This window comes from Streptomyces alfalfae, assembly GCF_004127445.1.
Classification (GTDB): Bacteria; Actinomycetota; Actinomycetes; order Streptomycetales; family Streptomycetaceae; genus Streptomyces; species Streptomyces alfalfae.
The window spans coordinates 230,687-346,029 of the sequence record NZ_QEXM01000045.1 but is presented as its reverse complement, the minus strand read 5'-3'; the positions used below and the strand labels follow the sequence as shown (position 1 = coordinate 346,029).

Annotated in this window: 80 protein-coding genes (1 of these 80 cut by a window edge); 57 read left to right on the top strand and 23 right to left on the bottom strand. The window is 71.9% G+C overall.

The features are described 5' to 3' along the window. The 7 genes from DCW30_RS28310 to DCW30_RS28280 form a co-directional block, all read left to right on the top strand. Positions 1 to 1,223, top strand: partial view of an FtsK/SpoIIIE family DNA translocase gene (locus tag DCW30_RS28310; RefSeq protein WP_162933559.1) — the 3' end only. It extends 1,585 nt beyond the left edge of the window; only the last 1,223 of its 2,808 coding nucleotides appear in the window; the start codon falls outside the window, past its left edge; its stop codon occupies positions 1,221 to 1,223. 189 nt (positions 1,224 to 1,412) lie between these two features. Then, positions 1,413 to 2,276: a helix-turn-helix domain-containing protein gene (locus DCW30_RS28305; protein ID WP_076684228.1), complete on the top strand. Its 864-nt coding sequence runs from the start codon at positions 1,413 to 1,415 to the stop codon at positions 2,274 to 2,276. Between the two features lie 138 nt (positions 2,277 to 2,414). Continuing rightward, a complete protein-coding gene (gene rimO / locus DCW30_RS28300) occupies positions 2,415 to 3,896 on the top strand; it encodes a 30S ribosomal protein S12 methylthiotransferase RimO (RefSeq protein WP_076684227.1) in 1,482 nt (493 codons plus the stop codon). Then, a complete protein-coding gene (gene pgsA, locus DCW30_RS28295; RefSeq protein ID WP_076684226.1) occupies positions 3,893 to 4,600 on the top strand; it encodes a CDP-diacylglycerol--glycerol-3-phosphate 3-phosphatidyltransferase in 708 nt (235 codons plus the stop codon). The genes rimO and pgsA overlap by 4 nt, the downstream gene beginning before the upstream one ends. Beyond that, on the top strand, positions 4,600 to 5,286 hold the full coding sequence (locus DCW30_RS28290) for a CinA family protein (protein ID WP_076688836.1): 687 nt from the start codon (positions 4,600 to 4,602) through the stop codon (positions 5,284 to 5,286). The genes pgsA and DCW30_RS28290 overlap by 1 nt, the downstream gene beginning before the upstream one ends. Before the next feature lie 109 nt (positions 5,287 to 5,395). Next, positions 5,396 to 5,767 carry a helix-turn-helix domain-containing protein gene (locus DCW30_RS28285; protein ID WP_062782970.1) on the top strand — a complete coding sequence of 124 codons (372 nt, stop codon included), beginning with the start codon at positions 5,396 to 5,398 and terminating at the stop codon, positions 5,765 to 5,767. Positions 5,768 to 6,025: 258 nt separating this feature from the next. Next, positions 6,026 to 6,496 (top strand): Dps family protein, encoded by a 471-nt coding sequence (locus tag DCW30_RS28280; RefSeq protein ID WP_076684225.1) that lies wholly within the window; start codon positions 6,026 to 6,028, stop codon positions 6,494 to 6,496. Positions 6,497 to 7,024: 528 nt separating this feature from the next. Here the strand turns inward: DCW30_RS28280 and DCW30_RS37680 are convergent. The 4 genes from DCW30_RS37680 to DCW30_RS28255 all read right to left on the bottom strand — a co-directional run bounded on the left by DCW30_RS37680 (position 7,025) and on the right by DCW30_RS28255 (position 15,203). After that, positions 7,025 to 7,930, bottom strand: a complete 906-nt coding sequence (locus DCW30_RS37680; RefSeq protein ID WP_079249977.1) for an SDR family NAD(P)-dependent oxidoreductase — start codon at positions 7,928 to 7,930, stop codon at positions 7,025 to 7,027. 32 nt (positions 7,931 to 7,962) lie between these two features. After that, entirely contained in the window at positions 7,963 to 8,787 is an 825-nt protein-coding gene (locus DCW30_RS28265; protein WP_076684224.1) for a DNA-formamidopyrimidine glycosylase family protein, read from the bottom strand. A gap of 603 nt (positions 8,788 to 9,390) precedes the next feature. Beyond that, complete coding sequence (locus DCW30_RS28260; protein WP_076684223.1) at positions 9,391 to 14,097, bottom strand: ATP-dependent helicase; 4,707 nt, start codon at positions 14,095 to 14,097, stop codon at positions 9,391 to 9,393. Positions 14,098 to 14,228: 131 nt separating this feature from the next. Next, complete coding sequence (locus DCW30_RS28255; protein WP_076684222.1) at positions 14,229 to 15,203, bottom strand: hypothetical protein; 975 nt, start codon at positions 15,201 to 15,203, stop codon at positions 14,229 to 14,231. 78 nt (positions 15,204 to 15,281) lie between these two features. On the opposite strand from DCW30_RS28255, the gene DCW30_RS28250 reads away from it, so the two are divergent. The 6 genes from DCW30_RS28250 (at position 15,282) to DCW30_RS28225 (ending at position 22,439) form a co-directional block, all read left to right on the top strand. Then, positions 15,282 to 15,476, top strand: a complete 195-nt coding sequence (locus DCW30_RS28250; protein WP_076684221.1) for a DUF3046 domain-containing protein — start codon at positions 15,282 to 15,284, stop codon at positions 15,474 to 15,476. A 104-nt stretch (positions 15,477 to 15,580) separates the two neighbouring features. Beyond that, on the top strand, positions 15,581 to 16,852 hold the full coding sequence (locus DCW30_RS28245) for an AI-2E family transporter (protein WP_076688834.1): 1,272 nt from the start codon (positions 15,581 to 15,583) through the stop codon (positions 16,850 to 16,852). A gap of 263 nt (positions 16,853 to 17,115) precedes the next feature. Then, complete coding sequence (gene recA, locus DCW30_RS28240; protein ID WP_076684220.1) at positions 17,116 to 18,240, top strand: recombinase RecA; 1,125 nt, start codon at positions 17,116 to 17,118, stop codon at positions 18,238 to 18,240. Positions 18,241 to 18,243: 3 nt separating this feature from the next. Beyond that, entirely contained in the window at positions 18,244 to 18,984 is a 741-nt protein-coding gene (recX, locus tag DCW30_RS28235; protein WP_076684219.1) for a recombination regulator RecX, read from the top strand. Between the two features lie 144 nt (positions 18,985 to 19,128). Continuing rightward, positions 19,129 to 19,878: a winged helix-turn-helix domain-containing protein gene (locus DCW30_RS28230; protein ID WP_079249976.1), complete on the top strand. Its 750-nt coding sequence runs from the start codon at positions 19,129 to 19,131 to the stop codon at positions 19,876 to 19,878. Further along, positions 19,875 to 22,439, top strand: coding sequence for an FtsX-like permease family protein (locus tag DCW30_RS28225; RefSeq protein ID WP_076684218.1), 2,565 nt, complete (start codon positions 19,875 to 19,877; stop codon positions 22,437 to 22,439). Before DCW30_RS28230 ends, DCW30_RS28225 begins: the two co-directional genes overlap by 4 nt. A gap of 91 nt (positions 22,440 to 22,530) precedes the next feature. On the opposite strand, the gene DCW30_RS28220 is transcribed toward DCW30_RS28225, so the two are convergent. The 8 genes from DCW30_RS28220 to DCW30_RS28190 all read right to left on the bottom strand — a co-directional run bounded on the left by DCW30_RS28220 (position 22,531) and on the right by DCW30_RS28190 (position 29,758). Beyond that, positions 22,531 to 22,926, bottom strand: coding sequence for a rhodanese-like domain-containing protein (locus DCW30_RS28220; RefSeq protein WP_076688831.1), 396 nt, complete (start codon positions 22,924 to 22,926; stop codon positions 22,531 to 22,533). After that, entirely contained in the window at positions 22,917 to 23,459 is a 543-nt protein-coding gene (locus DCW30_RS28215; RefSeq protein WP_076684217.1) for a cupin domain-containing protein, read from the bottom strand. Before DCW30_RS28215 ends, DCW30_RS28220 begins: the two co-directional genes overlap by 10 nt. Before the next feature lie 81 nt (positions 23,460 to 23,540). Beyond that, complete coding sequence (locus DCW30_RS38145; protein WP_335755797.1) at positions 23,541 to 23,612, bottom strand: putative leader peptide; 72 nt, start codon at positions 23,610 to 23,612, stop codon at positions 23,541 to 23,543. Positions 23,613 to 24,000: 388 nt separating this feature from the next. Then, entirely contained in the window at positions 24,001 to 25,905 is a 1,905-nt protein-coding gene (locus DCW30_RS28210) for an FAD-dependent monooxygenase (protein WP_237283380.1), read from the bottom strand. Between the two features lie 265 nt (positions 25,906 to 26,170). Beyond that, the gene (locus tag DCW30_RS28205) at positions 26,171 to 27,232 is read right to left on the bottom strand and encodes an amino acid ABC transporter permease (RefSeq protein ID WP_079249975.1); all 1,062 of its coding nucleotides are present in this window, start codon (positions 27,230 to 27,232) and stop codon (positions 26,171 to 26,173) included. After that, entirely contained in the window at positions 27,229 to 27,876 is a 648-nt protein-coding gene (locus DCW30_RS28200) for an amino acid ABC transporter permease (RefSeq protein ID WP_062773654.1), read from the bottom strand. Before DCW30_RS28200 ends, DCW30_RS28205 begins: the two co-directional genes overlap by 4 nt. Before the next feature lie 117 nt (positions 27,877 to 27,993). Then, a complete protein-coding gene (locus tag DCW30_RS28195; RefSeq protein WP_062773657.1) occupies positions 27,994 to 28,914 on the bottom strand; it encodes a glutamate ABC transporter substrate-binding protein in 921 nt (306 codons plus the stop codon). 64 nt (positions 28,915 to 28,978) lie between these two features. Then, positions 28,979 to 29,758: an amino acid ABC transporter ATP-binding protein gene (locus DCW30_RS28190; protein WP_062773660.1), complete on the bottom strand. Its 780-nt coding sequence runs from the start codon at positions 29,756 to 29,758 to the stop codon at positions 28,979 to 28,981. A gap of 273 nt (positions 29,759 to 30,031) precedes the next feature. Between DCW30_RS28190 and DCW30_RS28185 the strand changes: the two genes are divergently transcribed. Both DCW30_RS28185 and DCW30_RS28180 read left to right on the top strand, forming a co-directional pair. Then, positions 30,032 to 30,724 carry a response regulator transcription factor gene (locus DCW30_RS28185; protein ID WP_062773663.1) on the top strand — a complete coding sequence of 231 codons (693 nt, stop codon included), beginning with the start codon at positions 30,032 to 30,034 and terminating at the stop codon, positions 30,722 to 30,724. 15 nt (positions 30,725 to 30,739) lie between these two features. Next, entirely contained in the window at positions 30,740 to 32,158 is a 1,419-nt protein-coding gene (locus DCW30_RS28180; protein ID WP_076684216.1) for a sensor histidine kinase, read from the top strand. Positions 32,159 to 32,174: 16 nt separating this feature from the next. Here the strand turns inward: DCW30_RS28180 and DCW30_RS28175 are convergent, their stop codons facing one another. Then, positions 32,175 to 33,170 carry a TAXI family TRAP transporter solute-binding subunit gene (locus DCW30_RS28175; protein ID WP_062773669.1) on the bottom strand — a complete coding sequence of 332 codons (996 nt, stop codon included), beginning with the start codon at positions 33,168 to 33,170 and terminating at the stop codon, positions 32,175 to 32,177. 139 nt (positions 33,171 to 33,309) lie between these two features. Here DCW30_RS28175 and miaB point away from each other — a divergent pair, with 139 nt between their 5' ends. Then, positions 33,310 to 34,800, top strand: a complete 1,491-nt coding sequence (miaB, locus tag DCW30_RS28170) for a tRNA (N6-isopentenyl adenosine(37)-C2)-methylthiotransferase MiaB (RefSeq protein ID WP_076684215.1) — start codon at positions 33,310 to 33,312, stop codon at positions 34,798 to 34,800. Positions 34,801 to 34,903: 103 nt separating this feature from the next. Next, positions 34,904 to 35,620 carry a class III extradiol dioxygenase subunit B-like domain-containing protein gene (locus tag DCW30_RS28165; protein WP_076684214.1) on the top strand — a complete coding sequence of 239 codons (717 nt, stop codon included), beginning with the start codon at positions 34,904 to 34,906 and terminating at the stop codon, positions 35,618 to 35,620. 319 nt (positions 35,621 to 35,939) lie between these two features. Here DCW30_RS28165 and DCW30_RS28160 read toward each other — a convergent pair whose 3' ends face one another. Then, positions 35,940 to 36,299, bottom strand: a complete 360-nt coding sequence (locus tag DCW30_RS28160; protein WP_076684213.1) for a hypothetical protein — start codon at positions 36,297 to 36,299, stop codon at positions 35,940 to 35,942. A gap of 182 nt (positions 36,300 to 36,481) precedes the next feature. Here DCW30_RS28160 and miaA point away from each other — a divergent pair, with 182 nt between their 5' ends. The 6 genes from miaA to hflX all read left to right on the top strand — a co-directional run bounded on the left by miaA (position 36,482) and on the right by hflX (position 44,550). Beyond that, positions 36,482 to 37,420, top strand: a complete 939-nt coding sequence (gene miaA, locus DCW30_RS28155) for a tRNA (adenosine(37)-N6)-dimethylallyltransferase MiaA (RefSeq protein ID WP_076684212.1) — start codon at positions 36,482 to 36,484, stop codon at positions 37,418 to 37,420. 107 nt (positions 37,421 to 37,527) lie between these two features. Further along, positions 37,528 to 37,989, top strand: a complete 462-nt coding sequence (locus DCW30_RS28150; protein WP_062773684.1) for a hypothetical protein — start codon at positions 37,528 to 37,530, stop codon at positions 37,987 to 37,989. A gap of 57 nt (positions 37,990 to 38,046) precedes the next feature. Then, positions 38,047 to 38,925 (top strand): diaminopimelate epimerase, encoded by an 879-nt coding sequence (gene dapF / locus DCW30_RS28145; RefSeq protein ID WP_076684211.1) that lies wholly within the window; start codon positions 38,047 to 38,049, stop codon positions 38,923 to 38,925. 142 nt (positions 38,926 to 39,067) lie between these two features. Further along, positions 39,068 to 41,197 (top strand): RelA/SpoT family protein, encoded by a 2,130-nt coding sequence (locus DCW30_RS28140; RefSeq protein WP_076684210.1) that lies wholly within the window; start codon positions 39,068 to 39,070, stop codon positions 41,195 to 41,197. Positions 41,198 to 41,324: 127 nt separating this feature from the next. Continuing rightward, complete coding sequence (locus DCW30_RS28135) at positions 41,325 to 42,824, top strand: M1 family metallopeptidase (RefSeq protein ID WP_076684209.1); 1,500 nt, start codon at positions 41,325 to 41,327, stop codon at positions 42,822 to 42,824. Between the two features lie 235 nt (positions 42,825 to 43,059). Beyond that, positions 43,060 to 44,550 (top strand): GTPase HflX, encoded by a 1,491-nt coding sequence (hflX, locus tag DCW30_RS28130; RefSeq protein WP_076684208.1) that lies wholly within the window; start codon positions 43,060 to 43,062, stop codon positions 44,548 to 44,550. Between the two features lie 102 nt (positions 44,551 to 44,652). On the opposite strand, the gene DCW30_RS28125 is transcribed toward hflX, so the two are convergent. Both DCW30_RS28125 and DCW30_RS28120 read right to left on the bottom strand, forming a co-directional pair. After that, complete coding sequence (locus DCW30_RS28125; protein WP_076684207.1) at positions 44,653 to 45,849, bottom strand: trypsin-like serine peptidase; 1,197 nt, start codon at positions 45,847 to 45,849, stop codon at positions 44,653 to 44,655. Positions 45,850 to 46,121: 272 nt separating this feature from the next. Beyond that, positions 46,122 to 47,351: a trypsin-like serine peptidase gene (locus DCW30_RS28120; protein ID WP_205576587.1), complete on the bottom strand. Its 1,230-nt coding sequence runs from the start codon at positions 47,349 to 47,351 to the stop codon at positions 46,122 to 46,124. Between the two features lie 510 nt (positions 47,352 to 47,861). Here DCW30_RS28120 and DCW30_RS28115 point away from each other — a divergent pair. The 5 genes from DCW30_RS28115 (at position 47,862) to DCW30_RS28095 (ending at position 56,415) form a co-directional block, all read left to right on the top strand. Beyond that, a complete protein-coding gene (locus DCW30_RS28115) occupies positions 47,862 to 49,271 on the top strand; it encodes a diaminobutyrate--2-oxoglutarate transaminase family protein (RefSeq protein WP_076684205.1) in 1,410 nt (469 codons plus the stop codon). 95 nt (positions 49,272 to 49,366) lie between these two features. Further along, positions 49,367 to 51,535, top strand: coding sequence for an IucA/IucC family protein (locus DCW30_RS28110; RefSeq protein ID WP_418347039.1), 2,169 nt, complete (start codon positions 49,367 to 49,369; stop codon positions 51,533 to 51,535). 36 nt (positions 51,536 to 51,571) lie between these two features. Next, positions 51,572 to 52,300: a GNAT family N-acetyltransferase gene (locus DCW30_RS28105; protein WP_076684204.1), complete on the top strand. Its 729-nt coding sequence runs from the start codon at positions 51,572 to 51,574 to the stop codon at positions 52,298 to 52,300. 70 nt (positions 52,301 to 52,370) lie between these two features. Further along, positions 52,371 to 54,404 carry an IucA/IucC family protein gene (locus tag DCW30_RS28100; RefSeq protein ID WP_076684203.1) on the top strand — a complete coding sequence of 678 codons (2,034 nt, stop codon included), beginning with the start codon at positions 52,371 to 52,373 and terminating at the stop codon, positions 54,402 to 54,404. Positions 54,405 to 54,444: 40 nt separating this feature from the next. Continuing rightward, on the top strand, positions 54,445 to 56,415 hold the full coding sequence (locus tag DCW30_RS28095; protein WP_062773708.1) for an ATP-dependent DNA helicase: 1,971 nt from the start codon (positions 54,445 to 54,447) through the stop codon (positions 56,413 to 56,415). A gap of 122 nt (positions 56,416 to 56,537) precedes the next feature. Here the strand turns inward: DCW30_RS28095 and lexA are convergent, their stop codons facing one another. Continuing rightward, positions 56,538 to 57,311 (bottom strand): transcriptional repressor LexA, encoded by a 774-nt coding sequence (lexA, locus tag DCW30_RS28090; RefSeq protein ID WP_076684202.1) that lies wholly within the window; start codon positions 57,309 to 57,311, stop codon positions 56,538 to 56,540. Between the two features lie 497 nt (positions 57,312 to 57,808). Here lexA and nrdR point away from each other — a divergent pair, with 497 nt between their 5' ends. Together nrdR and DCW30_RS28080 are read left to right on the top strand one after the other, a co-directional pair. Beyond that, entirely contained in the window at positions 57,809 to 58,354 is a 546-nt protein-coding gene (gene nrdR, locus DCW30_RS28085; protein ID WP_062773713.1) for a transcriptional regulator NrdR, read from the top strand. Between the two features lie 128 nt (positions 58,355 to 58,482). Then, a complete protein-coding gene (locus DCW30_RS28080) occupies positions 58,483 to 61,386 on the top strand; it encodes a vitamin B12-dependent ribonucleotide reductase (RefSeq protein ID WP_062773715.1) in 2,904 nt (967 codons plus the stop codon). Between the two features lie 69 nt (positions 61,387 to 61,455). Here DCW30_RS28080 and DCW30_RS28075 read toward each other — a convergent pair whose 3' ends face one another. Further along, positions 61,456 to 62,043: a TerD family protein gene (locus DCW30_RS28075; RefSeq protein WP_335755773.1), complete on the bottom strand. Its 588-nt coding sequence runs from the start codon at positions 62,041 to 62,043 to the stop codon at positions 61,456 to 61,458. A gap of 110 nt (positions 62,044 to 62,153) precedes the next feature. Between DCW30_RS28075 and DCW30_RS28070 the strand changes: the two genes are divergently transcribed. The 5 genes from DCW30_RS28070 to DCW30_RS28050 all read left to right on the top strand — a co-directional run bounded on the left by DCW30_RS28070 (position 62,154) and on the right by DCW30_RS28050 (position 68,019). Further along, on the top strand, positions 62,154 to 62,975 hold the full coding sequence (locus tag DCW30_RS28070) for an arylamine N-acetyltransferase family protein (RefSeq protein WP_076684200.1): 822 nt from the start codon (positions 62,154 to 62,156) through the stop codon (positions 62,973 to 62,975). Between the two features lie 33 nt (positions 62,976 to 63,008). Further along, positions 63,009 to 63,614: a YdbC family protein gene (locus DCW30_RS28065; protein WP_076684199.1), complete on the top strand. Its 606-nt coding sequence runs from the start codon at positions 63,009 to 63,011 to the stop codon at positions 63,612 to 63,614. 110 nt (positions 63,615 to 63,724) lie between these two features. Further along, the gene (locus tag DCW30_RS28060; RefSeq protein WP_062773724.1) at positions 63,725 to 64,384 is read left to right on the top strand and encodes a histidine phosphatase family protein; all 660 of its coding nucleotides are present in this window, start codon (positions 63,725 to 63,727) and stop codon (positions 64,382 to 64,384) included. 59 nt (positions 64,385 to 64,443) lie between these two features. Beyond that, entirely contained in the window at positions 64,444 to 65,361 is a 918-nt protein-coding gene (locus tag DCW30_RS28055) for an ADP-ribosylglycohydrolase family protein (RefSeq protein ID WP_076684198.1), read from the top strand. Positions 65,362 to 66,546: 1,185 nt separating this feature from the next. Beyond that, a complete protein-coding gene (locus tag DCW30_RS28050; RefSeq protein WP_076688827.1) occupies positions 66,547 to 68,019 on the top strand; it encodes a DUF4153 domain-containing protein in 1,473 nt (490 codons plus the stop codon). 84 nt (positions 68,020 to 68,103) lie between these two features. Here DCW30_RS28050 and DCW30_RS28045 read toward each other — a convergent pair whose 3' ends face one another. Next, the gene (locus DCW30_RS28045; protein ID WP_076684196.1) at positions 68,104 to 69,660 is read right to left on the bottom strand and encodes an MFS transporter; all 1,557 of its coding nucleotides are present in this window, start codon (positions 69,658 to 69,660) and stop codon (positions 68,104 to 68,106) included. A gap of 154 nt (positions 69,661 to 69,814) precedes the next feature. On the opposite strand from DCW30_RS28045, the gene DCW30_RS28040 reads away from it, so the two are divergent. The 3 genes from DCW30_RS28040 (at position 69,815) to DCW30_RS28030 (ending at position 72,022) form a co-directional block, all read left to right on the top strand. Further along, positions 69,815 to 70,429 (top strand): TetR/AcrR family transcriptional regulator, encoded by a 615-nt coding sequence (locus tag DCW30_RS28040; RefSeq protein ID WP_076684195.1) that lies wholly within the window; start codon positions 69,815 to 69,817, stop codon positions 70,427 to 70,429. 152 nt (positions 70,430 to 70,581) lie between these two features. Then, positions 70,582 to 71,283, top strand: coding sequence for a ribonuclease HII (locus DCW30_RS28035; RefSeq protein WP_062773732.1), 702 nt, complete (start codon positions 70,582 to 70,584; stop codon positions 71,281 to 71,283). Positions 71,284 to 71,362: 79 nt separating this feature from the next. Then, the gene (locus DCW30_RS28030) at positions 71,363 to 72,022 is read left to right on the top strand and encodes a hypothetical protein (protein ID WP_076684194.1); all 660 of its coding nucleotides are present in this window, start codon (positions 71,363 to 71,365) and stop codon (positions 72,020 to 72,022) included. Positions 72,023 to 72,128: 106 nt separating this feature from the next. Here DCW30_RS28030 and DCW30_RS28025 read toward each other — a convergent pair whose 3' ends face one another. Continuing rightward, positions 72,129 to 72,704 (bottom strand): hypothetical protein, encoded by a 576-nt coding sequence (locus DCW30_RS28025; RefSeq protein WP_062773783.1) that lies wholly within the window; start codon positions 72,702 to 72,704, stop codon positions 72,129 to 72,131. Positions 72,705 to 73,154: 450 nt separating this feature from the next. On the opposite strand from DCW30_RS28025, the gene DCW30_RS28020 reads away from it, so the two are divergent. Beyond that, positions 73,155 to 75,314: a RecQ family ATP-dependent DNA helicase gene (locus DCW30_RS28020; RefSeq protein WP_076684193.1), complete on the top strand. Its 2,160-nt coding sequence runs from the start codon at positions 73,155 to 73,157 to the stop codon at positions 75,312 to 75,314. A gap of 55 nt (positions 75,315 to 75,369) precedes the next feature. Here the strand turns inward: DCW30_RS28020 and DCW30_RS28015 are convergent, their stop codons facing one another. After that, entirely contained in the window at positions 75,370 to 76,317 is a 948-nt protein-coding gene (locus tag DCW30_RS28015) for a methionyl-tRNA formyltransferase (RefSeq protein ID WP_062773740.1), read from the bottom strand. 248 nt (positions 76,318 to 76,565) lie between these two features. Between DCW30_RS28015 and DCW30_RS28010 the strand changes: the two genes are divergently transcribed. The 8 genes from DCW30_RS28010 (at position 76,566) to DCW30_RS27975 (ending at position 97,256) form a co-directional block, all read left to right on the top strand. Next, complete coding sequence (locus DCW30_RS28010; RefSeq protein WP_076684192.1) at positions 76,566 to 77,921, top strand: lysine N(6)-hydroxylase/L-ornithine N(5)-oxygenase family protein; 1,356 nt, start codon at positions 76,566 to 76,568, stop codon at positions 77,919 to 77,921. Positions 77,922 to 77,932: 11 nt separating this feature from the next. Beyond that, positions 77,933 to 78,997 carry a FecCD family ABC transporter permease gene (locus DCW30_RS28005; RefSeq protein ID WP_076684191.1) on the top strand — a complete coding sequence of 355 codons (1,065 nt, stop codon included), beginning with the start codon at positions 77,933 to 77,935 and terminating at the stop codon, positions 78,995 to 78,997. A 92-nt stretch (positions 78,998 to 79,089) separates the two neighbouring features. Continuing rightward, on the top strand, positions 79,090 to 80,151 hold the full coding sequence (locus tag DCW30_RS28000; RefSeq protein ID WP_076684190.1) for a FecCD family ABC transporter permease: 1,062 nt from the start codon (positions 79,090 to 79,092) through the stop codon (positions 80,149 to 80,151). Positions 80,152 to 80,205: 54 nt separating this feature from the next. Then, the gene (locus tag DCW30_RS27995) at positions 80,206 to 81,057 is read left to right on the top strand and encodes an ABC transporter ATP-binding protein (RefSeq protein WP_076684189.1); all 852 of its coding nucleotides are present in this window, start codon (positions 80,206 to 80,208) and stop codon (positions 81,055 to 81,057) included. 198 nt (positions 81,058 to 81,255) lie between these two features. Further along, complete coding sequence (locus DCW30_RS27990; RefSeq protein ID WP_076684188.1) at positions 81,256 to 82,308, top strand: iron-siderophore ABC transporter substrate-binding protein; 1,053 nt, start codon at positions 81,256 to 81,258, stop codon at positions 82,306 to 82,308. A gap of 2 nt (positions 82,309 to 82,310) precedes the next feature. Next, complete coding sequence (locus DCW30_RS27985; RefSeq protein WP_076684187.1) at positions 82,311 to 84,098, top strand: ABC transporter ATP-binding protein; 1,788 nt, start codon at positions 82,311 to 82,313, stop codon at positions 84,096 to 84,098. Positions 84,099 to 84,325: 227 nt separating this feature from the next. Beyond that, positions 84,326 to 95,566 (top strand): non-ribosomal peptide synthetase, encoded by an 11,241-nt coding sequence (locus DCW30_RS27980; protein WP_076684186.1) that lies wholly within the window; start codon positions 84,326 to 84,328, stop codon positions 95,564 to 95,566. Then, positions 95,550 to 97,256, top strand: a complete 1,707-nt coding sequence (locus tag DCW30_RS27975; RefSeq protein ID WP_076688825.1) for an ABC transporter ATP-binding protein — start codon at positions 95,550 to 95,552, stop codon at positions 97,254 to 97,256. The genes DCW30_RS27980 and DCW30_RS27975 overlap by 17 nt, the downstream gene beginning before the upstream one ends. Before the next feature lie 199 nt (positions 97,257 to 97,455). Here DCW30_RS27975 and DCW30_RS27970 read toward each other — a convergent pair whose 3' ends face one another. Continuing rightward, positions 97,456 to 98,622: an alpha/beta hydrolase-fold protein gene (locus DCW30_RS27970; protein WP_076684185.1), complete on the bottom strand. Its 1,167-nt coding sequence runs from the start codon at positions 98,620 to 98,622 to the stop codon at positions 97,456 to 97,458. Positions 98,623 to 98,872: 250 nt separating this feature from the next. On the opposite strand from DCW30_RS27970, the gene DCW30_RS27965 reads away from it, so the two are divergent. The 3 genes from DCW30_RS27965 (at position 98,873) to DCW30_RS27950 (ending at position 102,092) form a co-directional block, all read left to right on the top strand. Continuing rightward, a complete protein-coding gene (locus tag DCW30_RS27965) occupies positions 98,873 to 99,085 on the top strand; it encodes an MbtH family protein (RefSeq protein ID WP_062773760.1) in 213 nt (70 codons plus the stop codon). A 677-nt stretch (positions 99,086 to 99,762) separates the two neighbouring features. Continuing rightward, positions 99,763 to 101,325: an amidohydrolase gene (locus DCW30_RS27960; protein ID WP_076684184.1), complete on the top strand. Its 1,563-nt coding sequence runs from the start codon at positions 99,763 to 99,765 to the stop codon at positions 101,323 to 101,325. Between the two features lie 122 nt (positions 101,326 to 101,447). After that, entirely contained in the window at positions 101,448 to 102,092 is a 645-nt protein-coding gene (locus tag DCW30_RS27950) for a GNAT family N-acetyltransferase (RefSeq protein ID WP_237283379.1), read from the top strand. 89 nt (positions 102,093 to 102,181) lie between these two features. On the opposite strand, the gene argB is transcribed toward DCW30_RS27950, so the two are convergent. Then, positions 102,182 to 103,252 (bottom strand): acetylglutamate kinase, encoded by a 1,071-nt coding sequence (argB, locus tag DCW30_RS27945; protein WP_079249972.1) that lies wholly within the window; start codon positions 103,250 to 103,252, stop codon positions 102,182 to 102,184. Between the two features lie 701 nt (positions 103,253 to 103,953). Between argB and DCW30_RS27940 the strand changes: the two genes are divergently transcribed. The 7 genes from DCW30_RS27940 (at position 103,954) to DCW30_RS27910 (ending at position 115,178) form a co-directional block, all read left to right on the top strand. Next, positions 103,954 to 105,558 carry a DUF4192 domain-containing protein gene (locus tag DCW30_RS27940; protein ID WP_079249971.1) on the top strand — a complete coding sequence of 535 codons (1,605 nt, stop codon included), beginning with the start codon at positions 103,954 to 103,956 and terminating at the stop codon, positions 105,556 to 105,558. Between the two features lie 219 nt (positions 105,559 to 105,777). Further along, entirely contained in the window at positions 105,778 to 107,850 is a 2,073-nt protein-coding gene (locus DCW30_RS27935; RefSeq protein ID WP_079249970.1) for a glycogen debranching N-terminal domain-containing protein, read from the top strand. 128 nt (positions 107,851 to 107,978) lie between these two features. Further along, positions 107,979 to 108,740, top strand: coding sequence for an NUDIX hydrolase (locus DCW30_RS27930; RefSeq protein ID WP_062773767.1), 762 nt, complete (start codon positions 107,979 to 107,981; stop codon positions 108,738 to 108,740). 197 nt (positions 108,741 to 108,937) lie between these two features. Continuing rightward, entirely contained in the window at positions 108,938 to 111,181 is a 2,244-nt protein-coding gene (locus DCW30_RS27925; RefSeq protein ID WP_076684182.1) for an ABC transporter ATP-binding protein, read from the top strand. A gap of 163 nt (positions 111,182 to 111,344) precedes the next feature. Then, positions 111,345 to 112,232 carry a FadR/GntR family transcriptional regulator gene (locus tag DCW30_RS27920; protein ID WP_198503794.1) on the top strand — a complete coding sequence of 296 codons (888 nt, stop codon included), beginning with the start codon at positions 111,345 to 111,347 and terminating at the stop codon, positions 112,230 to 112,232. A gap of 443 nt (positions 112,233 to 112,675) precedes the next feature. Continuing rightward, positions 112,676 to 114,217 (top strand): RNA polymerase sigma factor, encoded by a 1,542-nt coding sequence (locus DCW30_RS37675; protein ID WP_076684180.1) that lies wholly within the window; start codon positions 112,676 to 112,678, stop codon positions 114,215 to 114,217. Positions 114,218 to 114,347: 130 nt separating this feature from the next. Continuing rightward, positions 114,348 to 115,178 carry a serine protease gene (locus DCW30_RS27910; protein ID WP_076684179.1) on the top strand — a complete coding sequence of 277 codons (831 nt, stop codon included), beginning with the start codon at positions 114,348 to 114,350 and terminating at the stop codon, positions 115,176 to 115,178. The last annotated feature ends 165 nt before the right edge of the window (positions 115,179 to 115,343 follow it).

Sequence of the window (115,343 nt, the reverse complement as noted above, 5' to 3'; positions counted from 1 at the left end):
ACGTGCGGATCATCTCGCCCATCCCCGGCAAGTCCGCGGTCGGCATCGAGATCCCGAACTCCGACCGCGAGATGGTCAACGTGGGCGACGTGCTGCGCCTCGCCGACGCCGCCGAGGACGACCACCCCATGCTGGTCGCGCTCGGCAAGGACGTCGAGGGCGGCTTCGTCATGGCGAACATGGCGAAGATGCCGCACATCCTGGTCGCCGGCGCCACCGGCTCCGGCAAGTCCTCGTGCATCAACTGCCTGATCACCTCGATCATGATGCGGGCGACCCCCGAGGACGTGCGGATGGTCCTGGTCGACCCCAAGCGCGTCGAGCTCACCGCGTACGAGGGCATCCCGCACCTGATCACGCCCATCATCACCAACCCGAAGAAGGCCGCGGAGGCGCTTCAGTGGGTCGTGCGCGAGATGGACCTGCGCTACGACGACCTCGCGGCCTTCGGCTACCGCCACATCGACGACTTCAACCAGGCGGTGCGCGAGGGCAAGCTCAAGACGCCGGAGGGCAGCGAGCGCGAGCTGCAGGCCTACCCGTATCTGCTGGTGATCGTCGACGAGCTCGCCGACCTCATGATGGTCGCCCCGCGCGACGTCGAGGACTCCATCGTCCGCATCACCCAGCTCGCGCGCGCGGCCGGCATCCACCTGGTGCTCGCCACGCAGCGGCCCTCGGTGGACGTCGTGACCGGTCTGATCAAGGCGAACGTGCCCTCGCGCCTCGCCTTCGCGACCTCCTCGCTCGCCGACAGCCGCGTCATCCTCGACCAGCCGGGCGCGGAGAAGCTGATCGGCAAGGGCGACGGCCTGTTCCTGCCCATGGGGGCGAACAAGCCCACCCGTATGCAGGGAGCCTTCGTCACCGAGGACGAGATCCACGCGGTGGTGCAGCACTGCAAGGACCAGATGGCGCCCGTCTTCCGCGACGACGTGACCGTCGGCACCAAGCAGAAGAAGGAGATCGACGAGGACATCGGCGATGACCTCGACCTGCTCTGTCAGGCCGCTGAGCTGGTGGTCTCCACCCAGTTCGGGTCCACGTCGATGCTCCAGCGCAAGCTGCGCGTCGGTTTCGCCAAGGCCGGGCGGCTGATGGACCTCATGGAGTCGCGCAGCATCGTGGGCCCGAGCGAGGGCTCCAAGGCGCGTGACGTTCTCGTGAAACCCGACGAACTCGACGGCGTGCTCGCCGTGATCCGCGGCGAGGCTCACCCGTAAGGGTGTGGCGGGCAACCGTTTCCCTTCGACACACGTCAAGTTGAGGGAGAGAAGAGCAGGATGTCGCACCATCGGTATGTCAGGCCATTCTGATGGCGTACAAAGTCCGTCCGTCCGGTTGCCCCACCCTTTCCCGGCCCCCGTAAACTGAACCTCCGGCAGGTGGCTACACGCTCGAAAGGCGCCCCCGTGTCCATCGGCAACTCCCCTGAAGACGCCCGACCTTCAGACGACGACCGCCTCGACCGCCCAGACCGCCGGGCCGACGAGCCCTCCATCGGCCACGTCCTGCGCCAGGCCCGTATCAAGGCCGGGCTGACCGTGGACGCGGTCAGCGCGTCCACCCGGGTGCGCGTCCCGATCGTGCAGGCGATCGAACTGGACGACTTCTCCCGGTGCGGCGGCGATGTGTACGCCCGCGGCCACATCAGGGCGCTGGCGCGCGCCGTCGGCCTCGATCCCGCCCCGCTGATCGCCCGGTACGACGCCGGGCACGGCGGCCACCCGCCCGCGCCCACCCCGGCGGCGCCCCTGTTCGAGGCCGAGCGCATCCGTTCCGAACCGCGCAGGCCGAACTGGACCGCGGCCATGGTCGCCGCGATCGTCGCGGTGGTCGGCTTCGTCGGCTTCACCGCGTTCAACGGCGGCGGCGACGGCGAGGGGAACGGCACCAGGTCGATGGCCGAGGGCGCCGCGCCCGCCACCAGCAAGGCGGCCGAGAAGCCCAAGCCGAACAAGCCCGCCGACCCCAAGCCCGACCCCTCGGACAGCGCCATCGCCGGCGTCCCCCGCGACAAGGTCACGGTCAAGGTCACCGCCGCGGACGGCCGGAGCTGGATCTCCGCCAAGGACCACAACGGCCGCACCCTCTTCGACGGCGTGCTGGAACAGGGCCAGGCCAAGACGTTCCAGGACAAGCAGAAGATCGACCTCATCCTGGGCGACGCGGGCGCGATCGAGCTGTACGTGAACGGCAAGCAGGTCGACAACGAATTCGAGCCCGGCCAGGTGGAGCGCCTCACGTACACCAAGGGCGACCCCGAGGTCGGCTGACCGACCCCTTCGCGGGCCGTGACCTGCGCTGTCGCACGGAGCGCGGTGACGGCCGGGTGAAGCGGCGCCGACCGGGGGCCGACCGCCCGGTAACCCTGGCGGCGGGTGCCGAGGCGGGGACGAAGTAGTCTTGAAGGCATGCCCGAACGCCGCACCGTCGCCCTTGTCACCCTTGGCTGCGCCCGTAACGAGGTGGACTCGGAGGAGCTCGCAGGCCGCTTGGAGGCGGATGGCTGGCAGCTCGTCGAGGACGCCGAGGACGCGGACGTCGCCGTCGTCAACACCTGCGGCTTCGTCGAAGCCGCCAAGAAGGACTCCGTAGACGCCCTGCTCGAAGCCAACGACCTCAAGGGCCACGGCAAGACCCAGGCCGTCGTCGCGGTCGGCTGCATGGCCGAGCGGTACGGCAAGGAGCTCGCCGACGCGCTGCCCGAGGCCGACGGCGTGCTCGGATTCGACGACTACTCCGACATCTCCAACCGACTCCAGACCATTCTGAGCGGCGGCAGTGTCGAGGCCCACACCCCGCGTGACCGGCGCAAACTCCTGCCGATCAGCCCTGCCGAGCGCCAGCTCGCCAAGGCCGACGTCGCGCTTCCCGGCCATGCGGACACCGCCGCGCCCAAGGACCTGCCCGAGGGTGTCGCGCCCGCCTCCGGGCCGCGCGCGCCGCTGCGCCGCCGGCTCGGCTCCAACCCCGTCGCCTCCGTGAAGCTGGCCTCCGGCTGCGACCGGCGGTGCTCCTTCTGCGCCATCCCGTCCTTCCGCGGCTCGTTCATCTCGCGGCGGCCCTCCGACGTCCTCGGCGAGACCCGCTGGCTCGCCGAGCAGGGCGTCAAGGAGGTCATGCTCGTCTCCGAGAACAACACCTCGTACGGCAAGGACCTCGGCGACATCCGGCTCCTGGAGACGCTCCTGCCCGAGCTCGCGGCCGTCGACGGCATCGAGCGGGTCCGCGTCAGCTACCTCCAGCCCGCCGAGATGCGGCCCGGCCTCATCGACGTGCTCACCTCCACGGAGAAGGTCGCCCCCTACTTCGACCTCTCCTTCCAGCACTCCGCCCCCGGCGTGCTGCGCGCCATGCGGCGCTTCGGGGACACCGACCGCTTCCTTGAGCTCCTGGAGACGATCCGCGGCAAGGCGCCGCAGGCCGGCGTCCGGTCCAACTTCATCGTCGGCTTCCCCGGCGAGAGCGAGGGCGACCTCGCCGAGCTGGAGCGTTTCCTCACCGGTGCGCGGCTGGACGCCATCGGCGTCTTCGGGTACTCCGACGAGGAGGGCACCGAAGCGGCCACGTACACCGAGAAGCTGCCGCAGGACATCGTCGACGAGCGGCTCGCGCACATCGCGCGGCTGGCCGAGGACCTCACCTCGCAGCGCGCGGAGGAGCGGCTCGGGGAGAGCGTGGAGGTCCTGGTCGAATCCCTCGACGAGGAGGAGGGGCCCCTCGGCAGGGCCGCTCACCAGGCCCCGGAGACGGACGGCCAGATCCGCCTGACCGGCGCCGCGACCGCCGACGGCGGGGCGGGCCTCCAGGTCGGCCGTATGGTCGTGGCGAAGGTCGTCGGCACGGAGGGCGTGGATTTGGTGGCCGAGTGTCTCGGGGAGGCCGGCAGATGACCCGGCTCCCGGCATCCGCGTCAGGCGGCTCCGGCGCCCGGGGCGCCGCGGGCGCCACGCCGGTGCGGGGCGGGAAGCTGGGCGCCGCGGCCGTCAACCAGGCCAGCCTCTGGAACGTGGCCAACCTGCTCACCATGATCAGGCTGCTGCTCGTGCCCGGCTTCGTGATGCTGCTCCTCGGCAACGGCGGGTACGACCCGGCCTGGCGCTCGTTCGCCTGGGCCGCCTTCGCCGTCGCCATGATCACGGATCTCTTCGACGGCCATCTGGCACGGACGTACAACCTGGTCACGGACTTCGGGAAGATCGCCGACCCGATCGCCGACAAGGCGATCATGGGCGCCGCGCTGATCTGCCTGTCCTGGCTGGGCGACCTGCCCTGGTGGGTCACCGGGGTGATCCTCGGCCGTGAGCTGGGCATCACGCTGCTGCGCTTCTGGGTGATCCGCTACGGCGTGATCCCGGCCAGCCGCGGCGGCAAGATGAAGACGCTGGCGCAGGGCACGGCCGTCGGGATGTACGTCCTGGCGCTGACCGGGCCGCTCGCGACGCTGCGGTTCTGGGTCATGGGCGTCGCGGTGGTGCTGACCGTCGTGACCGGCCTCGACTATGTGAAGCAGGCGATCGTCCTGCGCAGGCAGGGCAAGGCCCAGGAACGCCTGGCGGCGTCGTCGGCGGAGCCCGGCCGGAGGGCCGCGAAGTGATGCCGGGGACTTATGGGGCCTCTGGGCTCTCCGGGACTCCTGGGGCCAAGGGCCTCGCGGACGCCGCGCGCGAGCTGGTGCGGCTTCTCGCCGTACGCGGTGAGACGCTGGCCGTCGCCGAATCGCTCACCGGGGGTCTGGTGGCGGCCGAGCTCACCGGGGTTCCTGGCGCCTCCAAGGTCTTCCGGGGGTCCGTGACGGCGTACGCCACGGAGCTGAAGCGGGACGTCCTGGGCGTCGACGGCACGCTGCTGGACCAGCGCGGAGCCGTGGACGCGGAGGTCGCGCGGCAGATGGCCGAGGGCGTGCGCGGGGTCCTCGGGGCCGACTGGGGGATCGCCACCACCGGTGTCGCGGGGCCCGATCCCCAGGACGGACAGCCCGTCGGAACCGTCTTCGTGGCGGTCGCCGGGCCCGGAGCCGTCGCAGATGGCGAGCAAACGCGACCGGAAGTGATCGCTGCACGGCCGGATCAGGCCGTAGGCGGATCGGGAAACACGGCAGCGGGCGGTTACGCCCTTGGCGGACCCGACGGGAATGTCGCCGCCCTGCGGTTGAACGGGGACCGGGCGGAAATCCGTAGGGAGAGTGTACGGAGCGTGCTCAAGCTGCTTCTCCAGCGGCTCTCGGGCGAACGAGCCGGGAACGGGCGGGCACAGGATACGGAACAGAACGGGGGGAATTGATGTTTGCAGCCCTGAGTGAACACGACATCGCTCCCCGCACGGCCGCCGCGCAAGGCGGTACGGTGGGGCGTGAAGGATGCGGCTACGCGGTCCGAGGAGGGAGCCACCGATGATTCTGCTCCGTCGCCTGCTGGGTGACGTGCTGCGTCGGCAGCGCCAGCGCCAGGGCCGTACTCTGCGCGAAGTCTCCTCGTCCGCCCGAGTCTCGCTCGGCTATCTCTCCGAGGTGGAGCGGGGGCAGAAGGAGGCTTCCTCCGAGCTGCTTTCCGCGATCTGCGACGCGCTTGACGTACGGATGTCCGAGCTCATGCGTGAAGTGAGCGACGAACTGTCGCTCGCCGAGCTGGCTGAGTCTGCTGCGGCGGAACCGGTGCGCGCGCCGGTTCGCCCGATGCTCAATTCCGTCTCCGTGGCCGGTGTGCCACCGGAACGGGTGACGATCAAGGCGCCCGCCGAGGCGGTGGACGTCGTCGCGGCATGATGCCGAGCGCACGTGCGTGTGAAGGCCCTGACCGGGTACCCGGTCGGGGCCTTTTTCTTTGCCCCCTACGGCCTTCTCCGGCCCCCCAGACGTCCTTCTCGCGGAAAAGGGGGCACAGGAGGGCGAAGGTCCCGTGTGGATTTCTCCTGAGCGGATAGGAGATACCTCGATCAGCCGAATTGGCGTACTTATGCCATGGTTGTGACGGTTTCTCTCGATCGTTGATGTTCTCGATCGCTGATGAGTTGGAGGAGACAGATGTACGTCACCAAGAGCCCGCTGTCCGACGCCGATCAGAAGACGGTCGCGGAGGCGCTGCAGGGCGCGCTGGTGGACCTGGTGGACCTCTCCCTGGTGGCCAAGCAGGTCCACTGGAACGTGGTCGGTCCGCGCTTCCGCTCGGTGCACCTGCAGCTCGACGAGGTCGTGGACACCGCCCGGCAGCACTCCGACACAGTGGCGGAGCGCGCCTCGACCCTAGGCATCTCGCCCGACGGGCGGGCCGCGACGGTCGCGCAGAGCAGCGGCATCGGCAAGACCCCCGAGGGCTGGGTCAAGGACTCGGACGCCATCGGGGTGCTCGTGGACGCCCTCGGCGCGGTGATCACCCGCTTCCGCGAGCGGGTCGAGAGGACGGACAAGCCCGACCCGGTCACGCAGGACATCTTCATCTCCATCACGGCGGACCTGGAGAAGCACCACTGGATGTTCCAGGCCGAGAACAGCTGAGGCCCGCGAATGGGCGCGCCGCCGCCGGCACGGGGTGGCCGCCACCGGTCCGGTGACACCGGCGGTGCGCCGTCGTGAACACGAGGCCGGTGGTGCGCCCCCGGCGGGTGAGGGTGGCGGCACGCCCTCGCGAGGGATGGTCCCGGGGGCTAGCGTCGGTCTCGCGCCGAGCGGGAGGTGGCAGCCGTGATATCCGTGAGCGGGACCGTCGCGTGGCGGGCGATACGTTGGGTGCCCGCCCTGGGGTTCGGCGCGCTGTGGTGGTGGGGCGTGCTGCGCCTCGCCTTCGCCCCCGACGCGGGCGCCCTGGAGGGAGCGGTCGCCGCCGGGGGATGGGGACTGAGCATGCTGCCGGTCCACTGCGTGCCGGAGGGCCAGGCCGTGGGGGCACGGGCCTGGAGGCGGCGGCGTGAGCGGGGGCTCGGGGGGAGCGGGGGGCCGGATTCACCTGGGGGTGGCTCGCCGCGACGTGAATCATCACGGCACGAACCACGGCACGAACCACGGCATGGGTCGCCACGGGATGGATCACCACGGCATGGCGACGCCGCCATTGGGGCGGAGGATCTGGCCGGTCGTGAAGGATGAGGCGTCGGACGCCAGGTACAGCACCGCGTGCGCGATGTCCTCGGGTTCCCCCACACGGCCCAGTGGGGCCATGCGTTTCATGATCTCCTCGGTGCTCGCGCCGCCTTCGCGGTCGTGGCGGCCGGTCATGGGGGTGCGGACCCAGCCCGGAGCCACGGCGTTGACGCGGATGCCGTGCGGGCCGACTTCCGTGGCCAGGGTCCTGGTCAGCTGGACCACCGCCGCCTTGGCCGCGCCGTAGCAGAGCAGGCCGGGAGCGCCGGTGTCCACGGCTCCGGACGCCATGGTGATGATGCTGGGGCCGGCGGGGGTAGCAGGTCCAGCGGGGGCGGCGGGGGTGCTTCGGGGGGTGTCGGTTTCGGGCCCGGCGGCCTCGGCGGGGCTGCGGGGGGTGGCTTCGGCTCCGGGGGCCTCGGCGGGGCTGCGGACGGCGGCTTCGATCATGGAGCGGGCCGCTGCCTGGCAGGCGTACAGGACGCCCTTGAAGTTGATGTCGAGCACCCGGTCGAGGTCCTCGGCGCGGGTTTCGAGGACCGGGCTGCTGTGCATGACGCCGGCGATGGCCGCCATGATGTCGAGCCCGCCCCGGGGTGAGCCCGCCGCGGCGCTCGCGACGGCACGGTCGACTTGGGCCTTGTCCGAGACGTCGAGCTGGTGGGCGTGTGCGGAACCGCCCGCCGCCTTGATGAGCGTGACGGTCTCATGGAGCCCGTCCGGGTCGCGGTCGGCGCAGTGGACGGTGGCGCCCGCCTCCGCGAGGAGCAGGGCCGAGGCCCGGCCGATCCCGCTGGCCGCGCCGGTGACGAATGCGGTGCGTCCGGTGAGGTCGTACGCCTTGACGGCCATGACGGGACGGTACGACCGGATCTGACGGGTCGTCAACTACTGGCGCCGACGGTTCTTCCCGGAGCCGGGCCCCGCTGGCAAATGGGGCACCAGTACGTAGGGCGGCTGCGGGAGCCGTCGCCCTGCTCGGCCAGGCGGATGGGCGTCCCGCATCGCAGGCAGGGGCGGCGGGCGCGGCCGTAGACGTAGAGGCGGTGGCCGGGGCGCGCGCGGCCGGTGGTGGTGCGGCTCGGCTGGTCGCGGTTCGCTTCGAGGAGCTTCTTCGACAGGGCGGGGACGTGCCGCGCGGTCTCCTCCGTCAGCTCGCCCACGGTGGTCCACGGGGTGACCCCCAGGAGGAAGCAGAGCTCGCACTTGAACACGTTGCCCACGCCCGCGAGGATCCGCTGGTCGAGCACCGCCTCGCCGAGGGCGCGGGCGGGGTCCGCCAGAAGGTTGGCGAGAGCCAGCTCGGGGTCCCAGTCAGGGCCGAGGAGGTCGGGCCCCAGGTGGCCCACGGCCTTCTCCTCGTCGGCGGTGCGGAGCAGTTCGAGTACGGGCAGGCGGTAGCCGACGGCGGTGTGCTCGGCGGTGCCGAGGATGGCCCGGATCTGGTACGCCGGACCGCCGTTCCAGCGCTCACCCGCCGCGAAGATCCGCCAGGAGCCGTCCATGCGGAGGTGGGAGTGCAGGGTCAGCCCGCCCTCGATACGGGTCAGCAGGTGCTTGCCGCGCGGCGTCACGTCCAGGACGGTGCGTCCGGTGAGGTCGACGGTCGCGAGCTTGGGCACGCGGAGGTCGGACCGCGTGATGGCATGCCCGGCGAGGGCGGCGTGCAGCCGCTTGGCTGCCATGTAGACGGTATCTCCTTCGGGCATGGTTCAAGGGTGGCATGGCGGGGGCGGCGGGGCCTTGGGGTCGGGCCGGGCCGGGCCTGTGGCTGGGGTTGGGGTCGGGGCTGTGGCTGGGCTGTGGCCGGGCCCGGCTGGGGCTGCGGTGGTCGTGGGGGCGGCTGCGGTGGTCGCTCGGGCGCGCGAGGCTTCCGGGCCCTGGGGGCGGCTGCGTGGTCGCACGGGCGCGCGAGGCTTCGGATTCTCGGAAGCGGCTGCGGTGGCGCACCGCTTTCGGGTGGCGGGGGCCGCGTGATGGTGCACCGGCTCTGGTGGTAGGCGTCGACGGTGGCGCGCCGCCCCCGGCGGTTGGCCTCGGCGGTGGCGCACTGCCCCCCGGTAAGGGCATCGGCGGTGGCCCACTGCCCCCGGGTTGCAGGCCTCGGTGCCGGCGCACCGCTCCCGATGGCAGGCGACGGCCGTGGTGTGCGCACTGCCCCACGGGTGGGGCCTTGGCCGTGGTGGGGCGCATTGCCCCCGGATGGGGCTTTGGCCGCCGTAGGTGCGCCCACCAGGTGGGGGCCTGGGCCCTGGTGGGCGCACCGCCCCGGTGGGGCTTTGGCCGTGGTGGGCGCACCCCGCGGGTCGGCCCTACGCCCGCAGCCGCAGCCCCCGGGGTGTGGCATGGAAGCCCGCCCCCTCCAGGAGGGCGGCGAAGGGGGACGTCAGGGCGGCCTCGGCGTTGACCCGCTCCACCGTGACCGTGCCGAGGGCGCCCGCTCGGGCGGCCGATGCCAGGGCCTCGGCGGCGGCCTGCAGGCGGGGGTCCATGGCGACCGGGTCCTCGGGGGAGGCGGGCCAGGCCAGGAGGGTCTTGCCGCCGCGCTCCATGTAGAGGGTCAGGTCGCCGTCGACCAGGACCACCAAGGACCCCGCCTTGCGGCCGGGCTTGTGGCTCGAACCCGTCGGAGGCTCGGGCCAGGGGAGGGCGGCCCCGTACGCGTTGGCCGGGTCGGCGGCGGCGAGGACCACGGCTGACCGGGCGTCGGAGGGGCGGGTGCCGTCCGCGCTCTCGCGGGAGTTCGCCGTGGCGCGCAGGCGGTCCACCGCGCCGTCCATCGCGAACTGGGCGGCGCCGAGTCCCTCCACCACATAACCCCGCCGGGCCTGCCCGCTGTCCTCGAAGGCGGACAGGACGCGATACGTGGCGGAGAAACCGCCCTCGACTCCCTCGGCCGCCACCGCACCCCGCGTGACCACGCCGTGCCGGTCGAGGAGGGTGCGGGCCAGGGCGTGCGCGCGCAGTGTCGGGTCGGGCTCGCGCGGGGGCAGCAGCGACCAGCGCCCCGCCACGGTCGGCGGCCCCGAGCGCGAAACCGCTCGGGTGGCTCCGACGCCCCCGGAACGGGCTGCGGCGGTGAGGCTGCCGTAGCGCCCGCGGGGGACGTTGCGCTTGGCGCGGTGAGCGGTGGCGCCCGCGGTGCGGCCCGAACCGAGCAGGGAGCGCATCGGCGTGAGCGTGTCGTTCGTGAGCCGTCCCGACCAGGCCAGCTCCCAGATCGTGTCGGCCAGTTGGGGGTCGGACGCCTCCGGATGCGTGGTGGCGCGGACCTGGTCGGCGATCTGGCGGAAGAAGAGGCCGTACCCCCCGGAGAGGGTGTCGAGGACGGACTGGTGCAGGGCGGTGAGCTCCAGCGGATGCGGCGGCGGCAGGAGCAGCGGCGCCGCGTCGGCCAGATAGAGCGAGACCCATCCGTCCTTGCCCGGCAGCGACCCCGCACCGGCCCAGACGACCTCGCCGGCCGTGGTCAGTTCGTCGAGCATGGCCGCGTGGTACCCCGCGACGCGTGACGGCAGCACCAGCTTCTCGAGCGCGGAGGCGGGCACCGTGGCGCCCTGCAACTGCTCGATGGCCCGGACGAGCCCGTCGATGCCGCGCAGGCCGTGCCCGCTCAGGTGCTGCCACTGGGGCAGGAACTGGGCGAGCGCCGGGGGCGGGACCGGCTCCAGTTCGTGTCGCAGGGCCGCCAGGGAACGGCGGCGCAACCGGCGCAGGACCGTGGCGTCGCACCACTCCTGGCCGATGCCCGCCGGGTGGAACTCTCCCTGGACGACGCGGCCGTTCGCCGCGAGGCGTTGCAGCGCGCCCTCCGTGACCGCGGCTCCGAGGCCGAAGCGGGCGGCGGCGGTCGCGGTCGTGAACGGGCCGTGCGTGCGCGCGAAACGGGCGAGCAGGTCCCCGAGCGGGTCCTTGACCGGCTCGGTGAACGCTTCGGGGACGCCCACGGGCAGGGCCGTGCCGAGGGCGTCACGCAGCCGGCCCGCGTCCTCGATCGCCGCCCAGTGGTCGGCCCCGGCGAGCCGGACCCGGATGGCCCGGCGGGCGGAGGCCAGCTCCTGCGCCCACTCCGGCTCGGCCCCGCGCTCCACCAGCTCGGCCGTGGTGAGGGGGCCGAGGAGCCGCAGCAGGTCGGCCACGCCCTCGGAGTCCTTGATCCGGCGGTCCTCCGTACGCCACTGGAGCTCCTGCTCCAGTTCCGCGAGGACGTCCGCGTCCAGGAGTTCGCGCAGCTCCGCCTGGCCGAGGAGCTCGGCCAGCAGGTGGGAGTCGAGGGAGAGGGCCGCCGCGCGCCGCTCGGCGAGGGGGGAGTCGCCCTCGTACAGGAACTGCGCCACGTAGCCGAAGAGGAGCGATCGGGCGAAGGGGGAGGGCTCCGGCGTGGTGACCTCGACGAGGCGGACACTGCGGGACTCGATGTCGCCCATCAGTTCCGTGAGGCCCGGTACGTCGAAGACGTCCTGGAGGCATTCCCTGACCGCTTCGAGGACGATCGGGAAGGAGCCGAACTCGCTCGCCACCTCGAGCAACTGTGCGGCCCGCTGCCGCTGCTGCCACAGGGGCGTGCGCTTGCCCGGGCTGCGGCGCGGCAGCAGCAGCGCGCGGGCGGCGCACTCACGGAAGCGCGAGGCGAACAGGGCGGACCCGCCGACCTGATCGGTGACGATCTGGTTGACCTCGCCCTTGTCGAAGGTGACATCGCCCGCGCCGATCGGAGCCTTCTCCGCGTCGTACTCGACGAGGGGCGCGGAGGGGTCCTGGTCGAGCAGGTCGAGGCTCATCAGGTCGGCGTCGGGCAGCCGCAGCACGATGCCGTCGTCGGCGTGCATGACCTGCGCGTCCATGCCGTACCGCTCGGTGAGGCGGGCGGCCAGGGCGAGGGCCCACGGGGCGTGCACCTGGGCGCCGAAGGGGGAGTGCACGACGACCCGCCAGTCACCCAGCTCGTCCCGGAACCGCTCGACGACGATCGTGCGGTCGTCCGGGATGTGCCCGCAGGCCTCGCGCTGCTCGGCGAGGTAGGCCAGGACGTTGTCGGCGGCCCAGTCGTCGAGTCCCGCGGCGAGCAGCCGCACGCGCGCGTCCTCCTGGGAGAGGGCGCCGACCTCTCTGAGGAAGGCGCCCAGCGCGCGCCCCAGCTCCAGCGGGCGGCCGAGCTGGTCGCCCTTCCAGAAGGGCAGCCGGCCGGGGACGCCGGGCGCGGGGGAGACCAGGACACGGTCCCGGGTGATGTCCTCGATGCGCCAGGAGCTGGTGCCGAGCGTGAAGACGTCGCCCACCCGGGACTCGTACACCATCTCCTCGTCGAGCTCTCCGACACGGCCGCCGCCCTTCTTCGGGTCGGAGCCGGCGAGGAAGACGCCGAAGAGGCCGCGGTCGGGGATGGTGCCTCCGGAGGTGACCGCCAGGCGCTGCGCGCCCGGCCGCCCGGTGACGGTGCCCGCGACGCGGTCCCACACCACGCGCGGCCGCAGCTCCGCGAAGGCGTCGGAGGGGTAGCGGCCCGCGAGCATGTCGAGGACGGCCGTGAACGCGGACTCCGGCAGTGAGGCGAACGACGCCGACCTGCGCACGACGGCGAGGAGGTCGTCGACCTGCCAGGTGTCGAGCGCCACCATCGCCACCAGCTGCTGCGCGAGCACGTCCAGGGGGTTCGCCGGAACGCGCAGCGACTCGATGGAACCGGTCCGCATCCGCTCCGTGACGACGGCGGCCTGCACGAGGTCGCCCCGGTACTTCGGGAAGACGACGCCGGTGGAGACCGCGCCCACCTGATGGCCCGCCCGGCCCACGCGCTGCAGTCCGGAGGCGACCGACGGCGGCGACTCCACCTGGACGACCAGGTCGACCGCGCCCATGTCGATGCCGAGCTCCAGGCTGGAGGTGGCGACCACGGCCGGCAGCCTGCCCGCCTTCAGGTCCTCCTCGACCTGCGAGCGCTGCTCCTTGGAGACCGAGCCGTGGTGCGCGCGGGCGAGGACGGGCGGGGCGCCCTTGGCCGCGCCGGCCTCGGCCATCAGCTCCGCGGGGGAGTGGTCCTCGGGGAGTGCCTCGCCGGTCGCCCTCTCATACGCGATTTCGTTGAGGCGGTTGCACAGGCGCTCGGCCAGGCGGCGGGAGTTGGCGAAGACGATCGTCGAACGGTGTGCCTGGACGAGGTCGGTGATGCGCTCCTCGACATGCGGCCAGATCGACGGGCGCTCCGCCTGCCCGCTCCCTCCCGTGCCGTCTCCCGCGTCGGCGGCCGGCGAGCCGCCCAGCTCGCCCAGGTCCTCGACGGGGACGACCACGGAGAGGTCGAACTCCTTGCCCGAGGGCGGCTGGACGATCTCCACCTTGCGCTTGGGGGAGAGATAGCGGGCCACCTCGTCCACCGGCCGAACCGTCGCCGACAGGCCGATGCGGCGCGCGGGCTTCGGCAGCAGCTCGTCGAGCCGCTCCAGAGACAGCGCGAGATGGGCGCCGCGCTTGGTGCCCGCCACCGCGTGCACCTCGTCGAGGATGATCGTCTCGATGCCGGTGAGCGCTTCCCGCGTGGCCGATGTGAGCATCAGGAAGAGCGATTCGGGCGTCGTGATCAGGATGTCCGGCGGGCGGGTCGACAGGGCCCGGCGCTCGGCGGCCGGGGTGTCGCCCGACCGGATGCCCACCCGCACCTCGGGCTCGGGCAGGCCGAGGCGCACGGACTCCTGGCGGATACCGGTCAGCGGGCTGCGCAGATTGCGCTCCACGTCGACCGCGAGCGCCTTGAGGGGGGAGACGTACAGGACGCGGCAGCGCTTCTTGGGGTCCGCGGGAGGCGGGACCGAGGCGAGCCGGTCGAGCGCGGCCAGGAACGCGGCCAGGGTCTTGCCGGAGCCTGTGGGCGCGACGACCAGCACGTCGGAACCCTCGCCGATGGCCTTCCACGCGCCGGCCTGGGCGGACGTGGGCGCGGAGAAGGCCCCCGTGAACCAACCGCGGGTCGCGGGGGAGAAACCGTCGAGGGCGCCGTCGGCGCCGGACGCAGAGCTGACCATGCCCCCCATCGTGCACCCCGCCACTGACAACGGCGCTGACCTGCGCGATTCGGCCGCCGACGGCGGGCTCCGCGTGGCGGGGCTTCGCGACTGCCGCCGAGTTCTGCGTCCGCCGTCGCCGGAACGCTCCGTCAGCCGATGTCCCGCCCGTGGGCCCGCAGCGTGAGCAGGGCCTCGATGGTCACGATCGGGCGGGATTCCAGAGCCGGGCCCGGCGCCCACTGCCGCCACCGGACGGGCCAACCGCCGTCCTCCTGCTGCTCCCGCTCCAGGAAGTCCAGCGAGCTCCGCATCTCGTCGTCCGTGAACCACGCGCGTGCCAGCGATTCGGGAGTCCGTGCGAAGTCGTGCGCGAAGTGGTGCTCACCCGGCGCGTACCCCGCCGCGACCGGGTACGCGTCGAGGTCGGACGGGTCGAGCGCCGCCAGCCGCTGCTCCCGTACGAGACGCCCGAGGCGGTCGGCGGCCGCACGCGCGCGCGGACGGTCGGGTACGCCGTCCAGGAAGGCCACGGCGGCCTGGACCTCGTAGGGATGGGTCTTCTCCAGCGACTCGACGGCCGCCCAGCAGAAGTCCGTCGCCCTGAAGAGCCAGGCGTGCCACACGTCGTTGCGGTGCAGCAGGCCCACCACGGGCCCGGTGGCGAGCAGCTCGCCGGGCGGGTCGTCGACGACGGGCACGAACGGCGCCGAGGGGTAGCCGCGCTGGCTGGGATGGATCGCAGGAAGCGCGCCCTCGGGCGTCGACACCGAGGTGAGGTAGCGGCACACGCGGTCCGCCCGCTGCCCGCCGCAGCGCCCGATCGAGTCCAGGACACGCAGCGCGTGCCCGGCGTGCAGCGGCTGGCTGACGGGGCCGCGCAGATCGGGTTCGAGCCCGTGGCCGAACCCCCCGTCCGGGGTGCCGTACGCGGTCAGAGCGGCTTCCACGGCATCCGCGGTCTGCCGGCCGTCGCCGCCGGACACCCCCGCGGCGAAGTGGTGTGCGAACCGCCGCTGCTCCAGGACGCGCGCGGTGAGCCAGACGAAGTGCTCGGCCCGGGCGACCGGGGGGAGCGCCGTGTCGGGGTGTGGCACTGGGTCGGGGGATGCTCCGGTTTCAGCCATGGACCGACCGTAGGGCGGAAAGCGTTCTCGGTGAGCCCCCTGGGCCGGGCTGCACTCCCAGAGCGGGATACTGGAGGCATGCGGTTGACGGTCTTCTGGCAGCGGATGGCGGATCACTTCGGAGCGGGATACGCCGATTCCTTCGCGCGCGACCACGTGATGGCGGAGCTCGGCGGCCGTACGGTCCACGAGGCGCTGGACGCGGGGTGGGACGCGAAGGACGTCTGGCGTGCCGTCTGCACGGCCGTGGACGTACCCTCTGACAAGCGATGATCACGGACACTTCCGGACCGTGGAGGGGCGCCACGCGCGCGTGAGCCCGTACCAAGGTGCGGGGGCGGCGTCCGATCGCCCACGGCGTGGGCGAGACTGACCCCGTGGCAGCCACAGATGAGACCGCGCAGGTCACCAAGGACAACGCTTCCCCCGGCACGACGCCGCCCTCTCGGCCCCCGGGGGCCGAGGCGGGGCCGGGCGCCCGGATGCCGCGCTGGCTGCCCCGTGCCATGGTGCTCGCCCTCGCGCTCGTCGCCTGCTTCCAGCTGGGCAGCTGGGCCTTCCACCAGCTCACCGGGTTGTTGATCAACGTATTGATCGCGTTCTTCCTGGCGCTCGCGGTCGAGCCCGCGGTGAGCTGGATGGCGGCCCGCGGGCTGCGCAGGGGCTTCGCGACGTTCCTCGTCTTCCTGGGCGTCGTGATCGCGGGCGCGGGCTTCATCACCTTGATGGGCTCGATGCTGGCCAGCCAGATCGTGGACATGGTGGAGGACTTCCCCGACTACCTCGACAAGGTCATCAGCTGGATCAACCAGACGTTCCACACGGACCTCTCCCGCGTCGAGGTCCAGGACAGCCTGGTGCACTCCGACTGGCTGCGTAAGTACGTGCAGAACAGCGCCAGCGGCGTCCTCGACGTCTCCGCGCAGGTCCTCGGCGGGCTGTTCCAACTCCTGACGATCCTGCTGTTCTCGTTCTACTTCGCGGCCGACGGGCCTCGGCTGCGGCGCGCGCTGTGCTCGGTGCTGCCGCCGGCCAAGCAGGCCGAGGTGCTGCGCGCCTGGGAGATCGCGGTCGACAAGACCGGTGGCTACCTCTACTCCCGCGGGCTGATGGCGCTGATCTCCGGGATCGCGCACTACATCCTGCTCCAGGCGCTCGACGTGCCCTACGCGCCCGTGCTCGCCGTGTGGGTGGGTCTGGTCTCCCAGTTCATCCCCACGATCGGCACGTATCTGGCGGGCGCCCTGCCGATGCTGATCGCCTTCACGGTCGACCCCTGGTACGCGCTCTGGGTGCTGATCTTCGTCGTGCTCTATCAGCAGTTCGAGAACTATCTGCTGCAGCCCAAGCTCACCGCCAAGAGCGTGGACATCCACCCGGCGGTCGCGTTCGGCTCGGTCATCGCGGGGACGGCGCTCCTCGGCGCGGTGGGCGCGCTCGTCGCCATCCCGGCCGTCGCGACCCTGCAGGCCTTCCTCGGGGCGTACGTGAAGAGGTACGACGTGACGGACGACCCCCGGGTGCACGGGCACCGGCGGCGGGGCGGGCCGCCCCTCGTCGAGCGCGCGCGACGCGCCCTGCGGGGGCCGAACCATCCGGGGGCGGCGGCGGAGGCCGAGACACGGCCGGAGCCGGACGAGCGGCGGTAGGACCCGCTGTGCGGGCGGGCCGCCCTTCGCGTGAGGGGCGGCGTGCCACGCTTGACACTAAAATCGAACATCTATTCTTATGGGGTGTCCGACGGTGGTTCTCCGCAGGAGCGCAGGGGGAGCCCCGGCGGGCTCCGGAGGATTTCGATGAGGGATGGCCTTGAGTTATCCACAGGCTGGACGGGCGTCGGGGCGGATTGTCAGTGGCAGGCGTTAGCGTCTTTGACGTGAAGCGATCGACTCAAGCAAATCGGGTGGAACCCATGGCAGGAACCGACCGCGAGAAGGCGCTCGACGCCGCTCTCGCACAGATTGAACGGCAATTCGGCAAGGGCGCAGTGATGCGCATGGGCGAGCGGCCGAACGAGCCCATCGAGGTCATCCCCACCGGGTCGACCGCGCTCGACGTCGCGCTCGGCGTCGGCGGCATCCCGCGCGGCCGCGTGGTGGAGGTGTACGGCCCGGAGTCCTCCGGTAAGACGACCCTCACCCTGCACGCGGTGGCCAACGCCCAGCGGGCGGGCGGCGCGGTGGCGTTCGTGGACGCGGAGCACGCCCTCGACCCGGAGTACGCGAAGAAGCTCGGCGTCGACATCGACAACCTCATCCTGTCCCAGCCGGACAACGGCGAGCAGGCCCTCGAGATCGTCGACATGCTGGTCCGCTCCGGCGCCCTCGACCTCATCGTCATCGACTCCGTCGCCGCCCTGGTGCCGCGCGCGGAGATCGAGGGCGAGATGGGTGACTCGCACGTGGGTCTCCAGGCCCGCCTGATGAGCCAGGCGCTCCGGAAGATCACCAGCGCGCTCAACCAGTCCAAGACCACCGCGATCTTCATCAACCAGCTCCGCGAGAAGATCGGCGTCATGTTCGGCTCCCCGGAGACCACGACCGGTGGCCGGGCGCTGAAGTTCTACGCCTCGGTGCGCATGGACATCCGCCGCATCGAGACCTTGAAGGACGGCACGGACGCGGTGGGCAACCGCACCCGCGTCAAGGTCGTCAAGAACAAGGTCGCGCCGCCCTTCAAGCAGGCCGAGTTCGACATCCTCTACGGCCAGGGCATCAGCCGCGAGGGCGGCCTGATCGACATGGGCGTCGAGCACGGCTTCGTCCGCAAGGCGGGCGCCTGGTACACGTACGAGGGCGACCAGCTCGGCCAGGGCAAGGAGAACGCCCGCAACTTCCTGAAGGACAACCCCGACCTCGCCAACGAGATCGAGAAGAAGATCAAGGAGAAGCTGGGCGTCGGCGTGAAGCCCGAGGCGCCGAGCGACGAGCCGAGCGCGGACGCGGCAGGTGCGGCCCCGGCCGACGACGCGGCCAAGACGGTGCCCGCGCCGGCGGCCAAGGCCACCAAGTCCAAGACCGCGGCGGCCAAGAGCTAGGCCGTGACGCGACGAACCGACTGGGCGGACCACACCGCCTCCGAAAGCCGCCCCGGGGCCCCGGGGCGGGGCCACGGGGACGGTGTGGAGCCGGAGCGCGACGGCCGTGACGGCGACGGGTCCGGCACCCGGGAGGGTGCCGGACGGAGCGGCGGGCGCCGGCGGCGGCGCGGCGGCTTCGGTGAGCACCAGGACAGCGGCCCCCCTTCCTCGTCGAGGGCCGAGAAGGGGGAGCCGCCGGCGGGGGACCCGGCTGAGCGGGCGAGGGCGATCTGTCTGCGCCTGCTCACCGGTACCCCGCGCACGCGCAAGCAGCTCGCCGACGCGCTGCGCAAGCGGGAGATCCCCGACGAGGTGGCGGAGGAAGTGCTCTCCCGCTTCGAGGAGGTCGGCCTGATCAACGACAGCGCCTTCGCGGACGCCTGGGTGGAGTCCCGGCACCACGGCCGGGGCCTGGCCCGACGGGCGCTCGCGCGGGAGCTGCGGACCAAGGGCGTGGAGTCCGCGCTCATCGACGAGGCCGTGGGACAGCTCGACTCGGAGCAGGAGGAGGCGACGGCGCGCGAGCTCGTCGCCCGCAAGCTCCGCTCCACGCGCGGCCTCGACCGGGACAAGCGCCTGCGCCGCCTCGCGGGCATGCTGGCCCGCAAGGGCTATGGCGAGGGCATGGCGCTCAGGGTGGTGCGGCAGGCCCTGGAGGAAGAGGGCGAGGACACGGAAGACCTGGGGCACGAGGCGTTCTGAGCGTGCCGCCCCGACGGGGGTGGGGCGGCACGCCCAGCGATCCTCGTATCCCGGCCCGCGCTCCGCGGGGTGGGGTTAACCCCCCTGCGGAGACGCGGGACCACCGCAGTGCACAGGGCCCTGTGCACAGGCGACTGTGTACGTATGGCACAGGAACCCGGCACATCCGAGCAGGCGCGGACCTCCGGTGACGCGGTCGAGCGGACCGCCGCCGACACGGCCTCGGCCCCTTCTCCGGCTTCGGCCCTGCCTTCTCCTCCGGCCCCGCCTTCTCCTCCGGCCCCGGCCCCCGAGGAGCTGAGCGATCTCCGCGTCCTGAAAGCGCTCGCGCAGCCGCGGCGGCAGCAGGTGTTGCAGCACCTCATCGTGCACGGCCCGGCGACCTCGGCGACACTCGCCAGGGCCCTCGGCCTCAACACCGGAGCCACCAGCTACCACCTGCGTGAACTCGCCCGCTACGGTTTCGTCGAGGAGACACGCGACGGCGGTCCCGGAGGATCGGCCCCTGGGCCGGGCCATGGCCGCGAGCGCTGGTGGCGGGCCGTCCCCGGCGATCGGCGCTTTCCGCCGCCCAGTCGGCAGAGCCCTGAGACGCGGCTCGTCATCGACGAGCTCAACCGCCAGTCGTACGCGGCCGACCTGGACCTCTTCGAGCAGGCGCGGCGGGACAGCGGGGCTGGGCCCGATGAGTGGGCCGACGCGTTCCCGTTCTCTCGGGGCACGGTCCGGCTGAACCTCGCCGAACTCCATGAGTTCTTCGAGGAGTACATCGCGCTGCTCAACCGCTACAAGCGGCCCGACCGCGACACCCCTGCCGACGCGCGCACCGTGCTCACGCGCTTCCTGGCCTTCCCCGCGCCCCGCGACAACAGCAAAGAGACGGACACCCCATGATGCTGCGCTACGCCCTGCAGACGGTCCGGGACCGGAAGGGTGGATTCCTGGGCGCGTTCCTCGCCTTGATGTGCGCCGCCGCGCTCATCACCGCCTGCGGCACGCTCCTGGAGACCGGGCTGCGCGGCACTGTGCGGACCGAGCGTTACGCCGCTGCGCCGGTGATCGTCTCCGCCGACCAGAACGTCCACCAGACCACGGTCAAGCACAAGAAGGGCAAGACCAAGGTCAAGCACAAGGCGAAACCGATCGCCGAACGCGCGTGGCTGTCGTCACAAGACATCGGCAACCGCCTCAAGGAGGCTCCGGGGGTCGGCGCGATCGTGCCCGAACTGACCTTCCTTGCCCAGCCCTTGATCCAACGCGGGACGTCCGGCGACGGAAGCGACGCGGACCGGCCCTCGTATGGACACGCCTGGGAGTCCGCCGCGCTCACGCCCTTCCGGCTCGTCGAGGGACGCGCGCCGCGCCATGCCGACGATCTCGTCATCGACCGGCACCTCGCCGAGCGCGCCGGGCTGACGCCCGGCGACCGTCTCACGGTCCAGTCGACACAGAGCCCCCGCAGCTACCGCATCACCGGTGTCGCCGCCCCCGAGCACGGCCCGCTCGACCACCAGACCTCGCTCTTCTTCTCCTCCGGAGAGGCCGAGCGGCTCGCGGCGCACTCGGGCAAGGTCACCGCCTTCGGTGTCGTGCCGAACGAGGGCACCAGCGTCGCCGACCTCGAGAAGTCCGTCGAGGAAGCGCTCGAAGGGACGACCGCGCAGGTCAGTGCGGGCGACGACCGGGGACCGGTCGAATTCCTCGACGCGGCGGGCGCCCGCGTCAAACTCGTCAGCATGGGCGGCGCCATGGGAGGCACGTCCTTGCTCGTCGCCGTCCTCGTGGTGGTCGGCACCTTCACGCTCTCCGTCCAGCAGCGCCACCGTGAACTGGCCCTGCTACGTGCCGTCGCCGCGACGCCGCAGCAGATCCGCAGGCTCCTCGGGCGTGAAGCGCTGCTCATCGGCGCCGTGGCGGGTGGCATCGGCGCTCTTGCCGGGATTCCGCTCGGCGGCTGGCTGCACGGACGGCTCGTGGACAGGGGCGCCGTGCCCGCCACCCTCGAACGTGCCCTCAGCGCTTTCCCGCCCCTCGTCGCCGTCGGCGTCACTCTGCTCGGCGCCCTGGCCGCGGCACGCATCGCCGGGCGCAGGATCGCCCGCATCCGCCCCGCCGAGGCCCTGACCGAAGCGCGCGTCGAGCGCACCCGGCTCGGCCGGAGCCGTCTCGTCGCCGGTCTCGCCCTGCTCATCGGCGGCATCGTCCTGATCGCCGTGCTGAGCAAGCTGCGTACCGAAGCCGCCTCCACGCCGGTGACGTTCCTCGCCGTAGTGGTCCTCGCCTGCGCCATCGCCGCGCTCGGCCCGCTCGTCGTCCGCGCGGCGGCCGCCCTCCTGCGCGGGCCGCTCCGGCTCTCCGGCCCCGGTGGCAAGCTCGCGCACGCCAACCTTCGCGGCAACGCGGCCCGGATGGCCGCCGCCGTCACCCCTCTCGCCCTCCTCACCGGCATGACCTGCACCGTCCTCTTCGTCCAGCCCACCCTCGGTGACGCTGCCCGGGCCCAGGCCCGCGACGGCATCCGTGCGGACTGGGTGCTCGCCGCGCAGGGCCCCGGCGTCCCGGAGCGGGCCGCGCGGCAGTTGCGCAGGGCCGAGGGCGTCGAGGCCGTCACGGAGGTGGTCCGCACCACCGTCCGCGTGGGGCTCGACAAATATCCCGCGCAGGGTGTCACCCCGGCAGGGCTCACCCGGACCTGGGACCCGGACGTCACCGCCGGAACCCTGAAGGGCTTCGACGGCAACAGCGCGGCCGTCAGCGAACTCGCCGCCGACCAGCTCGGACTGCGGCCCGGCAGCACGCTCGAACTCACCCTCGGGGACGGGACGAAGGCTGCGCTGACCGTCCGTGCTGTGTACGCACGCGGGCTCGGGTTCGGCGACGTGACCATGGCGCACCACCGAGTCGCCCGCCACGTCGACAACCCGCTCGCCGCCACGGTCCTCATCAAGAGCGACCGTACGAAGGAACAACTCGCGGCCGAGGTCGGGAAGTTCCCGGCATCCGGGCTCGAATTTCTCGCTCCGGAGGCGTTCGACGGCCTGGAGGCCAAGCGTCAGCGGGCCAACGCCGAGGTGAACCACTTGGCCATGGGTCTCGTCCTCGCCTTCACCGCAATCGCGGTGGTCAACACCCTCGCGATGTCGGTCTCCGAGCGTGTCCGGGAGTTCGCGATGCTGCGGCTCGCGGGCGCCACGCGGCGGCAGGTGCTGCGCATGCTGCGCACCGAGGCGTTGGCCGTCCTGTTCATCGGCACGGCACTCGGCAGTGGGGTGGCGCTGGCCGTCCTGACCGCCTTCAGCGTGGGCCTGACCGGCAGCGCGGCGCCGACGGTGGCCCCGCTGGTCTACGTCTCCGTGGTCGCCGTGGCCGGCCTCCTGGCCCTGACCGCCACCGCCCTGCCGGGCCGCGCCGCGCTCAGGCCGCTCCCGGTCAGCGTGGCGACGGCCAAGGAGTAGGGGGCCGGGGCGTAAGAGGCGGTACGCAATGGTGGGCGCCCCTTACCGAGGGGCGCCCACCCGGGTGTTCACACCGTGACCGGGAGCCGCTTCACACCGTGACCGGGAGCCCTGCCGCGCGCCAGGCCTGGAAACCACCGTCGAGGTCGGTCGCGTACCGCAGTCCCAGCTGCCGCAGTGAGGCCGCCGCGAGGCTCGACGCGTACCCCTCGTTGCAGATCACGACGGTGCGCAGGTCGTGGCCGGTGGCCTCGGGGGCCCGGTGGCTGCCCTGGGGATCGAGACGCCACTCCAGTTCATTGCGTTCGACGACCAGCGCCCCGGGGATCAGCCCGTCGCGCTCCCGCAGGGCCGCGTAACGGATGTCGACGAGGAGGCCGCCGGACCCGCCGATCTCGTACGCCTCGTGCGGGGTCACGCGGTCCAGGTCGAGCCGTACGCGTTCGAGCAGCTCGTCGATACCGGTCGGCCGCCCGCTCACTGCCAGTCCTCCGGACGCTCCACGGACTCCAGGCGGAGGACGTCGCCGGTGCGGCTGTAGCGGCGGATGCGCGGCAGGGGAGGGTAGTAGGCGTGCACGGACACGGCGTGCTCGGACGGGGACTCGTTCAGCACTTCGTGCACGTGGTTGCGGCCGAAGGCGCGGCCCTCGCCGGCCGTGAGCAGCCGTGCCCGGTCGACGCCGTCCGAGAGCTCCAGGGTCTTCCAGCCGTCGGTGGGCAGCCGGGCGGCGAGGGAGTTCTCCTTGAGGGCGCCCGCCGCAGTGAGGAAGGCGCCGACCGACTCGGCGTGGTCGTGCCAACCGGTCCCGGTGCCCGGCGGCCAGCCGATCAGCCAGGCCTCGCTGCCGCCGGGGCCGTCGAGACGCACCCAGGTGCGGCCCTCCGGGTCGAGCGGCAGGGAGGTGATGAGTGCGGTGTCGGCGGCGGTGCGGCGGACGAAGTCGAGGAGTTCGGCGGAGGTGGGGCCGGCCGAGCGCGCGGACGCGGGCACGGCGGAGGAGGGTGCGGAGGAAGACACGGATACCGTCCTGAAGGTTCGCTGAGGGGCGCGCGAGCCGACCGGAAGGCGGGGCTCAGCGCGCGGGAGCAAGTGGCGAAGTCAGAGGGACGGATGACACACGCAGCCCGCATAGCGGACGAGGTCCATATGGACCCTCCGCCACAGGCGCACATCGGTGTCGGTCACGGTGCGGAGTAGACCATGGAGGGGGAGAGCGGTCAACTCCCGCCCAGCATCCGGTCGGTCCGCGCTTCAGCACGGCTTGTCGCGCTCCCGCGCTGTCCGCCTCACCCCTGCACTGTCCGCCATGCTTCTGCGGCGCGCTCCGGCACGCCGCGCTGTCCGCCACGCTCCCGCAGCGCACTCCCGCACGCCGAGCTGTCCGTGGCACCCGTGCACTGACCGCCACACGCCGCGCTGCCCGCCGCCCGCAGCGCACTCCGCCCGCAGCGCAAGCCGCACGCCGCGGTGCCCGCCGCCCGCAGGCGCACTCCGCACGCCGCGCTGTCCGCACCGCCCCGCGCTGCCCGCCGCCCGCGGCGCTCTCCCGCACGCCCCCTCACTCGGCCCGCCGCACCGCCCCCGCCGCATTCTCCGGCTCCCCGGAGTCGGGCTTCCCCGCCGAGCCGGATGGCTCCCCACGGCCGGCCTGCCCCGCCGAGTCCGACCGCTCCCCGGCCCCGGGCGGCCCCGCCGAGCCGGACGGGTCTCCGGGACCGGACCGCTCCTCCGCCCCGGTCGGCTCGGCCGCCCCAGAAGGCTCCGCCGAGCCCGACCGCTCACCCCCACCCCGTTCGGCTCGCTCGCCCCGGTCACCCCGCCCCGCCAGGTCCCGACGCTCCGCCCCGCCGGGCGTCTCGCCCCCCGTGCCCTTGGAGTCGGGCGTCTCCCGAGCCGCAGGTGTCGTCCCGCCCACCGCTGCCTGCGCGGCCGCGTACAGCTCGGCCGGGCGTACCCCGGCCAGGGCGGTCACCAGGTGGCCGTCGGGGCGTACGAGCAGGACCGCGTGCGCTGGCGCCCCGGGATAGCTCTCCGCCACCAGCAGCTCGGCGCGGTGAGGCAGTGCCGTGACCGCGGCGGCGAGCCTCGGCATGAGGCCGGCGGACATCCAGTGGCGGCGCTCCCACACCCCGGTGCCGGGGGCGACGAGAACGACGAGCAGGCGGCCGAGCCCGAGTCGCTCCCGCAGCTGGACGAAGGTGCCGTCGGGCGCTGTCACCCGCACGTCGGTCACCGGCATGCCCGGCTCGGTGGCCACCACGATCTCGGACTCGGAGGGCGGGGGCGCCAGCGGGGAATCCGCGTACGACGCGGGCGCGCCGAGCGGACCGCGCCCCACGTGGCCGTCCGTGAGCAGCGCGTCGTGACCGCGCGCGGCCCCCGGCACCAACGAGCGCAGGCCCTTGCCGCCGCGCAGCACCGGCAGCGACTGGTCGGCGGCGCGCAGCCGCGCGGTCACGCGGGCCCGCCGCTCGGCCTGATAGCTGTCGAGCAGTGTGTCGTGGGCCCCGTGGTGCCAGGCCACGGCCAGTTTCCACGCGAGGTTGTCCGCGTCCCGCAGCCCCTCGTCGAGCCCCTGGGTGCCGAGCGCGCCGAGCAGATGCGCGGCGTCACCGGCGAGGAAGGCACGGCCGACCCGCCACCGCCGGGCCAGGCGGTGGTGGACGGTGTGCACGCCCGTGTCGAGGAGTTCGTACGGCGGTGTGGCGCCTCCGCACCAGCCCGCGAGGGTCGCGCGGATGCGCTGCACGAGGGCCTCGGGGGTCACGAGGTCGCCGCGCGGCGGAAGCAGCCAGTCGAGCCGCCACACCCCCTCAGCGAGCGGGCGGCCCGTCACTTCCGGGCCCCCGCCGCGCCACGGAGGCATCCGATGCAACAACGCCTCGCCCGGCCACGGAAGTTCCGTGCGCAGCGCCGCCACGGCGTGTCGCTCCACCGCCGTGCGCCCCGGGAAGCGGATGTCGAGCAGTTTGCGCACCGTCGAGCGGGACCCGTCGCAGCCCGCCAGATAGCTGCCGCGCCACCAGGTGGCCTTGGGTCCGCGCGTGTGGGCGGTCACTCCGGAGGCGTCCTGCTCCAAGGAGTCGAGCTTGCTGTCCACCGCGACCGTGATGAGCCGCTCACCGGCGATGGCCTCGCGCAGCGCCCCGGTGAGGACGTGCTGGGGCAGATGCAGGGGGGCGGGCATCTCGTCGTCGAACGAGATTTCGCGCGTCACCTGTTTGCGTCGTACGGAGCGCCAGCGCGTCCAGCGCGCACCCAGTTCGAGGCCGCCCAGCGAGTGGCCCGCGAGGCGTTCCACGAAGGCGGCGGTGTCCTCGCGCAGGACGGCCGTGCGGGCGAGGCGCTGGTCGTCCTTGCCGGGCCCTTCGTCCAGGACGACGGTGGGCACCGAGTGGCGGGCGAGCGCCAGGGCGAGCGCGAGCCCTACGGGGCCCGCGCCGACGACGATCACCGGGTCCACGGCGCGCACCCTCCGGCCCGACGGGCTCCGAGGTTCCGGGCTGCCCGGACGCGCTGGACGTACGTACTGGAACTGACAGTTGGAGCCCGGTGCACGATCACAGAACGTATGCAACCCATTGCCGCTGCTTGCGTCAAGTGACGATGGCAATGGTGTGCACCGGGAAGCGGCAGCGTGGCGGGTGCCGGCGGGGGCGGTCGGGCCCGGACGGACGAAGGGGGCGGCCCAAGGGCCGCCCCCCACACTCACCTGCGCCTACGGCGCATCAGTTCGATTTGCCCACCGGTCCGTCGGAGTCACCGCGCGGCTCGCCGGTGTCGCCCTCCGGTCCCTTGGGGCCTTCCGCTGCCTTGGGGCCTTCGGCCTCACGCGCCGGCGCGGCCAAGGGCGCGTCACCGGTCTCACCCGCGGCGGCGGCCGGAGCGGGCACCGCGGCCGGGTCGAGGACGCCGGGCGCCTCGGCGGGCTCGGCGGCGGCGGCCACCGCGATGCCGGTCTTGGTGCGCCGTCCGCGCTTCTCGATCCAGGTGGCGAGGGCGGAGAGGGCCAGACACATCGCCACGTAGATCGTGCCGACGACCATGATCACCGGGACGTAGATGTACTGGCCGTTCACCAGGGTGGTGTTGGCCAGCTGCCGGCCCGCGTACAGCAGCTCCGAGTACGTGATGATGTAGCCGAGGGAGGTGTCCTTCAGCGTGACCACCAGCTGGCTGATGATCGTCGGCAGCATCGACCTGACGGCCTGCGGCAGCAGCAGCATCGTCATCACCTGGGACTTGCGCAGTCCCAGGGCGTAGGCGGCCTCGACCTGTCCGCGCGGGACGGCGTTGAAGCCCGCGCGCAGCACCTCGGCCTGCACCGCGCCGTTGTAGACGGCGAGACCGAGGACGAGGGCCCAGAAGCCGTTGTTCTCGCCGATGGCGCCCAGGTCGCCCTTGTAGGTCAGGAAGAGCACCCAGAGGGCGTAGATCGTGATCAGCAGCGGGATGGCGCGGAACAGCTCGATGAACCCGGTGGCCAGCCAGCGGACCGGACGGTGGTCCGACGCGCGGGCGACCGCGAGCAGCACACCGAGCACCAGGGACAGCACGCCGGCGAGCGCGAAGACCTTCAGCGTCGTCAGGATGCCGTCGCGGATGGTCTCCCGGACGTTGGAGTAGTTGAAGGTGTTCCAGACCTCGGACTCGAAGTGGCCCCGGTCGGCGAGCCGCATGACTACGACGACGGCGAGGCCGATGATCGCGGCCGTGCCGATGACGGAGTAGATGCGGTTGCGCATCCGGGCCTTGGGACCCGGAGCGTCGTAGAGAACGCTGGAGCTCATCGTGCGACCTCCAGGCTCCGCTCGAGCAGCCGGAAGAGTCCGCTGATGGTGAACGTGATCACGAGGTAGCCGAGCGCCACCCACAGGAACAGCCACGCGATGGCGAAGCCCTGGTCACTGAGGACCTTCTGCCACCCGAAGAGTTCCGTCACGCTGAACGCTCCCGCGATGGCGGAGTTCTTCGTCAGCGCGATGAAGATGCTGCTCAGCGGCGGCAGTACGGTGCGCACCGCCTGGGGCAGCACGATCGAGCCGAGGGTCTGGAAGAACGTCATGCCGATCGAGCGGGCGGCCTCCGCCTGCCCGAGCGGCACGGTGTTGATGCCGGACCGCACGGCCTCGCAGACGAACGACGAGGTGTAGACGCTGAGCACGATCAGCGCCTTGGTCCACGGGTCGAAGCCGAAGTCGAAGACCTGCGGCACCGCGAACCAGATGGTCAGGAAGAGCAGCGTCAGTGGCGTGTTCCGGAACAGGGTGACCCAGGCGGCGCCGAAGAACCGCAGCGGCGGGACCGGCGAGACGCGGAAACCGGCGAGCACGACGCCGAGGAGCAGCGCGAGCACGCTGCTGGCCACGGTCAGCCAGACCGTGCCTATGAAACCCTCGCGGAATTCCGCCAGATGGTCGAGCAGTACATTCACGGGGATGTCCTCGTGGGCGGCAGTGGTCGGGCAGGGGGCGCCGGCCCCCGTACGCACCGCGATGCGCACGGGGAGCCGGTCGACTCACTGCCGGGGAGTGGAACGGAAGGTCGGTGCTCAGTAGCGCTCGAGGGCCGGCGGCTCGGTGAACTCCGAACCCGAGAGGCCGAGCGTCGCGTCGTACGCCTTCTTGTAGTCACCGTTCTTCTGGTGCGCCTCGACGGCGTCCGCCACGGCGTCACGCAGAGCCTTGTCGTTCTTGCTCATGCCGATGCCGTACGGCTCCTTGGTGAAGGGCTTGCCGACGACCTTCAGGGCCTTCGGCTGCTGCGCGGCGTAGCCCTTGAGGATGGCGTCGTCCGTGGTGACGGCGTCGACCTCCTTGTTGATGAGCTGCTGCACGCACTCGGAGTACTTGGCGAGCTCGACGGTCTCGGCGCCGTACTTCGACTTCTTGATCTCCTGCAGCGGAGTGGAGCCGACGATCGAGCAGACCTTCTTGCCCTTGACCGAGTCGGGACCGGTGATGTCCTTCTCATCCTCACGGACGAGGAGGTCGGCGCCCGCGACGAGGTACGGACCGGCGAAACCGACCTGCTTCTTGCGCTCGTCGTTGATCGTGTACGTACCGACGTACAGGTCGACGTCGCCCTTGGAGATGGTGGTCTCGCGGACGCCGGAGTCGATCGTCTTGAACTCGATCTGGTCGGGCTTGAAGCCGAGGTCGGCCGCGACCATCTTGGCGATCTCGATGTCGAAGCCGGAGCGCTTGCCGGCGCTGTCCTTGAAGCCCAGGTACGGCTGGTCGTCCTTGGCGCCGATGACGATCTTGCCGGCCTTCTGGGCCTTCTTCAGCACCGCCGAGTCGACCTTGACGCCCGACTTCACGTCGTACGTGGGGAGCTTGGGCGCGTTCTTGCCGCCGGTCGGGTCCTTCGGCTTGTCGCCGGCCGTGCCCTCCTCGCCACCACAGGCCGTGGCGGTCAGCGACAGAGCGGCGACAACGGCAGCGGCGGCTGCGGTCTTGCGGAACTTCATGGTGAACATCCTTTGCTTCGGCTGGTGGTGAGTGGACGCGGTGGCCAATGGGGTGCCGTAAGCGTCAGTGCTTGAGGATCTTCGACAGGAAGTCCTTCGCCCGGTCGCTGCGCGGGTTGCTGAAGAACTGGTCCGGCACGGCCTCTTCGACGATCCGCCCGTCCGCCATGAAGACGACACGGTTGGCGGCGGAGCGCGCGAAGCCCATCTCGTGGGTGACGACGATCATCGTCATGCCGTCGCGGGCGAGCTGCTGCATGACCTCGAGGACCTCGTTGATCATCTCCGGGTCGAGCGCCGACGTGGGCTCGTCGAAGAGCATCACCTTGGGGTCCATCGCCAGCGCGCGGGCGATGGCCACGCGCTGCTGCTGGCCGCCGGAGAGCTGCGCGGGGTACTTGTCGGCCTGGGCGGCGACGCCCACGCGGTCCAGCAGGCGGCGCGCCTTCTCCTCGGCCTCCGCCTTGCCGGTCTTGCGCACCTTGGTCTGGCCCAGCGTCACGTTCTCCAGCACGGTCTTGTGCGCGAAGAGGTTGAACGACTGGAAGACCATGCCCACGTCCGCACGGAGCCGGGCCAGCTCCTTGCCCTCCTGGGGCAGCGGCTTGCCGTCGATCGAGATGTCTCCCGAGTCGATCGTCTCCAGGCGGTTGATGGCGCGGCACAGGGTCGACTTTCCGGAGCCGGAGGGGCCGATCACCACGACGACCTCGCCACGGGCGATGGTCAGGTCGATGTCCTGGAGGACGTGCAAAGCGCCGAAGTGCTTGTTGACGTTCTTCAGCACGACCAGGTCGTCCGCCCCGGGCGGTATGGCGTCCTTGGTCACCGATACTTCGGTCACGGCTTGTTGCTCCATCCTCCTCGGTTGGGAGGACAGTAATAACCCAGTGCGACCAGCGTCATTACATCTGAGGGGAAATTGAGCATAACGATCCGGCCGCAACCGGACACACCGTGTGAAGAGGGTCCCGGGCGTGCGTACCGGCTCGATAACGGAACGTGTCCGTGACCCGATCCCTCTTGACGCGGTCCTGATGGATCGGCGTGGATGCCTTGGTGCGCACGCGCGATTACCGGCCATGGTGGAACGACGGATGAACTGGAGGGGGCCCGTATGCGACTGCTTCTCGTGGAGGACGACGACCACGTGGCCGCCGCCCTGTCCGCGATCCTGGCCCGGCACGGCTTCGACGTCGTGCACGCCCGCAACGGCGAGGAGGCCCTGCAGGCCCTCCTGCCCGCGGAGGCGCCTCCCTTCGGAGTGGTGCTCCTCGACCTGGGCCTGCCCGACCAGGACGGCTACGAGGTCTGCGGAAAGATCCGCAAGCGCGGCTCGACCCCGGTGATCATGGTGACGGCCCGCTCGGACGTACGCTCGCGCATACACGGCCTCAACCTCGGGGCCGACGATTACGTGGTGAAGCCGTACGACACGGGGGAGCTCATCGCCCGTATCCACGCGGTCATCCGGCGGCCCGCCCCCGGCGGCGCCACGGAGACCGGCGGCGACAGCAAGCTGAAGCTCGGCCCCGTGCACATCGAACTCCCCACCCGCCAGGTCAGCGTGGACGGCTCGGTCATCCAGCTGACCCGCAAGGAGTTCGACCTGCTCGCCCTCCTCGCCCAGCGCCCCGGAGTGGTGTTCCGCCGCGAGCAGATCATCAGCGAGGTCTGGCGCACCAGCTGGGAAGGCACCGGCCGCACGCTGGAGGTGCACGTCGCCTCCCTGCGCTCCAAGCTGCACATGCCGGCCCTGATCGAGACGGTGCGCGGCGTCGGCTACCGGCTCGTCGCCCCGGCCACGTAGCCGGAGCGGGCACAGGTGCGCTCCCGTCTCCTCCCGCTGCTGATCGTCCTCATGGCGGGCGTCCTGCTCGCGCTCGGTTTCCCGCTCGCCCTCAGCGTCGCCGCGGCGCAGCAGCAGAAGGTGGTCGTCGACCGCATCGACGACACGGCGCGCTTCGCCTCGCTCGCCCAGTTCGTCACCGAACGCCCCTCGGTCGGCTCACGCGTGCGTGGCGCCACCGACGAGCGCCGCGAGACGCTGCAGAAGGAACTCGACGACTACTACGAGGTCTACGGGATCAGGGCGGGCGTCTTCTACCGCGACGACGGCCCCATGGCCAGCGCCCCGGCCTCCTGGTACCTGCCCGCCGAGGGCGAGGTCCGCGAGGCCTTCCAGGAGGCGCTGCGCTCCCGCGGCAGCCACGACCCCGGGCAGGTGTGGCCCTGGCAGCGCGGTCGCCTCGCCGTCGCGTCCCCGGTGATCAGGGACGGGGACGTCGTCGCCGTCGTCGTCACGGACTCGCCGACGGGCCGCATGCGCTCCAAGACGCTGTACGGCTGGCTGCTCATCGGCGCGGGCGAGTCGGCGGCCATGCTCCTGGCGGTCGGCGCGGCCCTGCGGCTCACCGGCTGGGTGCTGCGGCCGGTGCGCGTCCTCGACGCCACCACGCACGACATCGCGACGGGACGGCTCAAGTCACGTGTCGCCGCCACGGGCGGACCGCCGGAACTCAGACGCCTCGCCCACTCGTTCAACGAGATGGCCGACCACGTCCAGGACGTGCTCGAACAGCAGCGCGCCTTCGTCGCCGACGCCTCGCACCAACTGCGCAACCCGCTCTCCGCCCTGCTGCTGCGCATCGAACTGCTCGCCCTCGAACTGCCCGAGGGCAACGAGGAGATCGCCTCGGTCCGCACCGAGGGCAAGCGCCTGGCCCAGGTCCTGGACGACCTGCTCGACCTGGCGCTCGCCGAGCACGCCGCGCCCGACCTGCGCCTCACCGACGTCGGCGCCCTGACGGCCGAGCGGGTCGCGTCCTGGCGGCCGCTCGCCGACGAGCGGGGTGTGCGGCTGAAGGGCGCATGCCCCGCCACCACCGCCTGGGCCGACCCGGTCGCGCTCTCCAGCGCACTGGACGCGGTGATCGACAACGCCCTGAAGTTCACGCCCGAGGGCGGGTCGGTCCAGGTGACCGTCGAGTCGAGCAACGGGACGACGACCGTCGTGGTCGGCGACGAGGGACCCGGCCTGACCGAGGACGAACTCGCGCGCGTGGGCGACCGCTTCTGGCGCAGCAACCGCCACCAGAACGTCAAGGGCTCCGGCCTCGGCCTGTCCATCTCCCGGGCCCTGCTCGCGGCGGGCGGCGGCACCATCGACTACGAGCGCAATGAACCGCACGGTTTGAAGGTGACCGTCGGCCTGCCCCGCAGCGAGCCCGCCACGGGCTCCTGACGGCCCTCTCGGCGTCTCAGGGCTTGACGGAGCGGTAGTACTCGCGGGCCCCCTCGTGGAGCGGCAGGGGGTCCGTGAAGAGGGCCGTGCGCAGATCCACGAGCTGCGCCGCGTGCACCTTGTCGCCGATGTGGTCGCGGCTGTCGATGATGGTCCGGGTCAGACCGGAGGTGAGGTCGTCGTCGGCCCGGTCCGTGGTGACCAGGAGGTTCGCCACCGCCAGGGTGGGCACGGCGGAGCCCTGCTGGGCGAAGGGGTAGGCGTCGGCCGGCATGGTGGCGGCGCGGTAGTAGCGGGAGGCGCCGCCCTGCTTGTGCAGCTTGTCGACGAGGTGACCGAGCTCGACCAGCCGGACGCCCATCCGCTCCGAGAGCCGGCCCACGGAGACCGTCGGCAGCCCGCCCGACCAGAAGAAGGCGTCGATCTTGTTCCGCTCCAGCAGCTCGGGCATGGTGTCGATGCCCGCGGACACCGGCTCGATGTCCGTGGCCGGGTCGAGCCCCGCGGCGTCGAGCACCCTGTCCGCTATCAGCCGCACGCCCGAGCGGCCCTGGCCCACCGCCACGCGCTTGCCCCGCAGGTCCGCCACGGAGTGGATGTCGGACGAGCGGTCCACCACGAGCTGGACGTAGTCGTCGTAGAGGCGCGCGCAACCGCGCAGGCGATCGGCGCCGGGGGCTTCGTCGAGGCGGTACTTCTCGACGGCGTCGGCTGCCGCGATGGTGTAGTCGGCCTTGCCCGTCGCCACCCGCTCGATGTTCTGCTGCGAACCCTGGCTGTTGCGGAGTTCGACGTCCACATCGGGCATGTCCTGGGAGACCGCGGTGCGCAGCAGCTTGCCGTACTTCTCGTACACGCCGTTCTGCACGCCCGTACTGAACCGCATCCGGCCGCTCGGCGAGTCCTCGCGCACGGGAAGCAGCCACCACAGGAGCAGCCCGAACACCACCAGCGCCGCGGCGGAGGCCTGCAGCGCGCGTCGTCTGCCGATGTGGGGGAGCGCCTGGAGCATGCGCGAGATCCTGCCAGCCCGCTCACCCCGGTGACCAGGGGCGGGGTCACACCGGGCCCCTTCTCGCGGGCGCCCTCGGCCACTCCGGTCGCGATCCCCGGCCACGCGCGCGTGGCGACCCCGTACCCTGGGGGGCGAGATGAGCGCGAAGACTTACGAGGTGCGCACCTACGGGTGCCAGATGAACGTCCATGACTCCGAGCGGCTCTCCGGCCTCCTGGAGGACGCCGGTTACGAGCGTGCGCCGGAAGGGGCCGACGGCGACGCCGACGTCGTCGTCTTCAACACGTGCGCCGTGCGCGAGAACGCCGACAACCGCCTGTACGGCAATCTCGGCCGCCTGGCCCCGATGAAGACCAAGCGTCCGGGGATGCAGATCGCCGTCGGCGGCTGCCTCGCCCAGAAGGACCGCGACACCATCGTCAAGAAGGCGCCCTGGGTCGACGTGGTCTTCGGCACGCACAACATCGGCAAACTGCCGGTGCTCCTGGAGCGCGCCCGCGTCCAGGAAGAGGCGCAGGTCGAGATCGCCGAGTCCCTGGAGGCGTTCCCCTCGACGCTGCCCACGCGCCGTGAGAGCGCGTACGCCGCGTGGGTCTCCATCTCCGTCGGCTGCAACAACACGTGCACCTTCTGCATCGTCCCCGCCCTGCGCGGCAAGGAGAAGGACCGCAGGACCGGCGACATCCTCGCGGAGATCGAGGCCCTCGTCGGCGAAGGCGTCTCCGAGATCACGCTCCTCGGGCAGAACGTGAACGCGTACGGCTCCGACATCGGCGACCGCGAGGCCTTCAGCAAGCTCCTGCGGGCCTGCGGGAAGATCGACGGCCTGGAGCGCGTGCGCTTCACCTCGCCGCACCCGCGCGACTTCACCGACGACGTCATCGCTGCCATGGCCGAGACGCCGAACGTGATGCCGCAGCTCCACATGCCCCTCCAGTCGGGTTCGGACCCCGTCCTGAAGGCGATGCGCCGCTCCTACCGCCAGGAGCGCTTCCTCGGGATCATCGAGAAGGTCCGCGCCGCCATGCCGGACGCGGCGATCTCCACCGACATCATCGTGGGCTTCCCCGGCGAGACCGAGGAGGACTTCGAGCAGACCATGCACGTGGTCCGCGAGGCCCGCTTCGCCAACGCCTTCACCTTCCAGTACTCCAAGCGCCCCGGGACCCCGGCGGCCACCATGGAGGGGCAGATCCCCAAGGAGGTCGTCCAGTCGCGCTACGAGCGTCTGGTGGCCCTCCAGGAGGAGATCTCCTGGGAGGAGAACAAGAAGCAGGTCGGCCGCACCCTGGAGCTGATGGTCGCCGAGGGCGAGGGCCGCAAGGACGGCACCACGCATCGCCTCTCCGGCCGCGCCCCCGACAACCGCCTGGTGCACTTCACCAAGCCGGACACCGAGGTCCGCCCCGGCGACGTCGTGACGGTCGAGATCACCTACGCCGCGCCGCACCACCTGCTCGCCGAGGGCGCCGCGCTGGACGTCCGCCCCACGCGCGCGGGCGACGCCTGGCAGAAGCGCAACACCGAGGCCGCCGCGAAGCCCGCCGGCGTCATGCTGGGCCTGCCGAAGATCGGCGTCCCCGCGCCGCTGCCGGCCGCCGCCGGCAGTGGCTGCGGCTGCGACTGATCCGGGTGCGGTGATCCGGGACCGGTGACCCGTCGGCCGGGGGGTTCCGGTCACGGGTCCGCCTCCACGCGCGCGTGCGGGGAGGGGCGTTACGCTGCGGATCATGCTTGTCGCCGCAGCCGTCTGCCCCTGCCCGCCGTTGCTCGTTCCCGAGGTCGCGTCGGGCGCCGCCCATGAACTGGACTCGGCGCGCTCGGCGTGCACGGACGCCATCGGGGTCCTCGCCGCCGCCCGGCCCGACCTCCTGGTCGTCGTCGGCCCCGCGGGGCCGGAGGGCGACGGCCCGCATCCGCAGGGCGCGCGCGGCTCGTTCCGTGACTTCGGGGTGGACCTGGACGTGAGCCTGGGCCCGGGCCCGGAAGCATCCGCCCCGGACCGCGAGCTGCCTCCGTCCCTCGCCGTGGCCGGCTGGCTGCTCGGGCGTACGGGATGGTCGGCCGCCCCGGTGGAGGGCCTCGGCGTGGGAGAAACACTCACGGCCGAGCGGTGCGTCCAGACCGGGCGGGAGCTCGCCGCACGGGCGGACCGCGTCGCCCTCCTGGTGATGGGCGACGCCAGCGCGTGCCGCACCGTGAAGGCCCCCGGCTACCTCGACGAGCGGGCGGCGGGCTTCGACGCGGAGATCGCGCGGGCCCTCGCCACGGCCGACGTGGCGGCTCTGCGAGCGCTCGACGAGAACCTCGCGCGCGAACTGAAGGCGGCGGGCCGCGCCCCATGGCAGGTCCTCGCCGGCGCCGCCGAGAGCGCGACGCCGAGCGGAGAGCTGCTCCACGAAGACGCGCCTTACGGGGTGGGGTACCTGGTGGCCGCCTGGTCGTAGGGGCCGCTGGGACCGGCCCTGGGAAGCGGTGCGCGCGGCCCCGGCACGCGCCGAGCAACGACGACGGCCGCGAAGCGAGACGCTTCGCGGCCGTTCGCCGATGTGCTCAGGGGCCGACCGGCGGGGCCCTGCGGGAGGAGAGGGCAACGTTCCAGGGCAGTCGGCGGGGCCCTTCAGGAGGCCGGAGAGAGTGATGTCGCGATGCCACCGGCGCCCTGGCCGTCGTCCGGCACGGCGAGGCGGTGGGCGGCTTCCCTCACCTTCCCCGTGCCCGTGCCCGGTCTCCGCGAAGCCCATGTCCGCGCCTTTGCCGACGGCGCTACTTGCGGGCGGCGCCCTCGTCCGCCTCGTTGTCGGCCGCCTCGTCGGCCGACTGCTGCTTCGGGATGTCCACGCCGTCCGCGGGGTCCTCCGTGTCCGCCTCGGCGGGCTCCGAGGCCGCGGTGGCCTCCGTGGCCCTCTCAGCGGCGTCGGCGTCCCCGGCGCGCTCTTCCGGCCCCCCGGCAGGCTTGGCCCCGGGCTCCCCGGGCTCCCCGGGCTCCCCGGAAGAGGGCGGTGCCTCGGCGGAAGCGGCTTCCGTGACCTCCGGCTCGGCCGCAGGCGCGGCAGCGGCCGCTCCGGTGGTTGACTCCTCGTCGCCGCCCTGGCCCTTCCGACGGAAACGTGCAAATACGCCCATATCTACTCCATACGTTACTCGTGTGGGCGAAATCCCCTGCCGCCCGGAGCGTCCCATTGCTTCGCCCGGGCCATCGGTCCTCGAAACCGGCGGCTGGAACCTCGCAACAGGCAACGACCCCGAAGCCGTGCCGTCACGCAACTCGTTCGGGAAGTGGTCGCACGGTTTGCGAGACTGGGGCGGTGAGTAGTGCAGCTCCCGCCCCGCGGGTCATCGCCGTCGTCGGTCCCACCGCGGCAGGAAAGTCCGATCTGGGCGTTTTCCTCGCCCAACGTCTCGGCGGGGAAGTGGTCAACGCCGACTCCATGCAGCTCTACCGGGGGATGGACATCGGCACCGCCAAGCTGACGCCCGAGGAGCGCGGCGGGGTCCCCCACCACCTCCTCGACATCTGGGACGTGACGGAGGCGGCGAGCGTCGCCGAGTACCAGAAGCTGGCCCGCGCGGAGATCGACCGCCTGCTGGCCGCGGGCCGCTGGCCGATCCTGGTCGGCGGTTCGGGGCTCTACGTACGCGGCGCCGTCGACCACCTGGAGTTCCCCGGCACGGATCCCGAGGTGCGGGCCAGGCTGGAGGAGGAGCTGACCCTGCGCGGCCCCGGAGCGCTGCACGCCCGGCTGGCCGCCGCCGACCCGGGAGCGGGCCGCGCGATCCTGCCCAGCAACGGCCGCCGGATCGTGCGCGCCCTCGAGGTCATCGAGATCACGGGCAAGCCCTTCACCGCCAACCTCCCGGGCCACGACTCGGTGTACGACACGGTGCAGATCGGCGTGGACGTGGCCCGCCCCGAACTCGACGAACGCATCGCCACGCGCGTGGACCGCATGTGGGAGGCCGGCCTGGTCGACGAGGTGCGCACGCTGGCCGGACAGGGCCTGCGCGAGGGACGTACGGCGTCGCGGGCGCTGGGCTACCAGCAGGTGCTCGCGGCGCTCGCCGGAGAGTGCACCGAGGACGAGGCGCGCGCCGAGACCGTGCGCGCCACCAAACGCTTCGCGCGGCGCCAGGACTCGTGGTTCCGGAGGGACCCGCGGGTGCACTGGCTGAGCGGCGCCGCGGCCGATCGCGGCCGACTTCCCGGACACGCGATGGCGCTGATCGAACGACCGGTCACAGCCTGATCACGTGATGGCATCGGGACGCTCCGGCGGTCATCCGGCCCCCTGGCGGCGTGCCATCATCGACCATCGATCGACCGGTGGAGTCCGAAGTGGGAGGGCGCGTGGCGATGGAGGCCGGCCCTCGTGACACCGCACATGACGGCGGAGAGCAGCTGAGCCCCGACGGGCCCGACGAGGTTCCCGGCGGCGTGACGGACGACGGCCCCGGCGCGGACGAGATGTCCGCGGAGGCCGAGGTCGAGGTCGAGCTGCGTCCGCAGCGCCGGCTGCGCATCTGGCAGCTCGCGCCCATCGTGATCCTCGCCGCGGTCGGTTCCCTGATGTTCGCCTTCCCGCTGGCCTTCGAGTTCGGCGACGGCGGTGCCGTGGTCGCCATGCTCGGGCTGCTCCTGAGCTGCTGCGCGGCGGGCTGGGGCATGATGGCCGCCCGCCGGGTGGGTTACACGCTGCCGGGCCTGCCCGAGCGCGGCTCGGGCCGCCGCCCGGACTGGCGGGTCGTCTCCGCGTACGCCCTGCTCTTCGTCGGCGCGGCCGTCCTCGCCGTCTGGCGCGTGGCCCGCCTCCGCTGAGTCGGCAGCGGCCCACCGCCCCGCCGCGGTGTCGTACCCACCCCGTACGATCGAGGAATGAGCACGCGGATCGCCTTCCTCAAGGGCCACGGGACCGAGAACGACTTCGTGATCATCCCGGACCCGGACAACGCCGTCGAGCTGTCCCCGGCCGCCGTCACCGCCCTGTGCGACCGGCGCGCGGGCATCGGCGGCGACGGTCTCCTGCACGTCGTCCGGTCCGCCGCCCACCCGGAGGCGCGTCACCTCGCCGACCGGGCCGCATGGTTCATGGACTACCGCAACGGCGACGGCTCGGTCGCCGAGATGTGCGGCAACGGGGTGCGGGTCTTCGCGCGGTACCTCCAGCACGCGGGGCACGTCGGCGAGGGTGATCTGGCGGTGGCCACGCGCGGCGGCGTCAAGACCGTGCACATCGCCAAGGCCGCGTCCGGCGGTGAGATCACCGTCGGCATGGGCAAGGCCCTGCTCCCCGGCGGCGACGTCACGGTCTCGGTCGGGGACCACCAGTGGCCCGCGCGCAACGTGAACATGGGCAATCCGCACGCCGTCGCCTTCGTCGACGACCTCGCCGACGCGGGCAACCTGTACGACCCGCCGCCCTTCAGCCCCGCCTCCGCCTACCCGGACGGGGTGAACGTGGAGTTCGTCGTGGAGCGCGCCCCGCGCCACGTCGCCATGCGCGTGCACGAGCGCGGCGTGGGCGAGACCCGCTCGTGCGGCACGGGCGCGTGCGCCGTGGCCGTGGCGGCCGCCCGCAGGGACGGCGCGGACCCGGCCGTGACGGGCGCCCCGGTCACATACACGGTCGACCTGCCCGGCGGCCGTGTGGTGATCACCGAGCGGCCCGACGGCGAGATCGAGATGACCGGTCCCGCCGTGATCCTCGCGGAAGGCGAGATCATGTCCGAATGGCTCGAAACAGCAACCGCGTGAACTGTCGCTCGAATGGGTGATCCGTTTCACGCTCGGCGAGAGGCGGTCGGCGCCGCGTGATGGGCTCGGTAGCATCAAGCACCGGCCCGGACGGAGTACGCCAGCATCCGCCGACCGCCGGTCGACGCAGCCGGAGGTGCCCATGAGTGCGGAGGCCACGAACCCAGCCACGCCCGGCCCCGTGACGCCCGGGGCCCAGCGCAGGCGCGGCCGGGCCCGTCTCGACCTGCGCAGGCTCGGCAGGGCGGCCCTCCTGGGCTCCACCACCCGGGACCGTCTGCCCGACGCCATCGGCCATGTGGCGGAGGCCCACCGGGCCCACTATCCGGACGCGGACCTGGAGCCGCTGCGCCGCGCCTACGTCCTCGCGGAGTCCTCGCACCGGGGCCAGATGCGCAAGAGCGGTGAGCCGTACATCACACACCCTCTCGCCGTCACGCTGATCCTGGCCCAGCTGGGCGCGGAGATCACGACCCTGACCGCGTCCTTGCTGCACGACACCGTCGAGGACACGGAGGTGACCCTCGACCAGGTGCGCGCCGAGTTCGGCGACGACGTGTGCTATCTCGTGGACGGCGTCACGAAGCTGGAGAAGGTGGACTACGGAGCCGCCGCCGAGCCGGAGACCTTCCGCAAGATGCTGGTCGCCACCGGCAACGACGTACGCGTCATGTCGATCAAGCTGGCCGACCGGCTGCACAACATGCGCACGCTCGGTGTGATGCGCCCCGAGAAGCAGGTCCGCATCGCCAAGGTGACCAGGGACGTGCTCATTCCGCTCGCGGAGCGCCTGGGGGTCCAGGCACTCAAGACCGAGCTGGAGGACCTCGTCTTCGCGATCCTCCACCCGGAGGAGTACGCCGAGGTGAAGGCCATGATCACGGCCAACGCCGAGGCGGAGGCCGACTCCCTCGGCGACATCGCGGGCGAGGTGCGCGGTGTGCTGCGCGACGCGGGCATCGCGGCCGAGGTCCTCATCAGGCCGCGGCACTTCGTCTCCGTCCACCGCGTGCACCGAAAACGCGGCGAACTGCGCGCGTCGGACTACGGCCGCCTCCTCGTCCTCGTGACCGAGGACGCCGACTGCTACGGAGTCCTCGGGGAGCTGCACACCTGCTTCACGCCGGTCGTGTCGGAGTTCAAGGACTTCATCGCCGTACCGAAATTCAACCTCTACCAGTCGCTCCACACCGCCGTGGCCCGCCCGGACGGAGAGGTCGCCGAAGTCCTCATCCGCACACACCAGATGCACCAGGTCGCCGAGGCGGGCGTCGTCGCCCTGCGCCATCCCTATGCCTCGCCCACGGAGGAGTCGGCCGAAGGCGCCGACGACGAGCGCGTGGACCCGACCCGGCCCGGCTGGCTCTCCCGGCTCCTCGACTGGCAGCGGGCGGCGCCCGACTCCGACACCTTCTGGTCGACGCTGCGCGAGGACCTCGCCCAGGACCGCGAGATCGCCGTGTTCCGTCCCGACGGCGGCACACTCGGCCTGCCCGCGGGCGCCAGCTGCGTGGACGCCGCCTACGCCCAGTACGGCGAGGACGCGCACGCCTGCATCGGCGCCCGGGTCAACGGCCGCCTCGCGACGCTCAGCACGGTCCTGCGCGACGGCGACACCGTGCAGCTGCTCATGGGGCAGGACACCGCCTCGGGGCCGTCCCGCGACTGGCTCGACCACGCCCGCACGCCCGCCGCGCGGATCGCCATCCGCCGCTGGCTGAGCACGCATCCGGCGCCCGCCCCCGCGCCCTCCGGACAGACCAGGAAGGCGCCGGTCGCCGCCCCGCGCCCGGAAGCCGCCGAGATCCCGCGCCCCGCGGCCAACGCCGTGGTGGACCGCGAGGGCGCCAGCGTGCGCCTCGCCGGATGCTGTACGCCGGTGCCGCCCGACGCCATCACCGCCTTCGCCGTACGCGGGGGAGCCGTGACCGTCCACCGCGTCGAATGCCCCTCGGTGGAGCGCATGAAAGAAGTGGGGCGCGCGGAGGTCGGCGTGCGCTGGGTGGACACCGCCGAGTGCCGTGTCACGCTGACTGCCGAATCGTTCGGCCGTGCGCATCTGCTCGCCGACCTCACCGAAGCGATCGCCCTGGAGGGGGTGGCGATCGTCTCCGCCACCGTGGAGCCGCCGACCCAGCAGCGCGTGCGGCACACCTACACGCTGCAACTGCCGGACGCCGGGCACCTCCCGGGGCTGATGCGGGCGATGCGCGCGGTGCCGGGGGTGTACGACGTGAGCCGCGCCCAGCATCCGGCGGCAGCGGCCCACTGAAGCGGTCGGCGCCTCGTGGCCCGGCCCTGGCGGCGGACCCGCGCGCGGGTCCGGTCGGTGACTCGTTCGGGTGGCCGGGCGCGCGCCACCACCCGCCGGGGGCGCGCACGCTGATAGCGGTAAGTCCATGCTGCTCACTGCCCGGACCACGGCCGCACGGCCGAAGGCCCTCCGTACACCCCGAGTCGCCGCCGCCCTCGTCACCGCGACCGTCTCCGCCGCCCTCGTCGCGGCGGGCGTCCCCTCGCCGGCCACCCCGCTCGGCATCGGCGACCCGCTCTTCCCGCACCTGGGCAACCCCGGGTACGACGTGACGTCGTACGACATCGCCTTCACCTACCGCGGTGACAACCGCGAGCCACTGGAAGCCGTCACCAAGATCGACGCCCGTGTCACCCAGCCCCTTGAGCGCGTGAACCTGGACTTCACGCACGGCGAGGTCCGCTCCGCCGAGGTCAACGGCGAGGCCGTCCGCTTCGCGAGCAGCGGCGAGGACCTGGTCCTCACGCCGGCCGAGCCGGTCGGGCCCGGCGAGCGGCTGCGGATCACCGTTCGGCACACCAGCGACCCGGTCTCCGGCGGGAAATCCCAGGGCGGCTGGCTCCGCACCGCCGACGGGCTCGCCATGGCCAACCAGGCCGACGCCGCCCACCTGGTCTTCCCCTGCAACGACCACCCCGCCGACAAGGCGATGTTCACCTTCCGGATCACCGCCCCCAAGGGGCTCACCGCCGTCGCCAACGGCCTCCCGGCGGCCGAGCCCCGCCACAACGGCTCCGCCACGACCTGGGCCTACCGCACCCACCACCCCATGGCGACCGAACTGGCCCAGGTGTCGATCGGCCGGTCCACCGTGCTGCACCGCAAGGGCCCGCACGGCCTGCCCGTACGCGACGTCGTCCCCACCAAGGACCGCAAGGCCCTGGAGCGCTGGCTGAAGAAGACGCCCGGCCAGATCGCATGGATGGAGAAGAAGGTCGGGCGGTACCCCTTCGAGGCCTACGGGGTCCTCGTCGCCCCGGCGAAGACCGGCTTCGAGCTGGAGACGCAGACGCTGTCCCTCTTCGAGCAGCAGCTCTTCACCCTGCCCCACATCCCCGAGTGGAGCGTCGACGCGCTCATGGTGCACGAGCTGGCGCACCAGTGGTTCGGCGACAGCGTGAGCCCGCGGACCTGGTCCGACCTCTGGCTCAACGAGGGCCACGCCACCTGGTACGAGGCGCTGTTCACCGAGGAGAGGACACGGCGGTCCCTGGCGGACCGCATGCGCGAGGCCTACCGCAAATCGGACGGCTGGCGTGCCGAGGGCGGGCCGCCCGCGCGGCCGAAGAGGCCCGCCCCCGGCAAGAAGATCAGCCTGTTCCGGCCCGTGGTCTACGACGGCAGCGCCCTGGTGCTCTACGCGCTGCGCCAGGAGATCGGGCACGAGGCCTTCGAGCGCCTGGAGCGCCAGTGGGTCCGCGCCCACCGCGACGGCACCGCGACGACCGCCGACTTCGTGCGGCTCGCCTCCCGGAACGCGGGGCGTGACCTGGGCGGATTCTTCGACGCCTGGCTGTACGGGGAGAAGACGCCGCCCATGCCGGGGCACCCGGACTGGCGTAAGGCGCCCGTGCGCGGGAAGTAGCCGGTCGGGCCGGAGAATAACCCGGATGACGAGACGGGCCGTGCCGTGCAACCATCTTCAGGTCGACGGCGCGGCGGGCCGGTCCGGGCTCAGGGACATCCCCTCGGGGGTATCTCAGGGTCCGCCAGGCCCGGCCTCGGGAATGTCCGGGCCGCCTCGGGCGTTGTCGACTGCGACGGGTCCCGCGATCCGTCCGCACTTCACCGGCGTATCGACGAATCGACGTAAGGATCCAATGACCTCCTCTTCTTCCCCTTCCCAGGACGTACAGAGCTTCGCGCAGAACTACCCCGAAGGTCTTCGGGCCGATGCCCTGATGGAAGAGGACGTCGCCTGGAGCCACGAGATCGACGGAGAGCGTGACGGCGACCAGCTCGACCGCTCCGAGCGCGCGGCCCTGCGCCGTGTCGCGGGCCTCTCCACCGAGCTCGAGGACGTCACCGAGGTCGAGTACCGCCAGCTCCGCCTGGAGCGCGTGGTCCTCGTCGGAGTGTGGACCTCCGGAACCGTGGACGACGCGGAGAACTCCCTCGCCGAGCTGGCCGCTCTCGCGGAGACCGCGGGCGCACTCGTGCTCGACGGCGTGGTGCAGCGCCGCGACAAGCCGGACCCGGCGACGTACATCGGCTCCGGCAAGGCCCTCGAACTGCGGGACATCGTGCTCGAGACCGGCGCCGACACCGTCGTCTGCGACGGTGAGCTGAGCCCCGGCCAGCTCATCCACCTCGAAGACGTCGTCAAGGTCAAGGTGGTCGACAGGACCGCCCTGATCCTCGACATCTTCGCCCAGCACGCCAAGTCCCGAGAGGGCAAGGCGCAGGTCGCCCTGGCACAGATGCAGTACATGCTGCCGAGGCTCCGCGGCTGGGGCCAGTCGCTCTCCCGGCAGATGGGTGGCGGCGGCGGTGGCGGCATGGCCACGCGTGGTCCCGGTGAGACCAAGATCGAGACCGACCGGCGGCGCATCCGCGAGAAGATGGCGAAGATGCGCCGGGAGATCGCGGAGATGAAGACCGGCCGCGACATCAAGCGCCAGGAGCGCCGGCGCAACAAGGTGCCCTCGGTCGCCATCGCCGGTTACACCAACGCCGGCAAGTCCTCGCTGCTCAACCGCCTCACGGGCGCGGGCGTCCTGGTGGAGAACGCGCTGTTCGCCACCCTCGACCCGACCGTGCGCCGGGCGGAAACGCCGGGCGGCAGGCTCTACACCCTGGCCGACACCGTCGGGTTCGTGCGGCATCTGCCGCACCACCTCGTCGAGGCGTTCCGCTCCACGATGGAGGAGGTCGCCGACTCCGACCTCATCCTGCACGTGGTGGACGGTTCGCACCCGGTGCCGGAGGAGCAGCTCGCCGCCGTGCGCGAGGTCATCCGCGACGTGGGCGCCACCGAAGTGCCCGAGATCGTGGTGATCAACAAGGCGGACGCGGCGGACCCGCTGGTCCTCCAGCGGCTCCTGCGCAATGAGAAGCACGCGATCGCGGTCTCCGCGCGCACCGGCGCCGGCATCGACGAGCTCCTCGCGCTCGTCGACGTCGAGCTGCCGCGGCCCGAGGTCGAGATCGAGGCCCTCGTTCCGTACACCCACGGCCAGCTCGTCTCGCGGGCGCACGCCGAGGGCGAGGTGCTCTCCGAGGAGCACACCGGCGAGGGCACGCTGCTCAAGGCGCGGGTGCACGAGGAACTCGCCGCGGAGCTCAATCCGTATGTTCCGGCCGCGCACTGAGCGCACCCCGCACCAGCCGGACATGACGAAGGCCCGCCCCTCTCGCAGGGGCGGGCCTTCGCCGTATCAAGCCGTATCAGGTGTGACGGGCACGAGGGGCGGCTACCGGGAGCCGTACTTCTCGCTCATCATGTCGTAGACCTGCTCGGCGCCCTTGCCGAGCTGCGGGCCCGCGAGCCAGGTGTTCTCGGCCGGGCCGATCGAGGTGTTCGAGACGAGCCGCGTCTTGCCGTTCACCATGCGGAACCAGCCGCCGCCGGAGGAACCGCCGGTCATGGTGCAGCCGATGCGGTACATCGTCGGCAGGGACGGCGACAGCGAGAGACGACCGGGCTTGTCCACGCACTTGTGCATCATGAGGCCGTTGTAGGGCGGAGCGGCAGGGTAGCCCCAGGCGCCCATCGAGCCGACGCTCTGCGTGGCCGGGGTCGAGAAGTCGACATCGAGCGCGTTGCCGACGGTCTCCTCCAGGGACTTGCCGCCCTGCTCCGGCTTCACGTGCATCACGGCGTAGTCGTGCGTCGCGCCGGCGCCGCCCGTCGGGCCGCCCTCGTTGATCCACTCGTTGGAGGTCGAGACCCAGTCGGCCCAGTACTGGCCGTAGGGGGCGATCTCCTGCGGGGCCGCGTCGCCCAGCTCGGCCTCGGACTTGCCGAGGTCGTTGTATGAGGGCACGAAGGCGATGTTGCGGTACCAGCCACCGTTCTTGCCCGCGTGCACGCAGTGGCCGGCGGTCCACACCAGGTTGGACCTGCCGGGGTTGCGCGGGTCCTTCACGACGGTGCCCGAGCAGACCATCGAGCCTTCGGGGGAGTCGAAGAAGATCTTGCCGACCGGCGCGGCGTGCTCGTGGTACGGCGTCTTCTCGGGCTTGGCCCGGACCGGCGTCGGCTCCGGATCGGTGGCACCCTGGTCGGCGGCCGCGTCCTTCGACGCGATCGTCTTGTTCGGGTCCTTCGCGTCCTTCATCCGCTCGGGCTTCCACAGGTCCTTGATGACCGGGTTGACGAAGTCACTCGCCTCGCGCAGCCACTTGTCCTTGTCGAAGTTCTTCCAGCCGCCGTTCTCCCACTGGTCCGGGTCGATGCCGTGCTTCTTGAGCTTGTCGGCGAGCCTGTCCGGCAGCTTGGAGTCGGAGCCGGACCCGTCGGATTCGGCGGCGCTCGACGAGCCACCGGCCGTGTCCTCGCTCGGGCCGCAGGCCGTGGCGGTGAGCGCCAGGGTCGCGGCGAGCCCGGTGGCGGCGAGCGCGACGCGCCGTCCACGGCTGCGCGCGAACGGCGCACGAGTGGAACGCATGGTGCAGGTACCCCCGTATGGAACGTGTGATTGCCATGTACGTGTCATATGTCGGCCCGAGGTGCCCCGGACGACGCAACACCTCACTATGCCTGTGAGGTGGGGGACGAACAGCGGCGGGGTCGTGAAGGTTTCCGGCGAACCCGCCGCCGTACGGCGAGTGAGCGGCAAGCGGTTCCCCGGAGCGGTCGCCGACCACTCGCGGCGGGTCGGCGGTCGCTCCGGGTGACTTACTGGCCGCTCGGCGGCGGTCGGCGGTCGCTCCGCGGTGACTACTGGTCGGCGAACTTCTTGCTGACCGCTTCGTAGATGCCCTCGGCCTCCTTGCCGAGGCGCGGCCCGGCCAGCCAGCCCGCCGTCACCGGGCCGATGGAGGTGTTCGACACCAGGGCCGGCTTACCGTCCTGACCGGGCGCGACCCAGCCGCCACCGGAGGAACCGCCGGTCATGGTGCAGCCGACGCGGTACATCGTCGGCTCGGACTTGCTGAGCGAGAGCCGTCCGGGCTTGTCGGCGCACTGGAACAGCTTCTGGCCGTCGAAGGGCGGCGCCGCCGGGTAACCGGTGGCCGTCAGGGACTTGACCTGCGGCACGGCCGGGGCGTCGAAGTCCACGGGGAGGGCCGAACCGACGGTCTCCTCCAGCGACTTGCCCTCGCTGCCCTTCTCGGGCTTCACGTGCATGACCGCGAAGTCATGGGGAGCGCCGGCACCGCCCGTCGGGCCGCCGCGCTCGATCCACTGGTCGGAGGTCTGTGCCCAGTCGCCCCACCAGACGCCGTACGGGGCGACCTCTTCCTTGGGCGCGTTCTGCAGCTCCGCGGCGGACTTGCCGCTGTTGTTGTACGAGGGGACGAAGATCATGTTGCGGTACCAGCCGCCCTTGGCGCCCGCGTGCACGCAGTGGCCCGCGGTCCACACCATGTTGGACTTGCCGGGGTTGGCCGGGTCCTTCACCACGGTCGCGGAGCAGACCATCGAACCGTCGGGGCCGTCGAAGAAGAGCTTGCCCGAGGCGGGGGACCGGTCGTGGTACGGCGTCTTCACCGCGGCCGCTTCCACGGGCTCGGGCGTCGGGTCGGTGACGCCCTGGTCACCGGAGATGTCGTTGTCGTCGACGCCCCGGTCCGGGTTCTTGTCGGCGTCCCGCATCCGGTCGGGGTCCCAGAGGTCCTCGATGATCGGGTTGACGAACTCACCGGCCTCGCGCAGCCACTTGTCCTTGTCGAAGTTCTTCCAGCCGCCGGCTTCCCACTTGTCCAGGTCGATGCCGTGCTCTTTGAGCTTGTCCTTGAGATCGGCCGGAATCTCGAACTTGTCGCCGTTGCTGCCGTCGGCCTGCGACGACGACGAGTCGCCGCCGGCGTTGTCCTCGGTGGGACCACAGGCCGTGGCGGTCAGCACGAGCGCCGCGCCGAGCGCCACAGCGGCCGCGACGGGGGAGGTGCGGTGGCGCGTGCTCCTCCCGTTCCGTGCGGTGAGGAGCGGACGTATGGGTCGCATCGAGAGTTTCCCCCTGGGCCTCGTAAATCAGTACGGAAGTGCTGGTCATCGGGGGGTGCGGGCACCCGTCCCGCCGGCGCGAACGCCCCCTTTGGCCGGGAATCGTCACGTGCCTTTGGCCGATGAACGGCCCCCACACTATGCCGGTGACTTGGGGGACTGCCGACAGGAGGGCAACGGTTCCGCAACGGCAAGATCTTCCGATTACCCCCGTGCCCCGACCGGGGTCACCGTCGTTGTTACGTACGGGGGAGCCGCAGCCTGCGTTCATCCCCCTGCCAAGTCGTCTGCCCGTCCGGCCACTTGGGGGCTCCCCGGAGCCGCCCGGCCGGGACGCGCTCGTCCCCAGCGGGAGGACCAACAGTCGTGGCCGTGATCGAGCCTGCGCCCGCGGCGGCGTCCGCAGCATCCTCCGGAACGCAAGCCCCCTCCGGAGCGCGAGCGACTTCCGGAACGCACGCACCTCCCGGACCGAGAGCACCCTTCGCACCGCCGTCCTCACCGCAGCCGATGGCTCCGTCTCATCAAGAAGGCGGGCAGGAAGGCATCCTACGACGGCAGTCCGCGCGGGAATCGGCCGCGCGGACCTACGCGCGCGCCCTGCCGATCGTGCCGGTGCGGGCGCGCGGCATGACCATCGAAGGCGCCGACGGCCGCCGCTACCTCGACTGCCTCTCGGGCGCCGGGACCCTGGCCCTCGGACACAACCACCCCGTGGTGCTCGAAGCGATCAGGCAGGTCCTCGACTCCGGGGCGCCGCTGCACGTCCTCGACCTGGCGACGCCCGTCAAGGACGACTTCACCAGCGAACTGTTCCGCACGCTGCCGCCCGGCCTCGCCGAGCGCGCCCGCATCCAGTTCTGCGGCCCCGCGGGGACGGACGCGGTGGAGGCGGCGCTGAAACTGGTCCGCGCGGCCACGGGCCGCGACAGCATGCTGGCCTTCACCGGCGCCTACCACGGGATGACGGCCGGAGCGCTGGAGGTGTCCGGCGCCGCGCCGAGCGTCCGCGTCACCCGCCTGCCCTACCCACAGGACTACCGCTGCCCGTTCGGCCTCGGCGGGGCGGGTGGCGCGGAACTGTCCGCACGCTGGACCGAGAACCTCCTCGACGACACCAAGTCGGGCGTCCCCGCGCCCGCGGGCATGATCCTCGAACCGGTCCAGGGCGAGGGCGGCGTCCTGCCCGCGCCGGACGGCTGGCTGCGCCGCATGCGCGAGATCACCGCCGCGCGCGACATCCCGCTGATCGTGGACGAGGTGCAGACGGGGGTCGGGCGCACCGGAGCGTTCTGGGCCGTCGAGCACAGCGGCATCGTGCCGGACGTGATGGTGCTCTCGAAGGCGATCGGCGGCAGCCTGCCGCTGGCCGTCGTGGTCTACCGCGACGACCTGGACCTCTGGCCGCCCGGCGCCCACGCGGGCACGTTCCGCGGCAACCAGCTCGCCATGGCCGCCGGCGCGGCGACCCTCGCGTACGTACGGGAACACGGCCTCGCCGAACGCGCTGCCACCCTCGGCGCCCGCATGCTGGCCCAGCTGCGGACACTGGCCGTCGACCACCCCTGCGTGGGCGAGGTCCGCGGCCGGGGGCTGATGATCGGCGTCGAGCTGGTGGACGCGCGGTGCGACCGCGGACTGCCCGAGGGCACGGCCGAGGCCGAGATCGAGCACGGCTCGCGCGTCGAAGGCATCGACGGACTCCCGCCCGTCGCCCGGCCCCGCCCACCGGCGCCGGAGCTGGCCGCCGCTGTGCAGCGCGAGTGCCTGCGGCGTGGGCTCATCGTCGAGCTGGGCGGCCGTCACTCCAGCGTCGTACGGCTGCTCCCCCCGCTGACCATCACGGACGAACAGGCGACAGCGGTCCTCGATCGCCTCGCCGACGCGCTGGCCGCCGTGGCACGCCACGACCACGGATAGCCGAGAGGGGCCCGGGCCGTTCCGGCTGCCATGAGCCCGGGTCCCTCTCGGCCCCGTCGCCCCTGGAGTTCGACCCACTTCCCAAGGAACCCCCTGTGAATGCCACTCCCGCTTCCGAAGGCCGCTCCCACCCCCAGGCCCCCATCGCGTGCGGCACTCCGTCCTCGCGGGTGGCGGAGTCCGGTTCGGTCCCCCGGCAGATGGGCGGCGGCGAAGCGGCCGAGCACCTGCACGGCGCCTCGGCCGACCTGCTGGAGCACCCCTCCCCGCACGTCGCCGCGCAGGCCGCGGCCGTGGAGAACCTGCTGCGCTGCTGGGTGCGGGAGAACGGCCTCCCCGCACCCGAGCGCGGCACCCTGCGCGTGCCGCTCGCCGCGAGCGGCACGGCCCTGCTCGTCCCCGTGCACTACTGGTCGGCCACCGGCTGGCACCGTTTCGGCCTGCCGCACCTGGAGGACGGCCCGGTCGGCGCCCCTCCCGTCGACGCGGTGACCGTCGCCGCGCTGCTGGGCCGCGAGACGGCTCGCCGGGAGGCGGCAGCCGCGAGGGCGGAGGATTCCACGGCCGTGGCCGGCCTCTCGGCCACGGCTGGCCTCTCGCCTGCGGCTGGTCCTTCGGCCACGGATGACGCCTCGGCCACGGCTGGCTCCGCAGCCACAACCGACTCCGCAGCCACAGCAGCCACGGCCGCAGCTGACCCCGCGGCCACAACCGGCCCCGCAGCCGCGGCCGCAGCTGGCCTCTCAGCCACCACCGCCGACAAGCCCGCGGCCTCCGCGACCCCGGAGGCCGCGGAGACCGACGGTGCCGACCTGGTCGGCCGGGTCGCCGACTCCGTGCGGCGTACCGCCCAGTTCATCGCCTACCGCCGCGGCAACCCGGGCGATGAGCCCGACCTCTTCCTCACCGCGGAACAGTCCCTGCTCCTCGGGCACCCCCTCCATCCGACCCCCAAGAGCCGCGAGGGTCTGTCCGACACCGAGAACCGTCTGTACTCACCGGAATCGCGCGGCGCCTTCGCCCTGCACTGGCTCGCCGTCGACCCGTCCGTGCTCGCCTCGGACTCGGCCTGGACCGAGCGGGGCCGCACCGTCCCCGCCGCCCAGCTCACCGCACGGCTCGCGGGCCCGGGACTGCCACTGCCGGACGGCCGCGCGGCCCTGCCCGTCCACCCCTGGCAGATCCGCGAGCTGCGGCACCGCCCCGCCGCCGCGGAACTCCTCGACGCCGGACTGCTCCAGGACCTCGGACCGCACGGCGGCCCCTGGCACCCCACCTCCTCCGTGCGCACCCTCTACCGCTCCGACGCGCCCGCCATGCTCAAGCTCTCGCTGGGCCTGCGCATCACCAACTCCCGGCGCGAGAACCTCCGCAAGGAACTCCACCGCGGCGTCGAGGTCCACCGTCTGCTCCGCACCGGTCTGGCCGAGCAGTGGCAGGCGGTCCACCCCGGCTTCGACGTGATCCGCGACCCCGCGTGGCTCGCCGCAACGGGACCGGACGGCGCACCCGTCCCCGGACTCGACGTCATGATCCGGCACAATCCCTTCGGCCCCGGCGACGACGCCACCTGCGTGGCCGGGCTCGTCTCGCCCCGGCCCTCCGGTCGGCACGTGGACCACGACCACCAGCCGATGCGCTCGCGGCTCGCCGAGATCGTCACCAGGCTCGCCGGGCAGACGGGCCGGCCACGCGGCGCCGTCGCCGCCGAGTGGTTCCTGCGCTACCTCAAGACCGTCGTCCGCCCCGTGCTCTGGCTGGACAGCGAGGCGGGCGTCGCCCTGGAGGCCCACCAGCAGAACACGATCATCCTGCTCGACCCCGACGGCTGGCCCGTGGGCGGCCGCTACCGCGACAACCAGGGCTACTACTTCCGCGAGTCCCGGCGCGCCGAACTGGAGAAGCGGCTTCCCGGCATCGGCCGGCACAGCGACACCTTCGTCTCCGACGGGGTGACGGACGAGCGGTTCGCCTACTACCTCGGCATCAACAACGTCCTCGGCCTCATCGGAGCCTTCGGCGCCGAACGCCTCGCCGACGAGCGCCTGTTGCTCGCCGCCTTCCGCCGCTTCCTCGGCGACGTCGCCTCGGGGCCCGACAGCCTGTGCACCTCCTTGCCCGCGACGCTGCTCGACTCACCCGTGCTGCGGTGCAAGGCCAACCTCCTGACCCGGCTGCACGGACTCGACGAGCTCGTCGGCCCCGTCGACACGCAGTCCGTCTACGTCACCATCACCAATCCCCTCCACCCGCCGCATTCCTGAGAGCCATGCCGTACTTCTTCTGACAGGAGCGATGCCGTGCCTCCTCCCGATGCGAGCACCGACGCGGGAGTCGGATCCGCAGCGGCCGCCGCCGATGGCGCGGACACCCTCGATCTGCGCCTGCCCGAAGAGCTGACCTCGCTGCCGGCCGACACCGGCGCCGGCATCCTCGCGGTGGACGACCTCCTCGACCGTGTCGCCGACTGGGGCCCGACCACCTCGGCCGTCGGTGTCTTCCAGCTCGTACCCGTCCGCCTCGAACGCGATCTGCCGCTGATCAGCCGGTGGATGAACGACCCCGCCGTCTCGGCCTTCTGGGAACTCGCGGGCCCCGAGGCCGTGACCGAGGCCCATCTGCGTCCCCAGCTCGACGGAGACGGGCGCAGTGTCCCCTGTCTCGGCGTCCTCGACGGCACACCGATGAGCTACTGGGAGATCTACCGGGCGGACCTCGACCCGCTGGCACGCCACTACCCCGCACGCCCGCACGACACCGGGGTCCACCTCCTCATCGGTGGTGTCGCCCACCGCGGCCAGGGCCTCGGCACCTCACTGCTCAGAGCCGTCGTGGATCTGGTCTTCGAACACCGCCCCGCCTGCGCACGCGTCGTGGCGGAACCCGACCTGCGCAACACCCCCTCCGTCTCAGCCTTCCTCAGCGCCGGCTTCCGCTTCTCCGCCGAAGTGGATCTCCCCGACAAGCGGGCGGCCCTGATGATCACCGACCGGGCCCTGCGCGCAGTGCTACGGCCCGGTCACGTTTAGTGCAACTCCGCTCGACCCGATCCGGTTCCCTCTCGTAGGAGTTCCCGTGCCGAATCCGTCCGACAGCCCGATGTCCGGCCCCGCCGCGGCGCTGTACGACCCACCCGAGCTGACCCGGGGCAGATGGCAGAGGGCCGGCCGCCGACTGCTGGCGAAGATGATCGGTGAGTTCGCGTACGAGGAGATCATCCGGCCCGAGCCGGTCGAGGAGCCCGTGCTTCCCCTCCCGGGCGAGGGGACCATATGTCCTGTGCCGGTCGAGGAGGGCGGGTCGGCCCCCGGCGCGAGCCACGGTGTCTCCTCCTACCGCCTCCGCATCGACCCCGCCGGGGCGGACGAACTCACCGCGGCGGCCAAAGCGGACACCCAAGCCCATGCGGACACTCAGGCCCATGCGGACACCCAGGTCCAAGCGGGGACACAGGCCGGGGTCACCGCATCGCCGGAGGCTCGCGCGATGATCGGCGCGGACCGCGGCGGCTGGCTCTCCTTCCGGGCCCGCCGCGGCTCGTACGGGAGCTGGTACGTGGACCCGGGCAGCCTCGCCCTGGCCGAGGGGGACGGCGAAGCACGCCCCTTCAACGACCCGATCCGGTTCCTCGTGCTGGCCCGCCGCACACTGGGGCTGGACGGCGCCACACTCGGCCACCTCGTCCGCGAGCTCAGCTTCACGCTCTGCTCCGACACCCGGATAGATCACACCGCGCTCTCCGCGGCGCGGCTCGCCGACCTCGGGTACGCGGAACTCGAGGGGCACCAGACCGGACACCCCTGGTTGATCCTCAACAAGGGGCGCATCGGATTCTCGGCGAGTGACACCGACCGCTGGGCTCCCGAGGCACGCCGTCCCACCGCGCTTCCCTGGATAGCGGTCCGCACCGACCTCGCCGTCTACCGGGGCGTCACCGGCCTGGACACCGCCCAGCAGCTCTACGCCCGCGAGCTCAGCGCCGCCACCCGGGAGACGTTCGAGGACTTACTCCGCGCGCGTGGACTCGATCCCGGTGACTACCTGTACCTCCCGGTGCACCCCTGGCAGTGGGACGAGACCGTGCTGCCGCTCTTCGCCCCCTCCGTCGCCGCCGACGCCATCGTCCCGCTGGGTAGCGACGGCGACCTGCGCCTGCCGCAGCAGTCCATCCGCACGTTCCTGAACACCTCCCGGCCGGACCGCCACTCCGTGAAACTGCCGCTGTCGGTCCTGAACACCCTGGTGTGGCGAGGCCTCCCCACCGAACGCACGATCGCGGCACCCGCCGTCACGGCGTGGATGCACTCCCTGCGCGACGCCGACCCCTTCCTGCGCGACGAGTGCCGGGTGATCCTCCTCGGCGAGGTGGCGTCCGTCGCCGTCGAGCACCCGGTCTACGACGGGCTGCCGGAGGTTCCGTACCAGTACAGAGAGCTGCTCGGCGCCATCTGGCGCGAACCGATCACGCGATACCTCGCCCCCGGCGAACGCGCGCGTACGCTCGCCTCCCTCCTGCACACCGACCCCGAGGGCCGGGCCTTCGTGGCGGAACTCGTCGAACGCTCGGGGTTGACCCCCACGGTCTGGCTGCGCCGGCTGTTCGCCGCGCTGCTGCCCCCGCTGCTGCACTTCCTGTACCGCTACGGCACCGTCTTCTCGCCGCACGGGGAGAACGCCATCGTCGTCTTCGACCACAGGGACGTGCCCGTCCGGCTCGCCGTGAAGGACTTCGTGGACGACGTCAACGTGAGTTCCGTGCCGCTGCCCGAGCAGGACTCGATGCCCGACGACGTGCGCGAGGTCCTGCTGACCGAGCCGCCCGCGTTCCTCACCCAGTTCATCCACTCCGGGCTCTTCGTGGGGGTCTTCCGCTATCTCGCGCCGCTGAGCGAGGAACACCTGGGCGTCAGCGAGGCCGCCTTCTGGCAGGCCGTGCGCGCCGAGATCCTGCGGCACCAGGCGCGCGCCCCGGAGCTCAAGGAGCGGTACACGATGTTCGACCTGCTCACACCGCGTATCGAGCGGCTGTGCCTCAACCGGAACCGCCTCCATCTCGACGGTTACCGCGACCGTCCGCAGCGCCCGCACGCCGCCGTCCACGGAACGGTGCCCAACCCCCTGCACCAGCCGTGATCGCGGGATTGTCAGTGGGGCACCGTAGGGTGGTCGCGCTATGACGAAGCCCTCCCTCCCCGAGCTCCTGCACGCCGCCGTCGCCGCCGTCGGCGGCACGGAGCGGCCCGGCCAGGTGGCCATGGCCGAGACCGTGGCCGCCGCGATCGACGACGGCTCCCATCTGCTGGTCCAGGCCGGCACCGGCACGGGCAAGTCCCTGGGCTACCTGGTGCCCGCCCTGGCGCACGGGGAGCGGGTGGTGGTCGCCACGGCCACGCTCGCCCTGCAGCGGCAGCTCGTGGAGCGGGACCTGCCGCGCACGGTGGACGCGCTGCACCCGCTGCTGCGCCGCCGCCCGCAGTTCGCGATGCTCAAGGGCCGCTCGAACTACCTGTGCCTGCACCGCCTGCACGAAGGCGTGCCGCAGGACGAGGAGGAGGGCCTCTTCGACCAGTTCGAGGCGGCCGCACCCACCAGCAAGCTGGGCCAGGACCTGCTGAGGATGCGGGACTGGGCCGACGAGACCGAGACCGGTGACCGCGACGACCTCACCCCCGGTGTGTCCGACCGGGCCTGGGCCCAGGTATCGGTCTCCTCGCGGGAGTGCCTGGGCGCCTCGAAGTGCGCCTATGGAGCGGAGTGCTTCGCGGAGGCGGCCCGCGAGCGCGCCAAGCTCTCCGACGTCGTCGTCACGAACCACGCGCTGCTCGCGATCGACGCCATCGAGGGCGCCCCCGTCCTGCCGCAGCACGAGGTGCTGATCGTGGACGAGGCCCATGAGCTGGTGTCCCGGGTCACCGGTGTCGCCACGGGCGAGCTCACGCCGGGGCAGGTCAACCGGGCGGTGCGGCGCGCGGCCAAGCTCGTGAACGAAAAGGCGGCCGATCAGCTCCAGACCGCCTCCGAGGGCTTCGAGCGCCTGATGGAGCTCGCCCTTCCCGGCCGCCTGGAGGAGATCCCCGAGGACCTCGGCTATGCCCTGATGGCGCTGCGGGACGCCGCCCGCACGGTGATCACGGCGCTCGGCTCCACCCGGGACAAGTCCGTCCAGGACGAGGACGCCGTCCGCAAGCAGGCGCTCGCCTCGGTGGAGTCGATCCACGACGTGGCGGAGCGGATCACCAACGGTTCCGAGTGGGACGTCGTCTGGTACGAGCGACACGACCGCTTCGGCGCCTCGCTGCGGGTGGCCCCGATGTCCGTGTCCGGCCTCCTGCGGGAGAAGCTGTTCAGCGACCGCTCGGTGACCCTGACGTCGGCCACGCTCAAGCTCGGCGGCGACTTCAACGGCGTGGGCGCGTCGCTGGGCCTGGCCCCGGAGGGCGCCGAGGCCGAGGACGCCCCCGTGTGGAAGGGCCTGGACGTCGGCTCCCCCTTCGACTACGGCAAGCAGGGCATCCTCTACGTGGCGAAGCACCTGGCCCGTCCGGGGCGCGAGGGAACCCGCGACGACATGCTCGATGAGCTGACCGAGCTGATCGAGGCGTCCGGTGGGCGCACGCTCGGCCTCTTCTCCTCCATGCGGGCCGCGCAGAGCGCCGCGGAGGAGCTGCGGGGCCGCCTGGACATGCCCATCCTGCTGCAGGGCGAGGAGACGCTCGGCGAGCTGATCAAGGGCTTCGCCGCGGACGCGCGGACCTGTCTCTTCGGGACGCTCTCGCTGTGGCAGGGCGTGGACGTGCCGGGCCCGAGCTGCCAGCTCGTCGTCATGGACAAGATCCCGTTCCCGCGGCCGGACGACCCGCTGATGAGCGCCCGCCAGAAGGCGGTCGACGAGGCCGGGGGCAACGGCTTCATGGCGGTCGCGGCCACCCATGCGGCGCTGCTGATGGCCCAGGGCGCCGGCCGCCTCGTACGGGCGACGGGGGACCGCGGGGTGGTCGCCGTTCTGGACCCCCGTCTGGCGACCGCGCGGTACGGCAGCTATCTGCGGGCCTCGCTGCCCGACTTCTGGTACACGACCGACCGCAATCAGGTGCGCCGCTCCCTGGCTGCGATCGACGCCGCGGCGAAGGCGGACGAGGCGTAGCTCCCGGGCCCCGCGAGGCGTGCTGGGCCCACGGGGGCTCACTGGCCACGGGGGCTCACCCGGACGCAGCAGGGCCCCGGAACCGGCGCAGTTGGTTCCGGGGCCCGGTCAAAGGCGGAGGCTCACACCCGCCGCAGCACCGCCACGACCTTGCCGAGGATGGTGGCCTCGTCGCCGGGAATCGGCTGGTACGCGGAGTTGTGCGGGAGCAGCCACACGTGGCCGTCCTCGCGCTTGAAGCGCTTCACCGTGGCTTCGCCGTCAAGCATGGCCGCCACGATGTCGCCATTCTCCGCGACGGGCTGGCGGCGCACGGTGACCCAGTCGCCGTCGCAGATCGCGGCCTCGATCATCGAGTCACCGACGACCTTGAGCACGAAGAGCTCGCCGTCACCGACCAGCTGCCGGGGGAGGGGGAAGACGTCCTCCACCGACTCCTCGGCGAGGATCGGGCCACCGGCGGCGATGCGGCCGACCAGCGGGACATACGAAGCGGCCGGCTTGCCGGTGGTGTCGGTGGGCTGGCTGCTCGGCTGGTCGGAGCCGCGCACCTCGTACGCCCGGGGGCGGTGGGGGTCGCGGCGCAGGAAGCCCTTGCGCTCCAGGGCCATCAGCTGATGGGCGACCGAGGAGGTGCTGGAGAGGCCGACGGCCTGCCCGATCTCCCGCATCGACGGTGGGTAGCCCCGCCGCTGCACGGAGTCCCTGATGACCTCGATGACCCTGCGCTGCCTGTCGGTGAGACCCGAGCTGTCCGCGCGGATGCCTGGAGGTCGGCCCGGCAGGGAGCGAGCGGGCGTGGGCCCCTCCTGGTTCGTAACTGCGTCATTCATGGCATGCACCGGCTCGAGTCGGCTCTGGGCAGTGATGGTGGCGCTGTCTGCGGTGGTGGTCACTTCGGTCGGCCCCTCTCGAGATGTTCTCTCCCTAGCTAGCCAACGGTAGTAGCTTTCGAAAGGTTGCGCCAAACACACGTTCGAGTGAAAAATCGGCGATTACCTGCCGTGATCATGCGTCCGGGTGTATAGCCGACGTTCGGGCCGAAGGGCAATTCGGTTCATTACGGTACGCTTCACCGCTGTGGTCGCGAGCCCCTCCGCAGGGCTCCCATACTGCCATCCGGAGCCCCGTCAACCCCGCACCGGGCCCCTGCCGCGAGTGCCGCGTCCGGGGCTTCCCGGCGTCCGCCGACCGTCCGGCCGGTACGACACGCTAGGGGCGGAAGATGTGGCCGAACCCCACATGTAGTGGTTAGTTTGCATCCGCAGCCCAGAAGTAGTGGTCCCCGGTCTTTCGGGACTCCTGGGATCGCCTATGCTGGGGGCTGCTTCGAGGGGCTCATGAGCTCCTCCGAGGCGTACGAGTCGTGCCATGAAGGAGGGTTGGAAGTTCCATGCACTGCCCCTTCTGCAGGCACCCCGACAGCCGTGTCGTCGACAGTCGCACCACCGACGACGGCACGTCGATCCGCAGGCGCCGCCAGTGCCCCGACTGCTCCCGTCGTTTCACGACCGTGGAGACGTGCTCACTGATGGTGGTCAAGCGCAGCGGAGTGACCGAGCCCTTCAGCCGTACGAAGGTCATCAACGGCGTTCGCAAGGCGTGCCAGGGGCGGCCCGTGACCGAGGACGCGCTCGCCCTGCTCGGCCAGCGGGTCGAAGAGGCGGTGCGTGCCACCGGCAGCGCGGAGCTCACCACTCATGATGTCGGCCTGGCCATACTGGGCCCGCTGCAGGAGCTGGACCTCGTCGCCTATCTGCGTTTCGCGTCCGTGTACCGCGCCTTCGACTCCCTCGAGGACTTCGAAGCCGCCATCGGGGAGCTGAGGGAACAGCGGCTCGACGCGGAGCCGTGCGACGCGGGTGGAGAGCGCGTCGTGAATGATCGCGGGCCCGGAGGGACTGTCGAAGTCCCCGTGCCCGCCACCGCCGCCGACTGATCGGCCGAAGGCGGCAACACAGACCTGTCGAGGGTGCCCTTCGTGGTGCCCGCGACATCAGACACACATCCGTGCCATGGGAAGAACGTGGCACTTCAGGGCGTTTTAGCCTGAAACAGGGAGGCGGCATGACCGAGACGACGAGCGGCCCGGCACGAGGTTCCCGCGCCAAGGGGTCCAAGGCCAGCAAGGGTCTGCGCATCGAGCGCATCCACACGACCCCCGGCGTGCACCCGTATGACGAGGTGGCCTGGGAGCGCCGTGACGTCGTCATGACCAACTGGCGCGACGGCTCGATCAACTTCGAGCAGCGTGGCGTCGAGTTCCCCGACTTCTGGTCGGTGAACGCGGTCAACATCGTCACCAGCAAGTACTTCCGCGGGGCCGTCGGCACCCCGCAGCGCGAGACCGGCCTCAAGCAGCTGATCGACCGCATCGTGAAGACCTACCGCAAGGCCGGGGAGGACCACAGCTACTTCGCCTCGCCGGCCGACGCCGAGATCTTCGAGCACGAGCTGGCCTACGCCCTCCTGCACCAGATCTTCAGCTTCAACTCCCCGGTCTGGTTCAACGTCGGCACGCCCCAGCCGCAGCAGGTCTCCGCCTGCTTCATCCTGTCCGTCGACGACTCCATGGAGTCGATCCTCGACTGGTACAAGGAAGAGGGCATGATCTTCAAGGGCGGCTCCGGCGCCGGCCTGAACCTCTCCCGCATCCGCTCCTCCAAGGAGCTGCTGTCCTCCGGCGGCAACGCCTCGGGTCCCGTCTCCTTCATGCGCGGCGCCGACGCCTCCGCGGGAACCATCAAGTCCGGCGGCGCCACGCGCCGCGCGGCCAAGATGGTCATCCTCGACGTCGACCACCCCGACATCGAGGGCTTCATCGAGACCAAGGTGAAGGAAGAGGAGAAGATCCGCGCCCTGCGCGACGCGGGCTTCGACATGGACCTGGGCGGCGACGACATCACGTCCGTCCAGTACCAGAACGCCAACAACTCCGTCCGCGTGAACGACACGTTCATGAAGGCGGTCGAGGACGGCGGCAAGTTCGGCCTCACCTCCCGCATGACGGGCGAGGTCATCGAGGAGGTCGACGCCAAGTCGCTCTTCCGCAAGATGGCCGAGGCCGCCTGGGCCTGCGCCGACCCGGGCATCCAGTACGACGACACCATCAACGCCTGGCACACCTGCCCGGAGTCCGGCCGCATCAACGGCTCGAACCCGTGCAGCGAGTACATGCACCTGGACAACACGTCCTGCAACCTCGCCTCGCTGAACCTGATGAAGTTCCTGAAGGACGACGGCAAGGGCAACCAGTCCTTCGACTCCGAGCGCTTCTCCCAGGTCGTCGAGCTGGTCATCACCGCGATGGACATCTCGATCTGCTTCGCGGACTTCCCGACGCAGAAGATCGGCGAGAACACCCGCGCCTTCCGTCAGCTGGGCATCGGCTACGCCAACCTCGGCGCCCTCCTGATGGCCACCGGTCACGCCTACGACTCCGACGGCGGCCGCGCCCTCGCCGGCGCCATCACCTCCCTGATGACGGGTACGTCGTACAAGCGCTCCGCCGAGCTGGCCGCGGTCGTCGGTCCCTACGACGGCTACGCCAAGAACGCCACGCCGCACAAGCGCGTCATGAAGCAGCACGCCGACGCCAACGCCTCGGCTGTCCGCATGGACGACCTGGACTCCCCGATCTGGGCCGCCGCCACGGAGGCCTGGCAGGACGTGATCCGCCTCGGCGAGAAGAACGGCTTCCGCAACTCGCAGGCGTCCGTCATCGCCCCGACCGGCACCATCGGTCTCGCGATGTCCTGCGACACCACGGGCCTCGAGCCCGACCTCGCCCTGGTGAAGTTCAAGAAGCTCGTCGGCGGCGGCTCGATGCAGATCGTCAACGGCACGGTGCCGCAGGCCCTGCGCCGCCTGGGTTACCAGGAGGAGCAGATCGAGGCGATCGTCGCCCACATCGCCGAGAACGGCAACGTGATCGACGCCCCCGGCCTGAAGACCGAGCACTACGAGGTCTTCGACTGCGCCATGGGCGAGCGCTCCATCTCCGCGATGGGCCACGTCCGCATGATGGCCGCGATCCAGCCGTGGATCTCGGGCGCCCTCTCCAAGACGGTCAACCTCCCCGAGACCGCCACCGTCGAGGACGTCGAAGAGGTCTACTTCGAGGCGTGGAAGCTGGGCGTCAAGGCGCTCGCCATCTACCGCGACAACTGCAAGGTCGGCCAGCCCCTCTCCGCCAAGAAGAAGGAGGAGGAGAAGGCCGAGATCACCGAGAAGACCGAGGACACGATCCGTGCCGCGGTCGAGAAGGTGGTCGAGTACCGCCCGGTCCGCAAGCGTCTCCCGAAGGGCCGTCCCGGCATCACCACCTCCTTCACGGTCGGCGGCGCCGAGGGCTACATGACCGCCAACTCCTACCCGGACGACGGTCTCGGTGAGGTCTTCCTGAAGATGTCCAAGCAGGGTTCGACCCTCGCGGGCATGATGGACGCCTTCTCCATCGCCGTCTCGGTCGGCCTGCAGTACGGCGTGCCGCTGGAGACGTACGTCTCGAAGTTCACGAACATGCGCTTCGAGCCGGCCGGCATGACGGACGACCCGGACGTGCGGATGGCGCAGTCGATCGTCGACTACATCTTCCGCCGCCTGGCGCTGGACTTCCTGCCCTTCGAGACCCGCTCCGCGCTCGGCATCCACTCCGCCGAGGAGCGCCAGCGTCACCTGGAGACCGGTTCGTACGAACCGTCCCTCGACGAGTCGGAGATCGAGGTCGAGACGCTCGCGCAGTCGGCTCCGCGGCAGTCCGAGTCGCTGAAGGCGGTCGCCACGCCGAAGGCCGAGGCCGAGTCCGCCAAGGCCGCCCCGCAGCAGGCGCACACCAGCGCCGAGCTCGTCGAGATGCAGCTGGGCATCCAGGCCGACGCCCCGCTGTGCTTCTCCTGCGGCACGAAGATGCAGCGGGCGGGCTCCTGCTACATCTGCGAGGGCTGCGGCTCCACCAGCGGCTGCAGCTGATGACGTGGACCGCCGCTGAGTGAGCGGCGGTCGGGGCGGCGGAACCGAGGTCTCGGTTCCGCCGCCTCGTCAGTGCTCGGCACCCATCAGGGACGCGAAGGACGCCGGGTCGGCGTCGAAGCCGCGGATGAGCTCGCGGAACGACCACGCGCCGGACTCGTCCCTGACGAACTCGGCGACGGTCGCCGCCGTGCTGCCCGAGACGGCGGACAGGTCGCTGTCCGCCAGGGATGCGTGGCCCTCACGGATGCGGACCGAGGTGTTGGGGATGTCGCCGAGGACCTTGCCCCCCTCCTGCTGCTGTATGGTCACGCCCACCACGACGCGGGCATAACGGGCCGCGAGGCGGTCCAGTTCGAGCACCATGACCTCGTCGTAGCCGAAGCCCTGGCCCGTGCGGCTGTCGCGGTTGAGGTGGATCGTGCCGTCGGGCGAACGGCTGTCGAAGTGCACCAGGTACACGGGGGCTCCGTACGGAGCGTCCGCCTCATACGTCGCCGCGATGATGTCGAGGTCGTGGGGCGGCTCTCCCGCCGGGCTCGGGTCCCATTTGAGACCGACCTCGACCTTCTTGATCCCCTTGCTGATACCGCTCACGTGACCCGCCCCTCCTCGTGACCTGGACGCTGCCGTCCCGCCAGGATCTGATCGGAACACACGCTACGGCGTGTGACTGACAACGTCGTAGCGTCGCTGGTCAGAAGCGCGCAACTCGGCCGCGAGGGACGGAGTTCGGAGTTCCGCGCACGGGCGGAGATCATGGACGTATGACATGGCACGGGGAAGAGCTCGACATCGACGCCTACCTGGCGAGACTCGGGCACACGGCAGGGACGAAGCCGGATCTCGACACCCTGCGGGCGCTGCATCGCGCGCACGTGGCGGCGATCCCCTTCGAGAACCTGGAGATGATGCTCGGCCGGCCGGTCCCCCTGGACCTGGCGGCTCTGCAGGACAAGATGGTCCGCCGGAGGCGCGGCGGCTACTGCTACGAACAGAACCTCCTCTTCGCCGCGGCGCTCGAACGCATCGGCTTCGACGTCACCGGACTCGGGGCACGCGTGCGTGCCGGGGCGTCGTCCACGCGCGCGGTGACGCACATGCTGCTCGCCGTGCGGGTCGACGGCGAGGCCTGGCAGTGCGACGTGGGTTTCGGGGGCGACGGGCTGCTCGAACCGTTCCCCCTGCGCGAGGGCGCCGAGGCGCGCCAAGGGGAGTGGCGTTTTCGGCTCCACGGCGAGCGGGACGGCGTACTGGTGCTGCGCACATGGCGGCCCGACGGCTGGTCCGACCTGTACGCGTACACCTTGGAGCCGCGTCTGCCCGTCGACTACGTGGTGATGAACCACTACACCTCCACCCACCCGAAGTCGTCGTTCATCCGCCGCCCTGTGGTGCAGCGGGCGGCCTCCGAGACGCGCCGCAGGCTCGTGGGGGACCAGTTGACGGTGACCCGCGCGGACGGCTCCGTGTCCGAACGAGCCGTCCCCGTGAGCGAATTGCCGGACGTTCTCGTGCGGGAGTTCGGTGTCGAACTGGACTCCGCCGACATCGCCGGGCTGATCAGGACGCACTACGCCGGAGCATGACCCCGGTCGCGTTCCGCGCCGTACGATGGCGCGGTGCTGGTCAAGTGGATTCGCTGCACTGTGGTCGACCGTCGAGGGTTCGAGCGCGGGCAGCGGAAGTGGGCGGGGCTTCTGGGGGAGCCGGGGTTCCGGGGGCAGGGCGGGGGGTGGAGCAGGGGGCGGCCGGGCGTCGCGCACGTCTTCGCCTTCTGGGAGAGCCGTGCCTTCTACGACTCCTTCATGGCCCGCTCCCACGACCGGCTCGCGGCCGCGCAGGGGGGCACGTACACGGGTGTGCGGGCCAAGCTGTTCGACCACCGTTTCGACGTGAAGACCGGGTTCGAACCGCGTTTCACGGACGCCGACGTGGTGCGCGTGGCCCACTGCCGCGTCCATGAGGAGCGGGTGGAGCACTTCGCCCTGATGCAGCAGAAGATCTGGAACCCGGCGATGGCCGGCTCGCCGGGCATGCTGCGCGGGCTCTTCGGCGAGGCTCCCGGCCATGAGTTCCTGGTGCTCTCCATGTGGCAGTCCGCCGCCGAGCGCGGGAAGTACCGCGTCGAGCGGGTGGAGCGGCTCTCGCTGCGGGCCCAGACGGAGGCGGACGTCGCCGCGCTCGCGGGGGACGTCGTCGACCTCGAACCGTCCTGGACGGTATGACCCGCCACGCGCGCGTGGGCACCGCGTCCGAGAGGCCCGGATACGCCGGATGGCGTCCGTAGGGGCACCCGGTCGAGTCACCGGGCACCGGGCCGATCTAGGGTTTCCGCATGGCACGCCCGCGGCGCATCATCCTGGTCCGGCACGGCGAGTCGGCGGGGAACGCCGACGACACCGTGTACGAGCGCGAACCCGATCACGCCCTGGCCCTCACGGAGGCGGGGTGGTCCCAGGCGGCGGACACCGGAAAACGCCTCCATGACGTGATCGGCCGGGAGCGGGTGAGCGTGTACGTCTCGCCGTACCGGCGCACGCACGAGACGCTCCAGGCGTTCCGGCTCGACCCCGAACTCGTACGCGTGCGGGAGGAGCCGCGGCTGCGGGAGCAGGACTGGGGCAACTGGCAGGACCGGGACGACGTGCGCCTGCAGAAGGCCTACCGGGACGCGTACGGGCACTTCTTCTACCGTTTCGCGCAGGGTGAGTCGGGCGCGGACGTGTACGACAGGGTGGGGGCGTTCCTGGAGAGCCTCTACCGGAGCTTCGAGGCCCCCGACCATCCGCCGAACGTTCTCCTCGTCACGCACGGGCTCACCATGCGGCTGTTCTGCATGCGCTGGTTCCACTGGTCGGTGGCGGAGTTCGAGTCGCTGTCGAACCCCGGGAACGGCGAGATGAGGATGCTGGTGCTCGGTGAGGACGGCAAGTACGCGCTCGACCGGCCGTTCGAACGCTGGCGTGAGCCGGAGCCGTACGGCGTCACCGGATGACCCGGTGGAGCGTTCGGATGGTGCTGGATCCGTTGACGACGAATTAGAGTGGCTGAGCGATGACCGCTGACTCCTCCTTCGAACGGCGCACGGAGCGTGCTCTCGCCAGCCTGCGCGGACTGGCGGTGGGGGACGCGCTGGGTTCTCAGTTCTTCGTGCCCGCGCACTACCCGCTGCTCAAGAAGCGACAGCTGCCGGACGCTCCCTGGCAGTGGACCGACGACACCGAGATGGCCTGCTCCGTCCTGGCCGTCCTGATCGAGCACCGGCGGATCGACCAGGACGCCCTCGCCCTGTCGTTCGCCGAGCACCACGACTTCGACCGCGGCTACGGCCCGGCCGTCAACCGTCTGCTGCGGCTGGTCCGCGAGGGCGGGGACTGGCGGGAGCTGGCCTCGGCGCTCTTCAAGGGGCAGGGCTCCTGGGGCAACGGCGCCGCGATGCGGATCGCGCCCCTCGGCGCCTGGTACGCGGACGACCCCGAGCAGGCGACGCACCAGGCGGAGATCTCCGCCTACCCCACGCACCAGCACCGGGAGGCCGTGGTCGGAGCCATGGCGGTGGCCGCGGCGGCGGCGCTCGTCGCCGCTCCCGCCGGGCCGCCCACGCCGAAGGACCTCCTCGACGGAGTCATCGCCCTGGTGCCGCGCAGCGCCGTGGGAGCGGGGCTGCGCAGGGCGCGGGACATGCTCGACTACGGCGACGCGGGCACGGTCGCGGCGGTACTGGGATGTGGGCGCCGTACGACGGCTCATGACACGGTGCCGTTCGCGCTCTGGTCGGCGGCCCGTGGTCTCGGGGCGTACGAGCGTGCGATCTGGGACACCGCCCAGGTGGGCGGCGACATGGACACGACCTGCGCCATCGTGGGCGGAGTAGTCGCTTCCGGCGAGGACGGGGCGCCGCCGCGGGAGTGGGTGGAGCGCACGGAGGAACTGCCCGGCTGGGTCCCCGTGACCGCGCGGGGCCGTTCGTAGCGCTCCCCGATGCGTCCAGCCGCTGGTCCGGCTGTCGTCGTGGTGTGGCTGCCGTCGCAGGGTGGCCGTCACGGTCGTGACACAGGTGGGGGCGGACAGGGGGCGTGCGGCGGGCGCGCGGCTACTGTGGTGCGCGCCGCCCGTTGATCTTGCCGGCGCGCACTGAACGAGATGCCGGTCCCCGGCAGCCCCGCGGCTCTCCGGCGCCGCCGCGCGCTGCGCCGGGCGCACCGGTCGGGAGGGGGTCCCGTGTCCGACAACACGCCACCAGCAGACGCCGGAACGCCGGCCGCGGACGGCGGGCCGCCGGGGGGTGAGAGACCGCCGGGGAGCGGCAGACCGCCGGGTGGTGAGATGCCGCCCCGAGGCGACGGGCCGCAGGGGGGCGGGGCAGCGCCGGGTGGTGCTGCCCTGCCGGGCGGCCACGAGGCGTCGGGCGGCAGTGGGCCGGCCGGGGGTGATCCGGCCGCTGCGGGCGATGCGGCGTCCGGGGCTGACTCGGCCCCCGGGGGTGATTCGGTGCCCGGGGGTGACGTGCCAGCCGGGGATGACGCGCCAGCTGGTGGTGATGTGCCTGCCACTGGTGACGCGCCAGCTGGTGGTGATGCGCCTGCCGCTGGTGACGCGCCCGCAGGCGGCGCCCCCATGACCGCCGAGCCGCGCGACACGAAGCCCCAGGAACGGCCACCCCTAGCCGCGCCCCCGGGACAGCCTCTCCAAGCCGGGCCCCAGGAACAGCCTCTCCCAGCCGGGCCCCAGGAACAGCCTCCCCAGGCCGGGCCCCAGGAACAGCCTCCCCAGGCCGGGCCCCAGGAACAGCCTCCCCAGGCCGGGCCCCAGGGACAGCCTCCCGAGGCGGGGCCCCAGGAACGGCCACCCCAAGCCGGGCCCCCGGGGCAGTCTCCCCAAGCCGGGCCCCCGGGGCAGTCTCCCCAAGCCGGGCCCCCGGGGCAGTCTCCCCAAGCCGGGCCCCCGGGGCAGTCTCCCCAAGCCGGGCCCCAGGGGCAGCCCCCCCAGGCCGGCCCCCGGCACCAGCCGCCAAAGGCCCCGACCGAGGCCGGACCCCAGGCCAGGCCCCAGGCATCGCCCCGTCTCCACGCCCCCTCCAGAGCACAAGGCAGCGCCGCCCGGCGATCGGCCGCTTCGGCGGGTCGCGCGGGTGCCGGCGTCCCCCTCCTCGCCGATCTGCGGTCCGAGCCGCCCCGTCCCGTGAGCGCGGCCACGCTCTACGCCGTGCTCGCCACCGGCGTGCTGAGCATGCTGCTCCTGGGGGACGGCCTCGCGCTCAATCTGTTGATCGTCGCCGTCCCGGCCGCGCTGGCCGCCTACTACGCCGCTCGGCCGACCGGGCGCAGGCCACGCGCGTGGTCGCTGACCTGGGCGGCCGGCGGGCTCGCCCTGCTGATCGTGCCCGCCCTGCGGGACGCGGGATGGCCGTCGTTCCTCGCGGTGGTCTCCGCGATCGCGCTCGGCTCGTTCGCGCTGCACGGCCCGCGGACCTGGCTCGGCGTCCTGCTGAGCCCCCTGGGGCTGTTCGACGGCGTCGTGAAGGGCCTCGGCTGGGGCTGGCGCGGGGCGCGCCGGCAGTTCAGCAGCGCGCGCGGCGCCGGTCCCACGCTGCGGGCGCTCGCGGTGACCGCCGTGCTGCTCCTGGTCTTCGGCGCGCTGTTCGCCGGCGCGGACGCCGCCTTCGCCGGTCTGCTGGGCGACCTGATGCCGGACGCCTCCGTGGCGGAGGGCCCGTGGCGCGTCCTGCTGCTGATCTTCGGGATGACCGGCGCGCTCGCCGCCGCGCACACGGCGGCATCCCCGGTCCGCTGGGACCGCCTCGTGGTGCGCCCCGGGCGGCCCAGGAGCCGCGTGGAGTGGGCGTTGCCGCTCATCGTGCTCGACGTCCTGTTCACGGCGTTCAACGCCGTCCAGCTCGCGGTCCTCTTCGGCGGCCACGACGCCGTCCTCGACCAGACCGGACTCTCGCACTCCGCCTACGCGCGGCAGGGCTTCTGGCAGCTCCTGCTCGCCACGGTCCTCACCCTGGTCGTCATCGTGTTCGCGCTGCGCTGGGCCCCGCGCGGCGGAGCCAGGGACCGCACGCTGGTGCGCTCGGTGCTCGGCGTGCTCTGCGCGCTGACGCTCGTCGTGGTGGCGTCCGCGGTGCGCAGGATGGACATGTACGTGGAGGAATACGGGCTGACCAGGCTGCGGCTGTCGGTCGTCGCCGTGGAGCTGTGGCTCGGCGTGATCATCCTGTTCATCATGGCGGCGGGGGTCTGGGGCGCCCGGTGGCTGCCGCGCGCCGTGGCCGCGAGCGCCGCCGCCGGTGTCCTCGCCTTCGGGCTGCTCTCGCCGGACGCGCTGATCGCGGAGCGCAACGTGCAGCGGCACGAGAAGACCGGCAAGTTCGACCTCGACTACGCGCGGCAGCTCTCGGCGGACGCGGTGCCCGCCCTCGACGAGCTGCCCGAGCCGCAGCGCTCCTGCGCCCTCGCGGACATCGCCGACGGCCTCGGGGCCGAGCGCCCGCCCTGGTACGCCATGAGCCTGGGGGAGGCCAGGGCCCGGCGGGTCATCGAGGACCGGCCGCCCTCGGCGGACCCCCTCGCCTGCGGGCGGACGCGGACCGACCCGCCGTCCACCCCGTACGGCTCGGTCCCGTGACGCGGATGGCGCCGGGCCGCCTGGTGGCGTGGCGGCCCGGCGTCCGCGGGAACCGGTGCGGCGGCGATGGGCTCCGCGGTGCGGTCAGCCGCCCACCGGTCCCGCCGCGCTCGCGGTGCCGGAGAGCGCGTCCAGGTCGCTCTTGCGTACGCGGATCACGAGCACCGCGGTGACCAGGGCGAGCACGGCCATCGCGACCGCGGGTATGAAGGCCGTCGAGATCCCCTCGGAGAGCACGTCGTGACCCCAGGGCGCGGGCAGCTCGTGCGTCTTGGCGAACTCGGCCTTCTGCTCCGGGGACGCGTGGGCCATGAAGTCGGCCACCTGGTCCTCTGCCTCGTTCCTGCTGGCCGTGCCGAACACCGTGGTGAGGATGGAGAGGCCGAGGGAGCCGCCGACCTGCTGCGTGGCGTTGAGCAGCCCGGACGCCGCGCCGGCCTCGTGGGGGGCGACTCCGGAGACCGCGGTCAGTGTCAGGGTCACGAAGTTCAGACCCATGCCGAACCCGAAGAGCAGCATCGGGCCGAGCACTCCGCCCGCGTACGAACTGTCGGGACTGAGCAGGGTCTGCCAGCCGAGTCCGAGGGCGACGATGACCGAACCCGTCACCATGAACGGCTTCGGGCCGAGCACCGGCAGGAACTTCTGCGACAGACCCGCGCCGAGCGCGATCACGGCCGTGACGGGCAGGAAGGCGAGGCCCGCCTCGATCGGTGTGTAGTTCAGGACGTTCTGCACGAACAGCACGATGAAGAAGAACATCCCGAACATCGCCGCCGCGAGGCTGAGCATGATCACGTACGTGCCGGAGCGGTTGCGGTCGGCGAACATGCGGAGCGGGGTGATCGGCTCCTTGGCGCGGCTCTCGATGAACGCGAAGGCCGACAGGAGGACCACCGCGGCCACGAACGACGCCACGGTGAGCCCGTCGCGCCAGCCCTCCTCCGCGGACCGGATGAAGCCGTAGACCAGCGAGGCCATGCCGGCCGTCGAGGTGAGCGCGCCCGGCAGGTCGAAGCGGCCGGGGTGACGCTCGGACTCGTTGATGTAGAGCGGGGTGAGGACGGTGATCAGGAGGCCGATGGGCACGTTCACGAACAGGACCCAGCGCCAGTCGAGCCACTCGGTGAGCATGCCGCCCGCGAGGAGCCCGATCGCGCCGCCACCCGCGGAGACGGCGGCGAAGACGCCGAACGCGCGGTTCCGCTCCGGTCCTTCGGGGAAGGTCGTCGTGATGAGGGCCAGCGAGGTGGGCGAGGCTATCGCGCCGCCGACGCCCTGCAGGGCCCGCGCGGCGAGCAGTTGCCAGGGCTCCTGCGCGAAGCCGCCGAGCAGCGAGGCGGCGGTGAACAGGAGGATGCCGGCCATGAAGACGCGGCGACGTCCCAGGATGTCCCCGGCGCGGCCGCCGAGCAGGAGGAGGCCGCCGAAGGTGAGGGTGTAGGCGCTGACGACCCATGTCAGGTCGGTCGTCGAGAAGTTGAGTGCCCCCTGGATGTGGGGCAACGCGATGTTCACAATCGTCGCGTCCAGGACCACCATGAGTTGGCAGGCCGCGATGACGGTGAGGGCGATGCCGGGGTGGCCCTCCCGGCGGGCCTTGTCCGGCTTGTGTTCCTGCGTCAGTTGAGAGGTAGTCACCAAGATCCCCCGCAAGTGCTTTAGTGAACGGTCCCGTTCACTGTCCCGAACGAAGGTAGTGACTCCCTTACAGTGAACGCAAGCGTTCACTGGGTCCGATCACGTCGCCCCGCAAGCTTTTTCGTCCGATGGACGTCCGAGGGAAAGAAGACCCATGGCTACTTCGCGCTGGACCGCCGCCCCCGCTCGGGCGGCTTCCCCACGGCGCCGGGGGCCTGTCCTGGAGCAGGCGATCCTGGAGGCCGCCCTGGAGCAGCTCAGCACGGTCGGCTGGAGCGGCCTGACGATGGAGGGCGTGGCCACGGCCGCGCAGACCGGCAAGGCGGCGGTCTACCGCCGCTGGCCGTCCAAGGAGGACCTGGTCGTGCACGCCCTGCGCGTGGGGCTGCCCCGGCTGGACGAGGTCCCCGGGCTCGGCAGCGTCCGAGAGGACCTTCTGGAGCTGTGCAAACGGATACGGGACGCGATGTACTCACGCCCCGGATTCGCGCTGCGTGCGGTGCTTCACGAATGCGACACGGTGACGGCCGAGCGCTTCCATGACGTGATCTCCGAAGGCGTCGTGAATCCGAGCGTGCGATTGATCAAGGAAGTCATACGGCGGGGCATCGAGCGCGGAGAGGTGCGTTCCGGCGGCACGGACGACTATGTCTGCGACGTCATTCCCGCCATGCTCATGTACCGCTCCAAGGTGTGCGGCAGCGAATGGACGGACGAGGAGTTCGAGGGCCTGATCGACCAGGTGATGGTGCCGCTGCTGCGCCGCTGAGCCCCGGGAGGCCGGGCCCCCGCGGCTCCCGCCGACCGGGGTTCCGGCGGCCTCCGAGGGGCCCCGGGCGGCCTCGCGGCGGGCTCCCGGTGGGGGCTGGGGGGAGCCGGGTGTCGCGGGTGGCTCCGGGGCGGCGTACGCTGTTTGGCGCCATGCCGTACGAAGCACCCACCCACACCGTCGAGCGCTCCCTGCGCGCCACCACCGGAGCGAAGATCGTCGCCGGTGTCGACGAAGTCGGGCGCGGCGCGTGGGCAGGACCGGTCACCGTCTGCGCGGCGATCACGGGACTGCGCAGGCCGCCCGAGGGCCTCACCGACTCCAAGCTGATCAGCCCCAAGCGGCGCACCGCGCTCGCCGAGGAGCTGGAGGGCTGGGTCACCTCGCACGCCCTGGGGCACGCCTCGCACGAGGAGATCGACGAGATGGGGATGACGGCGGCGCTTCGGCTCGCCGCGGTGCGCGCTCTGGAGGGGCTGCCGGTCCGTCCGGACGCGGTCATCCTCGACGGCAAGCACGACTACCTCGGAACTCCTTGGCGGGTCCGTACGGTGATCAAGGGGGACCAGTCCTGTGTGGCCGTCGCCGCGGCTTCGGTGATCGCCAAGGTCCGGCGCGACAAAATGATGGCCGAACTGGGCATCGACCATGCAGACTTCGGTTTCGCGGCCAATGCCGGCTATCCGTCGCCGGTGCACAGGGCCGCGCTGGCGGAGCGGGGGCCCACCCCGTACCACCGGCTTACGTGGGCGTATCTTGATGCGCTGCCCCAGTGGCGGCACCTCAAGAAGGCCCGCAGCTGGGCGGACGGAAATGTTCCGGAAATCGAGGGTCAGCTCGGCTTTGAGTTCTGACGCTTTTCCGGCGCTTCCGCCCGCACTTTTGTGCCACCCGCCGACGCGATTCGCAGCGGCGTTTGATAGACAACACTTCATGCCTCTCCTGCCCGAGGAGCCTCAGATTCACGAGAGTGCCCAGGGTCCCCGCGCCACGCCGGCCAGCGGCCGCACCGCGCCGACCCCCCGCCCCGTACCCGGTCCGCGTCCCGTCGCGCCGCCGCGCCCCGGCCGTCCGGGTCCTGCCCGGCCGATGCCGCCGGCGCAGCGCACGCCGCACGCCGCGGCCCCCAAGCCAGGGCCCGCCGCCCCGGCAGTCCCCGCCCCCGCCGCGAGCCGTCCGGCCCCCGCCGACGGCGCCGCCGCTCCGGTCCCGCAGATCCAGCTCATCCCGGCCTCGGCCGAGGGTGCGCTCGACGCGGCCGAAGAGGCGGTCGACCTGCTCCTGGACACCGGGCGCGCGCCCGGCGACGTCCTGGTGGTCACCACCGGCGACCCGCACCCGTGGGCCACGCACGAGCTGTCCTTCGGCGAGGCCGCCTACTGGGCCCAGCACGACGCGGGCGACGACGTCTTCTACGCCGACGCCGCCGCCCTCGGCCGTGCCGCGGCCAGGCCCGTGGTCGTCGTCGCGGTCAACGGCGGCGAGGAGAGCGCGCTCGCCGCGCTCCCCGAGGCCGTCACCCGGGCGGGCGCCCTGCTGATCGTGTGCGGGGACCCGCAGCGGATCAACTCGGTGCTGGGCGCGGGCGTCTGACGCCCGAGCCGGGCCGTCGCGGTCCGCTGCGGAGTCCGCGCTGACCGGTACGTGATCACGTGCCGTTCGGCGCGGCCTTGCCGTGCCCGTGCGCTCCGGCGTCCCCTCAGCGTGCCGCCGCCCGGCGGAGCACCTCCGAGGCCGCGCCTCCGGTGCGGTTCGCCGGGGGATCGCCGCCGGTCAGGGGATCGGGCCGGGAGCCGGCGCTGGGGCGGCGACCGCCGCGCCCCTCGCCGAACACCTGCCAGCCGCCGCGGGTCAGCGTGATGTAGGCCCCGCAGCGCAGTCCGTGCAGCGTGCAGGCGTCCCGCAGACCCCACATCCAGGCCCCGTCCTCGGGGGTCCAACGCGCGTCGCCTTCACGGCAGTAGAGCAGCACGGCCGTGCGCACCGGGGCGCGCCTCCGCAGATCGTGCGGGATGATCCGGCGCAGCTGCGACAGCAGGGCGTTGCGGAAGACCCAGCCGTCCGTCGCCGCCGTGCGCCGGGTGAACGAGGCGCTCGCGCAGAGCCGTTCGTCGGCGTCGAGCACGGCCACGACCGCCGTCGCGGGTCCCGGCCGGTGCCGGAAGTGCAGCCCCCTGACGACGTCGCGCGGATTGCGCAGCAGCGGGATCCCCGCGGCGGCCCACTCCTCGGGTGCGAGCATCCGGGCCAGCCGGTGCGCGGAGTCCACGGGCATCTCGGCAGGGGCGGACGGCGGCCGGGCGTCGAGCCGCTCGGCCGCCTCACGGCTTTCACGGGCCCCGGATGTCTCCTCGCTCCAGTGCCCGCCCTCGGCCCTGTGCTTCTCCTCGGCCCTGTACGTCTCCTCGAACGAGGCGAATCCGAAGGTCACGGTCCTCCCTTCGGCTGCGCCCGCGCAAAGGGCGGGGTGGTACTGCGGGAGCGCGCCGCGACATGGCTTCGGCGGGTCGCGGGCCGCGCGGGGAGCTGTCCCGATTCTTCCCGCCGCACCGGCTCGCGGCAATGAACAATCGGGGCCGCACGCCGGTATCGGACGATGCGTCGTGTATATCCTTCCCCGCTTCGCGGTCCTCGACGCTTGCCGCGGTTGTGTACAGGGGCCCGGCGTTCCCCGCACGCGGCGGTGAAGTGGCCGATTGTCAGTGGCATCGGGTTGCATGGGGGCATGGACGATCCGGAACTCCGCGCCGAAGCCGATGCCATCCTCGCCGATCTCGTCGGCGACCCGAGCGGTGCGGCGCGGCTGCGCGAGGACCAGTGGCAGGCCGTGGCCGCGCTGGTGAAGGAACGCAGACGCGCTCTGGTGGTGCAGCGCACCGGCTGGGGGAAGTCGGCGGTGTACTTCGTCGCGACCGCCCTGCTGCGCCGCCGCGGCGCGGGCCCCACGGTGATCATCTCGCCGCTGCTCGCGCTCATGCGCAACCAGGTCGAGGCGGCGGCACGGGCGGGAATCCAGGCCCGCACCATCAACTCCGCCAACCCCGAGGAGTGGGGGACCATCTACGGAGAGGTGGAGCGCGGCGAGACGGACGTCCTCCTGGTCAGCCCCGAGCGGCTGAATTCCGTGGACTTCCGCGAGCAGGTGCTGCCCGAGCTGGCGGCGACGACCGGCCTCCTCGTGGTCGACGAGGCGCACTGCATCTCCGACTGGGGCCACGACTTCCGCCCCGACTACCGCAGGCTGCGCGCGATGCTCGCCGAGCTGTCCGAGGGCGTCCCGGTGCTCGCCACCACCGCGACGGCGAACGCACGGGTGACCGCCGACGTCGCCGAGCAGCTCGGCACCGGCGCGGGCGAGGCCCTCGTGCTGCGCGGCACGCTGGAGCGGGAGAGCCTGCGGCTCGGCGTGGTCCGGCTGCCGGACGCCGCGCACCGCCTGGCCTGGCTGGCTGAGCACCTGCCGGAGCTGCGGGGCTCCGGGATCATCTACGCGCTCACGGTCGCCGCGGCCGAGGAGGCCACCGCCTTCCTGCGGCAGCGCGGCTTCGACGTGGCCTCGTACACGGGACGTACGGAGAACGCCGACCGGCTGCAGGCCGAGACCGACCTCCAGGAGAACCGCGTCAAGGCGCTGGTCGCGACGTCCGCGCTCGGCATGGGCTTCGACAAGCCGGACCTGGGCTTCGTGGTCCACCTCGGTTCGCCGTCCTCGCCGATCGCGTACTACCAGCAGGTCGGGCGCGCGGGCCGTGGCGTCGAGCACGCCGACGTCCTGCTGCTGCCCGGCAAGGAGGACGAGGCCATCTGGCGCTACTTCGCCGACACGGCCTTCCCGCCGGAGGCGCAGGTGCGGCAGACCCTCGCGGCCCTCGCGGACGCGGGCCGCCCGCTGTCGGTGCCGGCCCTCGAAGCGTCGGTCGACCTCAGACGCACCCGCCTGGAGACCATGCTGAAGGTCCTCGACGTCGACGGCGCGGTCAAGCGGGTCAAGGGCGGCTGGACGGCCACGGGCGCCGAGTGGACGTACGACGCCGAGCGCTATGCCTGGGTGGCGAAGCAGCGGGCGGCCGAGCAGCAGGCGATGCGGGACTACGTGAGCACGGACCGGTGCCGCATGGAGTTCCTGCGCCGGCAGCTCGACGACGAGGGGGCGGTCCCCTGCGGGCGCTGCGACAACTGCGCGGGGCCGTGGGCGGATTCGGCCGTCTCCGCCGAGATGCTGACGGGCGCGGCCAAGGAGCTGGACCGTCCGGGCGTGGAGATCGAGCCGCGCCGGATGTGGCCGACGGGCATGCCCGCCCTCGGCGTCGACCTCAAGGGGCGCATCCCGGCGAAGGAGCAGTGCTCCGCCGGACGCGCCATCGGACGGCTCTCGGACATCGGCTGGGGCAACCGCCTGCGGCCGCTGCTCGCCGAGACCGCGCCCGACGGCCCCGTCCCCGACGACGTCCTGCGCGCCGCGGTGGACGTCCTCGCCGACTGGGCGCGCTCGGCGGGGGGCTGGGCGTCGGGCGCCGACGACGCCCCGGCGCGGCCGGTGGGTGTGGTCGCCGTGCCGTCGCTGGCCCGGCCGCGGCTGGTCGGTTCGCTCGCCCAGGGCATCGCGTCCATCGGCCGCCTGCCCTTCCTCGGCACGCTGACGTACACCGGGGCGGACGGCGCGCACGCCGCCCGCCGCAGCAACTCCGCGCAGCGTCTGCGAGCGCTGTCCGGAGCGTTCGCCGTCTCCGACGAGCTGGCGGGCGCGCTTGCGGCGGCGCCGGGGCCGGTGCTGCTCGTGGACGACAGCACGGACTCCGGCTGGACCCTGGCGGTCGCCGCCCGCCTGCTGCGCAGAGCGGGCGCCGACCAGGTCCTTCCGCTGGTGCTCGCGGCGGCGGGGTGATGCCCGGAGGGTCCGCCGCCGCGGGGGAGGGGCCGCTTTATGGCACAGGCTCTTGTCAGGGGCGGCTGGTCAGGTAGCCGCCCATGGAGGTGAAGTACTCCGTGGCGGGCAGTTCCCGGCCGTCCTCGGTCCGTACGCGCGTGATGGCCAGGCCGTGGTTGCGGCCGGTGCGGGCGTCGGCTCCGGCGACGATGACCACGCCCTCGCCCTCGCGGTAGAAGATGCGGCCCGGCGTGCCGCCGTAGCGGCCCTCGGAGACCACCGCGGAGACGACTTCGAGCCGCTTGCCCTTGTGGAAGGCGAACGCGCTCGGGTACGGCGCGGACTGGGCGCGGACCAGGCGCTCCAGGTCCTCGGCGGGCCAGGTCCAGTCGATGCGGATGTCCTCCTCGGCCCGCTTGTGGAAGAAGCTGGCCTGGGAGCGGTCCTGCTTGGTGAACTCCGTCTGCCCGGACGCGATGAGGTCGAGCGCGCCGATGGTGACGGGGGCGATCAGGTCGACCGTCTTGTGGAAGAGGTCGGTCGCGGTGTCCGTCGGGCCGACCGGGACGGCCTCCTGCCGGACGATGTCACCGGCGTCCAGCTCGTCGTCCATCATGTGCGCGGTCACGCCGACTTCGGGCTCGCCGTTGATCATCGCCCAGATGATCGGGGAGAAGCCCGCGTACTTCGGCAGCAGCGAGTCGTGGACGTTCAGCGTGCCGCGGCGCGGGAGGCCGAAGATGCGCGGGGGAATCCACGTGCGCCAGTTGTTGGCGACGATGATGTCCGGGTCGGCCTCCTTGAGGCGCGCGAACAGCTCCTCGTCGTCGGGCCGGTTGCGGATCAGCACCGGGACGCCGTGCTCCTCGGCCAGGTCGGCGACGGAGTCGCTCCAGATCTTCTCGTACGCGTGCTCGCTCTTGGGGTGCGTCACGACAAGGACCACGTCGTGCTCGGACTCCAGCAGGGCTTGCAGGGTGCGGTGGCCCCAGGTCTGGTAACCGAACATGACGACCCGCATCGGGGTTCCTCCTCAGAGCAGGGATTTGGCCAGTAGCAAGTTAAGCAAGGCTTACCTTAGCTTGCAATAAGCGGACACCGCGCTTCAGTTGGCGGGGCGTCGCGGGCGGTTGCCCGCTTTGCCTATCGACAGGTCGATGCGATTAGCTTAGGCTCACCTAAGTTGGGGGCTCCGCGTCGTCGGTGTGCCCCCTTCCGCGCACCTTCCCCACGCCTGACAGGCGGCTTCCCCGCACGATTGGGAGAGACATGTCACAGGTTCTTCCTGGCGACGCACCACTGGTCCACGACCTCATCGGCATCGGTTTCGGACCGTCCAATGTGGCCATGGCGATCGCGCTCAACGAGCACAACGCCCGCGTCGGCAGGCAGGAGGCGGTCACCGCTCACTTCTTCGAGCAGCAGTCGAGCTTCGGCTGGCACCGCGGCATGCTCATCGACGACGCGACCATGCAGGTGTCCTTCCTCAAGGACCTGGTGACGCAGCGGAACCCCACGAGCGAGTTCAGCTTCCTCTGCTACCTGAAGGCCAAGGGGCGGCTGACCGACTTCATCAACCACAAGAACCTCTTCCCGCTGCGGGTGGAGTTCCACGACTACCTCGAATGGGCCGCGGCCAAGGTCGACGACATGGTCTCCTACGGCCACGAGGTCGTCGGTGTCACGCCGCACGTCCGCGACGGGGCCGTGGAGTTCCTCGACGTGACGGTCCGGTCGGGGGAGGGGCTCGCGGTCCACCGCGCCCGCAACCTGGTCATCGGCACCGGTCTGCGCCCCCTCGTGCCCGAGGGCGTCGACCGCGGCGACCGCGTCTGGCACAACTCCGAACTGCTCACCAAGGTCGGCGAGATCGAGGGCACGAACCCCTCGCGGTTCGTCGTCGTGGGCGCCGGGCAGAGCGCCGCGGAGAACGTGGCCTACCTGCACCGCCGCTTCCCCGAGGCCGAGATCTGCGCCGTCTTCTCGCGCTACGGCTACAGCCCCGCCGACGACAGCAGCTTCGCCAACCGGATCTTCGACCCGGGAGCGGTCGACGAGTACTACGCCGCTCCGGAGGGCGTCAAGAGCCGGCTGATGGACTACCACGGGAACACCAACTACTCCGTGGTGGACATCGACCTGATCGACGACCTCTACCGGCAGATGTACCAGGAGAAGGTCCTCGGCACCGAGCGGCTGCGCTTCCTCAACGTCTCCCGGCTCTCCGAGGTCAAGGAGACGGACGACTCGGTCCGCGCCACCGTGACGTCCCTCGTCACGGGCGAGGAGACCCACCTCGACGCCGACGTCGTGGTCTGCGCCACCGGCTACAGCCCCGCCGACCCGCTCGGCCTGCTCGGCGAGGTCGCCGAGCGCTGCCTGCGCGACGAGGCGGGCCGCGTCCGCGTCGAGCGCGACTACCGCGTCACCACCGACCCCGGGCTGAGCTGCGGCATCTACCTCCAGGGCGGCACCGAGCACACGCACGGCATCACCTCGTCCCTGCTCTCCAACATCGCGATCCGGGTCGGCGAGATACTCGACTCGGTGCTCGACCGGCGCGCCGCGCCCGCCTCCGACGGGGCCACGGCGGTCGCCGACGGCACCGGCAACACCACCCGATAACGTACGTCGTCATGAGCACGACTTCGGTGGAGCGCCCCGCGGCCAGGGCCGCGGGGACAACGGGGGCCCAGCGACGGCGGGTTGTGGGGCTCGGCGTGCTCGCCGTGCTCCTCGTCGTCGCGGCGGCGGCGTCACTGGCCGTCGGCGCGCGTGCGCTGACCCCCGGTGAGGTGTGGCACGGGCTCTTCGCCGAACCGGAGGCCGACCGGCGGCTCACCGAGATCAGGCTCATCGTGGAGACCGTGCGCGTGCCCCGGACGGTCCTGGCGATCGTGGCGGGCATCGCCCTCGGGGTCGGCGGCGCGCTGATCCAGGGCTACACACGCAACCCCATCGCGGACACGGGGCTGCTCGGGGTGAACGCGGGGGCGTCGTTCGCCGTCGTGTTCGTGACCGCGGTCTTCGGGTTCTCCAGCCCCTTCGAGTACGTGTGGTTCGCCTTCCTGGGGGCGGCGGTCGCCGGGGTCGTCGTGTTCGGCCTCGCCAGCATCGGGCGCGGGGCGGGCAACCCGCTCACGCTCGCGCTCGCCGGGCAGGGCATCACCGTGTTCCTCGCGGCGATGACCACCGCGGTCGCGCTCTCGGACCAGAAGTCGCTCAACGCGCTGCGGTTCTGGAACGCGGGGTCCGTGGCCGGCGTCAAGTTCGACGTCATCTGGCCGGTGACCGGGTTCATCGCCGTGGGGCTCGTCCTCGCCCTCACCACGCTGCCCGCCCTCAACCTGCTCAACCTGGGCGAGGACGTGGCGCGCGGGCTCGGCGTGAACATCGCGCTGAGCCGGACCGTCGGCATCGTCGCCATCACCCTGCTCGCCGGTGCGGCCACCGCGGCATGCGGCCCGATCGCCTTCGTCGGGCTCATGGTGGCCCACGTCGCCCGCTATCTGACGGGGCCCGACTACCGCTGGCTCGTGCCGTACGCGGGGCTGCTCGGCGCCTTCGTCCTGCTGGTCTGCGACATCGTGGGCCGCCTGGTGGTGCGCCCCGGCGAACTGGAGGCCGGAGTCGTCGTCGCCCTCGTCGGCGCCCCGTTCTTCGCGGTCCTGGTCTGGCGCGGAAAGTTCACGAGCGCATGAGCGGGACACGGGCACGCGTGAGCGGGCCGGACGTGAACGGGTCGAGTGCGGACGGTGCGGGCGTGAGCGGGTCGGATGTGAGCGGTACGGGCGTGAACGGCACGGGCGTGAAGCCATCGGTGACGCCGGGTGTGCGGTTCGGCGGGGTCTCGTTCGTCTGGCGGCCCTACGTCGTCCTCGTCACGCTGCTCCTCGCGGTGGCGACCTTCCTGGTGTTCTGCCTCTCCATCAGCATCGGCGACTTCCCCATCGGCCTCTCCCGGGTGATGGCCACGATCGTCGGCAGGGGCGAGCAGGTCGACGAGTTCGTCATCATGGACCTGCGGATGCCGCGGGCCATGGCCGGACTCGTCGTCGGCGTCGCCCTCGGCGTGTCCGGGGCGCTCACGCAGTCCATCGCCCGGAATCCGCTGGCCAGCCCGGACATCCTCGGCATCACCGGCGGCGCGAGCGCGGTCGCGGTCTGCCTCGTGACGGTGTCGGGCGGGGCCGCCGCCGCGGTCGTCAGCTCCGTCGGGCTCTCCGCGGCAGCGCTCGCGGGCGGTCTCGGCACGGGTCTGCTGGTGTACTTCATGGCCTGGCGGCGCGGGATCGACGGCTTCCGGCTCATCCTCATCGGCATCTCGGTGAGCGCCGTGATGGAGGCGATCACGACCTGGCTCCTCGTCACGGCCGACGTCCGCGACGTGGCCCGCGCGCAGGCCTGGCTTGTCGGCTCGCTGGACAACCGGTCGTGGGACGAGGTGTGGGTGGCGCTCTGGTGCTCGCTCGCCCTCCTGGTGGTCGTCATGGCCGTCGCGTTCCAGTTCAAGCCCCTGCACCTGGGCGACGACGTCGCCGCGGGGCTCGGCGTGCGGTACTCACGTGTGCGGGCGGTCCTGCTGCTCTGCGCCGTCCTCCTGGCCGCCGTCGCGGTGAGCGCGGCGGGCCCCGTCCCCTTCGTCGCGCTGGTCGCCCCGCAGGTGGCGATGCGTCTGGCGCGGTGCCCCACCCCGCCCTTGGCGGCCTCGGGCCTGGTCGGGGCGCTGCTCCTGATCGGCGCCGACCTGACCGCGCGCACGGCCCTGCCGATCACGCTGCCGGTCGGCGTGGTGACCGCCGCGATCGGCGGTCCGTTCCTCGTCTACCTGTTGGTGCGGGCTAACCTCCGATAGATAATGCGAAGGTTAGCCATACCTAATACAGCCATACCTAATGCAGGGGGGCTCGTGGCCGCTCAGTACATCATCGACGCCGGACCCGCAGTCGCCGACGGGGCCGCCGGCGCCGCACGGCTCGCGGCCGAGGACGTCACGGTCGGATACGGCGGCCGGACCGTCATCGACGGCCTCGACGTGAAGATCCCGCCCGGAGTGATCACCACGATCATCGGGCCCAACGGCTGCGGCAAGTCGACCCTGTTGCGCACGCTGACGAGGCTGCTCAAACCGACCGCGGGCACGGTCGTCCTGGACGGGGAGGACATCGGCAGGCTCAAGACCCGTACCGTCGCCAAGAAGCTCGGGCTGCTGCCGCAGGCCCCGGTGGCGCCGGACGGGCTCACGGTGGCCGACCTGGTCGCCAGGGGCCGCCACCCGCACCAGAGCTGGCTGCGCCAGTGGTCGTCGGACGACGCGGACGTGGTGGAGAAGGCCCTGGCCATGACCGGGGTCGCCGACCTCGCGGACCGTCCCGTCGACTCGCTCTCCGGCGGCCAGCGCCAGCGCGTCTGGATATCGATGACCCTGGCCCAGGGCACCGACCTGCTGCTCCTCGACGAGCCGACGACCTATCTGGACCTGGCGCACGCCATCGACGTGCTCGACCTGGTCGACGATCTGCACGAGTCGGGCCGCACGGTCGTCATGGTCCTGCACGACCTCAACCTCGCCACGCGCTACAGCGACAACCTCGTCGTGATGCGCGACGGGGCGATCCTGGCGCAGGGGCACCCGCGCGACGTGATCACCGCTGAACTGCTGGAAGAGGCGTTCGGGCTGCGCGCCAGGGTGGTCGACGACCCGGTGGGCGACCGGCCCCTCATCGTGCCGATCGGCCGTACGCACGTGCGACTTGACTGACCCTCGACACCCATCACGACGGCCCTGCGACGCCGTCCGGAACCGTCACCGGGCGATGCGTGACGGTTCGCGGCGCACAACTCGACCGGCCCGCCCGTGCGATGGGGCAGTAAGGCTAGGCTAACCTCATAACGACGGGTTAAGGTTGGCTGCCCTTACACAGGGCGCAGCGGTCAGCGCGAAAGCAAGGGATTCCGGATGCTCCTCGATCGAACGACGCTCACGAAGCCGTGGCGGCGACTGGCGGCGACCGTGTCCGCCGCGGCTCTCGGCGTGGGACTTCTCGCCGGGTGCGGTTCCGATTCGGCGGACAAGGAGAGCGACGGCGCGCCGGCCGCCGCCGCGGGCGGCTCCTTCCCCGTCAGCGTCGAGCACGCGTTCGGGACCACGAAGGTCACCGAGGCGCCCAAGCGGGTCGTCACCGTGGGCTACACGGACGACCAGGCCGTCCTCGCGCTCGGCACCAAGCCGGTCGGCATGACCGACCAGTACCCGAACCCCGCGGGCAAGTCCCCCGACATCAACACCCAGTGGCCCTGGGTGAAGGACAAGTGGGGCGACACCAAGCCCGAGGTCGTCATGGCCAACGGCGACTCGGGGCCCAACTACGAGAAGATCGCCGCCCTGCGGCCCGATCTGATCGTCGCGGTCTACTCCGAGATCGACAAGGCCGCCTACGACAAGCTCTCCAAGATCGCTCCGACGGTCGGCCGCACCAAGGGCGAGAAGGAGCTGTTCAGCGCCCCCTGGCAGGACAACACCGTCCACATCGCCAAGGCGCTCGGCAAGGAGGACGAGGGCAAGAAGCTCGTCGAGGGCATCGAGGACAAGCTCGCCGCGGCCAAGAAGTCGCACCCGGAGTTCGCGGGCCAGACCGCCGTGGCGCTGTCCTGGTACAAGGACTCCGTGAACCCGTTCACCTCCACCGACGTGCGCGGCCGGCTCCTGACGGGCATGGGCTTCACGTACCAGACGAAGGTCGACAAGGTCGCCGGCGGCAAGTTCTCCACCGAACTCTCGCCCGAGCGCATGGACCTGATCGACGTCGACCGCGTCATCGTCATCAACGACGCCGCGGACACGAAGGCGATCAAGAAGGACAAGCTCTTCGCCAACCTGGACGCGGTGAAGAAGAACAAGGTCTCCTACCTGCTCGACAGTGAGGGCCCGGCGGTCGGCGCCGCCATGTCCCAGAGCACCGCGCTCTCCCTGCCGTACGCCATCGACGAGCTCGTGAAGTCGGTCGACTGAGTGTGAGCAGCACGGACACACGCCCCGCCCCGGCGACCCTGCGCACGGCGGGCGGGGGCGAGGCGGCCCGCTGGGTCGGCGCGCACTGCCGGCGGATGCCATGGCTGTCATCGGCCACGGTGCTCACCACGGTGGCCGGGGCGGCGCTCCAGGTGCTCCCCGTGCTGCTGCTCGGCCGGGTGGTCGACGCGGTGGTCGAGGGCGACTCACGCTCGGTCCTGGTCACGATCGCCGTCCTGCTGGTCTCCGCCGCGCTGCTCGGCGCGGCGGCCACCGCGGTGTCGACGTATCTGATCGGACGCCTCGGCGCGGATCTGCTCGCACGGCTGCGCGAAGGCGCGGTCCGCGCGGTGCTCGGGATGCCGAGCGCGCGGATCGAGCAGGTCGGCCGGGGGGACGTGCTCTCCCGGGTCGGCGACGACGTGGCCGTCCTGTCCAAGGGCATCCGCACGGCCATCCCCACGGTGTTCTCCGCCGGGGTGCTCGTCGCCATCGCCACGGTCGGCATGTTCGGCCTGGACTGGCGGCTCGGTCTGGCGGGCGCCGCCGCGCTGCCCGCGTACGGTCTTGCCCTGCGCTGGTACCTGCCCCGCTCCGCCCCCCTCTACCGCAAGCAGCGGGTGGCCCAGGCGGACCGGGCGCAGGCGCTGATCAGCGGCCTGGACGGGATCGACACCGTCCGGGCGTACCGCCTGGAGGATTCCTTCCGCGAGAAGGTCACCCAGGAGTCCTGGCGGGTGCGGGACCTCGGGGTCGAGGTGTTCCGGTTCTTCGGGCGGTTCGTCGGCCGGGAGAACCGCGCCGAGTTCATCGGCCTCGTCCTCATCCTCGTGGCGGGATACGCCCTGTTGGAGGCGGACGCGGCCACGCTGGGCGAGGTGTCGGCGGCGCCGCTGATGTTCCACCGGCTGTTCACGCCGCTGGGCGCCATCATGTTCACCTTCGACGAGGCGCAGAAGTCGGGCGCCAGCCTGACCCGGCTCGTCGGCGTGCTCGGCGAGTCCGCGGACGGCCGCCTCGTGGGCGACGCGTCCGTGGAGCCCGCGAAGGCCGTGGCGTACCCGGTCACGGTCGAGGGGCTGACGTTCAGTTACCCGGACACCGATGAGCCGGTGCTCACGGACGTCGACCTGACGATCCCCGCGGGCGGGTCGCTCGCCCTGGTCGGCGCCACGGGGGCCGGGAAGTCGACCCTCGCCGCGCTGATCGCGGGCATCGGCACCCCGCAGGCCGGTTCCGTGCGCATCGGGTCGCAGGACCTGGCGGAGCTGGACGAGGCCGCCGCGCGGGGCCTGGTGAGCATCCTGACCCAGGAGACGCACGTGTTCTCGGGGCCGCTCGCGGACGACCTGCGCCTCGCCGCGCCGGACGCGACCGACGCCGAACTGATGGACGCCCTGCGCACGGTCGGCGCCGGGGACTGGGTCGAGGCGCTGCCCGAGGGCCTGGACACCATGGTCGGCGAGGGCGGCGAACGCCTGGACGTCGCCAAGGTCGCCCAGATCGCCCTGGCCAGGCTGGTGCTCGGCCGGGCGCCGGTGGTGGTGCTCGACGAGTCGACCGCAGAGGCGGGCAGCGAGGGCGCCGCCGAGCTCGAACGGGCGGTGCTCGCCGCGTGCGTGGGACGGACCACGCTGTTCGTGGCCCACCGTCTGACGCAGGCGATGGCGGCGGACCGGATCGCCGTCCTCGACGCGGGCCGCGTGGTGGAGCAGGGCACGCACGACGACCTCGTGGCCCTGGGCGGCAGGTACGCCCGGCTGTGGCGGGCCTGGCGCGAGGGCAGCTAGCGAAGCGGGACGGCCGGCCGGGCCCGGCGGGCGGAGCCCAGCGGTGGCCGGCCTGACCGTTCAGGACCGCCGAGCCTGGCAGGCGGAGCCGATCGGGGGGGCGGCCGGGCCTGCGAGGTGTGGTCGGTCTGGTGAGGTGTGGTCGAACACGCTCTCACCAGGGGTGTTAGGTGATCCTAAGTTAGGCTAGCCTAACTTCTATGCTGTGGAAGGACGCTGAGTCTTCGATGACCGAACCGAGCGCTCGCCTCGTACTGCTTGCCCCCGAGCGTCTGGCGGCGGTGCGCCGGCGGACCGGTGACCACTCCGACCGGGCCATCGCCGAAGCGTGCGCCATCGGTCTGTCGTACTGGGCGACGGGCCTGTCGCCCGAGGGCATCGACCTCGCCCCGGGCACACTCTTCGCCGACGTCCTCGCCTGGGCCGACAACGGCGGCGCCACGAGCGCCGACTGGCCGGTCGCGGCGGACGGCCTGAGCATCGGCGTCCCCGAAGGCGTCGACCTCGCCGACGCGCAGCTCGCCCTCGACGACCTCGCCGACTTCCCCGACAGGCCCCTCGGCACCATCGGCCCCTTCGGCCCCGCCGACCGCCTCGCGGCCCTCGCCCGGTGGAACGACACCGACGCCGAGCGGGACCGCCCGACCATCGTCGAGATGTTCCGCGAGCAGGCGAGGACCAGGCCCGACGCCATCGCCATCGTCGACGAGCACCGGTCCCTGACGTACCGCCAGGCCGCCGAGCACTCGGCCCAGCTCGCCCACCACCTGCTCGCGCGCGGCCTCACCGCCGAACAGGTCGTCGGCATCTCCCTCGGCCGCTGTGCCGACATGGTGATCGGGCTCCTCGGCGTCCTCCAGGCCGGCTGCGCCTTCGTGCCGCTCGACCCGCAGTGGCCCACCGCCCGCCGCGCCGTCGTCATCGAGGACGCCCGCGTCGTCCTCCAGCTCAACGCCTCCGGCGAGCACGACGGCGACGAACCGGAAGCCGTGGCCGTCGACCTCGACGCCTGGCGCTTCGGCGACCGGCCCGCCGAGGCGCCCGGGATCACCACCCCCGGCGACTCCCTCGCCTACGTCATCTTCACCTCGGGCTCGACCGGACGCCCCAAGGGCGCCATGATCCGCCACAAGGCGATCAGCGAGCGCCTGCTCTGGCAGGTCGACGAGATCCTCGGCTTCGGCCACGACGACGCCTCGCTGTTCAAGGCGCCGCTCTCCTTCGACATCTCCATCAACGAGATCTTCCTGCCCCTGGTCAGCGGCGGCAGGCTCGTGGTCCTGCGGCCCGGCGGCGAGCGCGACCCGCACCACCTGCTCAGCGTCATCGCCGAGCAGCGCGTCACGTTCACCTACCTCGTCTCGTCGATGCTCGACGTGCTCCTGGAGATGGCCGGCGACTCCGGGGCACTCGACAGCCTGCGGCACGTGTGGTGCGGCGGCGAGGTGCTGACCTCGGAGCTGTACGACCGCTTCCGCTCCCGCCTCGACATACCGATGTACCACGGCTACGGCCCGGCCGAGACGACCATCGGCGTCTCCCACGTCATCTACCGGGGCACCGCCGAACGCCTGTCGACCTCGATCGGCAGGGCCAACCCCAACACGCAGCTCTACGTACTCGACGACGAACTGCGCCCGGTCCCGGTCGGCGTCGGCGGCGAGCTGTACGTGGGCGGCCTCCTGCTCGGCCGCGGATACGTCAACGCGCCCGGCCTGACCGCCTCCCGGTTCGTGGCCAACCCCTTCGCCGACGACGGCTCCCGGCTCTACCGCACCGGCGACCTCGCCCGGTTCGCCCCGGACGGCTCCCTGGACTTCCTCGGCCGCGCCGACAACCAGATCAAGATCCGCGGCATGCGCCTGGAGATCGAGGACGTCGAGGTCGGCCTCGCCGAGCACCCCGAAGTGCGGCACACCTGCGTCGTCGCCAAGAAGAACGCGGCCGGCGGCACCTACCTCGTGGGCTACGTGATCCCCGCCGCCGGCAGCGAGGACCTGCGGGCGGACACGGTCAAGGCATGGGCCGCCGAGCACATGGTCGAGTACATGGTGCCCGCCCACGTCGTCGTCGTCCCGGAGTTCCCGCTCACCGCGAACGGCAAGGTTGACCGCCGCGCCCTGCCCGAGCCGGTCGCCGGGACGGCCGCGCTCAAGCCCCCGGCCACCGACAACGAACGCGTGGTCTGCGCCGTGGTCGCGGACCTCCTCCAGCTCGAAGAAGTCGGCGTCGACCAGGACTTCTTCGCCCTCGGCGGCGACAGCATCCTGGCGATCTCGCTGCTCAGCGCGTTGCGCGAGGCCGGTCTCCACGTCACCGCACGACAGATCTTCACCCACGGCGTCGTCGGCGCCCTCGCGGCGGTGGCGAGCCGCGAGGACGTCACCACCATCGACCACGGCGACGTCGCGACAGGCCCGGTCAGCGGATCGCCCATCGTGCAGTGGCTCGGCGAGACCACGGACGCGATCGACGGCTTCGTGCAGTCGGTGGTCCTGAACACCCCCGCGGACCTCACGGCGGACGCCCTCGACGACATCCTCGCCGCGGTGGTCCGCCGCCACGACATGCTCCGCGCCGAGCTGGTCCGCGGAGACCGCTGGAGCTTCGTCATCCCGTCCGCGGAACGGGCCACGGCGAGCTGGCAGGAGAGCGGCCTGCCGCTGGACGAGTGTGTCGCGCTCGCCACCGAGGGGCTGGACCCGGAGGGCGGCGTGATGCTGCGCGCCGTCTGGCGCCGCGCCTCCCGCGAACTGGTCGTCGTCGTCCACCACGTGGTCATCGACGGTGTCTCCTGGCGGGTCCTGATGGACGACCTGGCCACGGCGTGGCGGCAGGTCACCGCGGGCGAACCGATCGAACTGCCGCAGGTCACCACCTCGTTCCGGCGCTGGACGCAGCTCCTGGAACGCGCCGCGTTCGACGCGGACCGCGACCACTGGCTGCGCCCCCTGCCGGGCACGGACGAGCCGCTGGGCAGGCGCCGGCTGACCGAGGCGGACACCGTGGCGCGGGAGCGGCTGCGTACCGTGTCCGTCGGCCCCGAGATCACCGCGGCGCTCCTCGGCGAGGTGCCCGCGAAGTTCCACGCGGGCGTCAACGACGTCCTGCTGACCGCGCTGGCCGTCACCCTCGCCCGGTGGCGCCGCGACCTCGGCCAGGACCAGACGTTCGCGCACATCGAGCTGGAGGGGCACGGCCGCGAGGGGCGGTTCGTGGCCGACGCCGCGGGCTTCGAACCGGAACTCTCCCGCACCGTCGGCTGGTTCACCACGCTGTTCCCCGTGACCGTGGACCCCGGCGCGGCGGACGACTTCCGCGCGCCCGCCTACCTGGCCGCCGCGCTCAAGGCGGTCAAGGAAGACCTCGCCCGCGTGCCCGCCAACGGCCTGTCCTACGGCGCCCTGCGGTACCTGCACGGCACCGCGACCGACACGTCCGCGCCGCAGGTGCTCTTCAACTACCTGGGCCGCTTCGACGCGGGCGCCTCGGGGGAGTGGCAGCTCACCGGGCCGACCGGCCAGCTGGGCGAGAAGCGCGACCCGAGGATGCGGCTGCCGCGCGCCCTGGAGTTCAACGCCATCGCCGAACCCGGCGCGGACGGCGGCGAGTACGAGCTCGTCACCACCGTCTCCTGGCCCGACGGCATGTTCACCGACGACGACATCACGGTCCTCGGCGACTACTTCCGCGAGACCCTCGCCGCCCTCGCCGCCCTCGACCAGGGCGGCCACACCCCGAGCGACTTCCCCCTCGTCCCCCTCACCCAGGCCGACGTCGACGCCTTCGACGGACCCGCGCTGCGGGACATCCTGCCGCTGACCCCGCTCCAGGAAGGCCTGTACTTCCACTCCGTCTTCGACGACGAATCGGCGGGCGCCTACGTCGAGCAGCAGCTCCTCACGCTCGACACGCCCGACGGCGAGGTGGACGCCGACCGGCTCGCCACCGCGGCCACCCGGCTGCTGACCCTCTATCCCAACCTGGCCGCCCGCTTCGTGGCGCTGGCCGACGGCCGCGTCGTCTCCGTGCTCGACAGCGGCGTCCAGGCGCCCTTCACCACGCTGGACCGCCCCGGCATCACCGACGACGAGATACGGGCGTACGCCGAGAGCGACCGCCGCGCCGGGTTCGACCTGGCCACCGGGCCGCTGATGCGGTACACGCTGATCCGCGCGGGCGCGGGCAGGAACGTCCTGGTGCAGACCGTGCACCACATCATCGCCGACGGCTGGTCGGTGCCGCCGATGCTCCGCGCGCTCCTCGCCGAGTACCACGCGCCGGGCAGTGTGTACGCGCTCCGGGGCTTCCCCGACTACGTGGCATGGCTCGCCGGACGCGACGACGAGGAGAGCGACCGGGTCTGGGCCGAGGAACTGGCCGGGCTGCCGGGCCCCTCGCTGGTCGCCGAGGGCCACACGCCCTCCGACCGGTTCGCCGACACCGCCGTGGTGCCCGCCGACGACGTCGACGCGGCCGTGCGCGCCGCCGGTGTGCCCCTCAGCGTCGCCGTGCACAGCGCCTGGGCGGTGACGCTCGGCGGCATTCTGCGCGGCACGGACGTGGTCTTCGGCTCCACCGTGTCCGGCCGCGACGCGGACGTCCCCGGCATCGGCGACATGGTCGGCCTGTTCATCAACACCGTCCCCGTGCGCGCCCGCTGGAGCGCCGGCACCACCGCACGCGACCTGCTCGCCTCGGTGCGCGCGCACCAGAGCGCGGTCCTCCCGCACCAGCACGTCTCGCTGGCGCGCATCGGCCGGCAGGCCGGCGCGGGCAACCTCTTCGACACCCTGGTGGTGTTCGACGTCGCCGCCGACGTGGCCGACCTGCGCACGCCCGACGCCGACCTGGCCGTCACCGCCATCGTCAACGAAGGGGCCCCGCACTACCCGCTGACCCTCGTCGTGGAGCGGACCGCCGAAGGACGGCCGCGCTTCAACCTCATCTACGACGGTGAACTGCTCCGCGAGCCGAGCGCGCAGGAGATCCTGCGGACGTTCGCCGCGACCCTCACCGGCCTGCTCACCCGGCAGGATGCCCTGGTCACCGAGGTGGCGCCCGAGGACGCCCGGCGCCCCGAACCCGTCACCCGCACGACCCTGGGCGCGCTGTTCGCCGCCGCCGCGCGCCGCGATCCGGCCGCCACGGCCGTCACGCAGTGCGCTCTGGACGGGACCACGCGGTCGTTGACGTACGGCGAACTGGCGGCCGACGCCGCCGCCCTGGCGTCGGTGCTGCGCGCGGCCGGGGTCGGCCCCGGCCGGCGGGTAGCCGTCGCCGTGCCCCGCTCGCTCGAACAGGTCGTCGCCATGGTCGCCGTCGTCACGGCGGGCGGCGCGTACGTGCCGCTGGACCTCGCCTACCCCGACGAGCGCCTGGAGTACATCCTCGGCGACGCCGCCCCGCAGGTCGTGCTCGTCGAACGCGAGCAGCAGGACCGTTTCACCGGGCTTCTGGCGAAGGCGGGCGTCGCGGCGCGCGTGCTCGTGCGCGGCGAGGAGTTGCCCGAGGCCGCCGACGAGACGGCCGGACCCGACGCCACGTGGCACGACCCCGCCTACGTGATCTACACCTCCGGATCGACCGGGCGACCCAAGGGCGTCGCCGTGCCGCACTCCAGCGTGGTGACCCTGCTCGCCAACACGCGGCCCGACATGGGGTTCGGGCCGTCCGACGTGTGGGTGCAGTTCCACTCTTTCTCCTTCGACTTCGCGGTCTGGGAGCTGTGGGGCGCCCTGGCGCACGGCGGCGAACTGCTCGTGCCGGAGTACGGACTCACCCGCTCGCCCGTGGACTTCCACCGCCTCGTCCGCGAGCGCGGGGTGACGGTGCTCAACCAGACCCCGTCGGCGTTCTACCGGTTCACCGAGGCCGACCGGCACGCGGACGGCCCGGCCACCTCCCTGCGCCGCATCATCTTCGGCGGCGAGGCGCTCGACCTCGGACGGCTGCGCGGCTGGGTCGAGCGGCACGGCGCCGCCTCGCCCGAGCTGGTCAACATGTACGGCATCACCGAGACCACCGTCCACGTCACCCACCGGGTGCTCACCGACGACGACTTCGCGCACGGCGACGACGTCAGCCCCATCGGCGGCCCGATCCCCGGCCTGGTCACCTACCTGCTCGACGACCGGCTGCGGCCGGTGCCGCCGGGGCGGGTCGGCGCCATCTACGTCGCGGGCGACCAGGTGGCCCTCGGCTACCTGGGCCGGCCGGGACTCACGGCGGGCCGCTTCGTGGCGGACCCCTTCGCGGGCGACGGATCGCGGATGTACCACACGGGCGACCTGGCCCGCCGCACGCTCGACGGCGAGCTGGAGTTCGCGGGGCGCGCCGACGACCAGGTGCAGCTCAAGGGCTTCCGCATCGAACTCGGCGAGGTGGAGTCCGCGGTACGCGAGCTCGACGGTGTGGTCGACGTGGCCGTCACCGTGGCGGACAGCGGCGACCACCTGGTCGCCCATGTCGTGGGCCGGACGCCCGGCGACCTCACCGCCGCGCTGGCCGCGAAGCTGCCGGCGCACATGGTGCCGGGGCGGGTCCTGCCCATCGACGCGCTGCCGTTGACGGTCAACGGCAAGCTGGACCGCAAGGCGCTGGTCGCGCGGGCCGCGGAGCACGACCTTCCGCACGGCGCCGTCTCGCCGACCGGTGCTTCGGGCGCCGCCGGAGCCACCGCGCCCGCCGTGGGGGAGTCCGCGCTCGCCGCGCTCGTCGGGGTCTTCGCCGAGGCCCTGCCCGGCGCCTCGGTCGACGCCGACACCGACTTCTTCGCGGCCGGCGGTGACAGCATCGTCGCCATCAGCGTGATCAACCGGGCCAGGGCGCTCGGCCTGCCGATCGCGCCACGGGACGTGTTCCTGTGCCGGACGCCGCGCGCGCTCGCCGAACGCCTGGCGACGAGTGCGCCCGCGCCCGAGACGCCCGCCGCCGTCCGCCACCGCGAGGACGGCCCCCTGACGCCGACGCCCATCATGCTGCGCCAGCGCGAACTCGGCGGCACGCTCGACCGGTTCGCCCAGGCCAGGGCGGTGCGGGCCCCCGAAGGCGCCGGGTACGCCGACGCCGTGCGCGCCGCGGACGCCGTCGTGGCCGCCCATCCGGCACTCCGGCTGCGGCTGCGCGCCGAGCACGGTGTGTGGTCCGCCCGCACGGAACCCGCCGACGGGGTCACGGTCGTACGGGTGGCAACGGCAACGGGCGGGGGCGTGACGGCCGCCGAGTCGGGTGTGACGTCCGTAGACGCCCTTGCGACGGCCGGCGCTCTTGCGCGGGCCGCCGACGCCGACGTGACGTCCGCCGACGCCGACGTGACCGCCGCCGCGAACGAGGCGGCCGGGCGGCTCGACCCCAAGGCCGGGGACGTCGTCGCGTTCTCGTGGCTGGAGGCGAGCCGGACCCTGGTGGTCACCGCCCACCACCTCGCCGTCGACGCGGTCTCCTGGCTGATCCTGCTCGACGACCTCGCCACCGCCCTGCGCGGCGCCGACCTGGCACCGCCGACCACGCCGTACGCCGAGTACGCCGAAGCGCTCGCGGTGCGGTCCACGCAGGCCACCGAGGGCCTCGGCGAGTGGATCAGCACGCTCGGCGCGCCCGCGCCGCTGCCCTCACCCGCGCCGGGGGCGCTGCGCGAGACCACGGCCGTGCTCGCGCCCGAGGTCAGCGACCGCGTGACGCGCACCGCGCCCGCCGCGCTCGGCGTCGAACTCACCGAGCTGCTGTGCGGCGCGCTGCGGACCGCGCTGACCCACATACAGGACGCGCCCACCGATCTCGCCGTCGACCTGGAACGGCACGGCAGGGTCCCGGCCCTCGACCACCATGACTACACCCGCACGGTCGGCTGGTTCACCGCCATCGCGCCCGTGCGGCTCACCCCGCACACCGACCCCGTCGCGGCGGCCCGCGAGGTCGCCGAACGCCAGCCGGACGAGCGCGGCCACGTGACGTACGGCCAGCTCAGGTACCTCAACCCGCAGACGGCCCCGCTGCTCACCGCCCAGCCGCAGGTGCTGTTCAACTACCTCGGCCGCGGCAGCGAGTCCGACGCGCCCCGCATCACCGGCGGCGACCAGCACAGCCCGTACGCCGTCGAGGTCAACGCCTGGACCGACGAGGCGACCGGCAGTCTGCACGCCGAGTTCACGCTCGCCGACGGCGTGCCCGACGAGATCGTCGAGCACTGGCTGAACGCCCTCGAACACATCGCGGACGCCGCCGAGACGGCCGAGCGCACGGCCCCGGTCACCCCGCTCCAGCGCGGCCTGTTCTTCCAGGCCCAGCTCGCGGGCGCGGCGGGACACTACGTCGCGCAGAGCTGGTTCACCTTCGACCGGCGCCTCGACACCGACGCGCTGGCCGAAGCGATGGCGCACGTCATCGCCCGCCACCCCGTCGTGGGCGCCGGCTTCGCGACGGACGACGACGGCAACCCCGTACAGCTCCTCAAGGCGGGCCGCCGCGTCGACGTCCGCACGCTGTCGCTGACGACCGAAGCGGAGATCGACGCCCTGCGCGCCAGGGACCGCGACACGGGCTTCGACCCGGCCGAGCCGCCGCTGATCCGGCTGACCGTGGTGCGCATGCCCGAAGGGCGCGACGGCCTGCTGCTCAGCTACCACCTGCTGCTCTGGGACGGCTGGTCCCGCGAAATCGTGCTGCGGGACCTCTTCGACGCCTACGAGGCCGTCGTCGCGGGCGAACCGCTCGACGCCTCCCCGGCCACACCGGGCTTCGAGGAGTACGCCCGCACGCTCGCGGCCAAGGACTCCGCCGCGTCGGAGCGCTTCTGGGCGGAGCACCTGGCGGGGCTCCCCGGCCCGACGCTGCTCGCCGGACCCACGCCGGCCCTCTCGGACGAACTGCCGGACGCGCTCGTCCACACGCTCTCCGCGGAGCAGTCGGACCTGCTGCGGGACGCGGCGAGGACACACGGCGTCACGCTCAACTCCGTGCTGACCGGCGCCTTCGGCCTGCTGCTCGGCGCCCGCACCGGACGTGCTGACGCCGTGTTCGGCGTGACGGTCTCCGGCCGCGAGGGCGAGGGGCTCTCCGACGTCGTCGGCGTGCTCCTCAACACCGTGCCCATGTGGACGCGGGCCCGGCCCCACGACCCGGTCGGCGCCTATCTGTCGGCCGTGCAGAGCGCCAGGGTCGAGGCGATGGAGCACGAGCACCTGGGCCTCGGCGAGATCCAGCGGGCCAGCGGGCACGACACGCTCTTCGACAACCTGTTCGTCCTCCAGAACTTCCTGGACATGGACGCGTTCGCCGCGATGAACGCCCGGCACGGCATCACGTCCGTCAAGGCCGACGACTCCACGCACTACCCGTACACCTGGGTCGTCACCCCCGGTGAGCGGCTCACGGTCAAGCTGGAGCACCGCCACGGCGACACCGCGAGCGCCCGGCGGCTCCTCGACGACTACCTGCGCGTACTCGACGACCTCGCCTCGGCGGCCGGCCCGGTCGGCGCGCTGAAGGGGCTCGCCCCGCGGCCGGAGCCCGGCGAGCGCACGGACGTCGGCACCGACACCGTCGTCGACCGGTTCGACCTGGCGGCGGACCGCGATCCCGGGCGGACCGCGCTCGTCGCGCAGGGCTCGACCATGACCTTCGCCGAGCTGCGCGACCGCAGCCGGGCGGTGGCGGGCGTGCTCGCGGGGCGCGGCATCGGCCCCGAGACGACCGTGGGCCTCGCGGTCCCGCGCTCGCTCGACTCGATCGTGGCGCTCTTCGCCGTGCTGCGGGTCGGCGCCGCGTACGTGCCGCTGGAGCTCGACCACCCGGACGAGCGGATCGCGGCGATCGTCGCGGACGCCCGGCCGGAGGTGATCCTCACGGTGAGCGGGGTCGCCCCCCGGCTCGCGGGCGGTGTCGCCGGAGTAGGCGATTCCGGCGGGGCGGGCGGCGTCGTCGGAGCGGGTGCTTCCGGTGGGGCGGGCGGCCCGGTCCGGACGTACGAGCTGATCGAGCTGGACCGGCCGCTGCCGGACGCCGAGCCGTATGTGACGTTCGCGCCGGACGACCCCGACCGGCTGCGGCACCCCGCGTACACGATCTACACCTCCGGCTCGACCGGAAAGCCCAAGGGCGTCGTGACCGAGTACGCGGGCCTCACGAACATGCTGGTCAACCACCAGCGGCGGATCTTCGAGCCGGTCCTCGCCGAGCACCAGAACCGGGTCTTCCGGATCGCCCACACCGTGTCGTTCGCCTTCGACATGTCGTGGGAGGAGCTGCTCTGGCTCGCCGACGGGCACGAGGTGCACATCTGCGACGAGGAACTGCGCCGCGACGCGCCCCGCCTGGTCGAGTACTGCCTCGAACACGGCATCGACGTCATCAACGTGACCCCGACCTACGCCCAGCAGCTGGTCGCCGAGGGCCTGCTCGACAACCCCGCCCGGCGGCCCGCGCTCGTCCTGCTCGGCGGCGAGGCCGTCACCCCGACGCTGTGGCGGCGCCTCGCCGAGACCGAGGGAACGGTCGGCTACAACCTCTACGGTCCCACCGAATACACCATCAACACCCTCGGCGTCGGCACCTTCGAGTGCCAGGACCCGGTGGTGGGCGTGGCGATCGACAACACCGACGCGTACGTGCTCGACCCCTGGCTGCGCCCCCTGCCGGACGGCGTGCCCGGTGAGCTGTACGTGGCGGGCATCGGCATCGCCCGCGGCTACCTCGGGCAGCCCGCCCAGACCGCGCACCGCTTCGTGGCCTGCCCGTTCGGCGCGCCGGGCGAGCGGATGTACCGCACCGGCGACCTCGTGGTCCGGCGGCCCGACGGCAACCTGATGTACCTGGGCCGCACCGACCAGCAGGTCAAGATCCGGGGCCACCGGGTCGAACTGGGCGAGGTCGAGGCCGCGTTCGCGGCGCACCCGGCCGTGCGGTTCGTCGCGGCCGTCGCCCAGCCCGATCCACAGGTCGACGGGGCGTACCGGCTCGCCGCCTATCTCGTACTGTCGCCTGGCTCTGGTGGCTCTGGTGGCTCTGGTGGCTCTGGTGGTGCCGGTGGCTCCGACCTCGCGGCGGTCGCCGCCGAGGTGGGCGCGGGACTCCCCGACTTCCTGCGCCCGACGCACTACGCCCAGGTCGACGGCATCCCGCTGACCGTGAACGGAAAGGCCGACACCAAGGCCCTGCCCGAGGCCAAACCGCTCGGCGCGCTGACCACGGCCGCCGAGCGCGGCCCGGAGACCGAGACGGAAGAGCTGGTCTGCGAGTTCTTCGCCGAAGCCCTTGACCTGGACGACGACGAGGTCAGCGCGGTGAGTGACTTCGTGGCCCTCGGCGGCCACTCGATGCTCGCCGTACGGCTGATCGGGCTGCTCCGACGCGAGTACGGTCCAGTGGTCACCATCCGAGACCTGTTCACCCTGCGAACCCCGGAAGCGATTGCCCGCCATCTCGATGACCACGCAGACACCCGTCACCCCGATGACGAAGACAACTGACACGCGGCGGCCCCGCGCGGGCTCCGGCATCCTGCGCACCGCCCTGCGCCGGAACCGTGCCGCCATGCTCTGGGGCACCGTCCTCATGGGCCTCTACCAGGCCGGCGAGACCGCCTTCCCCATCGCCCTCGGCCTGATCGTGGAACACACGATGCAGGGCGAGCGGAGCCTCGGCGCGCTCGCCGTGTCGATCGGCGCGCTCGCCCTGATCATCACGACGGTCTCGCTGTCGTGGCGGTTCGGCATGCGCATCCTCCAGAAGGCCAACACGACCGAGGCGCACCGCTGGCGCGTCCAGGTCGCGGCCTGCGGCCTCCAGCCGGTCGCCAGGGACGTCGACCTCAAGTCCGGCGAGATCCTCACCATCGCCACCGAGGACGCCGACCAGACCGCCGACATCATCGAAGTCGTGCCGCTGCTGGTCAGCTCGCTCGTCGCGGTGGTCGTCGCGGCGGTCGCGCTCGGCCTCGCGGACCTGCGGCTCGGCGCGCTGGTGATCGTGGGAACCGTCGCGATCCTGTCCATCCTCAGCGTGATGTCCCGGCGGATAGGCGCGAGCACGAAGGAGCAGCAGGCCCGCGTGGCACGGGCCGGAGCCAAGGTCGCCGACCTGATCACCGGCCTGCGCCCGCTGCACGGCTTCGGCGGCAACCACGCGGCCTTCCGCTCCTACCGCAAGGTCAGCGCCGAGGCGAAGCACCAGTCGATCACCGTCGCCAAGGTCAACGGCGTCTACGCGGGCACCGCCCTCGCCCTCAACGCGGTGCTCGCCGCCGCGGTGACCCTGACGGCGGGCTGGCTCGCCTTCGAGGGCCAGATCACCATCGGCGAGCTCGTCATGGCCGTGGGCCTCGCGCAGTTCATCATCGAGCCGCTCAAGATGTTCTCCGAGATGCCCAAGTACGTGATGATCGCGCGCGCCTCGGCCGAGCGGATGGAACTGGTCCTGTCCGCGCCCCCGGTGGCGACGCCGGGGGAGGCGCGCCCGGCCGCGGGCGGAGACCTCGACGTCGACGGCGTCGCGTACGGGACCCTGCGCAAGCTGCGGTTCACGGTGGCCGCGGGCGAGTTCGTGGCCATCGCCGTCTACCAGCCGCGGGCGGCGGCCGACCTCGCCTCGGTCCTCGCCCTGCGCGTACCACCGGAGTCGTACGAGGGCGTCGTACGGGTCAGCGGCCAGGAACTCCCGGCCCTCTCGGTCGAGGCGGTCCGCGAGCACCTGCTCGTGAACCCCTACGACGGGGAGATCTTCGCGGGCACACTCCGCAGCAACATCGATCCCTCCGGCACCAGCGGCATGGTCCCCGAGGCCGTCGAGGCGTCCATGCTGACCGACGTCGTCGCACTCCACCGCGAAGGCCTCGACCACGGTGTCCGCGACCGTGGGGCGAACCTCTCCGGCGGCCAGCGCCAACGGCTCTCCCTGGCCCGCGCCCTCGCCGCCGACACCGACGTCCTCGTCCTGCACGACCCGACCACGGCCGTCGACGCCGTCACCGAACAGCTCATCGCACGCAACGTCGCGAAGCTGCGGAGGGGACGGACGACCCTGGTGCTCACCAGCAGCCCCGCGCTGCTCGACGCCGCGGACCGGGTGCTCGTCCTGGACGACGGCGTCATCACCGCGGAGGACACCCACCGCAACCTCCTCGCCACGGACGAGGAGTACTGCGCGGCGGTGGCTCGCTGAGGGAGCCGGCGACCGCGGGGTCCTTTGGGGTCCGTCGCGGATCCGCCAGGGCTTGGTTGAGCGGCCCCGCCGACGGAGAGGGGTCCGGCGGGGGTCCCGTGGAGCCCGGCGAGGGGAGGGCTCGGGCAGGGGAGCTCGCCGGGCGTCGCCTCGGGGACGGTGCTGTGTCAGCTGAGCGGGCCTGCGGGCGGGCCTCCTCTCAGCCGAGGGCCCAGGCGACGTCCCTCAGCAAGGCGTGACGCCAGCCGGCGCGGTCGTGGCCGGAGGCGGACCGCGAGACGCGCACGGTGGCGCCGGCCCGCCGCACCAGATCCTCGGTCCTTTCGCAGTGGGCGAGCATGCGGCTCTCGTGTTCTCCCAGGTCGAAGGCGATGCGCAGGCCCGACAGGTCGCGGTCCCCCGCCGCCAGACGCGCGGCGACGGCACCTCCGGCCCGGCCACCCAGGGGGTCGGCCAGCTCCATGGCCTCGGGCGACCACCAGAACGACCCGGACTGGCAGGCGACGCGGGAGACCAGCTCCGGGAACTCCACCGCCGCGTACATCGCGCTCAGCCCGCCGAGGCTCTGCCCGGCGGCCACGAGCCGACTCGGGTCGGCGGATATCCCGGACTCCGCCACCAGCGGCAGCAGTTCGTCCCGCACCGCCTCCCACAGCTCGGGCCGGCAGCCGAACTCCGCCTCCCGGTCCTTGCTCGGCAGGAACACCAGCGTGACGGGCGGCATCTCACCGGCCGCGAAGGCCGCGTCGAACGCGGTCATGGCCGGGTGGAGATACAGCCAGTCGTCCCCGTCGAGCAGCAGCACCACGGGCCCGCCGCCACCCACCGGATGCACACGCACGGTGCGCCGGCCGCCGAGCCGTTCACTCGCCCAGCGGATCCGGGCGCGCGGCACGGGCAGGATGTCGTCGGGGCCGACAGCGGGCCAGTGCGGCTGGGCGGGGGCGTCGGGCGTGGCAGCGATGGACCGGTCACCGCCGGCGCCCACCGGGTTGAACGGATCGGCGTACGCCTCACCGTCGACCAGGAACCGATAGGTCACACGAAGCCGCGCGGGCATGCGCACTTCGGCGTACCAGCAGTCCGTCGTGCCCCACTGCCGCAGCGCGGTGGCCTCCGCCCAGCTCTCGAAGTCGATCAGGGGCGGGGACGCGGGCGCGGACACGGGCGTGGACATAGGGGCGCTTGTGGCATTTTGTGCGGTTGACGTGGTCTGCTGACGCCACAGGAAGAGGGTCCTCCAGTCGCCGTCGCCGCCGGACGCGGGGACCGAGGCGGGTGTACGCGCGGCCGCCCAGAACTCCTCGCTACCGGGGGCGCCGGGCAACCCGAAGTCGGCGAAGGCGGGCTCCGAGGCGGGGCACATGAACGTCTCCTTGTGAGAGGGGAAGGGGAGAGGCTAAGCTCGCCGTAATTAGGCGAGCCTAACCTAATACGTAAACCGCGCGCCGACGACGCCGAGCGTATGTCGGTGAACAACGGCTTGCCTCTGCGGGCGAGTTCGGCCATGGTCACCCTGCAGGGGAAGCTGGGCACGCACACGCCAGCAGACGCACAAGCGCAAGCACAAGCCCGGCGCGGCCACGGAGCCCGTCGGGCCGAGGAGGAACCGACACATGAGCACCAACCCCTTTGATGACCCCGAAGGCCGTTTCCTGGTCCTGGTGAACGACGAGGGGCAGCACTCGATCTGGCCGTCCTTCGCCGAGGTGCCCGGAGGCTGGACGGTCGCCTTCGAGGAAAACACCAGGGATGCGTGCATCGAGTACGTCGAAACCAACTGGACGGACCTGCGTCCCCGCTCCCTCGCGGCATCCATGGACGCCTGAGCCCCCTCCCTGCCCCCGGCTGCCTGCTTCCCGGGCCTCCGTGACGCCCTGGCTCTCTGACCCTCGGTCTTCTGATCCTCGGCTCTCTGACCTTCGGCTCCCCCGGTGAACAGCTCGGCCGGGGGTGGGTGCCATCGGCGGTGGCTTCCCGTGAACACGGCCTGCTTGCGGGCGGAGGCCGGTCCAGGCTGGGCCTGGCTCGGCGCGCATGGGGGCTGACGCGGCGCGGATGGTGGCTGACTCGGTGGGGCCCGGCGCGGGCAGGTCGTTCGATATAGGGGGCCTGATGTGGGCCAGTCCTGCGCGAGGTGGCCCGGATCGGGCCAGTCCGATGGCGGGGAGCCCGTGCGGTGCTGTCCGGGCCGGTTCGGTGACGGGAGGCGCGGTGCGGTCCGATCCGGCGGCAGAGAGGCCCGGCGCTGGGGGCGGCTCTGCACAGGCGGGGCCCGTAAGGGGGAGCCCGGCGTGAGCCAGCCCGGTGGCGGGGAGGCCCTGCACTCGGAGGCCCGACATGGCGGGGCCCGGCACTCGGAGGCCCGGCACGGGCGGGGCTCGGCACTCGGAGGCCCGACATGGGCGGGCCTCGGCGCGAGACGGCCGACGCCATCAGCGACACACCAACCCGAGGGTCGGCCATCGGCCCCAGGGCCGGTCAAAACGTCGGAGGCACCCCGTTGATGCTCTGCACCAGACTGACGAACGCCCGCTTCCTCACCATGGACCCGGACCACCCCGTAGCGCATGACCTGGGCATCTGGCGTGGCCGCATCGCGGGGCTCGACGAGGCCGTGACCTCGCTGCCCGCGCGCGAGGTGATCGACCTCCAGGGCGCGACCGTGCTGCCCGGGTTCATCGACGCCCATGTACACCTGGCCTGGACCGGGCTCAAGGAGAGCACTTTGAGCATCGCCGGCCACACGCGCGTGGACGACGTGCTCGCCGTCGTGGAGGAGGCCGCCGCCGCACAGACGTCTGCCGGTGCCTGGCTGGACCTCGTCGGCTACGACCAACGGGCCCTCGGCCGTCACCTGACCGCCGCCGAACTGGACCAGGTCGGCCACGGGCACAAGGTGTACATCCTGCACGACTCCGGCCACGGTTGCGTCGTCAACTCCGCCGTCCTCGATCTCCTCCCCGCCGACCTCCCGCACGAGAACGGCTTCCTCGCCGAGGGCGCCATGGGCGCCGCCCGCGCGCTGCGGTTGCCGTACTCCCAGCAGGAGTTGGCGGAGGCGATCGGGCGCGCCGCCCGCACCTGTCTCTCCGAGGGCATCACCGCCTGTGCCGAGGCAGGCATTGGCGGCACCCTCTTCGGCCACAGCCCGGTCGAACTGGGTGCCTATCAGCTCGCCCGCGAGCAGGGCCTGCTCCCGCTGCGGACGCAGCTCATGGTCTCCGCGGACCGCCTGCACCCGGTCGCCGCACACGCGGCCGACGGCATCCCACGCGCCCTCGACCTCGGCCTCCGCTCCGGCTTCGGCGACGACCGCCTCTCCGTCGGCGCCCTGAAGATCTACACCGACGGCGGCATGATGGCTCGGACCGCGGCGCTCAGCGGCCCCTACGAAGGGCTGGGCCACACGGGCCAGTTGCAGGACGATCCGGACACGCTCGCGAACACGATCGTGGACGGACACCTCGCCGGATGGCAACTCGCCGTCCACGCGATCGGTGACCGCGCGGCCGACATCGCCCTGGACGCCCTGGAACGGGCCCAACGCCTCCGGCCCCGCCCCGGCGCCCGGCACCGCATCGAACACGCGGGCCTGATCCGGCCCGACCAACTGCCCCGCTTCGCGCAGCTCGGCCTCAGCGCGGTCGTCCAGCCCAACTTCCTGCGCTACTTCGGCGACGACTATGCCGCGATCATGGGCGAGGCGCGAGCGCCATGGCTCTACCGCGGCAAGGCTTTCCTGGACCACGGCGTCCCGCTCGTCGGCAGCTCCGACCGCCCGGTCGCGGACGGCTCCCCCTTGCGTGCCGTCCAGTTCATGGTCGAGCGCACCTCTGAGTCCGGCCAGGTGATCGGCCCGGCCGAGGCCATCACGGTGGACGAGGCCTTGTACGCCTATACGGTCGCCGGCGCGCACGCCTGCCACTGGGAGCGCAACCTCGGCACCCTCACCCCCGGCAAACGAGCCGACCTGACCGTACTCGCCGACGACCCCCGCTCCGTGGAGGTCTCCCGCATCGGAGACATCGAGGTGGTGGCCACGTACCTGGACGGCCGACAACCGTAGAAAACGAAGAAGACGCATCCTTACTCCCCCCTTGCGGTCACATAGGGACCCTCATTTGAGCTCTGAAATTAGGCAAGGCTAACCTTCCTTGAGTCCGCTCGTGGAACCGAGGAAGGAACGCCTTGATCACGGCTACGCCGCGCCCCGCCCCACCGTCCTTCGTACGTTCGGCCCGCGAGGCGGACGCCCCCGCGCTCACTGCCCTGTCCGAGCCCTTCGCGCGCTCGGGAGCACTGCGCGCCCGACCCGCCTCGCTCTACGCCGCGAGGGCGGCCGACTTCCTCGTGCTGCAAGCCCCCGACGGCGAACTCGAAGGCTGCGTGGGTTTGAGCATCCACGCCAGCGGCCCCGCCCCCGACTCTGCATCCAGCCTCGCGCTGGGCTCTGCATCCGGCTCCGCGCCCAGCTCTGTAGCCGGGTTCGCATCCGGCCCTTTGCTGGGCTCCGTCCCCGGCCCTGCATCCGGCCCGTCGTCCGGCGGGCCCGCGCGCGGTCTCGCTGAGAACCGCGGGCTGGCCGGCGTCCTCTACAACTTCTGCGTGGCCGGCCACCGGCAGGGCCACGGCGTAGGCACCCAACTCCTGCACGCCGCGGTGCACATGGCGCGGGCCCAGTCTCTCGACGTCCTGTTCACTGCCACGACGGGCGACGGCAACGTCTTCGTCCGCCACGGCTTCACCCCCACATCCGAGCGGCTGGGCCCACCGTCCTGGGCCAAGTCACTCGACCCTCGCCGCAACGCCCAGGTCTTCGCGCGGGCGTTGTGACGCGAGATGCCGTGACGGCATGACGGCATGACGGCGTGTCGGCGTGACGCAAGCATTGCTCTGGCGGATCGGGGCCGCCCGGCGGTGCGTCAGGCGTTGGCGGTGATGTCGTTGGCGCCGGCAGGGGCATTGCCTATGAGCGAGGCGGTGCCGACCAGGGGGTCGGGGACCACGGTGGTGCCGGGGCTGCTCTCGTCGAGAACGCCCCGCAGCACCGCATGCGGCACACGCCCATCCAGTACATGGGCCTTGCGTACGCCTCCGCGGACCGCTCGTAGGCACCCCTCCATCTTGGGCAGCATCCCGCTGGCCAACTCCGGCAGCATCGCGTCCAGCGCATCGGCCGTCAGGTGCTCGATGACGTCGGTGCTGTGCGGCCAGTCCGCGTACAGCCCCTCGACATCGGTGAGCATGACCAACCGCTCCGCACCGAGCGCCACGGCCAGGGCCGATGCGGCGAGATCGGCGTTGACGTTGTAGACCTGCCCGTCCTCACCGCGAGCCACGGGGGAGACCACCGGTATGTGGCCCTGCTCCAGGAGCGTGCGCACCATGCCGGGATTGACGTCCACGATGTCCCCGACGAGGCCGATGTCGACGGGCCTGCCGTCCACCCAGGCGGCTCTCCGCACCGCCGTCATGGTGTGAGCATCCTCCCCGGTCATACCTACGGCGAAGGGCCCGTGAGCGTTGATGTGTCCGACCAGGTCCCTCTGTACTCGCCCGGTCAGGACCATCCGCACGACCTCCATGGCCTCGGGCGTGGTCACTCGCAGACCCGCTTCGAAACGGGTCTCCATGTCGAGCCGGTCGAGCATCGCGTTGATCTGCGGCCCGCCGCCGTGCACGACGACCGGACGCAGGCCCGCGTGCCACAGATCCACGATGTCCTTGGCGAATGACTGCTGCAATGCCTCGTCCACCATGGCGTGACCGCCGAACTTGACGACGACCGTGCTGCCTTGCAGTTCCTCCGGCCGGAGGGGCGCGCTGCCCTGTCGGAAAGGCACCCCGGTGGTGGCGAGAGTCGAGTCCGGGTGTGACACCAGCTGACGGAAGCTCTTTCCGTCAGCGTTGGCGCCGGCGTCCGCCCCGGCGTCCACGTCGGTACCGGCATCGACATGATCGCTTGGTTCGGCTGTCGCGGCCCGTTCGGTCATGGTCTCCGTCTTCTCTCGTGATGTCTCGCGGTATTTCGTGACGCCGTGTATTGCCTGCGTGCTGTCCGTGGCCCGCCGTATGCCGGCCGTCGTGCCGCAGGCCGCGCGGGCTGCTCGGTGTGCGCCATCCCTCTCAGGCCGCCCGACGTGTGCCATGCCTGAGCCCAATCTGCTGCCGTGACCCGCCCCGCAAGGCGAGCCGTGATCCTGGGCAAGGGTTCGGTGACACGGTTCGATGACGGGCGAACCCCCCGTCGGAAGTGCGCCGACGTAGCGCTGGTTCCAACTGGTCATTCTTAGCTAAGCCTAACCTAATCAACGACGGTCTAGGGGCGGATCGCCTCTCTCTCGGACGTGTGCGGGTATGGCATGCCGACGGGTGTTGGGCGTTGCCTGGCGCGGAGCAGGCGCCATGCGGCTAGGTGGGATGTGGATGAGGGCGCAGACGCGAAGTTGGGCGTCGAAAGCGGGACGTGCGGCGCGGACGTGAACTGCTGCGGACATGGGCCGACGCGGACATGAACCGGTGGTGCATGCAGCCGATCGGCGAGCGGTGATGGCGGTGGTGTCGCCTGCCATGCCCCTATGCAACACGACGGCTCTGACATCCGGGTGAGGCTGTGGATAACCCTTGGCGTGCCCCTGTCCAGGGTTATCCACAGGGTTAACCGGAGTCTCAACTTCCGCGGCACAGTCGGCACATGACGAATCACAGCGAAGCAGCCGGCCCGGTCGAGCCCGACGAGCCGACGAGGCCGGATGAGCCCACCGTGCCCGAGGAGACGAATCGAGTGGACGACCCGATCGCACTCGACACCCAGACACACACCAGTGACCCGCTCGAGGAACCCATGGTCACCCTGCGGACCCCGGCCGAGCTGGCGGATGCTCTGCCGTATCTGCTCGGCTTCAAGCCCGAGGAGAGCATCGTGCTCATCGCCTTGCACGGGGAGCGCGGGCGGTTCGGTGGCCGCGCGCGGCTCGGTATCCCCGAGCGTTCGGAGGATTGGCCCTGCGTCGCCGATCAGCTGGCCCGGTGTCTGGTGGGCGGCTGCGAGCGACGCGGCGACCGCCCCGACGGCATCGTCGCCTTCCTCTGCCGCGAGCCCCGCGCCGGAGATTCCGGACAACGGGTCATGGAGCGCCTGCGACCGCTCGCGCAGCTGCTGCGCACGTCCTGCGGCGACCTGGAGGTGCCGGTGTTCGAAGTCGTGTGCATCTCGGACGGCCGCTTCTGGACCTACTGCTGCCCGGACACCCGCTGCTGCCCGCCGGAAGGCATCCCCCTGCTCAGGCCAGGCACCTCCGTGCTGGCCGCCGCATCGACCTACATGGGAGTCCGAGTGGATGCCACGCAAAGCGGAATCAGGGGCCGGCTCACGCCGTGGACGACCGGTGGCGCAGTGGAGCAGGAGCGCGCGCTCGACGCCGCGAGCCTCACGCTGGTTCCCAGGATTCTGAACGAGGAGGGGCACGACACCGCCGAGGAGACGCTCGACCTGGCTCGCCGCATCATGGCGCGGTTGACCGACGCGCCGCCGATGTCCGACACGCCCGCAGCGGACGGCAGGGACGACCGGCTCATCGCACACGACGAGGCCGCCGCACTCATCATCGGCCTCCAAGTGCGGACGACGCGCGATCGCGCCGCGGCCTGGATGGAGGGCGCTGCGGCCCCCGCGGCCCTGCGGCTCTGGAGGGCGTTGGCCCGCCGCTGCGTCGGCCCGTACGCGGAGCACGCGGCGGCGCCCTTGGCCCTGGCAGGTTGGGTGGCCTGGTCCCTAGGTGACCTCGTGGAGGGGCAGGAGGCCCTGGACATGGCCCTGTCTGTCGACCCGGAGTACATGTTCGCCCAGCTTCTGCACCACGCCTGCAACGATGGCATGGACCCGGAGTCCGTCCGACGCTGCTTGCGGAGGAAGGACCAGGGCGACACCCCTGAAACCTCAGCCTCCCAACGGACTTCGAGGCTGGTGGATGAAGCGATGGTGGGCGAATCGGCTGATGCTGGCACCACCAGTGGCACCCCTCGGCGCCGCCGGCGCCGTCGGCCGCCGCGCTCAGCGGGAACGACCGGCAGCGCACCAGTCGGAGGCGCCCCCTGGCTCTCCGAAGACCCTCGCCCCTCAAGCTCTGCCCGCCCCTCCGGCGATGCCCATCCCCTCGGTGGTGCCCACCCCTCCGGCACTGCCCACCCAGCTCGTGGCGCCCGTCCCGCCGGCGACGCCCACCCCTCCACCGGCCCCGGCGCGGCGCCGCAGAGCCGGTGGCGCACGGTCAGGCGCGGTGCCAGGAACAACCGATGAGCGCCCGGTCTCCCTGGTGGGTCACCTGGCCGGCACGCCTGTGGTGCCCACTGGCGGCCATAAGAAGGTGGCTCCGTGTGGTCGGCTTCGTACCACGCGGGCGTGACTCGCGGCGGGTCAGGCCCGTTCACCTGAGTGGCGGTACCAGTGGCCGTTGCACGCCGCGGAATCGCCCCCGACCTACCCGGGCCACGCAGCCAACGCCGAAGAAGTCGCCCTATGCCCCCTTCCGCCCCGTCTCCCGTATCCGACAGAGAGGGGCCCGAGCGGGTCGCGCCGACCACGGCTCGTCCGTCCGGCCCACCGGCCCCGGTGTCGCGGCGCCCAGCCGGCCCCGTCGTTTCCGTCGAACTGCCGCCCGCACACACGTCCCTCGTCTGCGTGGCCCTGCCCGCCTTCGCGATCTCGTCCGAGGAGGGGCAGTTGACCGGCCGAGGACTGCAGGGCTTCTACCGCGCGGGACGGCGGATACTGTCCCGCTGCCAGATGCGCGTGGCCGGCCGCGAACCGGTTCCGGTCCAGGCCCGTATGGTCACGGCGGACAGCGCCCGCTTCATGGCGACGCTGCGCCTGCCGACCAGCGGCGGCCCCGATCCGGAGATCGTCGTCGAGCGTGTCCGGCACGCCGACGGCACGGAACGGATCACCCTGCACAGCTCGGCCCCGCGCCCCCTGCGACTGCCCGTCGAGGTCGCGCTCGGCACGGATATGGCCGAACTCGGCGCGGTCGCGTCCGGCAGAGCCGGGCCGGAGTTGCCGGCCGACGTCCATGCCTCCGGTATGCGGTGGTCGTCCACGTCGGGCGACTGCCTGGTCACGGCCAACCCGGCACCTGCCGACGCGCTGGCCTCCGCGGGGATGCTGCGCTGGGAGGTGGACCTGCCGCCGAACGCTTCGTGGAGCTTGGAGTTGCGGGTGCGTCCCATCGGCGCGGGACCGGTTCGCACGGCAAGGCACGGCACGACGCGTCCCCTCGCGGCGGCGCGGGCCGTCTGCGACGACGCCAGGGTGCGGCCACTGCTCGACCGATCCGTCGAGGACCTGCGGGCACTGCTGCTGCGGGACCGCGAACACCCCGCGGACGTGTACGCGGCTGCCGGTGCCCCGTGGCGCTGCGGACTCGCGCCGGCCGAGGCGTTGACCGCGGCCCGCATGACGCTACCGCTCGGGACCAGGCTGGCCGCGGGCACACTGCGCACCCTGGCACGTGGCCAGCTCACCGGGCCGGGTCCGCGGTCAGGAATGATCCCAGGCCCGTTGCGCGACGCAGGACCGCACCTGCCGCCCGGCTGCACGGGAACCGAGGCGACCCTGCTCTTCCCGGCTCTGCTCGCGGAGGCATGGCGCTGGGGACTGCCGAGCAAAGAGGTGGAGGAGCTGCTTCCCACCGCGCAGGGGTGCCTGCGGTGGCTGCGCACCGCAGTGGGCGACGGGGCGTTCCTCGCGGACGCACAGTCGGACGGAACGGTGCGCTGCACCACCCAGGCTCACGCCCATCGGGCCGCACTTCTCGGCGCGGACCTGCTCGACGCACACGGCCGCGAAGGCGCTGCCGAGCTGCGTCAGTGGGCTCAGCGGCTCCGGTCCACGTTCCGTGCGGAGTTCTGGATGGACGACAGGGCGGGCGGTCGGCCGGCCTTGGCGCGATTGCCCGACGGGCGCCTCCTCCCGCACCTCACCGGCGGAGCGGCGCACCTCCTGGACACTGGCCTGCTCGGGGCGGGAGCGCTCGCACCCGGCCTGCTCGATGACGCACAGACCAAACGACTGGCGCGACTGCTCGGCGGCCCGTCCATGGACTCCGGGTGGGGACTGCGCAGCCTGGGCACGAAGGAGGTCGCGTACAACCCGTTCGGGCACCGAAGCGGGGTGGTCCATGTACAGGAGACGGCAGTCGCCGTCGCGGGGCTCGCGGTGTCGGGCCATGAAAAGCAGGCGAGTTCACTGCTGCGAGGCATGCTGTCGGCGGCCGAGAGCTTCAACCACCGACTCCCCGAGATGTTCGCGGGGGAGCAGCGGACCGAAGGCGCGGCTCCGCTCCCGCACCCGTCCGCCTGCCGCCCCTCGGCCACCGCCGCGGCAGCGGGGGTGCACGTTCTCACGGCGCTCGTCGGCATCAGGCCTGACGCACCGGCGGGCACAGTGACGCTGCGGCCCACCGGCGGCACGCCGCTGGGAGAGCTGAGCCTCGCATCGCTGTGCGTGGCCGGAGCTCCCTTCTCCGTACGGGTGAACCGACTGGGGCTGGCCATGGTCGAGGAAGCGGACGACGCACTGCAGCTGGGGGTCTGACCTGGTGCCGATATCCCAGAGGGCCGGTGAGGAGCGGCCGGGCGGCGGCATCGCGATGCCGGGAAACAGGCCGGGAAGCAGTGAGCGAAGGAGATGTTTATCGTCAGGCAGACGACTATGATCGCGGCATGTCGCCCTACGACCCGTCGGCCTTCCCGCCCTTCGCCGTCACCGTCGACCTGGTCGTGCTGACCGTGCGCCGTCACGCACTCTGCGCGCTGGCCGTGCGACGCGGTGAACAGCCCTTCCAGGGGCGTTGGGCACTCCCCGGCGGATTCGTCCGTCCCGACGAGGACCTGTCGTCCGCGGCGGCACGTGAACTGAGCGAGGAGACGGGCCTCTGCGCCCATGACCCCGCCGGCCCCGCCCAGGCGAACGGAGCGCATCTCGAGCAACTCGCCACGTACGGCGACCCCGAGCGCGACCCACGGATGCGCGTCGTCAGCGTCGCCCACCTCGCCCTCGCCCCCGATCTGCCGGCACCCCGCGCGGGCGGCGACGCGCACAGTGCCCGCTGGGCGCCCGTGGAGAGCCTGCTCGACAAGGGCGGGTACGGACGTGAGGGGGAGCCGTCGGCACCTCTGGCGTTCGACCATGGGCAGATCCTCGCGGACGGGGTCGAGCGTGCGAGATCCAAGATCGAGTACTCCTCGCTGGCCACGGCGTTCTGCCCGCCGGAGTTCACCGTCGGCGAGCTGCGACGGGTGTACGAGGCGGTGTGGGGCGTCGTCCTCGACCCCCGCAACTTCCACCGCAAGGTCACCGGCACCCCGGGCTTCCTGGTGCCGACCGGAGGTACCACGACCAGGCAGGGCGGTCGGCCCGCCCAGCTCTTCCGCGCCGGCGGCGCGACGCTCCTCAACCCGCCGATGCTGCGCCCCGAGGTCTGACGCCGACGTTCACCGTCGGCCGATGGACGGCCCGCCGATTTGCCTTCCGCGTCACTCGGGGGACACCAGCAACAGTCACCCTGCCCGAAAAGCCGTATATGTCGCGTTATCTTGCTGGAGTACCCACGGGGTTCGTCCCCCTGATCCGGTGGACGGGCCCCGGCTGTCGAGCGGTCGCACATCCTGCGAGAGAAGCGATGATCCAGGCCATCGGACTGACCAGCAACGCCCGCCAGGAGCTCCCGCCCGCCGTCGACGACGTGTCCTTCGAGGCGCGCACCGGCCGTGTCACGGCGCTGCTCGGCGCCGAGGCCGCCGGCAAGACCACGGCGCTGCGGCTCATGCTCGAACTACAACAGGGCCGCGGCGTGACGTACTTCAGAGGACGCCCGCTGCACCGTATCGCCCAGCCCTCACGCGAGGTCGGCGTCCTCCTGGGCGAGGTCCCGGGCCATCCCGCGCGTTCGGTCCGCAACCACCTGCGGATGCTCTGTGCCGCTGTCGCGGTGCCCATCACGCGTGCCGACGACGTCCTTGAGGCCGTCGGCCTCGTCAGCCTCCGGGACCAGCATCTCGGCACTCTTTCGAGCGGCATGGACCGGCGCCTCGGCCTGGCCTGCGCACTGCTCGCCGACCCGCACGCCCTCGTGCTCGACGGCCCGGCCGAGGGACTCTCGGCCCGGGAGAGCGCCTGGTTGCACGAGATCCTGCGTGCCCACGCCGATCAGGGCGGCACGGTCCTGTTCACCACCGACGACCCCAAGGAAGCGGCGCGAACCGCCGACCGTGTCGTCACCCTCGACGAGGGGCGGCTCATCGCGGACCAGGAGGCCACGGACTTCGCACGGACCCGGCTCCGCCCCCGCGTCGTCGTCCTCACCCCCCATGCGGCTCGCCTCGGGGCGCTCCTCACCAAGGAGGCCCGAGCGGCAAGAAAACCCGTCGAGGTGGTCAGAGAAGAGGGCAACAGGCTCTCCGTCTACGGCAGCAACTGTGCCGAAGTGGGCGAGACCGCGTATCGGCACGGCATCCTCGTCCACCAACTCGCCGACGAACTGGGCGACGCGGGACCGTCAGCGCCTCCCGGCCCACCGACACAGCCGAAGCTGTCCGCCGAGCCCGCCCTCGCCGTCGCCCTCACCGCCTCCGGAGAGTGCCGCCCGGCAGGCGTGCACGGGCCGGCTCAAGCCAGGGTCGGCCTGCCTGCGCCGCCTGCTCAGACCCGTGACGAGCCGCAGCCTCAGCCGCAGCCACCGACCACCCGCGCCAAGGAGGACGCTCAGGCGCAATCGGCCACGACAGGCCACGCACCCCTGGCACAGCTCGAGGGAAGCCCGCCCGCCCAAGCCGACATCGACACCCCGAGCCGGAACGGAGACACGCCGCAGCAGCCCCTCGACACAACGACTACAGCGCAGGCGGAACCCGAGGCAGCCGCCGCAGCGCAGACCGAACCCGACGCAGCGGCCCCAGCGCTGACCGAAGAAGGCGAGGCAGAGCCTTCTCGCGCCGAGACGGCAGCGATCCGCCTCGTACCACTCAGGGACGCCGACAGGGCTCCGCTGCCGCAGGACGACAGCACCGCCCCGCGCACCGGTGGGCCCCATCCCCCCGCCCCGCCCCCTCCCACCCCCGCCTCCGCCCTGCCACCCCCCATCGCCGTCCGCCCAGGCCGCACCCCCCTGTGGCCCCTGCGCTACGAGCTGCGGCGCCTCGCCGGTGTCGGCACCGGTTACCTCACCCTGGCAGCCGTCCTCGCCGCCTCCGCCGTGATCAGCCTTGTCGTGGCGCGGGTCGGGCACACCCCGCAGCCCCGACTGCTGGCGGCCTGGCCGAACGCGCTTCCGCTGCCGCCCGCGGCCCTGGGCGCCGGGCTCCTGGGCGCGCTCGCCTTCGGTGACGAGTTCCGCTACCCCGCTCTCGCCGCGGACCGGGGGACCGTCCCGCGGCGTCTGAGCCTGCTCGCCGCCAAATTGCTCGTCGCCGCCGCCACGGCGCTGCTGCTCGGCGCGCTCGCGGTGGGTGCGGATGCGGCGCTGCTTCACCTTGTATACGGAGAGGAGCTCGTCGGAGTTCCCGGTGATTGGCTTGTGTTGTGCGCGAGTTGGGTGGCGTTGCTGACCGGGTGTGCGTGGGCAGGGGTTCTCGCTGCCGGAGTCTTCCGTTCCACCACCGCCGGGCTCGCCGCGGTGCTCGCGGTGCCGATCCTCGTGGTGCCGGTCGTACAGAAAGCCGTTGATGGGCCTGCAGTGCGATCGGCGGCGGGTTTTCCGGGACGGCTGCGTGATCTCGCGCTGGTGCAGTGGCCCTTCGGCAGCGAACGGATTCTGGCGGCCGGTGTGCGCATGCTCGCTCAACCTGTGGGTACTGCACTGATGTTGTCGTTGACCACCCTGCTCTGCGCATATCTGCTCACCACGGTGCGCGGCAGGGTCAGATGATGACCATCCGGCGCCCTCCGTCGCGGGGCCTGCGCGCAACTCCCCGTACGACGCTCATTTCTTTCCGATAAGGCGTCAATTGCGGCAGGGTAAGCGATCACCCTTTCGTGTGCTTTTCACCAAAGACCTCAAGGGAGTTGGGGGCCACGCCGACAACTGATCCGTGAGTACCCTTGCGCACACCATGATGTCCACCGCCCGCCCCGCCGACTCCGGTCTCGCAGGCCCGGGCGACCTCGACCGCTACCCCTACGCGGAGTCCCATGGCCGGGACCGCGTGATCCCTCCCGTGTGGGACGGCCCCGACCAGGACCTGGGGCGTGTGGGCCGGCGCGCTGCGGGCAGCCGCGGCCGCGGGCTGCACGGCCAACTCGTCCAGCAGCTCGGCCAGATGATCGTTTCCGGTGATCTCGGCGCCGACCGTCCACTCGTCCCCGAAGAGATCGGTCAGCGCTTCGAGGTCTCCCGCACCGTCGTCCGTGAGTCACTGCGTGTGCTGGAGGCCAAGGGCCTGGTCAGCGCCCGCCCCAATGTCGGCACGCGCGTGCGTCCCGTCAGTGACTGGAATCTCCTGGACCCGGACATCATCGAGTGGCGCGCCTTCGGGCCGCAGCGCGACGACCAGCGTCGCGAGCTCGGTGAGCTCCGCTGGATGATCGAGCCGCTCGCCGCCCGCCTCGCCGCGGGGCACGGCCGCGAGGAGGTGCAGCAGCGCCTCGCCGACATGGTCGAGATCATGGGCCACGCCTTGACACAGGGTGACATGCTCACCTTCTCCCGTGCCGACGCGGAGTTCCACTCGCTGCTCATTCAGGTGGCGGGCAACCGCATGCTCGAGCACCTGTCCGGCATCGTCTCGGCGGCCCTGCAGGTCTCGGGCGGCCCGGGCTCCGGCTGCGACCGCCCCAGCGAGAGCTCTCTGGTGCACCACTCCCGCGTCGTCGACGCCCTCGCCGCGGGCGACGGAGCTGGCGCCGAGGCCGCCATGCGGCAGCTCCTCACCGTCCACCCGGAGGTGGAGCGCGTCGTACCCGCCCCTCGCGAGCACTGACCGCGTCCTCACGCCGCCGTCGTGCGCACGCCTCGCCGTAGCGCTCCGTCACCTCTGGGTGGTGCCGGTTCCGCGTGGCAGGCGTCGCCGGATCGCCGCGGGCTCCCATGAGCTCAGCGGGGTCCGGCGGCGAGATCGCGAGGATTGCTTCGTGGGGCATCGGGGGATCATTCGTGCATGCGTATAAGTAGCTTCTGGCCGCATATGGGCAGTTTTGATCACTTACGGGGTGTGACTCGGGCCACGTGGATTGGGCGTAACGCTCCAAGGAACAGCGCGATGACCTAAGAGGTGATAGCCGAGGAGGGAATACAGCCGTCGTTCGTGACGCTGTGCAGCTCCCCGGCCCCCGCCCGCGCCGTCGGCCCAATCCCCTGCCGCCGGTCGTCGGCTCCGGTCCACAATGGACGGGGCCGGAAGCCGTTTTCCAACGTTCCGAGAGGTTGTTCGTGTCGGCCAGCACATCCCGTACGCTCCCGCCGGAGATCGCCGAATCCGTCTCTGTCATGGCGCTCATCGAGCGGGGAAAGGCTGATGGGCAGATCGCCGGCGATGACGTGCGTCGTGCCTTCGAAGCTGACCAGATTCCGGCCACCCAGTGGAAGAACGTTCTGCGCAGCCTCAACCAGATCCTCGAGGAAGAGGGTGTGACGCTGATGGTCAGTGCCGCGGAGCCCAAGCGCCCCCGCAAGAGCGTCGCAGCGAAGAGCCCGGCCAAGCGCACCGCGACCAGGACGGTCGCGGCCAAGACCGTCACGGCGAAGCCCACCGCCACCGCCGCCACTGAGGCGCCGACCGCGGATGACGCCGACGACGCGCCCGTGAAGAAGGTCGCAGCCAAGAAGACGACGGCCAAGAAGGCCGTCGCGAAGAAGACCACCGCCAAGAAGACGGCGGCCAAGAAGACCACGTCCAAGAAGGACGCCGACGAACTCCTGGACGACGAGGCGACCGACGAGGCACCCGCCGCCGGCAAGCCCGGCGAGGGCGAGCCGGCCGAGGAAGGCGCCCAGGGCTTCGTCCTCTCCGACGAGGACGAGGACGACGCGCCGGCCCAGCAGGTCGCCGCCGCCGGCGCCACCGCCGACCCGGTCAAGGACTACCTGAAGCAGATCGGCAAGGTCCCCCTCCTCAACGCCGAGCAGGAGGTCGAGCTCGCCAAGCGCATCGAGGCCGGCCTGTTCGCCGAGGACAAGCTGGCCAACGCCGACAAGCTCGCCCCGAAGCTCAAGCGCGAGCTGGAGATCATCGCCGAGGACGGCCGCCGCGCCAAGAACCACCTCCTGGAGGCCAACCTCCGCCTGGTGGTCTCCCTGGCCAAGCGCTACACCGGCCGCGGCATGCTCTTCCTGGACCTGATCCAGGAGGGCAACCTCGGTCTGATCCGCGCGGTCGAGAAGTTCGACTACACCAAGGGCTACAAGTTCTCCACGTACGCCACCTGGTGGATCCGTCAGGCGATCACCCGCGCCATGGCCGACCAGGCCCGCACCATCCGTATCCCGGTGCACATGGTCGAGGTCATCAACAAGCTGGCCCGTGTCCAGCGCCAGATGCTCCAGGACCTGGGCCGCGAGCCCACTCCGGAGGAGTTGGCCAAGGAACTCGACATGACCCCGGAGAAGGTCATCGAGGTCCAGAAGTACGGCCGTGAGCCGATCTCCCTCCACACCCCTCTGGGTGAGGACGGCGACAGCGAGTTCGGTGACCTCATCGAGGACTCCGAAGCGGTCGTTCCGGCCGACGCGGTCAGCTTCACGCTCCTCCAGGAGCAGCTGCACTCCGTCCTGGACACCCTGTCCGAGCGTGAGGCGGGCGTGGTCTCGATGCGCTTCGGTCTCACGGACGGCCAGCCGAAGACCCTCGACGAGATCGGCAAGGTCTACGGAGTGACGCGTGAGCGCATCCGTCAGATCGAGTCGAAGACGATGTCGAAGCTCCGTCACCCGTCGCGTTCGCAGGTCCTGCGGGACTACCTGGACTAGACGACGACAGTCACCGCGACCGAAAGGCCCGAACCCTTTTCCGAAGGTTCGGGCCTTTCGCGCGCGGGTGCGCTCTCTGTGACTCTGGATGACTCTGGGTAGGCGTTGGAGCCGAGAGTGAGGAGATCACATGCGTCGTCACATCGCCCGAGCATGGACGGGGGCAGTGGCCCTGGCAGCCGGAGCCGCTGTGCTGCCGTTGGCCGCCCCAGGGTCCGCGGTGGCCGACAGCGTGGTCATCGGGGGCGGCCCGGTCCAGGTGTCCGAACACCCCTGGGTGGTGGCGATCGCCAGCCGTGACCGGTTCGGGGGCACCCGATCGGGGCAGTTCTGCGGTGGAGCCGTGGTCAGCAGGACCACGGTCCTCACGGCGGCCCACTGCGTGGACTCGGGCGTGCTCGGCGTGCCGCTCAGCGAGGTACGGGACCTGAAGGTCATCGCGGGACGCAACGATCTGCGGACGTCCGAGGGCGACGAGATCACCGTGAGCAACGTCAGGACCAACCCGGAGTACAACAGCTCGACCAACTCCGGCGACGCGGCCCTGCTGACCCTGGCGAAACCGCTGCCGGAGTCGTACGTGATCCCCGTGGCGGGCCGGGGCGACGCCGCCTACCGGGCGGGGACGATCGCCGCCGTCTACGGCTGGGGGGACACGACGGGAGGCGGCCAGTACGCGAACTCGCTCCATGCGGCGCACGTGCATGTCCTCGCCGACACGGTGTGCGAGGAGGCGTACCCGGGCAGTGCCGACGGCAAGTACCTGGCCGCGACCATGGTGTGCGCCGGTGAACGGCAGGGCGGGAAGGACGCCTGCCAGGGCGACAGCGGCGGGCCGCTCGTCGCCCAGGGCCGGCTCATCGGCCTGGTGTCCTGGGGGAGTGGATGCGGCCGCCCGGGGCGCCCGGGCGTCTACACGCGGGCCTCGGACGTCGCCAAGATCCTGCGGATCCGTGGCTGACACGAGAAACCGCCCGGGGAGAGGGGGCTGGGCGGCACAGGAGGGCCGAGAAGGGCCTCAGAGGCCCCTGTGACAAGAGCGGGCGGCGGTCCCTGCATGTGGCAGGGGCCGCCGCCCGTTCACCGGCCTGGTGTGCCGGAGCTGGCTCGTCGTGGTTGCGAGGTG

Excerpts from the sequence above, each read along its gene's own strand:
- rimO (WP_076684227.1), top strand. The coding sequence starts at position 2,415 with ATGCCCGAACGCCGCACCGTCGCCCTTGTCACCCTTGGCTGCGCCCGT.
- pgsA (WP_076684226.1), top strand. The coding sequence starts at position 3,893 with ATGACCCGGCTCCCGGCATCCGCGTCAGGCGGCTCCGGCGCCCGGGGC.
- DCW30_RS28290 (WP_076688836.1), top strand. The coding sequence starts at position 4,600 with ATGCCGGGGACTTATGGGGCCTCTGGGCTCTCCGGGACTCCTGGGGCC.
- DCW30_RS28285 (WP_062782970.1), top strand. The coding sequence starts at position 5,396 with ATGATTCTGCTCCGTCGCCTGCTGGGTGACGTGCTGCGTCGGCAGCGC.
- DCW30_RS28280 (WP_076684225.1), top strand. The coding sequence starts at position 6,026 with ATGTACGTCACCAAGAGCCCGCTGTCCGACGCCGATCAGAAGACGGTC.
- DCW30_RS37680 (WP_079249977.1), bottom strand. The coding sequence starts at position 7,930 with ATGGCCGTCAAGGCGTACGACCTCACCGGACGCACCGCATTCGTCACC.
- DCW30_RS28265 (WP_076684224.1), bottom strand. The coding sequence starts at position 8,787 with ATGCCCGAAGGAGATACCGTCTACATGGCAGCCAAGCGGCTGCACGCC.
- DCW30_RS28260 (WP_076684223.1), bottom strand. The coding sequence starts at position 14,097 with ATGGTCAGCTCTGCGTCCGGCGCCGACGGCGCCCTCGACGGTTTCTCC.
- DCW30_RS28255 (WP_076684222.1), bottom strand. The coding sequence starts at position 15,203 with ATGGCTGAAACCGGAGCATCCCCCGACCCAGTGCCACACCCCGACACG.
- DCW30_RS28250 (WP_076684221.1), top strand. The coding sequence starts at position 15,282 with ATGCGGTTGACGGTCTTCTGGCAGCGGATGGCGGATCACTTCGGAGCG.
- recA (WP_076684220.1), top strand. The coding sequence starts at position 17,116 with ATGGCAGGAACCGACCGCGAGAAGGCGCTCGACGCCGCTCTCGCACAG.
- DCW30_RS28230 (WP_079249976.1), top strand. The coding sequence starts at position 19,129 with ATGGCACAGGAACCCGGCACATCCGAGCAGGCGCGGACCTCCGGTGAC.
- DCW30_RS28225 (WP_076684218.1), top strand. The coding sequence starts at position 19,875 with ATGATGCTGCGCTACGCCCTGCAGACGGTCCGGGACCGGAAGGGTGGA.
- DCW30_RS28205 (WP_079249975.1), bottom strand. The coding sequence starts at position 27,232 with ATGAGCTCCAGCGTTCTCTACGACGCTCCGGGTCCCAAGGCCCGGATG.
- DCW30_RS28195 (WP_062773657.1), bottom strand. The coding sequence starts at position 28,914 with ATGAAGTTCCGCAAGACCGCAGCCGCCGCTGCCGTTGTCGCCGCTCTG.
- DCW30_RS28185 (WP_062773663.1), top strand. The coding sequence starts at position 30,032 with ATGCGACTGCTTCTCGTGGAGGACGACGACCACGTGGCCGCCGCCCTG.
- DCW30_RS28175 (WP_062773669.1), bottom strand. The coding sequence starts at position 33,170 with ATGCTCCAGGCGCTCCCCCACATCGGCAGACGACGCGCGCTGCAGGCC.
- miaB (WP_076684215.1), top strand. The coding sequence starts at position 33,310 with ATGAGCGCGAAGACTTACGAGGTGCGCACCTACGGGTGCCAGATGAAC.
- DCW30_RS28165 (WP_076684214.1), top strand. The coding sequence starts at position 34,904 with ATGCTTGTCGCCGCAGCCGTCTGCCCCTGCCCGCCGTTGCTCGTTCCC.
- DCW30_RS28160 (WP_076684213.1), bottom strand. The coding sequence starts at position 36,299 with ATGGGCGTATTTGCACGTTTCCGTCGGAAGGGCCAGGGCGGCGACGAG.
- DCW30_RS28150 (WP_062773684.1), top strand. The coding sequence starts at position 37,528 with ATGGAGGCCGGCCCTCGTGACACCGCACATGACGGCGGAGAGCAGCTG.
- dapF (WP_076684211.1), top strand. The coding sequence starts at position 38,047 with ATGAGCACGCGGATCGCCTTCCTCAAGGGCCACGGGACCGAGAACGAC.
- DCW30_RS28140 (WP_076684210.1), top strand. The coding sequence starts at position 39,068 with ATGAGTGCGGAGGCCACGAACCCAGCCACGCCCGGCCCCGTGACGCCC.
- DCW30_RS28135 (WP_076684209.1), top strand. The coding sequence starts at position 41,325 with ATGCTGCTCACTGCCCGGACCACGGCCGCACGGCCGAAGGCCCTCCGT.
- hflX (WP_076684208.1), top strand. The coding sequence starts at position 43,060 with ATGACCTCCTCTTCTTCCCCTTCCCAGGACGTACAGAGCTTCGCGCAG.
- DCW30_RS28125 (WP_076684207.1), bottom strand. The coding sequence starts at position 45,849 with ATGCGTTCCACTCGTGCGCCGTTCGCGCGCAGCCGTGGACGGCGCGTC.
- DCW30_RS28120 (WP_205576587.1), bottom strand. The coding sequence starts at position 47,351 with ATGCGACCCATACGTCCGCTCCTCACCGCACGGAACGGGAGGAGCACG.
- DCW30_RS28115 (WP_076684205.1), top strand. The coding sequence starts at position 47,862 with ATGGCTCCGTCTCATCAAGAAGGCGGGCAGGAAGGCATCCTACGACGG.
- DCW30_RS28100 (WP_076684203.1), top strand. The coding sequence starts at position 52,371 with ATGTCCGGCCCCGCCGCGGCGCTGTACGACCCACCCGAGCTGACCCGG.
- DCW30_RS28095 (WP_062773708.1), top strand. The coding sequence starts at position 54,445 with ATGACGAAGCCCTCCCTCCCCGAGCTCCTGCACGCCGCCGTCGCCGCC.
- nrdR (WP_062773713.1), top strand. The coding sequence starts at position 57,809 with ATGCACTGCCCCTTCTGCAGGCACCCCGACAGCCGTGTCGTCGACAGT.
- DCW30_RS28080 (WP_062773715.1), top strand. The coding sequence starts at position 58,483 with ATGACCGAGACGACGAGCGGCCCGGCACGAGGTTCCCGCGCCAAGGGG.
- DCW30_RS28070 (WP_076684200.1), top strand. The coding sequence starts at position 62,154 with ATGACATGGCACGGGGAAGAGCTCGACATCGACGCCTACCTGGCGAGA.
- DCW30_RS28060 (WP_062773724.1), top strand. The coding sequence starts at position 63,725 with ATGGCACGCCCGCGGCGCATCATCCTGGTCCGGCACGGCGAGTCGGCG.
- DCW30_RS28055 (WP_076684198.1), top strand. The coding sequence starts at position 64,444 with ATGACCGCTGACTCCTCCTTCGAACGGCGCACGGAGCGTGCTCTCGCC.
- DCW30_RS28040 (WP_076684195.1), top strand. The coding sequence starts at position 69,815 with ATGGCTACTTCGCGCTGGACCGCCGCCCCCGCTCGGGCGGCTTCCCCA.
- DCW30_RS28035 (WP_062773732.1), top strand. The coding sequence starts at position 70,582 with ATGCCGTACGAAGCACCCACCCACACCGTCGAGCGCTCCCTGCGCGCC.
- DCW30_RS28030 (WP_076684194.1), top strand. The coding sequence starts at position 71,363 with ATGCCTCTCCTGCCCGAGGAGCCTCAGATTCACGAGAGTGCCCAGGGT.
- DCW30_RS28025 (WP_062773783.1), bottom strand. The coding sequence starts at position 72,704 with ATGCCCGTGGACTCCGCGCACCGGCTGGCCCGGATGCTCGCACCCGAG.
- DCW30_RS28020 (WP_076684193.1), top strand. The coding sequence starts at position 73,155 with ATGGACGATCCGGAACTCCGCGCCGAAGCCGATGCCATCCTCGCCGAT.
- DCW30_RS28015 (WP_062773740.1), bottom strand. The coding sequence starts at position 76,317 with ATGCGGGTCGTCATGTTCGGTTACCAGACCTGGGGCCACCGCACCCTG.
- DCW30_RS28010 (WP_076684192.1), top strand. The coding sequence starts at position 76,566 with ATGTCACAGGTTCTTCCTGGCGACGCACCACTGGTCCACGACCTCATC.
- DCW30_RS28005 (WP_076684191.1), top strand. The coding sequence starts at position 77,933 with ATGAGCACGACTTCGGTGGAGCGCCCCGCGGCCAGGGCCGCGGGGACA.
- DCW30_RS27990 (WP_076684188.1), top strand. The coding sequence starts at position 81,256 with ATGCTCCTCGATCGAACGACGCTCACGAAGCCGTGGCGGCGACTGGCG.
- DCW30_RS27980 (WP_076684186.1), top strand. The coding sequence starts at position 84,326 with ATGACCGAACCGAGCGCTCGCCTCGTACTGCTTGCCCCCGAGCGTCTG.
- DCW30_RS27975 (WP_076688825.1), top strand. The coding sequence starts at position 95,550 with ATGACGAAGACAACTGACACGCGGCGGCCCCGCGCGGGCTCCGGCATC.
- DCW30_RS27970 (WP_076684185.1), bottom strand. The coding sequence starts at position 98,622 with ATGTGCCCCGCCTCGGAGCCCGCCTTCGCCGACTTCGGGTTGCCCGGC.
- DCW30_RS27965 (WP_062773760.1), top strand. The coding sequence starts at position 98,873 with ATGAGCACCAACCCCTTTGATGACCCCGAAGGCCGTTTCCTGGTCCTG.
- DCW30_RS27960 (WP_076684184.1), top strand. The coding sequence starts at position 99,763 with ATGCTCTGCACCAGACTGACGAACGCCCGCTTCCTCACCATGGACCCG.
- argB (WP_079249972.1), bottom strand. The coding sequence starts at position 103,252 with ATGACCGAACGGGCCGCGACAGCCGAACCAAGCGATCATGTCGATGCC.
- DCW30_RS27940 (WP_079249971.1), top strand. The coding sequence starts at position 103,954 with ATGACGAATCACAGCGAAGCAGCCGGCCCGGTCGAGCCCGACGAGCCG.
- DCW30_RS27935 (WP_079249970.1), top strand. The coding sequence starts at position 105,778 with ATGCCCCCTTCCGCCCCGTCTCCCGTATCCGACAGAGAGGGGCCCGAG.
- DCW30_RS27930 (WP_062773767.1), top strand. The coding sequence starts at position 107,979 with ATGTCGCCCTACGACCCGTCGGCCTTCCCGCCCTTCGCCGTCACCGTC.
- DCW30_RS27925 (WP_076684182.1), top strand. The coding sequence starts at position 108,938 with ATGATCCAGGCCATCGGACTGACCAGCAACGCCCGCCAGGAGCTCCCG.
- DCW30_RS27910 (WP_076684179.1), top strand. The coding sequence starts at position 114,348 with ATGCGTCGTCACATCGCCCGAGCATGGACGGGGGCAGTGGCCCTGGCA.